The organism is Bacillus sp. 2175 (genome assembly GCF_057812155.1).
In genome coordinates this window covers 2,641,003-2,756,345 of sequence record NZ_CM173819.1, presented here as the reverse complement: position 1 = coordinate 2,756,345, position 115,343 = coordinate 2,641,003, and the positions used below count along the sequence as shown (strand labels likewise).

Sequence of the window (115,343 nt, the reverse complement as noted above, 5' to 3'; positions counted from 1 at the left end):
TGTAAAGTATTCATTTTTATTCCCCTCTATTGTATAAGCTACAGTATTTTTCGGAGCATCAATAAATGATACATGTGTTTTTATTTGCTCTGCAGATGTCATTCGAAAAGCTGAGTACTTTTTGCGTAATTCTATTAAACCCTTCATATAATCTACTTCATTATTAAACGTTGCACGGCGCAGCCAATCCATCTGGTTAATTGAATCTGGAGATTTGTAACTATTATAATCACCGTATTTCGTCCGCATAAACTCTTGCCCTGCATGTAAAAATGGAATCCCTTGTGATGTTAATAAAATTGAAGAAGACAATTTGTGCATTTGTTTTCGCATTTCTTCACTGTCACCTGGATTAGTTAACTCAAGTTTATCCCATAATGTATGATTGTCATGTGCTTCCACATAAGTTAATACCTGTTCAGGATCTTGATAGGTAGACGAATTTGTATCATAGTCAATACCTGCTGTAATGCCTTTTTTAATACGATCTTCCATGTTTTGCTTTCCATTTACAAAACCATTTTCCTTTTCCTCAAATACACTACCTTTCAACCCATCACGTATATTATCGTTAAAATGAGCAATCCCTTTCATTTTCTCTGCATTTTTTTGATTTGCTTTCAACTCAGCTGCAAGAGGTGTATTTAAATCCCATCCTTCTCCGTGTAGTATAATAGAAGGGTCAATTTGATTAACAGCTTTACGTATTTCATTCATCGTTTCATAATCATGAATACCCATTAAATCAAAACGGAATCCATCTAAATTGTATTCTTTTGCCCAATATGTTACGGAATCTATCATAAATTTCCTCATCATTTTTCTTTCTGAAGCAGTATCATTTCCTACTCCAGTTCCATTTGCAAATGTTCCATCTTCATTGTAACGATAATAATAACCTGGAACTAACTTATGAAAATTAGATTCAGCAGCATTATACATATGGTTATATACTACATCCATCACTACTCGAAGATTATTATCATGTAGTGTTTGAACCATTTGCTTTAATTCAGTTATTCGAACAGTTGGCTCATAAGGATTTGTAGAATAGGAGCCTTCTGGAACGTTGAAATTTTTAGGATCATATCCCCAGTTATATTGCGGTTCATTTAAAGTCTCTTCATTTACTGAAGCATAATCAAATATCGGTAAAAACTGAACGTGAGTAACACCAAGGTCCTTTATATGATCAAGTCCTGTTTTTACACCTCCTGGCCCTTTTGTTCCTTTTTCTGTTACACCTAAATACTTCCCTTTCTGTTTAATACCACTTTCAGGTTGAATGGAAAGATCGCGTACATGTAACTCATAAATAATAGCATCTTCCGGATTTTTAAATTTTGGCTTTTTGTTTGCTTTCCATTTTTTCGGATTTGTTTCTTCTAAATTAACGACTGCACCTTTATCGCCATTTACAGAAGCAGCACGCACATATGGATCAACCGCTTCAGCCCACTTATCACCAATTTTGACCTTATACGTATAAAAGAGCCCTTTTTGGTTCCCCTTTAGTTCTGCTGTCCAAGTTCCCTTTTCACCTTGTTGCATGTTTATTTCAGCACCTATTTTATCGTTCCAGTTTTTATATGTAACTAACTTCGCTTCGCTTGCAGTAGGAGCCCATAAACGGAACTTTGTATGTTGCGGAGTATATGTATTTCCTAAATCGTTGCCACCATAATAAAATAAATTATCAAATTCTTCGCTACGAATGACTTTACCAATTTCAGTATTCGTATCAGCTAAGTTTTCAATTTTAACTTTGTATGTTTGTTTTAAATCAATTTTCTGTTCCGTAATTATTTTAACCTGATTAGTAATATCTCCACTGTTTGTATCATAAGGAGTAATATTTTTAATTTTAATGCCTTCAATTTCAATTTTCTTTTCCTTAATATGAAACGGGACATTAGTCGTTACAGTAATTTCATTGAAACTATCAATAGTTGCTTTTTGAATTGAGAGATCCGATGAAGGCTTAGAGTTATATACTTTTTCATCACCCGAAAGAATCCATACTTCAGCACGACCGTCCTTTATATTTTCAATCCAACGATCCCCACCATCTTTTTCCCATTCATTTGTTCGAACTATAAATCCTACACGATTATAGTCACCGTCTATTTTTATCTTAGCGTATTTTCCAAATTCATCTTCACCAGTAAATTCATAAGATGTACCATTTGCATTTTCTCCCCATAACCAAAGATTCCAGTCTTTTGTATTTCCAAGCTTTTCTTTGTAATGAATGATAATTTCAGTTGTTTTCGAATTTGAAACTGCCTTCACACTCTGAAAAGAGAAAACAGATGATAACATAATGATTAAAGTAAGTAATAAAACTGTTTTGTTAATTAATCTTTTTGTAATTTGCACCACATACACCCTTTCTTCAAATATTACTAACGATTTATTATGCTTTCACTGAATAAAACTGCTTAAATTTATCTAGAAATCTCTTTAACTTCACCTCCATATTGGCTATTTTCACGTATGTATTTCAATGACCTTTTAATACGAAAGCGTTTGCATTAACGCTTAAAAAAATAGATTTGTTTATGCCTTCATATATTTGTAAATACTAAAAGATCAGGGAAATCATTTTAAAGCAATCGTTTGTTATCGCTTTCATTTTATAGACTTTCTATCAAGAGGTCAATATATTATTAATTTTCTGTTTTTATACACTTTAAACCTTATTGATTTGTCACTACTTCTTAAAGAGAAAGCGCCTCATTATTGCTTAGTCAGTTTATTTTCAATAATACATTGCTATGAAAAAAACAGCTAATATCCTTAAAATGACATTAGCTGTTTTTCATAATGTATTAATATATGAATGAGAACTATATTTCTAAATTACTTAATTTTTGCTGCATCAAATGCTTTTTGAACTGCTTGAACTTCAGCTGTATTCGCACCATATTTATTAGTTGCCACTCGAATACATGCTGATCTCAATTCTTTGAAATTAGAAGTCATGTTTAACTCATCTGTATTTGCATAATAGAAAATATCAAACATTTTATCTTCACCAATTCCTTTAACAGTTACTCCGTTATGAGTTCCGCCTTTCGCAATGAGATACGCAACTTTATTAATAATACTTGAATTAAAATGAACACCGCCTTGATCCCATCCATTAAAATCGTTAAATTCACTGTAATCATCTGGATAAGGTACTCCAAGTGAAGATGGAACAGAAGCTGGGTTTTCCATATCACGGAAAACAGATCCCGTTTGTTCTCCCATTGTCCAGTTGAATTTTCCATTATTTACGTATTTCTCAATAGATGTTCCCATAATATCAGATAATGCCTCATTAATCGCACCGGATTCTCCGTAATATTCAAGATTAGATTCGCTAGAAGTAACAGCGTGTGTAAATTCATGTCCAGCTACGTCATATGCTTTAACAATAGGATCGCCATATACAAGCATACTTCCATTATTAGCACTTAATGCATTCTGCCAATTTTTCGGATCATTCGTCTCTTCAGAATCCCAAGCGTGTACAACTGAAACTACTTTTTGTCCTTTATTATCAAAGCTATTACGCTTGTATTTATCTTTATAAAAATCAAATACTTTTGTTGCTAAGTAATGAGCACTTACTGCTTTCGGATCGTTAAATGTTGCCGAAGTACTAGTCGCTAATGTACCAGGATAATAGCTTTCTTCTTTAGTAATATCTCTGTAATTCACATCATATGTTTCAATGCCTTGCCCTCTTGTATAATCAGCAAGAGCATATTTGCCATTACTTTGTTTAGAGATACCAAATGAACGAGAAATACCCAAATCATCTTTTCCTGTTCCAGTTAATGATGTAAGACTGCTTTGTTTACTTTTCTTTAAAGCTCCAACTAGTTTGTCACTGGCTTTTAAGTTAGATTCTTGTACCATATTTTTTAACATATCACCATTTTGTGCATTTACTAAATAAGTACCAGAAACATAGTTTGGTGTTGCAGCTTCAAAGGTAACTTGGTATGCATTTTTAGCTTGTCCATTATTTTCATCAACAAAAATAACCTCTTTAACTTCTGGCTCAGAAATAAACTTGAGATCGTTCCCGTACTTCGTATAAATAAATTGTTTTGCTTCATCTTTTGATAGATTAATAGGTTTTTTCAATTCTTCTTGTTTTAAATTTTGTGCGCTATCACCTGAAACACTTTTAATAACACCATTATTATCTACGTGTGCAGTTAATTGATGGCCATATACTTCTTTTCCTTCGTATGTTTGTTGCATACGCACAAGTGTAGTTCCATCATACGAACCACGTTTTTGAAGAACTTTATAATCTACTCCTGCTTCTCCATTGACTTGTTTTTGGGACAGAGCTTGCTCTGTTTTCTCCTTAAGTGCATCCTTTACTACATTTTCTGGTGCCTTTTGTGACGGTTGTGTAAGTTCACCCGAACGGAACGATTCCTCTTGAATTTGGACTTGTAGTTGATCTGTTTCCTCTGCATGACCTACGCCATATGGTGCCACAGCTGTTAAAGCTAATCCTGTTGTTAATGCTACCTTAGTTAATGTCTTTTTGTTTTTCATTATTTCACCTCGTATAATTTTTGAAATAGAAAGCTTGTACAAAGTATACTGTCTATTTTTGTCGGAAAAAAGAGAAAATACGAAATTTATGTAACATTATGCAAAATTACATAAATTGTGGTCAATATTATAAATAATGAACGGAACACATATGTACATTAATTTGAATAAAAGAGAATCCTTATAAACGCTCATCCAATTGGTTAGTTATTAATTATCTATATTCATTCTAATAAAAGTATACTTACATCTAAATAACAACATAAAAACCCACTCTTTACTATTGTAAGAGTGGGTTTAATGCTATTAAAATAACAATTACTATAAGAAACCTTATAATTTATATTTTTTTAGTAATCCTATTAAGTTTTTTATAAAATTCACCTTTTGTCTTTACATGATTAAACTCATTTGGATTAATATTTGCTTTTTGTGAGAGTGCTACAATTTCTTCTTTTGAAATTGAGTCTTTCGTATTTATAGATGCTATATTTGTGTATTTTCCGTCTTCTGTTTTTGGAATTTCTAAAATCCCTTTATTCACGAGATCAACTACAGCCTTATGCTCTGAAGAATGTAAATCTACACCAGTAATTTTCCAATTACGCATAACTTTTGGAGTGTATACACCATTCTTTACCTCTTTTAAATATGTAATAGCAAGGTTACGAATGGTTCCGCCTGTTTCTCCAAATGCATTCTCTTGTTTAGATGACCAAATTTGTTCAAACTTACGCCCCTCTAAAGCTCCCCCTTTTGCCTGAAGAGCCTCCATTCTATATGCATTCATTCCTAGCGTCATAACATCGCTCATTTTGATTGGTTTGTTTGTACGAATAGAGCGTAAATTTGTAATTCTGCTTCCATATGGTTTTGTTAAGTCAATTTCGTATTTTACGCCTCCAAAGAAATCGTTCGTACTGTATTTAGATGCACGGCGGGTTTTATCAAAGCTAACGGTTACATCTCCGGCACGAGATGAGTTAAAATATCCTGCTGCCCATTCCATATAGTCTTTTAAATCTTTTCCAGAAATCTTATATACTGTAATTTCTCCCAAGGCATATTGGTAATTGTACGCAATATCTTTTTTCTTAATAGGACCTGTATCTAAACGGGCATAATCATTATCAATTTGATGGGCTACTACATCTGCTTTACTGTAGTAGAGCATGACTTCATGAAAGAAATCTGATAAAGGTGTTTCTTGAATCTGAACACTTGGAATACCCTTTATTTCATTTTCAGGAACAAGATTTCTACCCTTTAATTGAGCGACTACAACATTTGCATCTCCTCTCGCATATTCGTGAAAAGATGTTAATGTTTCTTCAAGTGTAGGATCAGATAATATCGTTGTTCCATCAGCATTTTTTACAGGTATAGCGGTAGCAGTTTTATTTTTTAAAGTCAACTTCCCATCTTGCTTTGTAAAAGTAAGGTCAATACGTGAAATATGTGTTCCATATTTATCTGGTTCTGTAATAATTACGCCATTTACAACTTCTTTTTTTACAAGTTTATGCATGTGAGCCGCAAAAATAGCGCTTAGTTCCGGACAAGCATTTGCAATATCTTGAACACCAGTACCAGGGATACCATTCTCATTTTCTAATCCCATATGCATAACTCCTACCATTACATCTACTTTACCTTCTAATTCCTTAATTGCCTTTTTCGTCTCTTCTACCGGATTTTTCACCACTAAACCCTCTAAGTGATCTGTCCCTTTTTCAAAATCACTAATCATTGGTGTATTCATACCAATAATCCCAACTTTAATTCCACCTTTTTCTACAATTGTATATGCAGGAAGAAAGCGCTCTCCATTTTCCTTATAAATATTTCCTGCTAACGTTTTTCCCTTATATTGCTCACTAACTTTTTTCAATGTATCTAATCCAAAATTGAATTCATGATTTCCAAATGCCCAGGCGTCATATCCCATTGTATTCATCGCTACCATCATTGGCGATTGTGGTTTATCGTTGAATAATTCTACTGAGTTTCCTTGAATTGTATCCCCAGCATCTACTAATATGGTATTTGGATTTTCTTGACGGACCTTCTTTATAACCGTATAAAGCTGCGTCAAACTTCCACTCATATTTGCTCCATCAAGCGCATAATCCCAAGGCATAAATCTACCATGAATATCTGCAGTACCTAACAATGTGATATTAACTTCAGATTCCTCAGCCTTAGAGATAGATGGTTTGACTATTACTGCTGTTCCAAGCAGTAATAGAATTACAAAGTAACATACATAGTTCTTCCATTTCATTTTTTGCATAATAATAATATTTCTCCCCTTTTTGTACTTTCATAAAGTTGCTTGAACTTTAAAAATGTAACTTATTATTCAGGAAACTTCAACTACAAAAGATAATTTTGAAGGTGGTTCTGTTGCAAAATAAAGAGAATAAATTGCATACATCCCCTAACAGAATTGTATTTTATCGTTTCCTGACAGAATACCCCTTCCTTAAGCGTGTGAAGAGTACTTTCAAAATAAGGACATATCATTCATCATCATAAAATCATTATTTCAATTTACTAAAATTCGCATATAAAATATGTTATGATGATTATTTTTTTGAATTTCATTGTCGAAGTATTTCCTTCTCAATGAAAATACTTCCAAAAAAATAACCCCGCTCTTCATTTAAGACGGGGTTACACTTATACAGAAAATCGGATAGTTTCATATTTTCTTAAGCTTATTGGTTACTTTCAACTAATTTCATTCTATTTTTGTTTTCTTCTGAATCAATATGAATCAACCGTTTTCCCTGTTTATAATACGCATCAATAAATAGGGAATGATTTTTACTTTTCAATTTCACAAAGTAATTTTATCTCTTTTATTTGTGAAATATGACGCTGTTCATGTAAATAAATCAGTTCTATCCACTGATCAAGGGATAATTCTCCAAGAGCTGGATGCATCACTGCTTTTTTCGCTAATATAGACTCATCTTCTATTGTACTCAGGAAACGCATCAATTCTTTTCTTGATTCGTTTAGCGTATTGAGCATTTGCTCCACTTCAAATGGTTCTATACTTGGTTCAATCATTTCTGGAGCTATAAACTTTTTCGTTCTATCTAATAAAATAGTGTGAATTTCTTTACGCTCATTTTGGGTACTATCTAACTTTTTTAATCCTGATGAAATAACTGTTATAACTCTCTCATCTAATAAAACTAAATGATGACAAACTTGTGCAATACTCCATTTATCCTTATCTGGTTTCCTATTAAATTGAGCATCACTCAACAAATTAATTTCCTCAACTAATTGATCTCTCGTTTTATAAAACTTGTCATTTACAAATGTATCCATGTGGATTCTCCTTTCATTGCAACCTACATACTTAAATTCCTACGCTAGAAATATTATCTTCAAAAAAAGTTTTTCTTTCACTACTATTCCAATTTCATTTTAAAGCTACAAATGAAATTATTTGTTTTTTATATCTTTTTAATTGGCACAAATAAATTAACCTTTAACTTTCCGTCTAGATCTTCAGCAACATTATTTAAGCAAAACTCTAAATTATCTCTATCATAATCTGCATCATACTCACTATTTGGTAGCCACTCTGCATACATGTATTGATACGCTTCACTTAATTTATGAGGTTCATCATAGAACTGGTATAGACCATATGTACCTCCATCTAATCTTTTAAATTGCACATCATGATGCTTTTCTTTATCGAAGTTTTCAGGAATCGTAACACATGCATCATGCCGGCACTTATGACTTGCAACAAGTTCAGGATTATCTAATGATATTCCGATAAATGATTGCTCTGGTGGATAAAGTTTATTTTCAATTGACCAATTCAGTAACTTTCCCCAGTGATCTTGTGGTTCAAAGTAGCTACCAGTTCGTCTTATATATGCTACTTCTAATGGTGGAAATTTTTTTATAAAAACTTTCATTTACATCTTCTCCCCTATAAATATGTACACTGTTTATTTAGCTTTCTTTAAATATTTATTCCTTCTTAAATAAAAAGAATCCTCTAATCACATGAATTTTAATTGAAATACAATTGATTACTATTACTACTACTAAAGTAGTATGTACTTTCATACTTTTATTTGATTTTAAATTCTTTTTAAATCGATATATTAATTGTAAGAAAATAAAAAGGTGGAGGATTTTAATTGATTAAAGGAATATACGAAGCGCATTTACCAGTATAATGTCCTATCAATTTATCATTAAATAAATGTAAAAAATAACCCTATTTATTCATTTTTAATGCGTATGTATGTACATTTGTTAATTTATTCGATATATTATGGGTATTGAATGATTACGTGAAGTGTATAGGTCGCTTATATAACACCTTATATTTTTATATCCGTGAAAACTACAAAGTGTATGAAAATCCATTTGTCAAATGAATTTAGTGCGGAAGGAGGTTTGTGGTTACTTCATAGGGTATAATAATCAGTTTTTTACTGATAAAAATATAGGAGGCGACATAATGTTTCGTACGATTTCAAATTTCATGAGAGTAGCTGAGATAAGAAGGAAAATCCTTTTTACACTAGCGATGTTAATCGTTTTTCGAATTGGCACGTTTATTCCAGTTCCTCATACTAACGCAGAGGTATTAAAAGTACAAGATCAAGCTAACGTTCTAGGTATGTTAAACGTATTTGGCGGAGGAGCATTGCAACACTTCTCAATCTTCGCTGTAGGTATTACACCATATATTACAGCTTCCATCATAGTACAGTTACTACAAATGGATGTTATACCTAAATTTTCGGAATGGGCAAAGCAAGGAGAAATGGGCCGTAAGAAATCAGCTCAATTCACTCGATACTTTACAATCATTCTCGCATTCATACAGGCCATCGGAATGTCTTATGGCTTTAATAATATAGCAGGTGGACAATTAATAACAGATCAAAGCTGGACTACATACTTATTTATTGCGACAGTTTTAACTGCAGGTACTGCATTTTTACTTTGGTTAGGCGAACAAATTACCGCTAACGGAGTTGGTAATGGTATTTCGATGATTATCTTCGCAGGTCTCGTTGCCGCCATTCCAAATGTTGCAAATCAAATTTATTTACAACAATTCCAAAATGCTGGCGATCAGCTATTTATGCACATAATAAAAATTGTTTTAATTGGACTCGTAATTTTAGCGATAGTTGTTGGTGTTATTTACATTCAACAAGCTGTACGTAAAATACCGATCCAATATGCAAAAGCTGTTTCAGGAAACAATCAATATCAAGGAGCAAAAAACACTCATTTACCGCTTAAAGTAAATAGTGCTGGTGTTATACCAGTTATCTTTGCTTCTGCATTTTTAATGACGCCGCGTACAATTGCACAGCTCTTCCCTGATTCAAGCGTATCAAAATGGTTAGTTGCAAATCTTGATTTCGCACATCCAATTGGAATGACACTTTATGTCGGTCTTATCGTTGCTTTCACATACTTCTACGCATTTATTCAAGTAAATCCTGAACAAATGGCTGAGAATTTGAAAAAGCAAAATGGATATGTTCCTGGTATTCGTCCTGGTAAAGCAACTGAACAATATGTAACTAAAATTCTATACCGTTTAACATTTATCGGTGCAATTTTCTTAGGTGCTATTTCTATATTACCGCTCGTATTCACGAAAATTGCTACGTTACCACCTTCTGCTCAAATTGGTGGTACAAGCTTACTTATCATTGTCGGTGTAGCACTAGAAACTATGAAGACGTTAGAAAGCCAGCTTGTAAAACGTCATTATAAAGGCTTTATTAAAAAAGTGAATTAATTATTAAAAACACAGTTGGTTATTTTTCCAACTGTGTTTTTGATTTTATCAGTCCTGTAACATACAGGGCTATTGCTTTATTAAATTACATCTCCTTCTCTAATAACCGCCCTTTTTTGAAATAAGTCCGTAGTGTTGAACGATTGGCCAAAAATACACCAATCAATATAAGACAAGCCCCCATTCCCATTGTAGGATTTAAAGGTTCTCCTAAAATGATATATCCCACAATTATTGCAATTAATGGTGATACATATAACCACGTCGATGGAAATACTGGATTTGTTTTTGATAAGAGCCAGTAATATAATCCGTGTCCACCAATCGATCCGATAAATATGAGATATAAAATAGGCCATTGCACACTCCATGAAGTTAATACGGTTACATTTGGTTGTTCTACAATAATAGATGCGATTAGTAGTAAAATCCCTCCATAAAACATTTGAATACCGTTAATAAGAAATGGTGATACATTTGATAAATCTGACAGTATTTCTTTCGAACGAATAGAGCCTATTCCGTAAAATAACTCCCCTATAACTAACACAATACAAGCAATACTCCATATGAAACTTACTTGTTGATGCATTCCTGGTAAAGAAACAAATATAACACCTGCTAGTGCAATAACTAAAGCAACGAGTTGTTCCATTTGTAATTTCTCCCTATCCCTCTTTGCTTGTATTAATAAAATCATCATTGGTCCCGTAGCAGAAAGAACAGCAGCTAATCCCGAAGAAATATATTGTTCTGACCAATATAAACTTGCGAATGTCATAAATGTTAAACAAAATCCAGCATACATAATGCGTTTTGAAAATATATGTGGCATAATTTCTTTTCGCTTTAATTTAAAAATAATCATAAGGATTATGCCCGCTAAAAAGAAGCGAATTCCTGCTGAAAACAACGGTGGCGCCCCTGCTTCAATTCCAATTTTTATCGTTAAAAATGTTGTCCCGAAAATAATACATACTAAAATGTAATTAAAAATGACCATTTTGCTTCCTCCTTTTTACTCTTAGAATGAGTATAGAGGCTATGGTGTATAACAGTGTATCGGTACATATAACAGTTACTTCAAGTTGTAGTTGATTCCCTATATATTTTTCGCTTTAATTAAGTTAAAAAGAAAAATAGGTGAACCTATGAAAATTGTATTGCGTAAAGAAACAAACATACCGTATTACAAGCAAATATATATGCAAATTGTTGACAGAATACAAAGTGGTATGCTTTCACATGGTGAATCTCTTCCTTCTTTACGTTGTATGGCCACAGATTTACAAATCAATGTATTAACAGTTCGTAAAGCGTATAAACAGTTAGAAACGAAAGGGTATATACGCATCGAACAAGGAAAAGGTGCTTACATATATAAACGGGTAAAGAAAGATTTCAAACCAATTCCGTATAAATGGCAACAAATGAAAACGATTAATGTTATGCGTTCTCAATATGCAATGAATAAGCACCGTAAATATTATAATTTTTCACAAGCAATTCTGTATCCTCGTCTGTTACCAAATCCATTTTTGGCAGATGAAATGCATAAATTGCTGGATAAAAATCCGATGTTGTTAGCAACTTATGGGCCAGTTCAAGGCGATTATGAATTGCGAGTTGAAATAGCAAATTACTTAAATGAACACCAGAAATTAGTGACAGACCCATCTCAATTATTAATTACAAGCGGCGCACAACAAGGAATTGATTTAATTGCTCAAACATTATTAAAACCTGGAGATATTGTATTAGTAGAAAGTCCATGTTACAGTGCTGCGCTTGATATTTTCATCAATAAAGGTGTTCAAATCATTCCCGTTTCTCTTGATAATCATGGAGTTCGCTCCGACTTAATTGATGATATTTGTCAAAGTAAAAATCCCGTTTTATTGTATACGAATCCCACCTTCCAGAATCCGACAGGTACAGTAATGAGTAAAGAACGAAGAATGGAACTTATAGAACTATCGGAGCTATATCAATTTTTTATTATTGAAGATGATTCTTTCGGAGAAATATATTTTGAGGATGCTATAGTCCCGCCCCCAATCAAAAGTTTTGATAAAGATGGCCACGTAATATATATAAAAGGATTTAGTAAAACGTTAGCACCAGGACTGCGTATCGCAGCACTTATTGCCGATGGCCCTATTTTTGAATGGCTATATGCAGTAAAAGGTTCGATGGATATCGGTAGTCCTTTATTAACACAGAAGGCACTTCTACCATTTTTACGTGCAGAACGTATGAAAAACCATTTAGAAAAATTACGTACAGCTTTACAAATGAGACGTGATTTAACAATTGATATATTGTCGCCATTAAAAGAACTACACTTTGAAATACCAAATGGAGGTTTTAATTTATGGGTGACACTGCCTGATTCGATAGATCCCTTTACCTTATTACAAAAAGCAAATGAAGTAGATGTCTCTTTTTTACCAGGAACAGCTTGTCTATTAAATTACGAAACAAATGATAACCAATTAAGAATTAGCTATTCAATGTTAAACGAGAAAGATATGGAAATTGGATTAGAAAAATTACACGATACAATACGAAACAGTATTTGTTAGAAGTAATATCACAATAGCTAACAATAGCTAACAATAAATAATACTCGAAAATGAAAATGTATAGTATGGGATATTATTTATTGTTGAGCTTTTTCGTTATTCTGAACAACCGGTTTTAAAACTTGTCTTTCTTTTAATTCTTCAACAATACCATATTGATCAATAACAATTGCTTTCATTTCCTCTCCTCCTTGCTGTTTATTTTAATAACATACAATTATTTCTCAAAATTTTTTGCCTTGAATTAACATATAATTATTTTTGGGGGTAATTATGCAAGAAGCATTATAAAGTGAAACTTTAATCAACCCTCGCCAATCGGGCTTTTTCGGGAAGTTGGTCCCCTCCCAACTTCTTTACTTTCCCTGAATTTTAAGATGGGACTCTTACTGTCCAGCAAATAGCGGGATGAATTCCACCACGAATCTTACACACATCTTAGAATCATCCAAAATTGTTTTATTAATTAAATTCAAAAGAAATGAGGCTAACTATATGAGTGAAAAGATATTTAAAATAAACGGAATTGATATATGTACAGAAAGCTTTGGGAACCCTAAGAACCCTGCTATTTTATTAATTATGGGCGCTACATGTTCCATGGTTTATTGGGATGAAGAGTTTTGTGAGCTGTTGGCTAGTACGGGGAAGTTTGTTATTCGCTTTGATAACCGTGATGTTGGGCGCTCTGTTGCCTATGAACCTAGAACTTCCAATTACACAGTAACAGATATGGCTGAAGATGCAATTGGAGTACTAGATGCTTATCATATTGATAAAGCTCACCTATTTGGCATGTCATTAGGTGGTATGATTGCTCAAATTGCCGCTGTAAAACATCCCGAAAGAATTTTGACGCTAACTTTACTAGCGACTAGTGTAATAGGATCTGATGACAATACTCGCGATTTACCTCCAATGGATGAAAGGATTTTAACACATCATGTAAATGGCACAAGTATAGATTGGGCAAATAAAAATGATGTGGCAGAGTATTTAGTTTCAGGATCTCGTCTATTATGTGGATCAGAACGAATATTTGATGAAAATAGAGTTTATAAACAAGTAAAACAAGAAATAGAACGCGCAAACAATTTATTAAGTATGTTTAATCACGCTTTACTTCAAGGTGATGATGCATATGAAGGTGTACTTCAATCCATACAAGCACCTACATTAGTTATTCACGGAACAGACGATACAGCACTACCATTTGAACATGGCCTCGCACTAATTGATGAAATTCCAAACTCAGTACTATTAACCCTTAAAGGGGCAGGCCATGAAAACCATCCAGATGACTGGGAAAGCATAATTAATGCTGTTTCTAAACATACATCTAAAATTTAGATAAATAACTAATGGAAGGGTCACAAATTGTATTGTGCCCCTTCCATTTACAAACAAAACCCCATCACTGTATTCGTATGTATAGTGATGGGGACTTCTTATATTTTTCTATGTTTAAAAAAATGGACAATCTAATTGATCAACAGATTCCCATAATTTTTTTTTTGCATTTTCAGTGGATGTATTTGTGTCTAGTGTCATGTTTTTAAAAGGGTTTACTTCGACTTTTAATAAGGATGAAGGCTCCACATATAATGAGAAAACATGGCTGCTTGGTAAAGCTTTAGAAACGTCAATATCTCCTACTTGTTTAAATAGTTGCTGTGCAGCAAAGAAGAAGAAATTAGTTGGATTTGATTGTTTATTCAGCCACGCAAGCATTTCAGGTGATACCGATTTATGAATATTGATTTTTACTCGATCACCACGTTTATATCGCCTAGATCGCATACTTCCACCAACTAACTTATCGTTAAGTTTGTAAATCCTAACTCTTTTTGCTTATGCTCTCTATATTTTGGCGAACAAGTATAGACTAATAATCCTCGTGCATTTGTAAATAACGGATTATCTACAAAGATTACATTTTTGAGTCGTCCTTTTTGCTTTAAAATCATTTTTAAACTGTTTTTAATAATTACTGCACCCCCGCCATAAATAAACACGTATGGATCGTCTTTCATATCATCAATTTTATTTATAATATCTGTTGCAACACGCGCTGCTAAACCTAATAGCGCTGGCTGTGATTCCTCAACTAATAATGTATTTCTCGGATGCTTATCATTTAAATAAATTTGATTGAATTCTGTAATGCTATCAATCGTTTTAGTTGGATACTTCCGGTTCCATCTCGTAATGATTTGTAGTAACGTCTCTTTTACACCATAAGATAAACCTTTACTTAGTTGCGGACGGAAATTCACCCCTAATGAAACGACTTCTTCTGTCGTCCCTGCGCCAATATCAAAAGAGAGTAAAGTTTTATCTACAAAATCAATTTCAGAAACTTGATTTTGCTCACATTCTATTTTATGTTTCACAACATTTCCTTCTTCATCGTATACAATGCCCCACGTCCCAGAAGCACCCTCAGGTAGGCATTTACAATACTCAATTGAAACATTAATTGTCACATCGCGTCCGTTCGGATAATGGAAAATAACCTTATGATTTCCCATATAACGTTTTGCATTTTCAGCAGCTATTTCTTGTGTAATAAGCTGCATAGGAAGAGCGACAGATAAATCATAACGAATATTAATATGGCTAGAAGTTGGACTTTGACGCATAGCGCTTACCGCCAAACCTGATAGTATTGTAATAACCATTAACTCATCCGTTGACTTATTTGATTTCTTCTCTACCTCAGTACCTTTTAATTGATCTTGAATGACTTTTTCTCCAACGATGTATCGTACATTATTTAGCATTAACGATGGAGAACTTATAGTCACATCAATGTGGTTTTCTAATTCAGATAATGAAACATCTACCTCATCTAAGAGTCCTGTAGGCTCACCTATATATAAAGAATAAATACTCGGAATAAAAATAGGGTCTTGCCCTTTCACCATTAACTTCAAACCGTTGTTTCCTGCATCTGCACCAGCTTTTAAAAGTATAGACATAACTACCCCCTAAATTAATCTGACATCCCTTCCAAATATATGCGAGCCCATTCTTTTACATTCAAATGTATTGTAATTTTTTATTTATCATAGAACTAAAATATTACATACTTACATATTTCGTGTAAAAAGTATTTGACATGATACTTTTCCAATTTTATACTTATATTTGTAAAGAGTTTTTTACAATCGAGGGGGCAATTATTTATTGAATACTAAAAAAACTATTTTTATAATCATTGTTTTAGCATTAATTGCAATACTAGTACATGGCACATATAAATACATAACTGAAGGTTCTATTTTGGGCGGTACAATTTTTGCTATTTCGTTAATACTTAGTAATTTAATTAATTACATTACTTGGGGAGATCCCCACGGTGTATCAGAAGAAAGTCAAGATGAAATGGGACAACAAATTACATATAAAAGCTTTAAAATTGCATATTTTGTGCTTGTAATTGTAATGTTCCTTATATTAATCTTCTCTGAAGGATTTTCTATGGGGGCTAATTTAGATGGAGTAAAAAACCTCCCTCTGTTCATCGCAATTTGCTCTTCCTTCTTTATTTATCCTATTGTCGAACTCGTAGTTGCAAAACAATATAAATAAAAAGATGAGGTTTTCTACATGTAGAAAACCTCATCTTTTTATATTTACATACCCTCTACAATTGCTTTTAATTTGTTCACAGTCCGCCAATTCCTAACTGTAGCTGGTGTATGTAACTTCTGAAACTGGTTCATTAATTTAGAATTTCGAATGCTATTTTTGAAAAACAAATAAACGACTTTCTCATCTATATAGCAATCTTCAAGTTCACTTTTAAATATAAGCAATTGACTACTCTCTTCTTCAGAAAGTACATTCGCTAAAAAAGCAACATGAACACTTTCTCCTTCTAACAATGAATGAACTTCATACGGACATTGCTTAATAATATTTATAAATTCATCATGTGTTCTTAGCATGACTGGAACATCGAAATCAAATTCATTTTTTATTTCCGTTTGTATTCGGTCTTTTAGAAAGTTTATATCTTCCTCAGATTCGAACACGATATTACCACTTTGTATATACGTTTTCACTTGTTTTAACCCTATTGATTCAAACACTCGTTTTAACTCAGCCATTTTGATTACTTTATGTCCACCGACATTGATTCCTCTTAGTAATGCAATATAAAGTGTCATACTATTCCCCCCACAATAAAATGAACTTATCAATTGAATCGATTTCCCCACTCATATTTCTCGGATATTTGTTTTAATTCTTCTAACATATCATGAATAGATAATACCTCAAATAAAATAATATACTCACTTGAAAAATGGTGATGATAATGATTTGGTTTATAATCTTTTAAATCATTTTTATAACTCCAAGTTGAGATATTAAAAAATTCACAAACTAACACTGTAAGAAAAACTGCAATCCCAGTTTTAATCACTCTTCCCCCAACGATATTCCATTTTCTATCTTGATTTATTTTTTATATCCTTCATTTCTATTTCATTTTATATACATATATTGTATATTATTAAAATAAAAAAACCTACTACATGAATATTCAAGAGTAAGTTTTCTATCTCATTATTTCATTATAGACAAATGCATTATTATTTGTTGGCCTATTGGTCCCATTCTTCTAAAACCTTTATCTTGGAAGCCGACTTTTGCATATAAATTTTGTGCAGGAATATTTCTTTCATTCACAGCAAGTACAACTTCATTTTTTATTGGAAAATAACGTTGTACAAACTCTTCTAATAATAACAATGACTTTTTAGCGAATCCTTTTCTTTGTCTATTGTGATTAATAGAAAATGATGTTAAAAGTAAAGCATCCTCATTATCTGTGAACTCCTTTACTCTATCTCCCGTTTCCAATGCGAAAAGACCCACCGGTACCCCATTGTAATCTAAAATAACAATCACATTTTTTGTACGATCACTTTTTGCTTTCTCCAGTAATGCGCTTGGATCTGATGTAAACTGAACTTGTTCACTTGGTAAAGTAAATGTTTGTATAACTTCTTTATATTTCTCCTTATACGGAACTAATTGAATTTCCCCTGTGTGTATGTTCATGCTAAACTCTCCCATTTTTTAGCTTATTAACTTATACCTTGCTGTGCTTTTGAATGCACTCTTCCATCTAAAAAGGTAATTTCAACAAATGAATTTGGATTGTTTCCTTTCCAAGCAAAAATTTGTTTAATTTGTGTAGAATGTTCTACCCCTTCTTCTATAAGTAAATCTCCTTCAAAACCAATTAAATCTTTCACTTCTGTATAAGTCATCCCTTCATTTATACTCGAAAAATGATTTATATTGATAGACTCTTTCTGTTGCCTTTCCATCACAGTAGAAGAAGTTGCTGTTTGATTTTTCACTTCTTTTCTCTGTTCACACGCTGTCATACTGAAACCTAAGCATAAACCAAACAATATACATGCGCTTTTTTTCATCATAACAGTTGTCCCTCCCATCATAATTAAACCATATTTTTCCTTAAAAATAAACTGAATATTTAATATTATATTTAAAAACCTCGTACAATTAAGTACGAGGCTAATTTCATTTATTCAAATGATTATTTGATTGATCATTCTGTTCTTTTCTTAACTCTTGTTCTTCATCTTTTGGTAATTGTTTATCATTATCCTTAATTGGATTCGTTTCTCTATTTTCTATCATATCATTTGGAACTTGTGGCATTACTCGGCCCACAATAGCGGCTAATTCATCTAGTATACCTTCACCTGTTTTTCCTTTTTTAATTTGCTTTCCAATTTGTTTGAGCCGTTCATACGTATCAACATCTGCTACAACGACTGCATTAGCACCGTCAGGGTCATTTTTTAAACTTTCTGCAACAGAGTATTTAATTGATTCAACTCGAGTTCGATCAAGTTTTGCTTTTACATCAATACCTACAATAGCATATTTTCCAACAACGACCGCGGTTGCATCATTCACACCTGGCACACTTGCCGCTAAAGATGCTAAATGATCTGCTGCTTTTTCATTTGGCTTATTTGATTTATTCGTATAATTAACATTTTTCATTGAAACATTTTTTTGTTCCGGTTTTTCGTTTGGATTGTCTTTTTTTCCAATACTGCATCCAGTTATAACGAAGCAAAGCATCAATATATATATTAGAGTTTTCATTATTTTCACCACTTCACTATTAAGGTTTAATCATAAATTTTTTCAACAGCTTGCATTTTCTTTACCTTTTCCTCGGCCCCGCTATTAGCATTAATGAATATTTGGTACGTATCTTTTCCTAAAGTGCCTACAAATTCATAGCAAAGCACTTCATTATGCAAATCATTGACTACTAAAGCTTTACGTTCTTCCATGACTTTTACATCCGGATTGATTTTCTTTCTTGCTTCTGCTGCAGTTAGCTTTGCCGATGGAACTGTTCGCTTTTGATGTGACGCTAAATATTCTTTTGCGGAGAACCCAACGATAGAACCATCATCTAAAGCAATTTTCATTTGGATTGCTTCTGGATAAATTCGTACTCCATTTTCATTTACTACATACGTAAATACACCAACATTATCATATTGAGAGCTATCATAAAGCTCCATATTATTAAACTTATGGTCCTTTAAAAATTTCAAACCTTTACTACCTGCATCGTTTAAACTAACTTTCTGTTCTTTAATTTCGCGGTTATTCATAACCCAAATTGGATATCCGCCTTTTCCGGTAATATCCATATAGAACTCATTATTCGTTGCTTCATCTTTAATTTTCACACTATAGAAGGATTCTTTCGCACCTTTTCCGCTTTTCTCTACATCTACTTTTTCATTTCCTTTTAAATTCAGAAACGATTTTGCGATTTTCGCCGCTTCATCTTTAGAAATTGCCTTTCCTTCCGCTTCAAATCCGCCTTTTTTATTTTTTTGCGCACTTGTAAAGGTCGGTCCGAAGTTTGTAGAAGAATATGATGTTACGTTTTTCTCTACAGTTTTCAATCCATCAATAATTGTGTTATCTGCTGGATCGCGATTTGATGCAAGTGCCATTTCTACATCCATCCAGCGTAAATTATTTTTCAAAACAAGATGTTGTACTTTTCTTAGTTCATCTTGTATATTTCCTGCATTTGAATATAAAGTTTGTAGCGTTTTATATTCTTGCTCATTTAACGGCTCTTTTTCTAAATCACGAATGGCTGCACGGTAACTGAAATCACCGATATTCGCTAAAAATTCTTCCGTTTTATTAAATGGCATTAATGTTAAAGGAAGTTGCCCTACATCCGAGCGAGCTTCAGATGTTAAACGCCATACATCCGCTAATGCAGGTGATAAAGATGATCGTGAATTCATCGCAAGTGTTGTGCCAATTTTATCGTGTAATAAATCGACTTCGTATGCTAAATCATGGAATGCACGTTGATAGCTATTTTCCGCTCGAATTAAAACTGCATTTTTCTCTTGGTGCTCTTTATAGCCCCAATAGCCTGTTCCTACTACACCGACTGTTAATAATACAATGATAATACCTCGTAACATTGTCCCACCTCCGCTCTATTTACAGAAAATATGTTTACCGATTTTTTTAATTTGTGGACGAGTCCAAATCCATTTACTAGTCGCAGTATCTGGATTGAAATAATATAAAGCATTTCCTGTTGGATCCCATCCGTTAATCGCATCTAAAACTGCTTTTTTTGCTGTTTCATTTGGCGTTAAATATATTTGTCCATCGGCTACCGCTGTAAATGCTCTAGGTTCAAAGATTACACCTGAAACAGTATTTGGGAATGACGCACTTGTAACACGATTCAAAATAACGGCAGCTACTGCAACTTGTCCTAAATACGGTTCACCACGCGATTCTCCGTATACTGCGTTTGCCATAAGCTGAATATCATTTTGAGAATAACCGTTCGGAACATTTGTCCCTTTATTTTGAAGTGGTTTATTCTCTTGTGCAGTGCCACCGCTATTTCCTTTATTCGTTGTCGTCCCTTTATTAGCAGTTGACTTGTCATACTTCGTTGCCTTCACGAGCATTTGCTTCGTTTTAGCTCCAGCTAAACCATCAACGGGTAATCCGAATTTCTCTTGAAAATTCCGAAGTGCCCAATATGTACCCCATCCGAAAACACCATCCACTTTTCCCGTATAAAACCCGTTATATTTCAAACGAGATTGCAGTTCAATGACATCTTCGCCAGATGCTCCTCTTTGAATAACTTGATTAGAAAAAGCCTCTACATTCTTTAATTGTATACTACTGACCATTAAAGACAGTCCTATGAACGCAAGTAAAACTGCTATTTTAAAAATAGCTTTTTGGCGCATAATTTTCCCTCCTTAATTACGGAAATGATTTCTTGGTTATGTTTTGTAAAAGCCTCGCTTTTATGTAAAGAAGACAAAAAAATCCAAACTAATATCGTTGAAAAAATATGTAAACAATATAAAAAAGGATAAAAGGAGTTCATCATGAAAAAATGGTTAAAACGTGTCGCACTTGTCATTCTGTTCCTAACAACATGTTCAAATATATATACAGGCTCATCAATTGTTCATGCGCAGCCGCCGTATGCCAAATGGGGTAAACTTGCCGTAGAAAAGACGAAAGAACAATACCCAAAAGCAGAAATTATTGACTATCTTCATATAGGTAGAAAACCAAAAACAGTTCAAATAACTGTTGAAAAATTTAAATTGTGGTTACGTGAGAACGGAAAAGAATACGGTGTTTTTGTTGATGTAGAATTTGAAACGAAGACGGAGAAATTTATAAAGTTGTCGTTTCAGAAGACGAGTAGATAAAGTGAAACCTTAATCAGCGGGGGTTTTGTTCATCTCCCACTAATCATCAGCCCTCACCAATCGGACTTTTACGGGCAGCCCGACAAATAGCTGGATAAAGTGAAACCCCCACTGTTAAAAACAGACACAGTGGGGTTCTTGCATTTCTAAAATTCTTTTCTAAAGTTTCGATTCCCTAAAAATCTTACCAATATACAAATAGCACCAATTACAACTGCTATCCCTATACTGTATAAAAGTACTTTACCATATCCACCTATTCTCGGATCTAAAAACGGATATGGATACCAATTCACGATTGGACCACGTATTAAGCTATATACAACGTAAAAAAACGGGAATAAAAGCCAACTTGCAGCTTGTTTCCAAGTGATTTTCTTAATAGGTGGATTTAAAATCCAATCTAAAAGCATTATAATCGGCATGATATAATGTAGCACAGTATTTACCCATGGTATTGCCGTTTGAAGTGACTCTTCTAACCCTCTTAGTAACAAAAAATAAACGAGTCCTGTCGTAAGTATATATACCGTCGCCGCACCACGAAGTATACTAAACTGCTCTGAGCGACCAAATGTAGCTGTTCCGATACTACTTAAAAGGAGAATACATGCAACTAAAATGTTACTTTCGATAGTAAAGAAACTAAAAAAGTTAACTGGATTGAACGGTTTCACTTGTGCCCTGATTATGAATTGCGTAATAATGGCGCTACATACTAGAAGACTTAAACAGAATCTAAATAAAGATAAAATTTTTTCATGCTTCATACATTCCCTCCTTTTCTTATATATAATTAGAATTTCCCTGTACATGCTCAATAAATAGTTTTAATGGAACGAGCCCACGTTTTGGCATATGACTACTTATAATAGCTACTACTTCTAACTGAGGAATGATAACGATGTATTGTCCGCCGTATCCCATAGCGAAATATATACAATACGGTATGTGAAATCTTTCGGTATGTAATACCCACCAGTGATATCCATATGCGCCGACATGTTCATATGTTTCAAAATGCGCCCTACTTGACTCTTCTAACCATTTCGCTGATACAATTTCTTTTTCATTCCAATATCCATTTTGCAAACATAATTTTCCTAATTTTAATAAATCGGTAGATTTCATTTTCATACCGAAGCCGCCGACATATATACCCTGCGGATCTTGTTGCCACTCGTATTCGTTAATTTCTAATGGATTAAATAAATATTTCTTTGCAAACCGCTCTGTCGACATTCCAGTAGCTTCTTGAATAATATAGCTCAGTAAATGAGAAGAACCTGAATTATAATTCATTTTTGTAGCAGGTTCTTCAATTATTGGCTTTTCTAATATGTACTGTACCCAGTTCTCTGATTCTACAAAGTCATTTGGGAATACTACTCCATTCCCAAACTCTTTCCAGTCCTCACCAGTAGTCATTGTTAATAAGTGATATAGTGTTAAATTATGTTTTCCCCTAGGTACATTTTCAATCCACTCTGTGATCGGTGTATGTATATCATTTATATAGCCCTTATCAACTGCAATACCAATTAATAAAGATACGATACTTTTTGTAATCGAATTTATTTTATATAAGTTATTTGCACATTCGGGTGTTTTATAATACTCAGTTGTTAATTGTCCTTTTTGATAAACAAGAAATGTATTCACTTTTTTCTTTTCGAATTTATTTTCTAGTTGCTTGAAATCCAAAAACTTTACCTCCATTTAAATAGTTAATCCATTTATTATATCTTGTTCCTTCATTTTAAACATAATTGTGCTCAAATAAAAATAAACCTGTCAGCCATAATGAACTGACAGGTTTATTTTTATAATTTCGTACGAACATTCCAAAGCTCTGGGAAGAATTGTTGATCAAGTACTCGCTTTAAATAAGAAACACCGGAGGATCCACCTGTACCCATTTTATGTCCAATAATTCTTTCTACTGTTTTCATATGACGGAAACGCCATTGTTGTAGCCAGTCTTCAATATCAATCAATTTTTCAGCAAGCTGATATAAATTCCAATATTTTTTCACATCCGCATACACTTCTAACCATGCTGCTTCTACTGTTGCATCTTCTTCATAAGGCTGCGTAATATCACGGTTTAACACATCTTTATGAATAGGGAATCCTTCTTTTACTAATGCTTGAATCGCGACATCATATAGACTTGGTGCATGTAGCGCTTTATGAAGTCGTGCATGTAATTCTGGATCCTTTTCATAAATTTTTAATGCATGTGGCGTTTTATAGCCAAGTGCATACTCAATCATACGATATTGATACGATTGAAAACCTGAAGCTTGACCGAGTGAATCACGAAACTCAATATATTCTGATGGTGTTAATGTCGCAAGAATATCCCAAGATTGAATAATTTGAGACTGAATTTTTGATACACGTGCTAACATTTTAAAAGCTGGTTGTAATTTATCTTGTTTAATAGATTCAATCGCCGCATTTAGCTCATGTAAAATGAGCTTCATCCAAAGCTCACTTGCTTGGTGAATAACGATAAATAACATTTCATCATGATGGTCTGATAATCTTTTTTGAGAAGATAGTAAACTATCTAATTGTAAATATTCCCCATACGTCATATTCTCTTTAAAATCCGTATGAATCCCTTTTTCCATAATTACTTTTTCATTTTCTTTCATATTAGCCAAACGCCCCTTTTATATGATTCTACTTATATTGGTCTAATAACGGCTCGAACCGGACTTCCATCCGCATCAGTTAATGCAAGTGGTAATGCAATCAATTCATAATCACCGTCTGCTACATGATCTAGTACGACATTTTCTAAAATATGAATTCCATGTTTAAATAATTGATGATGCGCTGCTAATTCTTTATCATCTAGCGGATCAACTGATGGTACATCTACTCCGATTAAACGAATACCTTTCTCCGAAAGAAAAGGTGCTATGTCTGCACGTAAATGAGGGATCACATCTGGAAATTCTTCAGCTTTTCCATGTGAAGATGTACGTAATAATAATCGTTCTACACCTTCTAAATGAAAGCTTTCTAATTCCTTTTTCCCGATGCTTTCAAGATTAGAAACGTCAATAATCCGTGCTGGGCCAACATAAACTTGAACATCTAAATCCAATACTTTCTTTCCATCATTATCAAAATGAAATGGTGCATCAATATGAGTGCCTGTATGAATACTCATCGTTAACTTTCCAACATTTACCGAGCCACTTTCTTCTTTTGACCATGAAACTTCATATGAGAACGGTGTGTCTCCTGGCCACGTTGCAATATCATTATTTAGCGGTTGTGAAATATCAATCCACTCTGATGTTTTCATGCTTATGCCACAACCTCTCGCTTATTTTCAAACTGTTTATACTCTTCTTCTTTCATAATTTTCTTTAATATTTGTACAGATTTCCACACTTCTTCATATGTGTTATATAAAGCGACCGGCGCCAGTCTTACTCCATTAGGTGCTCGGAAATCAGGGATAACTCCATTTGCTTTTAGCGCTTTACAAATACGTGCTGCTTCTGCATGTTCTAAATATATGTGCCCGCCACGTTTTTCATCCTCTAATGGATTTCCAATTGTAAATCCGAAATCTTTTAATTCGTGATCAATTAAATTCAGCATATATCTTGTAATATGTAAAGATTTTTCGCGTAAACGTTCAATACCAGCATCTTTAAACATTTCAAGAGAACCAATTAAAGGTGCTGTACTTAATACGTGCGGTGTACCAATTTGATAAGCACCTGCATGATCGGCAGCTGTTAATGTATGCTCCATATCAAACTGTTTATCTTTTCTAGAACTAAACCATCCAGACAATCCTGGCAGTCTATTAAAATGTTTACTATTTACATAAAGGCCTGCAACACTACCCGGTCCTGCATTTAAATATTTATAATTGCACCAAACAGCAAAATCGACATCCCAATCTTTGAAATGATGCGGAATAGATCCTATTGAATGGCATAAATCAAATCCAATGTGAATGCCGCGTTTATGAGCTTCCGTTGTTAAACGTTTCATATCAAGAATTTGACCACTTCTATATAAAACAGAAGGTAATAAAATTAAAGCGATATCATCTTCCAGCGCATGGATAATATCTTCTTCAGAAAGTGTTCTACCATCTCGGCTTTTCACTCTTACTAAATGCTCCTCTGGATCTAATCCTTTTAAACGAATTTGACTTTGAAGTGCATAAATATCTGATGGGAAAGTCAATTCATCCGCAAGTATTTTTGTACGTATTCCTTTCGGCTCATAAAACGTCGCAATAACTTGGTGTATATTCGCAGTTGTGGAACCGGTTACAATAGTTTCTTCCGGTAAAGCTCCAATAAGAGGGGCTGTAAGTTTACCTAATTTCTCTGAAAGGAAAAACCACGGATGCTCACCTTCTGTCCAGCCGTCAATACCATACTCTTTCCACGAATCTAGCAACGTAAGTAATGATTTCTCTGCTCTTTTTGAAAGTAGCCCTAATGAGTTTCCATCTAAATATATAGTACCTTCTTTTTTATAGAATTCAGTTTGAAAATCTTTCAGTTCATCATGTTTATCACATTCAAGCGCATACTCATAAGTTGGTTGAAATGGTTCTTTATACATGGTGTCACCTTCTCTTAATTTTCTTTTTATTCTAACTAATTGAAATATATCACCTTAATTGATACAACGTCAATGATATTATGTCAGTTGACTTTATATATGAACTTCTTTTACAATACAATTATATTTTCAGATATTTCAGTATAAAGAGGTGATTCTTTGAAAAACAGTACCCTTTCATCAAGAAAACACCGCTCCTTAGAAACGAAGAAGAAACTATTACACTCTGGTTACACTATTTTTATACGTAACGGATTTCAAAAAACGACAATTACACAAATTATTAAACATGCAGAAACCGGATATGGTACAGCATATGTATACTTCAAAAACAAAGATGATCTCCTAATTAGTTTAATGGAAGATGTTATGAATCGTTTTTATAATATCGCTGAACGCTCTTTTTCTCCACAAACAAAAGAGGAAGTACGTATAATGATCCAAAATCAAGTTAGAGCATTCCTGCAATTAGCAGATGAAGAACGCGCTATTTTGCGAGTTGTAGAGGAAGCGATAGGATTATCAAGAGAAATACGGCAAAAATGGGATGAGATTCGGGAACGTTTTATAACAAGCATTAAACAGGATATTACTTACTCTCAAGAAAGTGGATTAGCACAACCTAATTTAAATAAAGAGATTGTAGCACGCGGTTGGTTCGCGATGAATGAATCGTTTCTTTGGACTATTATGCAAAATGACAAAAAGATTAACTTAGAGGAAATTGTGTATACGTTAACGGAGATGTATACGACCGGGTTATATAAATAGCACACCTTCAATAAATAAGGTGTGCTATTTTACATCTATAAAAATATATTATCCGGGTATGGTAGTGCTAAAGGAGGCTTTTCAGAAAATGAGAAATATTGTAGTTTTAAAGATTCACCATCTATCGATTTCAGTTTTCCACTAGTAATTTCACACTCAAACACAACAACAATATATTCTACCTTATCGCCATTTGCATATGTATAACGAAACTCTTTCCCTCCAAATACCCCTTTTTGTTTTTTCACTTGTACTTTCAATCCTGTTTCTTCCCATACTTCCCGAATTACTGCTTCTTCTGGAGTTTCCCCAGGTTCAATTGCTCCAGCCGGCAAACTCCAATATTCTCCGCCAGGATATTGAAATAAGAGTTCTCCCTGCTCGTTTTTAATAACTGCAGCTACACTTGGCATGAATATTAGTTCATGTCCTAATTGCTCCCGGATTTTTTTATAATATAGCGACATCGACATATAATTCTCTCCCACTCCATTAATGAATAACTGTATTTTCTGACATATATTCTATAATAATACCAATAACAATTTCTATATAGAAAGGATAAGAAAATGACCCAAGTACAACTAGTAAATAGCTTCCTATCATTTTTAGGAACGACAAAACAGCCTACTAGCTTAAAGTTTTTAAATGAGCTTATTAAAGCTCATCAAGAAAAAGTAAAAGAACCAATACACTTATCAAATATGAAAGAACTTATTTCAAGGTCTAACGATTGGCATACATCTCCTGTATTAAAGAAAATTCAGATTTTCGGTTATATCGATGGTATTCCAACTTCTATTAATGATAATGTTTTAAAACGATATTTCCAAGGTAAGAAAAGAGAACAAATCATTACATCTTCTGAACTTAATTATTGGATAACAGAAAGATTTTGTGTTGATAAAGAAATATATGAAAGAGCTATTGAGATTTTCAATGAAAAATCTTCAAATAGAATATTACAAACAAGTTCTTTAATATCTTTAGGCTGAGGTAAATAGCTAGTTGAAGGAGCAATTTCAAAATTAAAGCTTATATATCCACATCCAGTTAGCCACATATAGTGACATTTCAACTCTTCATCGAACATATATTTCACAATATCTATAAATAATAAATCTCCTGCGTATTGCAACAGAAACTCCATATTCGAGCTACAAGTATAATAATTGTCATCGTCATCAAGATTTTTTATATTATATTCCGCCAAATCCCATAAAAATCTTCTTTTAATATATTTTTAATTTTTCCAACAATGCTTATCCCCCGAATTTTCCCAAGAATAACTCTCTAATCTACTTAAAATAATTTCAGTAAATTCTTCAGCAATGTCCTTAGAAATCTCACCACGATTTCCAATAATATCCCAAGCAATACTAATTGAAGTCCATCTCATCAATGAATTCTTTTCAAATTTTAAAAACTCTATTATTTCCTCCTCTTTCATTTCACTTAGAATTGCTTTTAATTCACTTTCTTCTAATTTACTTCTTTGATTATAATCAGTTTGATTTAGTATTTTTACATATTCCTTACTTTCTTGATAAAAAACAATCTTTACTTGTTCTGGTGATAAATCCGCTAATAGTTTTTCAATTTCTTCAGCGCCTATTTCTTTACCTTTATTTATACATTTGAAATAACATCCCATTTTAACTTTTCATTAATTTCACTCATAAGTTGGGGTATTACTACTTCACCATATTTTTTAAAACATTCATGAGTTCCTTCGTAATTTTAAAATAAAGTTTGATTAAAAATATCGTTTTAACCCGTATTCTATGGTAAATAAAAAGAATCCATTTTGAAAAAGATTGATCAAAATGGATTCTTATCCAGCAGGTTTATGTTTTGGTTTTATAAAAAAGTTTGATCATTTTCTATCAATGAAAACAATTAATTGACTATTTTTATTATGAAGAGGTCGGAGCAGGAAATTCATCAATTTTGATACGAAGTAAACTATAAGGTTTCTGTCGTAAGTCTTTTCCATAATGAAATCTAGGCTGTCGATGTAATTGGTTCACAATGACATACAAATATTGATCCGGACCAATTGAAAAAGTATCCGGCCACAAAATTCTCGGATCATGTGCGATAGCTTCCATTATGCCATTTGGCAATATCTTACGGATACTGTTGTTTTCATAATCTCCAGCATAAACAGCTCCCTTTGCATCGGTGATCATTCCATCAGACGCACCTTTTTCTCCCCAATACTCCACATGATAAGGTAAATTCATGTCCGGTATCGTTCTGTCTCTCAAGGCTTCTGTTGAGATCGAGAACAAATGCCGACTGGTTAGTGGAGCAAAAAATAATATCTTTCCATCGGGAGAAATCGCAAGACTATCAGACGCCAACCTAAATGGAGAAGTTGAACCGTCTTTGTTTCGATTCATTAAAATTTGACCTTCTACTTTCGGTAAAAAATAGGGATCGGGTGAAGTTGAATTTGCTCCATTTAACCGTCTAAACGCGTTTCCATTTGATAAATCTACGACGATAATAGCTCCTGGTCCTCTTGAAGAAGAATCCGTTATATAGGCATAACCTGCTTTTCCAACACGAAAATCAAAACGGACATCATTCAGATAAGTTGTAGGCAGGACAACATCTTCTGTAAAGGTATATACTTTTCTTATTGTATTGGTTTCTAAATCAACAGCGACTAATTTTGCCCCCCCTTTAATAGGTTCAGAAAAATTGGGTGCCGCTGTATCTAATATCCAAAGCGTTCCCCTTCCATCAGCAACTACACTTTGGACACTGATGAAAGTCATTGGGATATTCTCGGGATTAACCAAATTGGTTTGTAAATTAGGATAAGGCTGCAATTTATCCTCAAAAATTTCCGCCACCGTAAATTTAACATCGTCTCCCCATTTCGGAAAGCAAATGAAAATACGACCGGTTTCTGAAACAGTAACACCTGTAGGCATAGCCCCATAAAATGCATAAACTAGTTCTAAATTACCGAAATATTTTTCACTAGGTAACATAGGTTTCATAATATCCTCCTCAAGCATTCAAACGGGATATCTCCTATATATGATTTATATTTTTTCTAGTGCATGTTTCTTAATAAGTTTTTCTATACGAAAAGATGATTGAATTGATTGTTTTCGAAATTTAATAAGTCTGTCAGAAGAAAGGAAACATTTTAATTTAAAGGTCTCCAGATGAAGTAGAATTCAATTAGCAGGTAGCGAAGTTCAACATTCCCGAATCAACGTTAAGCTGGTATAAAAAATGGGGAAATATCCCCCTTTAAATTTGTGAAAAAATGTACTTAAGCTAAACTGCCCGTTAGTTTAAGTGTAGCACTTCACAAACAATCTTTTGAGTATTCTTATTATTCCTGTTTCCTCAACAATCTGGCCCTTTAATTGAACAATACAACTGAAATTTAAGGGGCGAAAGAAAAATCTTATATTAATACAGGGTTTTATCAATCTTTTTTATAAATTATCAAACTTTATTTTAAATCAATACCACACTTTATTCCATGTTCCATGAGTGACTAACGGGTGCTTTGAACAAGAAAATAAAGGTGAGTACATATTATACATGACTAATATGCGCTCACCTTTATTTTTTTAGGATTTTTAGCTTTTAGGTCTTGATAATAATTTTTAGTGGTTTTATTAACAATTTATATTTAGTAAAATTGCTTTTTATGAATTTAATATAAGTCCAAAGAATTTCCTGGTCAATATAATAACGTATATCAGCACACTTTTTCTTTATTCAGTCTACTTACAATTCCAACTATAAATTTATATTCAATCCTCCTCTTCTTAGTTTTTTTAAACCCTTCTTTCGTATCAAAAATAAAACACGTTTTCCGAAACCAAATTCGTACATATAAAGACTCAAAATAAATAGGTTTTATAATTCCTCGTTCCTCAAATTCAGTTCCATCTTTATTTTCAGTTTCTGTTCGAACGAACCACCTATTTCCGAAGCCAATTTCAATATACTTCACATAAGTCCCCCTTTCGGAAATTAATTTCTAACTGTTCTATTATTTCCCCGGTAAGCGCACATTCCGACAGAACATGAGCCCACAAAGAAAAAGTAGATTGCAAAAATCTACTTTATAACTTATATTTTTGCATTCGTTTATAAAATGTACTACGGGGTACATTTAATAGTTTTGCAGCTAACGAAACATTTCCATTTGTCTTTTGTAATGCTTCAATCATGCTATCACGCTGTATTTTTTCGCGAAAATGTAATGTATGTTCTGTTTTATTTTCAACTTGTAACTCAAGTTGTTGTTGATTTCCCCTCATTGTTTGTAACAAAAAATCTACTTGTTTTTCGCATATTTCCCGTCCTTGCGACAAAATGTAAATGCGTTCTAATACATTTACTAGTTCCCGAATATTTCCGGGCCATGTATGTTGTAAAAATTGATTGTATATACTCTTTGGAAATACAACATTCCAATTCTTCCGTTCGCAAAAGTGTTGTATAAAATATGGGATATCCTCTTTTCTTTCTATTAACGATGGAACATATAACGGATAAACGTGCAAACGATAATATAAATCTTGACGGAATTTCCCTTCTTCTACTAACCGTAGTAAATCTTTATGTGTGGCAGTAATAATACGAATATTTACTGGTACCAATTTTGAACTCCCAATTGGAGTTATTGTGCGTTCTTGTAAAACACGCAATAATGCTACTTGCATCTCTGGTGGTACTTCACCAATTTCATCTAAAAATAATGTTCCTCCGTTTGCTTGTTCAAATTTCCCTTTATATCCTTGACGTCGCGCACCTGTAAACGCACCTTCAGCATAACCGAACAATTCACTTTCCATTAATTCTTTAGGCAAAGAACCGCAGTTAACAGCTATAAAGGGCCCGTCTTTTCTTGGACTATTTTCATGAATCGCTCTCGCGACATATTCCTTTCCTACTCCTGTCTCACCACATACATACACACTAGCATCAGTCGGTGAAACAAGCTTAATTTCTTCTAGTGTGTGTTGAAATGCTCTGCTTGTCCCGGTAACTCCTGAAAAAGTAATCCCTTTTATAAATGTGAGAGCAGAATATGTATTCATTTGTTTATTTTCCTTTAAATACATACATTTCCCAATCATTCTTTCATTACTATATACTGGTATCTCTAATTTAGTTTCCAATCCATGGTGCATTAACTCTTCAAGTTTCATTCTTGACCAATTATTTATTCGTTCACGAACGCTCTTACTCGCAGAAACGATAACATCACGATGATTACAAATAACTACTTGTTCATCACTATCAATGACATCTAAAAAACGATGGATTAAGTGTAATTCATTTTGATGAACTCTTATGCTACATTCACGTTCTATCGCATGTGCAATTGAAGTTACCATACCGAGCATATATGGATGCGAAAATTCAATCGGACACGAGAAATCTAGAACACCAATTAATTTCCCATCATCATTATGAATGGGAGCAGCCGCACAACTCCAGCTATGAGATGCCACGGTGTAATGTTCAGTACCACTTATCATAATAGCTTCTTCAATTTCTAGCGCTGTTCCAATTGCATTTGTGCCAACAGCTGATTCCGTCCATTTTACACCTTCAATAAAATTAATATGTTTCGCTCGCTTTAACGTTTGTTTATTTCCACTTAACGATAGAACATAACCATCTGGATCGATTAATAATGCCATCATTTGTAGTTCATCAATGGTTTTTCTCATATTTTGTATTTGAGGTAATGCGATATCAAGGAAAATTTCACTCTTTTTCTTTTGTTCTTGAAAAATGTTAGAAGACAAAATTTTCTGACCTTTATTCATGTGAGGATTAACATTAGCCTGTTTACATCGATGCCACGATTCTGAAATTCTTTGATTTATGCGATTTGAATCAAGAACACCTTCATTAACAAACTTTTTCCATGTATGTAAGTAAAACGGTGAAGCTAACATTGTATCATCTCCCTTTTAATTGTTTTGGAGATTTATAAAACATACTTTTATTATAAAACTGAATAAAAGCGTTTTCAATACAACTAGCAAGACGACACAAATATGTTAATAATTTGAATATCTTAATGCACTTCTTTATTCTTTTTTAGTAGCACTATATTTTGTATAATGGACGCAAAGAAAATACATAACCAAAACCACTTTTGTGGATTACCATTTATAAAGAAAACAATCACGGCTATTGCAAATAAAATAGTGGATGCTAAACTAAAATATAATTTTGTTTTAATTTCTCTTATCCCTCACCCCTCTGCTACTTTACAGTACATACTAACTCTTCATTTTTCATCTCTACTATGTACTCCTGTAAAACATATTCTTTCCCGCCATGGTTTTCATACCATTCATGTATTCCTTTAATATGCCTCTCGTCACTTCTAATTTTCGATTCTATTTCATTATACTGTTCATAACTATCATATTCCCATATGGCAAATACTTCAGACGTACCATTCTTATTATCTTTCATCCAGCGTCCTATTAGCCTAGAACCATGCTTTAATTGATTAGGTAAGTTCGTGTGATTGAAATGATCATTAAATACTTCTATGAATTCATTTTTCACTACATAGTACTTCCTTCTGTAAAACATACTTCTTCACCTCTTTCATGAAAAGTATTAGTAAATCTTCCCATCACTACCGTATTATAATACTTTCCATCCGATAGTCTTTTGTCATTTTTCAAAATGCCTTCTACTTCAAAACCTAATTTTTTATAAAGATGAATAGCTTTCTCGTTTGTCTCTAATACTTGTAAAGATATTTTATTTACTGCATTTTCGTCAGCCCATTTAATAGATTGTTGTAATAGGCTCTTCCCCATTCTATATCCCCAAAACTCTTTTAAAATACAAACGCCAAACTCCACTTTATGAGATAATCTCTTAAAATTTGATCCTTCACATCTTGAAAATCCAACAATTCGATTGTGCACTTCTACAACTAAAAAGAGATTCTTCGTTTCTTCACTATCTGTTTTTATTATTTTTTGAAACCCTAGGTCATCTATAAATCCCTCTCCAGCATCTCTATCCATATTTTCAGTTTCTCCATCAATCTGAACTCTAATTTTCGATAACTGCTCAGCATCTTTTTCAGCTGCAGAACGAATTGTATAAGTTAATCCATTTATATGATACTCTTGCTCTTTTACAATCATGTCAAACTCCTTTCAAATCAATATAATGGCGCTATTACAACTTGTTTACCTTGTTTCTCAAATTCCTGAACAGTTTCTTTACTAGCCTCTTCGTCAGTTATAATAAGGTCAATTTCTTTTAGAGACTCTCCTCTTATAAAACAATCTATTCCAAGTTTATTATGCGGAGCTAAACAAATATTTCTTCTAGCAATTTCACTTACTCTTTTACTAAAATAAGCAACTTCAGGTGTTGTGCAGTACTAATACCTTGTAATGAAATGCCTCCACCTGTAGAGAAATAAAGATCAATAGAAAATCTACTTATCAATTCAGAGGCAAATGTATCAGTAATATTTCCTGAAGGCTTTACTTTTCCACCAATTAAATATGTATCGATGTTCTTATATTCTCTTAGATGACCAGCTATTTCTATAGAATTCGTAATAACCGTAAATGATACTTCCGGTAAATATTTCAGCATCGCATTATGAATGGAAGCCCCGCCAATAAAAATAGAATCATCTTCTTGTATATAAGATGCCGCAACTTTTGCAATTGTGTTCTCATATATTGAGCTATCACTATAACGTTTAGCTGGTTCCGCAGCTAAGTTCCTCACTCGCGTAAGTTCAATTGCACCTCCGTGCGTTCTTTTTAATAAACCATCCTTTTCCATAATAGACAAATCTCTTCTTATAGAATCAATAGACATTTCAAATCTTTCCGCAAGTTCCTTTGCGATTACTCTTCCATCTGTATTAAGTAGTTCTAAGATTCTCTCTCGACGTTCTTCAGTAAACATGTTATCACCACCGTTATTGAAGATTCAGAAACTTAAACTTTATTTTAATTATATGTATGCCTCTTCTGTTTTACAATATTTTCAGTTCTTATTTATTCCGTTTTATACAGTCTTCTCCCGCTTTCTATCCCATTAATTTGCCAACCGAATAAATGTATATCTGTATATTACGCAAAAATACTTTCATTTACCTTCCTGTTGATGTAAAATTATTCCTATGTTTTACTTTTTAATACAGAAAGGGATTACTATGAAATCATTAATCAAAACGACATGTACAGCATTATTATTTACTGGAATATTAACAGGATGTAATAGCAATACTACATCAAAACAAGAAAAGAGCGCTCTCGAAAAGAATGCAATGCACTATGGAGAAATAGTTAAAAACGAATACTATAGAGCGACAGTTGAAAATGCAAAGTTTGAAAAAATAGACAAAGAGCGACGCCTTACTACTCGTGTTATGATTAATAATGTTCGGGACGATGGACAAACTATTGATCTTTCGGAAATAAAATATTTCATACAAGATGAAAAAACTGGTCAGAAATATGAAGGTGAAGCTCATCCGATAGATGACGAGCACTATAAAAATGTTCCACACGAATTCTCTTTAACTACTGACGTTGTGTTTGAACTGAAAACTTCACCAAAAGATTTAAATAATATGTATTTATACATAGATAGCAAAGCAGCGCCGTTAACAGATACATATTGGAAGCTTGATAATTTAGTATCTAAATAGAAAGACCAGTCTTACATGACTGGTCTTTTACATTCATACATTTAACTTTCATTAACACTTATATTCATTTTCTAATAACAACTTGAATAACATCAGCTAAACCAGTGTGCCCTTTCCCTTCAATTCGCTCTTGTTCGCCATTAAAGAAATGAATTACCTTATGTTCTTCACACCAAGTAAGGATATCAATTGGATCATACAGCATATCAACATCTTTTGGTCCACCAGTACTATAGTTTATTTGTTTTTTTGAGTAAACTTCAAACATAATTAAACCACCAGGCTTTATCGTTTGTATCATTTTACCTAATATCATTTTTTTATAATTATCATGAAAATGTCCAAATACCATAATTGCTACATCATATTCATTTTCTGGCAAACTATCAGCTAATAAATCTACTTTTTTTGTATGCACGTTTACGTTATGCTTCTCTGCCAATTTTTTTGTCTTCTCTAATCCATCTTCCGAATAATCAATAGCTGTTACTTCGTTCCCTTGTCTTGCTAGAAATACAGCATTTCTACCTTCTCCCTCCGCAAATGCTATTACTTTATTGTGATTTGCTAAACGAAATGCTTGTTCTTTAATAAATGTATTAGGTTCTTCCCCGTAAAAATATTCATCTGATTTATATCGATCATTCCAAAATTTAGTCATCATCTTCTCTCCTTCTTCATATCATTTTCTAACTACAATTAAAGATATCGAAGAGTCTTTTTATCCTTAATTAATTTAAAAATAAAAGCAGATTAAAAATCCACTTTTATTTTTTTCGCAAGATCTACGATTTTTTGATTTCGTAACTTTTCTTCCATTTTCTCTTCTGCTGCAAGCATTACTTCATTAATTAAACATCCAGGTTTGTCATGTAAACAACATTCAAACAATGATGTTTTACCTTCAATTGCATGTATAATATCTAAAAATGAAATATCTTCCCAATTCTTACTAAGCGAGTAACCGCCCTTTGGACCAGATGATGAATGTATCATCCCTTCCTTCGTCAACTTAGTTAGTATTTTAGACAAGTACGTTGGTGAAACATTTTGCATTTCTGCTAATTGGTGAACACTAACTAACTTATTTGGTGTAGCCTTTGCCAGAAAAAGCATTGTATGAAGAGCATAATTTGTAGCTTTAGAATATTTCATAATACAGCTCCTATTGTAGACTTCATGTATCTACAATAACTTTATTTTTTTATTATGTCAAACGTTTGTAATACTCCATACAACATTATTTCTTCACAAGTAATACATCTGCCGCGAAAATCGTCACTTCTCTAAATGGAGAGTCAAATAAAACACCTAGTTTAAAACCATCTTCAGTAAGAGCTATTTCATGATATAACCACCAAGCATTTTCAAAGTTTTCCGGCATAGAACACTTTGTTACTCCTATAAAGGTTACTTCAAGTAAGTCATTTGATTATTTAAAAGTGGATGAACAAAATGTTAATTCATTTGCAAAATTAAATGATCAGGATAAGAAAAATATCCAAATTACTATGGTATTACCAGAGCAAAATGAAAATAGGGATTGGCTAGCTTACGGTTTTACTAGTCGTGAAACATTAGATGCGTATATTGAAAAGGATAAAAAAGCAATTAAAAATAAAATTAATCCTTTAGGTAGCGGTGCTGGTAGTACTGATTTTTATGAACATAAAGATAAAGGTGGCCAATATATTTACTGGAGCAGCGGATTTAAAAACTTACCATCTAGCTGGAATGACAGAATTTCTTCTGTAAGTACAGCGTCACCTTCTGCAAGTTATTCAACGACACTTTGGGAGCACACTTCAACACAAGGATATGGAAAAGGCGTTTTATTTAAACACGCTGATTGGTACGGTAAAACTGCTAATTTAGCTGCTGATTGGAACGATATTACTTCAGCGATTGAAATTAAATAGTAATAAGACATTTAATTTCTTCTATAAAAATTCAAACCACTATTCTCTCTTTCATTTAGAGAATAGTGGTTTATCATATTTCTATTTAAGCATGTACAGCATGTCCTACTGCTTGCATTAACGCTTCATGAATCGCCTCAGATAAAGTTGGATGTGCTGCAATATAATCTCTCATTATATCAGCGGTAACTTCTGTATGAATCATTACAGTTCCTTGTCCAATCAGTTCAGTGGCATGAGGACCAATAATAGAAATCCCTACAATTTCTTGGTATTTAGGTTCCACAATGACTTTTACTTTACCCATTTGTTCGCCAATAATAAGCGCTTTTCCGTTTGCTGTAAAAGGAAATTCTCCAATTTGTATGTCACCGTACTGCTCTCTTGCATCTTTTTCTGTTAAACCGACACTAGCAATTTCTGGAGCTGTATAAATACAGCGAGGTACAGCATGGTAGTTTACTTTTACATCTTCTCCACTCGCGTGTAATGCTGCTGTCGTTCCTTCATGGAAGGCAACGTGAGCAAGCTGAATTCCACCGATCACATCACCAGCTGCGTAAATATGTGATACGTTCGTTTGCATATGTTCGTTCACAGCAATCCCTTTATTTGAAAACTGAACCCCTGCTTTTTCTAAATCTAATTGTTGTACACGTGGTTTTCGGCCGACAGAAATGAGAACATATTCCGGGTTAGCTTCTTGGATACTACCTTCATATTCAAATGAAGCTTGCTTCTTATAATTATTTAATCCTTTTAAAGCAGCTCCTGTAAATATTTCTACGCCATCACTTTCTAATTTCTCTCTTAAAATATGTGCGATATCTTCATCTTCACCTGGTAATAATTGCGGTGCCATTTCAACAATCGTAACTTTTGTCCCAAGGCGACTATAAATACTTGCAAACTCGCATCCTATTACACCACCGCCAACGATTAACAATGAAGATGGTACACTCTCAAGAGACATCGCATGGCTACTATTTAAAATCCATTTTCCATCAAACGGAGCGAATGGTAATTCTGTAGGTTCGGAACCAGCTGCGATAATAAACCTCTCTCCATCCACTACTTCTTCTTTATTTCCTTGTACAACTCGCACACGATGATCCGTTTCGAATTTCGCTTTTCCTTTTACAACTTTAATTTTATTTTTCTTCATTAAATATTGTATTCCTTGGACGAGTTGCATTACGATTTGTGATTTCCTTGCCTGTATTTGATCCCAATCAATTGATATACTTCCTGTATTAAGCGTAACCCCATAATCATTCGCTTTTCTCACAATGTCATGCACTTCTGCACTTTCTAACAATGATTTCGTCGGCATACACCCAACATTTAAACACGTTCCGCCAAGGTCAGCTTCATCAATAAGAGTGACCTCTTTTCCATTTTGAGCCGCGGTAATTGCCGCTACATATCCAGCTGGTCCGCCTCCAATTACAACTAATTTACTCATTCTCTCACCTTCTCTTTATAAAAGAATTGTTATAGGTTCTTCTAAATAATATTTAATTGTGCGTAAAAATGCAGCTGCTGGTGCACCGTCTAGTACACGATGATCGAATGTTAAACTTAAAGGTAACATACTACCTTTTTTAAATTTTTTCCCTTTATATACAGGAACATGTTCAATTGCGCCAATACCTAAAATACCAGTCTCAGGTGTATTTAATACAGGTGTGAAATATTCAATACCAAAGCTACCTAAATTACTAATTGTAAATGTCGTTCCGTGCATATCATCACTACTTAAGCTACCTGCTCGCGCCTTTTGTGCCATATCCTTAATCTCTTTAGACAACTCTACTAAAGATAAATTATTTGCAAAGCGAATAGCTGGAACGACTAATCCTTTTTCTAATGCGACTGCTATGCCTAAATGCACATGTTCAAATTGATGAATGGCATCATCTATATAAGCGCTGTTCATTTCTTTATGCTCTCTAAGCGCTAATACAACAGCACGAGAAACGAAATCCGTAATGGTTAGTTTGTTTTCGTATCGTTTTTGCACAACTTTCGCTATGTCTTTATGTAATGCAACTAAATCTGTAACATCTACTTTCATCGTTAACGTTAATTGCGCACTATTTTGTAAGCTTGCATGCATACGACTCGCAATTGCTTTTCTCATACCAGTAACAGGAACGACTGTACTTTCTTCTTGTTCAGGTACTTCTGGATTTGCTACTCTTTCTTCTAGCGCCTTTAATACATCTGCCTTTGTAATCCTTCCGCCAGGACCTGTACCAACTAATGCCTTGATATCCAGATTTTCAGACTTTGCAATTTTCTTCGCTACAGGTGAAATTTTAATTCTTTGCTTCGCTACTTCTTTCCCATTTGGTTCTTGATTTTGTACTTCTATATTAGATGTTTTTTCTTCTACCACATGTGTGCTTTCCTGCATTTCTACTTTTTCATTTGGTTTACCGATGTAGCAAATTACAGTACCAGGCGGCACTCCTTCATCTTCACTTACAGCTATATCAAGTACCGTACCATCAGCTGGCGCTTCAATTTCCGTTTCAATTTTTTCTGAATTAATACTAGCAATTAGTTCTCCTTTTGCTACATTATCGCCTGCTTTAATATTCCAGCTCGTAATAATACCTTCTTTCATCGCCATACCTAACTTCGGCATTACAACTTCTACAGCCATGTGTCTCTCTCCCTTCTCATCGTTTTATTACACATGTAATAAAGATTGGTCTCCAATCATTTCTGATACAGTTTCAATTACTTTTTCTGGCGTTGGCAAATACAACTTTTCAAGTGGTGGTGAGAACGGAACAGGTGTATGTGGTGCTGTAATTCGTTTAATAGGTGCATCTAACAAATCAAAACCTTTATCCGCTACAATTGCCGCAATATCTGTTGCGATACTACATCTTGGATTCGCTTCGTCAATAACGATAAGACGATTTGTTTTTTCAACAGATGATAAAATAGTATCTTCATCAAGCGGTGATAAAGATCGTGGATCAATTACTTCTACTTCAAGCCCCTTTTTCGATAATTGCTTTGCAGCTGCAAGTGCTGTATGAACTTGTTTTCCGATTGCGACAATTGTTACATCAGAACCTTCTCGTTTAATATCTGCTTTTCCTAAAGAAATTGTATAATACCCTTCCGGCACTTCACCTTTCATATTGTAAAGTGTTTTATCTTCAAAGAAGATTACCGGGTCGTCATCTTCAATTGCCGCTAATAATAAGCCTTTTGCGTCATATGGAGTAGAAGGAACGACAACTTTTATACCTGGAATGCTCGTAAATAAGGCATACAAACTTTGTGAATGTTGTGCAGCTGCGCTAAAACCTGCACCGTGCATCGTACGTACCGTAACTGGCACTTTCGCTTTACCACCAAACATATAGCGGAATTTTGCACCTTGGTTTAATACTTGATCAAGACAACTACCAATAAAATCATTAAACATTAATTCAGCTATCGGACGTAACCCAGTTGCAGCAGCTGCCATCGCAGCTCCCATATAACCCGCTTCAGAAATTGGTGTATCCAATATACGATTTCGGCCAAACTCTTGTACAAGTCCTTTCGTAACACCAAGAACACCACCCCAAGCTTCATCATCTTGCAGATGATCAACTTGTGCACCGCCTGCAACGTCTTCACCTATTAAAATTACATTTTCATCACGACGCATTGAGATTTTCATCGCTTCATTAATTGCAGTTGACATACTTACTGTTCTAGTCATAATTTTTCACCCTCCTCTTATTTGTAAGAAACGTATACATCTTTTAATAATTCTTCATCGTCTGGGTATGGACTATTTTCACTAAATTCAATGGATCTTTGTACTGCATCATCTACTGCTTTTTCCATATCAACAAGTTCAGATTCCGTTAATAAACCTTCATGAATTAAATGCTTACGGAAATTCACAATCGCATCTTTTTCATTTAAATGTTCTTCTTTTTCTTCTGATGTTTTATATGTTTGCGCTTCACCTTCAAAATGACCGTAATTACGATATGTCATACATTCAATAATTGTTGGACCATCACCATTACGCGCACGTTCCACTGCTTCTGCAGCAGCTTTATATACAGCTAGAAGATCTTTTCCATCTACTTGAACGCCTGGAATATTATAAGCTTTTGCACGATCCGCAATAGAATCACAACTTGAAGCATATTCAAATGTAGTTGCTTCACCGTAACCGTTATTTTCTGCAATAAAAATAACTGGTAACTTCCAAATCGCCGCTAAATTAACCCCTTCATGGAATGTTCCTTCATTATTTGCTCCGTCACCGAAGAAACAAACACTTACATCTTTTGTTCCTTTATATTTAGCTGTCAATGCTGAACCGCAAGCAAGTGGGAAACCCCCGCCTACAATGCCATTAGCACCAAGCATTCCTTTATCTAAATCCGCAATATGCATGGAACCGCCTTTACCTTTACATAATCCTGTCGCTTTCCCGAAAAGTTCAGCCATCATACCATTTAAATCACAACCTTTTGCGATACAATGTCCATGACCTCTATGTGTACTTGTAATACTGTCACTATCCGTTAAGTGGGCACATACACCAACTGCTACCGCTTCTTCACCTGCGTATAAATGAACGAAACCTGGCAAAACGCCTTGCGCGAACAATTCATGTACCTTATCTTCAAACTTACGAATCTCTAACATTTTTTCATACATCCAACGAGCTTGTTCTTTCGTAATTTCATTCCCTTTACTTTCAGTTGTTTTTAACATGTCCAGCCCTCCTATTTTCTTGATCATCTTTTATATTGCAAGTACCGTGCCAAATTCTAATCCTTGATTTAATAAGTTTTCTCTTTTCTTTCATAATAAAAAAGTGGACAAAATGAGACATCTGTCTCGTTTTGTCCACTTTTGTTCACCTAATTTGAGAACTATTATTTTATTCATTATCAAAGCTCCGCTGTAATTTTCGGATGTAAATAATTTGGCCAATATGATATGCATTATGAGTTGTTACATTCGCTAACACTTCCCACCACTTTGCAGAAACAGGAAATCCTACTACATCACTTTCAACCTTTTCTTCATTTATAAGATTTTGCCATTGTAACAGTTTTTCTAGTAGTTTTTCCCGTAATTCATCGAAAGTTTGATTATCTGAAAGCATAAAACTTTTGTTATTATCTCCAATAGCGGGTACTGCATTCACATTTGATTCTTTATACCTAGTTTGCCACGTTGAGTTCCAATACAGTAAATGTTGTACAATTTCAGCTATACTATTACTCTCTTCATTCGGTTTCCAGAAAGCTTCTCTCTCAGATAGATCTTTCACTGCATCTGAAAATGGAATATACCAACTGGGATCGTTTGCATTCGCCAACAATTGATCCGCTAATACATCCTTCACATGGACCATTTTTCTTCCCTCCTGTTAAAAAGATTCATTTCATGACAATACTCACTTCTCTAAATACGCTGAGTTTGTAAGATTTCCTCTTTTTAAGCATAACCCCATACATATGCACATAAAGAAACCGAAAGCACCTAATACATAAGCTAATGCATAACCACTTCTCCCAATAACCCAGCCCGCAATTCCAGGTCCAATCATTTGCCCAACTGCATAGAAAACAGATATAAAACTAATTGCCATTGAGACATATTTCGGAGATACTTGCTTTGAAGCTGCAACTTGAATTAATAATAGTATACCTCCGAGGCTAGAACCCCAAATAATTGCCGACACGATAAAACCAGTTATATTTCCAAATATAATTGGAGCCATATCACCTATAATAGCTAATAAAAGCGCACTACATAAACTCTTCTTTATACCAATTCGATCCGAAATAAATCCCCAGACAGATGCTCCTACGATTGAAAAGATGCCAGCAATTGCATAAACAGTCCCCGAAATTGATGCTGAGATACCACTATCAATCATAAAACTAGTTTGATATAAATTTGGAATTAAATATACAACACCAACAATAAAATACATCCATGCAATGATATATAGTTCTTTCGTTTTCCATAAAAACGATTTATTACTCATTTTTTGCTCATCTTCAGTAACTTCTGGATTTTTCAAAACAACTGAAGCGACAAATACAATGATACATGTAATAACTCCAAACAAAAACCATGCACCACGCCAACTATACTCAGGAAATGTGCGCACTACATAAGGAACAATTATTCCACTAAATAGCATACCTATACCTGCACCGCTTAATAACAGTCCCATTACAGTTCCTCTTTTGTCTGGAAACCACCCTACCGTTATTGACATGAGTGGTGTATATACAAGAGCACTACCAGCTCCAGCACATAGCATACAAAAAGCAACTATCCAAAACGAAGAAACAAACGCTAATCCCATTAAGCTTATAACGACGAACCAACTGCCTATTAATAAAACTGATTTTGCGCCAAAACGGATAGTAAATATTCCAGATGTTCCTACAGTTAATAAATAACCTAAAAAAAGTATGGTTCCTAGCATACCTGATTGAGCCGTAGATAAGTGAAGTCCTTCCTGCATAAATGGCAGTATAATTCCATATGCCATACGGGCGAAACCAGTTGTTGTTATAATAAGAAAGATTCCTATTAATACAAATATCCAAAAATGACTTTCATTCCGCTCTTTCATTTAAATTCCTCCATAAAAAATTATTTCCAATTGGATGTTGATTGTAATTATAATGATTATGACGAAATACAACTACCAAATGGTGGAGGAGTTTACGGTATAACGGATTTTTAATACATACGCAAAATTTCAGAAGGTTTCATTCCATATTTCTTTTTAAATGACTCTGAAAAATGACTAATATTATTGTATCCAACAGCAACTGCCGTTTCGGTCACATTACTAGTTCCCGAACGCAATAAAAGCATTGCTCTTTCCATTCGCTGTTCTCTTAAATATGCAAATGTGGACGTGCCAAATAATTCTTTAAAACCAATTTTTAATTTATAATCATTTAATCCTACTATTTTAGCTAATTCTAATAATGATGGGGGTGACTCCACATGCCCATCAACTTAAGAATTTGCACTACCCCCAAGTGTCAAAAAACGTTATTCTTTCTAAAAAGCTAGCTAGAAAGGATGACATTTTTTATGAATCTTTCAATTCAAGATGAATTACAACTATTTTCTGAAGAGCTGTATCGTCATTTAACCCCTTCTCTTTTGGAAGAACTCGCTAAAGAATTAGGTTTTGTAAAAAGAAAACGAAAGTTTTCAGGAAATGAATTAGCTACCATATGTATCTGGGTCAGTCAACGTACAGCGAGTGATTCTCTCGTTCGACTATGCAGTCAATTACACGCCGCCACAGGCACTCTTATGAGTCCAGAAGGACTCAATAAACGCTTTGATAAAAAAGCGGTTGAATTTTTGAAATATATTTTTTCTGCATTATGGAAAAGTAAACTTTGTAAAACATCAGCCATTTCAAGTGCAGCACTCACGTATTTTCAACGAATCCGTATTTTAGATGCGACGATTTTCCAAGTACCGAAACATTTAGCACATGTATATCCTGGGTCAGGTGGTTGTGCACAAACTGCAGGTATCAAGATTCAATTAGAATATGACTTACACAGCGGACAGTTTTTAAACTTCCAGGTAGGTCCTGGAAAAAATAATGATAAAACATTTGGAACAGATTGCTTAGATACCTTACGGCCGGGTGATCTGTGTATTCGTGATTTAGGATATTTTTCATTGGAAGACTTAGATCAAATGGATCAACGTGGCGTGTGCTATATATCAAGACTTAAGTTAAACCATACCGTCTATACGAAAAATCCATTTCCAGAATACTTTCGAAATGGGACAATCAAAAAACAGTCACAGTATATCCAAGTTGATTTAGAGAACATTATGCACACGTTAAAACCAGGACAAACGTATGAAATAAAAGAGTCGTATATTGGCAAGAATCAAAGATTATTTACAAGAGTAATTATCTACCGATTAACAGAGGAACAAATACTGGAACGTAGAAAAAAACAAAGCTATACCGAAAGTAAAAAGGGGATTACATTTTCAGAAAAGAGTAAACGATTAACGGGTATCAACATATATGTTACGAATACGCCTTGGGAAGTGGTTCCGATGGAACAAATCCATGATTTTTACTCCCTCCGCTGGCAGATCGGCGTGTCCAGATAAGGACACATTATCTAGTTGGTGAAAGTCCAATCGGGAGAATAGACTCCACTCCCGTAGCCTGAGAGGCGCCATGAAGTGAAAGCGACATGGCGAAGCCCTCTGACATCACATGCAAAAGGCATGTGGGCAAATCTCCAGGTTGTAACGTACAGTGAACGTAGATGTAGCCTCGTTACACGCAATTCCGGTGGCTGAGACGGTCGATAACGTGCGAAAGCAACAAGAACTGACCGAAACGAGTCTGGAACGGCAGTTCTCACCGGCGGGGTATCAGCGGCGACATGGAGAGAAAGATAATGTGGAAACTGGAGAAGCCCTCGACACCCGATGAAGAAATCTCATCGAGGAGACCGTCTCTATAACCGCGATCGGGAAGTGAGAACGGTAGGTGTCAGGGTGGCGGAACGGATCGTAGTACCAGAGATCTGCGTGCAGCAAAACACGCGGGGAGGAAAGGATCCGAACCTGTAAACATTTCGTATGACTAAAGGAGGCAAGGGTGCTATGACAAAAACACCCATCACTTTGCAGGAACTAAGGCAACGAATCTATCGAAAGGCGAAGTCTGAACCTACGCACCGGTTTTGGGGGATATTTACCCACATTACCAAAATTACAACCCTTCACGAAGCATATCAACAGGCGAGGAAAAACAATGGTGCCCCAGGCATTGATGGAAAAAGTTTTGCTGATATAGAACTAGAAGGAGTTATCCCATTCTTAACGGGTATTCAAGAAGAATTACAAGCTGGAATATACCAACCACAAGCCAATCGAAAAGTAGAAATCCCAAAGACAAACGGCAAAATGCGAACTCTGCAAATTCCGTGTATACGAGATCGTGTAGTACAAGGAGCGCTAAAACTCATATTAGAAGCAATTTTTGAAGCTGATTTCTGTCCAAACTCGTATGGGTTTCGGCCGAAACGCTCTCCACATCAGGCATTGGCAGAAGTACGACGCAGTATATTGCGCCGTATGACCATAATAATTGATGTTGATTTGTCACGCTACTTTGATACAATCCGACACAACATATTATTGGAGAAAATCGCGAAACGTGTCCAAGACCCACAGGTTATGCATCTTGTAAAACAGGTAATTAAGGCAACAGGAAAGATCGGTGTCCCGCAAGGGGGACCATTTTCTCCACTAGCCGCGAACATTTACCTCAATGAAGTGGATTGGACATTTGATACCATTCGACGTAAAACAGCTGATGGCAATTACGAAGCTGTAAACTATCACCGTTTTGCCGACGATATAGTTATCGCTGTAAGCGGACACTCCAGTAAAAGTGGATGGGCTGAACTGGCATTACGACGACTGTGGGAACAGTTAAAGCCTTTGGGAGTTGAACTGAATCTGGAGAAGACTCAGATGGTCAATGTCCTAAAAGGAGAATCCTTCGGATTTTTAGGATTTGACCTGAGACGAATACCGAACCGAAATAAGAATGGATTCTTCGTTTTCATGATCCCGAAGAAGAAAGCTCGCACGACAGTGAAAGCAAAAATTCGCGAACTCATTCAAAACGCAGGAGCGAAGCCAGCACAAGACTTAATAAAACAAATCAATGCCGTACTGACTGGATGGGTGAACTACTTCCGGGTTGGGAACTCTAGTCAAGCTTTCAGTGAAGTACGTGATTATACGGAGATGAAAATTCGCACACTGTTAACGAGAAGGAAACGACGACGAAAGCGTAGCATCGGATGGCAGAGATGGAGTAACGAATATCTCTATGGTGTACTGGGGCTTTACTGGGACTGGAAAGTCCTTCCCCTGAAAAGTGCAGAGAGTTTCCGATGAAAGTGTCTGCCATTTGATAGGTCTCATAACCCTTTTGATGAAGTTTATGGGGTGAGCTGCTTGAGGGAAAACCTCACGAGCAGTTCTTATGGGGAGAGGCTGGAAACGGATCACAACTGATACCGCGCCAGTCTTTTACCCGACAAATCATATTTAAAACGTGGAAATCTCTATTTCAAATTCATCATTGGCAAACTATCAAACAAGAGCGATTAGAATGCCATGTGTATGGAAAACTCATTGCCATTTTTATATGTTCTTCCACGATGTTTAAGATGCGCCAACTTCTGTTGCAAAAGCACAAAAGAGAACTAAGCGAATATAAAGCAATTGGGATGATTCAAGATCATCTATCCCTGTTATATCAAGCGATACAGAGAAACACCCGTATAATAACAAAGGTTTTAATCCGCCTGTTTACCCTACTAAAGAAAAATGGCCGGAAATCCCATCGATATGAGAAGAAAACTATCTTTGATATTATGGGTGTTGTCTATGAGTATAATGGATTGAGAAAACAAAAGAAAGCTGCATAAGAAAAAAATGAAACCCGTTAGGGTTTATTTCGTATGCTCATTTTTAAGAGGATTATACTGTTTAAAAGTTTGTTCATTTCAATTAATGGAAAACCGTAGAGTTTCTATCCTTAAGTTGATGGGCATGGGGTGACTCCATTCTTTGAAGTAAAATTTCTTCAGCTTGTTTTATTTTATTTAAATCCTTTTTGGATAATTGGCTCCTTTTATTTGCATCACGATCATTCAGTAATACTTTCCCAAAGTATATAGAAAGCAATTCGAGCGCTTTACTTTCTATTTCGAGTTGATTAATACGATCCTTTTGGGGATTCTCTAACATTCTCTTAATAATATTAGATGTTAGGGCATCAATGGGGGTTTGAAACTTTTTAAAAGATTGATTTCCTATTATAGTATGAAAATCATGACTTTTTTCAATAGCACAATTTAGCATGAAATGATTAAACAACTGTACAGGAATTCCAATTGCTAATGAATATAGTGGAGTTTCTTTTTCATATTCAAATAGAACTTCAAAGTCATTCATAAAGTATAAATAGCTATTCCCAGCCATTAATTTATTTGTAGAGTAACCAACTTGTACTTCCCCGGATCCTTGTAAACAAAAATTAAGTTCCACCATTGCTGCATCCGATGCAAATTGAATGCGATGGTTTTTATGGAACTGGTAATTTGATAGCACTATTTCCATTCCAGAAAACGAGCTCCACCTTCGCACTTCACCCATACCTATTGTTTTTGGCACATACATATATCTTTCTTCTACAACTTGTAACCCATGAAAATATTTACTAAAAATATCATGAAAACTGTTAGTCTTCATGAAATCCACACTCCTTTTATATACAAATTACAATCAATTGATAATCATTTTCAATTATAACAAATATCTTTATACAATAAATAGCTTTTACCTTTATATCTCGTTATGATAAAAGAAAAAGAAAGCGAGCCGACAATGAATAAAAAAATTGCAATTATTACTGGGGCTTCAAGTGGATTCGGCCTATTAGCAACGCTTGAACTTGCGAAAAAAGACTATTTAGTCATTGCTACAATGCGAAACCTAGAAAAACAAGGAACCTTACTATCTCAAGTTACTGAACTCAACTTACAGCAAAATATAAAAGTTCAACAATTAGATGTAACAGATCAAAATTCTATACATAACTTTCAATTATATATAAAAGCAATAAACAGAGTAGACCTACTTATTAATAACGCAGGATATGCAAATGGGGGCTTTGTAGAAGAAATTCCAGTAGAGGAATACCGCAAACAATTTGAAACGAACCTATTTGGGGCTATATCAATTACTCAGCTTGTCTTACCGTATATGAGAAAACAAAGAAGTGGAAAAATCATTAATATTAGCAGCATTAGCGGCCAAGTTGGATTCCCTGGTTTATCTCCTTATGTATCTTCAAAATATGCATTAGAAGGCTGGAGTGAATCACTTCGCTTAGAAGTAAAACCTTTCGGAATAGATGTTGCTTTAATTGAACCAGGTTCTTATAACACAAACATATGGGAGGTTGGGAAACAACTCGCTGAAAACCAATCTGATACAACATCTCCTTACAAAGAGTATATGGATAAAATACAAAAACATATTAATAGCGGCAGTGATACATTTGGTAATCCGATAGATGTTGCTAATAAAATTGCAGAAATTGCTGAATCTAAGCGTACAAATTTACGATATCCAATCGGTAAAGGTGTGAAATTTATGATCTTTGCGAAGAAGATTCTTCCTTGGAGATTGTGGGAACACCTTGTTTTGAGAAGCTTTAAGAAAATGTAATAAACTTTTTGAAAACTATTTTGAAAGGGATGCTAATTAAATGTTAGGTTTACCGTATGGGAAAGTGTTTTTAGTGCCGTGGACTGAAGAATGGGAAATTGAGTTTATGAAAGAGAAACAACTCATTGAGGAACAAATTGGCGAACATATTTTAGCAATACACCATATTGGTAGTACTTCTATTCCATATTTAAGTGCAAAGCCAATTATTGATATAGCAATTGAATTAGAAAATTATACGGACGGTATACATTGTATTAAAAAGTTAGAACTACTAAACTATAAATATAGAAAAGAAGTATTACCCGAAAGATACTATTTTAATAAAGGTGAACCAAGAACTCATCAAATTCATATGTATGAACAAGGGAATACATATTTAATAGAACAATTACAATTTCGTGATTACTTAATAGACAATAAAACTGCACGCATGCAGTATGAACAGTTAAAGATTCAACTTTCACAAGCTAATCCTACTGATAAACATAAGTATGCAGAGGATAAAACTAATTTCATTACATCTATATTAACTAAAATAAATGCTTAAATAAACAAGAAACCATTTAGTAGTAAATGGTTTCTTGTTTATTAGTTATTTCATTATTTGTACTATCAAATTTTTATTATACAGCAGGTGGAAAGAAGTAAAATAGTATCGAAGTCATAAAAATAAACGTGAATACCCCAATTACCGAAAATATATATTCTTTCGACTCTCTATCATACTTCCATTCCATCAATGCTCTTAAGATTAACGTCCCACCTAAATAAGTAAAAATGACATAAGCAATATTAATACTTTCAAATTTAAAGATAAACATAAAGCTAGTTATTAAATAAATAAAAAGTAGTCCTATTTCCAATTTTTTATGTAAACTATTTACATGTTTTTTATATCCCCAAAAACCACCCTTGGGCATATTCAATTTTTTTCTTAAAAACTTATCGAGAAAATAGACAGCTATACAAAAAACAATAGTTATAATCCAAAAAGTAGAACCTCCCATTTTCCCCCCTCCTATTATTTCATTTAATTACTTGAAATAAATTGGACTATATTACGGTTATCCCCTTCTAAATAACTTATGATGCCTTCAGGATATGTCGGCTTCTCCTGTAATTCCTCTAGACTTTTCCAAATTAATATAATATCCTCATGCTCTTTATGCCTTATTTCATTTGTAATGATTTTTTCAACAGTCCCCCAATGTATCAATGTACAATGATGACCTTTTTCGTTGTCCCACTCAAAAATGTGTTCATTTACAATTGCTAACTCTTGAACATCAACTTTCAAATCGTATTCTTCTATTAACTCTCGAATTATTGCTTCTTTTGACGTTTCACCAAATTCAATAGAGCCACCTGGAAAACGATAAAATGATTCATTTTCATTGCATTGTACAAGTACTTTAGAATGATCTTCATTTAAAATCATTGCTTCAGCACGTAATTTAGGATTTTTCATTTTGTCTCCCCATTCATTCCACATATGATTAAATCCAATAGGTATAAAAGAAAAAATTAAGAATAATTCCTGTTATTACTAATAGCGGAACCGTTCCTAAAGAAATGACATATTCCCTCGATTCTTTATCAAATTTCCACTCCATAAATGATTGAAAGCAGTATAAAGTTATTAAAAATAAAATGGGTAAATTACTAATATAAACGGGATTTAAAGTAGCACATATCATCGTAAAAATTATATAAGAAATAATAAGAGCCCTAGTGCCCCATTTATGAAAGTTGTTTACATATTTACTATTCCAGTCTGTTTGTTTCGGTATATTTAGTTTTTTCCTCACTACTTTTTCAAAAACAACTAAGGATATAATCCATACTATTAATAAAATTCCTTTAACCCAAAACAGTGATGTTTCCTCCTTTACCTTTTCTCCGGCTGATCACTCGGATACGTAGCATTCCTTTTATTTTCTACGTCCCAACTAATAATTGTCGCACTATCACGTCCCAACTGATGATGCACGTGTTCTAAAACATTGTGAATATTTTCTTTAAGTGTTTTATCATTTCTGTGCATAGCAATATGCAAATTTAAAGGTATTTCATATCGGCGCTCCCCGCATTCTAATACTCCATCTGTCACCATTACAATTCGGTTCTTTCCAGTACGTAATTCACGAATACCTGATGAATAGCAAGGAACAGGTAAATCAAATGTGTTTACATTTCCAATCCATTCGTAAAAATGACGTTGATTTAATGCATATTGTCCTAACTTATGTAACTCTTCATGAAATACATACACTAAACAATCACCGATAGAAAGCCACCATATATAATTTTCTTTCCTTACACATAGTAAGCAAGCTGTTTCACCTTTAATTTTTTTGCACTTTTCCTTAAATGAAGATGACTGAAAAATTGTAAGTATATGATTTTCAACAGACTGAAACACTGTATTAATTGGTTCATTCAAAATTACTTTTATATTTTCATATTCTTTTTCGATTGTATTTACTACTAACTCAACACTTTCCGCACTATTATGTCCATCTAGAATAGCTGCAAATTCCCATTCACCATTTGACCAAACTAATGCACCATCTTCATTCTTTTTCGCTCCAGCACTTATATTCCCACCATATTTACCAAGTACAATATCACCATATTGTTTAACTGAAATTTCTCCTAAACACATTTCTATATTTCCAACCCATGAATATTGTGTATTATTTTTTGTATGCATACTCATTTACCATATACTTTCGTATTCTTTCACATAGTTTTTTTATTTTCTCTTCGTCACCATATGGTGCGCCAGTCCATTTCGCTATCTCGGTTGGTGACCAAAACTCTTTTGGTGTATTCGGATAACGCGGAATAATGTGCATATGCATATGTGGTACACCATTTCCTGAAACAAAAGTGTAAATATGCTCTGCACCTTCGCTTTCTTTTAACGCTTTACTTACTCTACTTGTTATAAGTCCGAACGCTTTCGCTTCTTCATCTGTTAGTTCAGCAAGGCCAGGTACATGTCTTTTTATATCTATCATTACATAACCCAGGTATGTTTCTTCACTATCCCAGTGGACATGTCCAACGTAAACGAGTTCATCTTCGTAAATAGCTCCACCTGGAACTATAATATTTCCTATATGTTTTTTGCAAATGAAACAGTTTTGTTCTATTTGATTGTTTGTTGACATATCCATCACCTTCCTTTTCATATATAATATCACAAAAAAAGGAAAAACAGGTTTAGTATTCCGAATTTTCATTCTTTTGATACAACAATTTTTGAAATGAATTTACATCTCATTATTTCTTCAAAAACGCAATCCCAATTATAATCCCAATCACAATTCCGATTACTAAATTATTTGTAAAGTGCCCTTGAAATACACCAATTACAACTCCTATACCGACACCTATTGCCAAAGCATCATTTCTTTTTTTATTTTTAGCCAAAATTACATCTCCTCCCATCATTTCTCCCTAAATAACATACATTTACTTGAATGTATTAATATAAGGACTATCTCGCTTAAATATTTCCAAAAAATGTACTGTAACTTTACATATAATATTTTCCATTTTCTGTACATACTCCTTTTATATTGGAAAATTTTCAAGTAACTATTAATTATACATAGGCATTTACTATAAGAAAGCTTCGTAATTTATTGAAGGAGGAACGATTCAAATGTATCCTCATTGGAATCCAAATATAAATCAACAGTATGTTTATTCCCCTCATCCCGCAAGGAATACATTGCATCATGATTCACAATATATGATGCAGCGTATTGCAAGTCTTGAAAATCAATTAACTAAATTAATCTCATTAATCGAGGAAAATAATCAATTAATTAAATCAATGGAACAACAAAAAAACCAAGTTTGTGCACCAGCTGGAGGTTCTGTTATCGTTCGTATGTGATCTGGATGCAATAAAAAACACACTTTGTATTATAAAAGTGTGTTTTTTATTCATTATTTTCTTTTCGTATGGAACCCTTGTGTAATTCGATCTAATATAATTGCGATTACTACGATAGCTAATCCAGCTTCAAATCCCATTCCGATATTAACTTGTGTTACAGAGCGATATACATCAACTCCAAGTCCTGGAGCTCCTACAAGTGATGCTGTTACAACCATCGATAACGAAAGCATAATGCTTTGGTTCACACCAGCCATAATCGTTCCGGTTGCAAGTGGTAATTGTACTTTAAATAGTTTTTGTGATGCTGTGGATCCAAATGCATTCGCTGCTTCAATTAAATCTTCTGGAACTTGTCTAATTCCTAAGTCAGTAAAACGAATTGTCGGTGGCATTGCAAAGATTACTGATGCAATAATTCCAGGTACTACACCTACTCCGAAAAATGTAATCGCTGGAATAAGGTATACGAATGCAGGCATTGTTTGCATAAAATCTAATGTTGGTTTTAAAAATTTTGAGAAACGTTCATTTTGAGATGCTAATATACCAATTGGAATTCCGACAATAATTGAAATAATAACAGACGTAAGTACGAGTGCTAATGTTTGCATTGTTTGTGCCCAGTAGTTAATATTCAAAATAAATAATAATCCAATAAGCGTAAAAATGACTAAAGATAATTTCCTCGTTGTGTACCAAATGAGGAAACATAAGATAATAATCATCAATATGGCGGGTATTATTGTTAAAAAATTAGTGAGTAAATCAACAAATCCGCCAATAATATAAGAGAATCCTCGGAATAAGCCTTCAAAGTGCTCATATAAACTTGCAACAAATGAGTCGACCCATTCCCCTAATGGAATCCGCGGTATACTATTCATCGTCTTTCACCTCTTCCTCAATGTTTCCTGCAAGAGCTTGAATGACACTTTCACGTTTAATAATTCCTCTTAGCCTTTTCTTCTCATCGATTACTGGTAACGGATATTTCATCTCTGCCATTTTTGCATATGTCTCTTCCAGTAAAGTATCCAAATACACATGCGGAATATCATTAAGTAATAAATCAGCAATCGGCCACTGTTTTTGTACTGCTTTACTCGCATCATCCGCAGTTAATATACCTAAAAACTCATACTTTTTGTTTACAACATATACAGTTGAAACACCTGCATTCCTCATAATTTGAAGGGCTACACGAGGTCCACGATCAATTAATAAAGTTTCTGGTCGTTTTAAAATAGACTCCGCCGTAATTACTTTTCCTAAATTCACATCCGCAACAAACTTTTCTACAAATTCATTAGCGGGGCTCATCATAATTTCTTCTGGTGTTCCAATTTGGACGATTTCTCCATCTTTCATTAATGCGATACGATCTCCAATTCGAAGCGCTTCATCTAAATCATGCGTAATAAATATAATCGTTTTTTCCATTTTATCTTGTAACTCTAACAATTCATCTTGCATTTCTTTTCGAATAAGTGGATCTAATGCACTGAATGACTCGTCCATTAGTAATACATCTGGATTATTCGTTAGTGCCCTTGCGATTCCAACGCGCTGTTGCATACCACCACTAAGTTGACTTGGGTAATTATCTTTATGATGATCGAGTCCTACTAACTGTAGCGATTCTAACGCTTTTTTCTCTCGCTCTTCAACCGGAACTCCTTGTATTTCTAAACCATATGCAACATTTTGTATAACTGTACGATGCGGAAATAGAGCGAATTTCTGAAATACCATACTCATTTTCGTTCTTCTTACTCTCCGTAACTCTTCTTTTCCCATCGTTGCGATGTCTTCACCATCTATGTATATATGACCTGCAGTTGGTTTAATCAATTGATTTAACATACGAACTAGCGTAGATTTCCCGCTACCAGACAAACCCATAATAACGAAAATCTCTCCAGAGTAAACTTCAAACGTTGCTTTTTTCACCCCAACGTTCATTCCTGTCTCTTTTAAAATTTCCGATTTACTTTTTCCTTCTTTTAATAAGGAAAGGGCCCTTTGCGGATGTTTCCCGAATACTTTTGTTACGTTTTCAACACGCACCTTTGTATTATCCATGTCACTACTCCTTTTCTACCCATCTATTCACATAGTGTTGCGATTTTACAAAGAAATATTACATAAAAATGACATTCATAAGATTTCTTTAAAATTCTCGTTTCCGTTCATAATAAGAATGCTTACTTATACATTTATTTTATAAGGCAAACGTTACTTAGGAGGTTTTCGATGCGAAAGAAAATTTGGTTTATATGCCTTGCATTATTTATTACTATGATTTTCACTTCATGTAATGCAACAAATGCAAATTCGAAAGGAAAAATTAAACTTGGTGTAACAAGTTGGAAAGAAAATATTGCAACCGCAAACATGTGGAAAGTTTTATTAGAAGAAAAAGGCTACAAAGTTGAGCTCATGTATTTAGAAAAAGCCGCAATTTGGACTGGTGTCGCTCGTGGTGATGTTGATGCGAATTTAGAAGTATGGCTACCAGTTACAGATAAACCGCTAAACGATCGTTATAAAGATGATATTGTCTTAAAATCAAAATGGTACGAAGGTACTGGACTAGGTTTAGTCGTCCCTTCTTATATGAAAAACATAAACAGTATCGAAGATTTAAATGCTCATAAAGATGAACTAGAGAATAAAATTGTCGGTATCGAACCCGGTAGTAGTCTTATGAATTTAACGAATAAAGCAATGAAAGAATATGATATAAAACTAAAACTTGTCCAATCCTCTGAAGCTGCGATGATGAGTGAACTAAAGAAAGCATATACGAAAAAGAAACCAATCGCTGTTACGCTTTGGAATCCGCATTGGGGCTTTTCAGAATTTGACTTAAAATATTTAAAAGACCCTAAGAAAGTATATGGTGAAAAAGATGACATTTATTACTCTGTTCGTAAAGGTTTCGAAAAAGACCATCCGGATATCATAAAATACTTTGACAAATGGAAGATGAACGATGAACAGCTTGGTACATTAATGGTCGAGTTAAATAAAACGAAAGATCCCGAAGAAGCGGCGCGAAAATGGATTAAGAAGAATCAAGCGCTAGTTAATGAATGGATAAAAGATTAATAAAAATAGGCTAGAGGGTTAGGATATCCTCTAGCCTGTTTTCAACTTATTTTTTCGTAACAACGTCATCTACAATCCCATATGCCTTCGCTTCTTCTGCAGTCATAAAATAATCTCTTTCTGTATCATGTGCTACTCTTTCAATCGGTTGCCCCGTTTTTTCTGCAATCATTTTATTAATATCATGCTTTAACTTTAATATTCTTTTCGCAGTTATTTCAATTTCTGTTGCTTGCCCTTGTGCACCACCAAGCGGCTGATGAATCATAATTTCACTGTTAGGGAGAGCAAACCGTTTTCCTTTTGCTCCTGATAATAATAACAATGCACCGAATGATGCCGCAAAGCCCATGCATAGCGTTTGCACATCTGGTTTAATTAAATTCATCGTATCTAATATTGCAAAACCTGCTGTCGTTGAACCGCCAGGGCTATTGATGTATAAGAATATATCTTTTTCTGCATCTTCTGCTTCTAAAAATAATAATTGCGCTACGACACTACTCGCTACTTGATCATTAATTTCTGAGCCGATAATAATAATGCGGTCTTTTAATAACCTTGAATATATATCATAGGAACGTTCTCCTAATTTTGTTTGTTCTACTACATATGGAATTGCATTCATTTTAAATCCCTCCAATACTTGTTATGCTGCGTAAAGCATATAACTGTAGGAAGAAGGGTTTTTCACATTAAATAATAAGACTGGCTGTTTAGATGGTAATTTAGTAAAATCTATTGTCGGAAGAAGCTTCGTTAATAATTCTGGTCTTTCCTCACGAATAGATGTTACAACAACTTCAATATCCTCTGTGAATTCGACTATCTCAATCCCTTCTTCACTTACAGTTTTCAGCCTATTTCTACTCCGAAATAAAGAAGCTTTCACTGCACCTTCTGATACAGAACACACTTTAGCAATATCAGCGATACTATATTGAAAAACATCTTTTAATAATAAAATTGCGGATTGCTGTACATTTAATGAAGACAATACTTTCCCTACCATTTCATGCAAATCTGCAATGTTCTCATGTGGTTCTTCAAAAGTGATTTGTCCTCTTATTTTTTCATGAACAGACTTAGACTTCATCTGATCTAACCAACGATTTCTTGCTATTTTATAGACGAGTGTCATACAAATATCTTTATTTCTATATTTTCGAAGCACTTTACACACTGTTTCTTGGGCGAGATCTTCCCCATCCCATTTGTTTTTCGTTAAAAAAGTACAGTATCTTTTTAACTCTCCATATTGTTCAATTAAAAAGTTTATATTTGAATGATTCATATCGATATGATTCTTTAAAACATGAGTTACTTTTGTGCACAAAATAACCACTCCTTTTCAGCGCTTACTTAATAAACGATTCAACATTAAAAAAAGTTACGGGGATATAAAAAAATAATGTTTATGTTCAATAATTCGCGGTCATAAATATGTTATGTACAATTTTACGTGAGGAGGAACAAATTTGCCAAAATTAACAATTGAAGGTGCGGGAACTTTTGATGTGAAAGAAGGAACAAAGTTAGTATTAGCAATTGAAGATAGCGGTGTCAACATTCTTCATCGTTGCGGCGGGAATGCACGTTGTACAACTTGTAGAGTAGAAATACTAGCAGGTGATTTCTGTGAAGCGAGTGCGAATGAGAAACATGCAATGACGGAAAAAGGAATTGAAGATCATTTACGATTATCTTGTCAAATGCGTGTACATAAAGATATAGTCGTTCGTCCGGTACTTACAGTTGAAAATTCAGGTCTTGATGCTGGGCCACGCCCGGCGGAGTAAAGTGATGAATTTAAAACAGCTCGCTGGCGAATATGCTGCTAACTTTGTAAATGATGGCATGAAAATTGGGCTTGGTACAGGTTCTACTGTATATTGGACAATACAAAAATTAGGTGAACGTGTAAAAGAAGGATTATCATTTCAAGCTGTACCAACATCAAAGGAAACTGAAGCATTAGCACAGCAACTAAATATCCCCCTAATTTCGTTAAACGACGTACAAAGCCTTGATCTTACAATTGATGGAGCGGATGAAATTGATTCAAATTTACAACTTATAAAAGGCGGTGGTGGTGCATTACTTCGTGAAAAAATCGTTGCCTCTTCCTCTAAAGAACTAATTATCATTGCTGATGAATCGAAATTTGTAACACATTTAGGTAATTTTCCATTACCTGTTGAAATCATCCCTTTTTCATGGAAACAAACCGAAAATAAAATTCAGTCTTTAGGGTGTCAAACAACGTTACGTTTGAAAAATGATGAAACTTATATAACCGATAACAATAACCTGATTATCGATTGTATATTCCCTAATCATATTTCTAATCCTGCCCATTTACACACCCAATTAAAAATGATTACTGGTGTAGTTGAAACAGGGTTGTTTATAAGTATGACGAGTACAGCAATTATTGGTACTAAAAATGGGATAAAGAAATTGTAATAAAAGCTAACTTTTTAAAGTTGGCTTTTTAGTATGTTCTTCTTCTCTTAATAGTGCTTTATTATGATATACTAGGAAAACGCAAACTGATTACACTAGAAAGGACTGAACATTTTGCAATCCAAACTTATAACAGAACTTGCTGATTTAGAAACTGCCTTTCATATTCGAAAAGAAGTATTTGTAAAAGAACAAGGTGTCCCTCTTGCAGATGAATTCGATACATTCGATGAAATCGGAGAGCAATGTAAACATATTTTAGTTTATTATCATGAACTTCCTGTAGGCACAGGTCGTATACGATTTGTTGATGGTGTCGGAAAATTAGAACGTATTTGTATTTTAAAAGATTATCGTACATACGGATTAGGTAAAGTCATCATTCAAACGTTAGAAGAACTTGCTCGTAACGAACAAGTTACGAAAGTGAAACTACACGGTCAAACACAAGCTGAAGGATTTTATAAAAAATTAGACTATGAAACTTCTTCTGATATATTTATGGAAGATGGCATTCCGCACATACTTATGACGAAAATGTTATCATAATAAAAAGGGTAGTATATGAATCTTATGTATTCATACACTACCCTTTTTTATTAATAGAAAAGTGAATTCTCAAGATTACCTTTTGCATCAAAGCCCATCATCTCTTAGTTCATACCTAAGTAAAGCTTACACTGTTTTCCATAATGATAATGCATATATCCAGTTTGGATCACCATTTCCTTGATAACTCTGGACTGCTTCATATACTTTTCCTTCGTGTAGAACTCTATCTCCCTTTTTATATGCTTTTTTTGCATCCCACGCTTCATATGAAGCGCTTTCGGTTTTTGTAGTAATTGTGAATATATCACTCTGTACGGATTCATTTCCAGCTACATCAACAGCTTTCACTACATATTTATAAGTAGTATTAGCGAGCAGATTTTTATCCAAATAAGAAGTTGTATTGGATGTTGCAATCTTTTTCATTGATCCTTCTGTTTCTCTATAAATATCATAATGGTCTACACCAATATTATCGTCAGATGGACTCCACATTAAATCCACACTTGACGCTGTCGTTCCCATACTATGTAATCCTTTTGGTTGTGTTGGTGCTTCTGTATCAGGAGTCTCAACTGTCGTTTTTACTGTAAGCGCTGTACTTTCTGTCGATACATTGCCAGCTGCGTCAATTGCTTTTACAGTATAAGAGTATTCTGTACTTGGTTGTAACTTCTTATCAATAAAATGAGTCCCTGGTACTGTATCAATCATCTCTCCGTTACGGAAGATTTGATATCCTTTTACCCCTACATTATCCGTAGAAGCGTTCCATGTTAGTTCTACACTATTCGCTGTTACTTTTTGCGTCTGAAGTCCATTTGGAATACTTGGTGCTTCTATGTCTGGTTTCACATCATTAATAAGATTAACATCAATTACATTATAGAATGCATTTGCTGTATCAGCTACATCCCATACTGCTAAAATCACATGATATCCACTACGATCAGTAGGTACATTGATTTTATGAGTTAAATTATTTGAAGCTGCAGAACCATCATGTTGTACAGTTCCAATTGGTTCGAAATCTGCTCTTGTTAGCGCTTTATTTGGATTCCATCCTTTTTTAGTAATATAGTAATGCCACTTACTCGTTAAGTGAGGCGCAGTATACTTCCAAGTAAATGTATTTTCCCCACCAGTGATTGTATTTTTAAACCAACGATTTTCTGTTTGTTGATCTAAAATACCACCAAATTTTCCGCCTGCTGAAGCAATTTGTCCATCTACTGGACCACCTTGTGGGAACCCTTTTGGAGCTTCTAAACTTTGTGGTTCATACATAACACTTCCACAGTTTACATTTAGCGCACCATAAGTTGGACTACATAAAGCGGATCGGCTACCGGGCTTTTCAACAAAACCGTGCGCATAAGCATTTTGAGGAATAAGTGTCGTACTAATAATTCCAGCTGTTAATGCTACAACTCCTAAACTTTTTTTGTTCATTTTCATATTTTGTAGTTGTTTTAAAAATCGATTATTCATGTTCATGTCCCCTTCTTGTTATACTTTGTAGTGGAATGTGGGCTTTGATGTAAAAGAATAACAAGAGACAAACTTGTACCGATGTATGTGTTAATTATGCATACACCGCAGTGAAAATATATTTTTTCCTTGTGAAATATTTCACTTTATGAATATATCATGACATAGAACTCGCCTAAGCATGTGCAGAAGTTGTGCAGAAACAGTGAAATTATTACTAACATATAAAACCACATCCTGAAATCATAAAGTAAAACTTTAATTAGTTGGGGTTTTACGGTCGGTTAATACGGGATAAAATAAAAGTGTGCAGCAGAAATTGTAGACTTAGTTCTCAAAATTCACATTTAGTATTTTCATTTTTTCCATTTAAACAATTCTTCTCTTCTTACAACAGAAAAGTGTCTATATCATTTAATATAGACACTTTTTTCATGTATAACTTTATATTTATTACTGACCTACAAATGTAAAGATTTCATCAACAGCTTCTTTATATCCACCCGATGTTCGGAATGATTCCTTCAAATTCAAAGCAGCCTCTTTATATGAAGGGTTATTTAAAATTAACTCCACACTTTCACGCAATTTCTCCACGGTTAATTCATTCATATGTAATTGAACTCCTGCTCCAAGACTCTCCACTTGCTTTGCAATTGCTGGCTGATCTGCACTTTGCGGTATTACAACGAGCGGAACCCCGTTATATAATCCTTCATGCGTACTGTTCATCCCGCCGTGTGTAATAAATAGTTTCGTATAAGTAAGCAGTTCGGTTTGAGGCACATAGTTTTTCACAATGAAGTTTTTAGGGATTTCGCCTAGATCACTTATTTTTGTTTTATTACCAATAGACATAACAATTGTATGCTCACTATTCTCAAAGGCCTTCATACACAGTTTATAAAAGTCAATCGCTTCATTAAAAACAGTACCTAATGAAATATAAATCGGACTTTTTTCTTCAATTGAAGTAAAATCAACGTCTCTGTTTTTCATTTGTGCAGAGATAGATGGTCCTACAAATTTATATGTTTCATCAAACGTATCACCAAAAGGCTGAAACTCCTTAATTGTATACACAATAGTAAGAGGTGCAGGATTACAGAAAACTTCATACGATGATTTTATTTCAACACCATATTTTTCAGCAATTCCCTTCGTTAAGTTTTGAAAATCATTCTGTATTTTATCATGAATTTCTACTGGGATATTTTTTGACAGATGACCTAACATTTGCTCAAAGGATTTTTCATCCTGCGCAAAAGATGTGCATGAATTTATGGCTGGAAGTTTAAGAATTTGAGCAATTAAATGGCCACAACCAAACATAGAATCATGAATCATGTAATCAAAATGTTCACCTTCAATTTGTTCTAGAACGCTAGATATTACAATATCCGCTGTATGTAGAAGGCCGTTTATTCTTTCCTGTAAATAATTTCTGCCTCCAGATAGAAACGCTTTTATAAATTTTTGATCATCAATCGTTCGTACAGTAGCACCTGTCTTCTCAATCCGATCCCTGAAAGCTTCTATTGAAAAATAAACGACCTCTTCACCACGAGAAATCAATTCTTCTACAACTTGTAAAGTTGGATTTATATGTCCTTCTGATCCAGCGTTAATAAATAAAACACGCGCCATAATAAACACTCCTTACGTTAAATCGTTTCTATGTTGGCAAGAGTACGGATTTTCTCCATACTCTTTTCTTAGTTGTTCGTAGCATGTTCCTACTAAATTGACCTAGCGAGTCTAAAACCGAGATCATCTATATGAAATGTAGGATGGCTTCGACGACGACAAGTAGCGCCGCACCCTCTCGCTGTTTCAGCCCAACTACCACCACGAAAAATGCGATATGATCCGTACACTGTTTCATCATACAAATCATAACACCATTCCCAAACGTTCCCTAGCATATCATAAAGTCCCCATGCATTCGGTTCTTTTTGGCCAACGTCATGAATCTCTCCATTTGAATTTTCATTATACCACGCTATATCATGAAGTTTCCCGTATGTATATCCGGTTGTACTTGCTTTACATGCATATTGCCACTCTGCCTCACATGGTAATCGGTAGCCATTTGAATCTAAATTACATTTCACAATTTGACCACCATCACTAATAGAATAATATTCTTTTAATCCCGCTTTTTTTGAAAGTACATTACAAAACGCAATGGCATCGTTCCATGAAATATTGACAACTGGTTTATGATTTTTATCAAAATTATTTAATGGACTATTTGTAATAGCATCATATAGTTCCATTGTTACAGCATACTTCGCAAGAAGAAATGGTTGAATTTGCACTAGCCATTCTTTTTTTATTCGATCATCTCTTAATACTACCTCTCCAGCTGGAATATTTACCATTAATGAATCGATTGTTTGAATTAAATCATTAGTCATTTTCTATTCCTCCAAACGTTCATTTTATATGAATTTATAGTCATATACTCATTACAAAATACAATTTTCAAAAAGCGTTAAATTTTTCATAATAAAAAACGATTAGTTTAATTAAACTAATCGGTAAGATCCAAAAAGAATTGTTGTGTCACATTGTATTATTATATGTGCTCTAAAAATTTCCGAACCTCATTTGGAGATTTTAAAACAATAACCTTTTTCTCTTCGGACAATTGCTCTAACCCTTTTAAAATTGTAGGTCGTTTAGCATTAGGATATTTCCATATCCATTTAAAAAATTGCAAATCAAATCTTTCTTCACATCCCGCGCCCATATCTGGTCTTGTTTTATTCCGGTATTTTACAATTCTTTTAAACGCACGATAAATACAAATTGTTCTATGAATATCAAGGAAGATAATTGTATCAGCTGCATTCAGTCTGATATCCATCGTCCCGCCATAATTCCCATCAATAATCCACTTCTCATCTTTAATTAAGTTATTTTGAACTGCTATTTGTTCTTCTCTCGGAACACCTTCCCAATTCGGTTTCCAAAATAATGCATCAAGATGATGCACCTTAATATTTAATTTATTTCCTAACTGCCTTGCTAATGTAGATTTTCCTGAACCACCAGAACCAATTAATATTATTTTTTTCATACCTTTACGATACATTCTATAACTTCTTCAATAGCTTCCTTATTAGCAAAAATCCAGAAGAACATTTCTTCATTTAACTTTAATAAATCTGGTAACTGGACAAAATAAGCAATAAAGATAATTTGAATTGAAAGCATAACATACCAAATAGCTTTTAGTTCTTCTTTCGTTAAATCATTTTGTTTATAATAACCTTCAAAGACTTTGCAAACGATATGTAACCATTTCCCTCTTAATCTTTCATTACTAAATAGCTCGCTTAATACACTTGTACAGCAATAACATAGATCGAATATTTTTACATTATTTTCTAAAATCTCAAAATCTATAAACCCTTCCAGTTTATCATCTTTAAAGATTACATTTGATAGATGCATATCACGATGAATAATTTGTCTCGGTAATGAATGGACCGTTTCCTTGAAAGCTGCGTGCATTCGCTCCATCTTTTGAATTACCTCTCGATGAACATACTCATTCTTTTCTAAAATCGGTATAGCCCATTCAAATACCATCTTATATAAATCTCTTTTTATTAACTCATGGTCACTATTCACCGCATGTAATGCTTTGTGCAGATTAGCTATTTCTTCTCCAATTGTACTTGCTAGCCTTTCCAGCTTATTCGTATCTTTTATTTCTAAAACACTTCCGGCAACATACTCATATAAGCAATAATATTTTTCTTTATATAATACATATTGTTCATCATTTTCTGTCTTTACTACTCTCTGTACTTTAATTCCCTTTTCATACAGTTGCTTCAAAACATCGAATTCAACTAGAAGTTGCTTTATCGATCCCGTTCTCTTTAAAATGTACTCTTTATTCTTGCATAAAACCTTCGCTACTTTTGGTTGCATTACAGTAGCTGTGACATGTTCATTTCGAAACCAAAGCTTTGCAATTTCCAGTGCTTGTTCCATTTACAAATACCCCTTTTACAATTCTTATTTCTTCCGAAAAATAACCTCACACAGTATTCCCACTCCAACACCAATTGTATAAGCCACTACATCACTCCACAAAAAACCGTATCCCAACACGAGTCCCCCCAAAGTCGTTGCACGAATGCTATCTATCCATTCCGCATGATACAATTGGCTCGCTTCAATCCCGTAGCAAAACATTAAACTAATAAAAGCCAACTTCTTCGTCTCTGTTTTAGGAAACAAAAATCCAAAGCCAGTGAAAATCATTAATGCCCATAATGCATCACCTAAATAATCATTTAATAGATGTGGTAGTGCAAAAGCAAACTTTCTTGAGCTAAGACCTAAAATAATAACAACTATAGTAAATAGTGCATATACTACTCTATTTCGTTTCATATTCATTTTAAAGTCTCCTAATATGTAATGTAAAACTGTAAATAGCTAGTAAAACAAAGTTATTTTACTAGCTATTTATTGATTGCTTTTATGATAAGAAAATGTGGATTCATATTTAAATAATGATATGATTTTTCGCTTACTTCTTTCATTTTTTCAATTGCCTTCGGTTCCACTATCTCTTCTAATACAAAATAATTTGTAGTTTCATTTAGTATGTCTTGTAATGATCTTCTAAAAAACTTGACTTCAATAGTAATATTCGGTTTAACCCAAGTATCTATTAATAACTGTTTTTCAAAATAATTTTCACATGGAAACTTTGTGAAATCCATAAAAGGATGATGAATAGAATAAATAAGTTCTCCACCTGGCTTCAATACACGACGAAATTCTTGAAATACTTGATTCCAATTTTCTATATAATGAAGAGTTAATGAACTTACAATCACATCATACGTATTATCTTCAAATGGCAATGTTTCTTGCAGATCATGACAAAGGAACGTCGCTTCTTCTCCTATATTTTCTTTTGCTGCTTTTACCATTTCAGGACTTACATCAATTGCTGTAACATTTGCTCCTCTTCCTATGAATTGAGAAGTATACCATCCAGCTGCACATCCAGCATCTAATATCTTTTTTCCTTCTAGTTCCTTTGGAATAAGCTCCATCATCGCCGGTCTTTCATAATAACTGTTATATGGATTTGCGAAATCTAGATTTTCTTTATATGTACTCGCTAATTTATCATACGTATCTTTAATCGAATCTTTCATTACACACACTCCTAATACATATTAACCCATTAACTCCTGCTGCTTTTTCTTTGAAAATGATTGTAGTACTAAATCATACGACCAATCAATCATTTTATTAATTTGCTCCTGCTCTATACCCTTATGAATATAAACGGTATTCCAATGTTTTTTATTCATATGATACCCTGGAATAATTGTTTCTGGATAATCTTCTCTTATTCTTAATGCGACTTCTGGATCACACTTCAATGTAATCGCAGCCTTTTCACCTTCTTCATGATTTACTATCGCAAATATTTTATTATTAAGCCTCATACATGTTGCACTCCAGCCATCTGGAGAATCTTCTGTCGCTTTTCTTTTCGATAAACAGTACGCTCTTGTTGCATTCATTTTAATTGGCACCTCTTATTCTTTCCCTGTTTGATTACGATGCATCACAATTTGCTTCGTTGCTTGAAATTGCTGCTCACCGTAAAACTTTATTAGCTTCTCTCCGCAAAATAGACTAACAATATCAATATGAGATATTTCTCGAAGTAACATTGTAAGCATTTTCTCTCCAATACCTTTATTTCTTACATTCTCATGTACGACAACATCTTCAATGTATGCTCGAAAAACACCATCAGAAACGACTCTAGCAAATCCAACTAATTCATTTTCTTCCCATACTCCAATGGCTATACTATTCTTTAACATTTTTTCAATATCGACTTCTTTTCTTTCTGGCCACCAACCGACAGAATCATAAAGCTTCTTAATTTTTTCTGCACAGATTGGTTGTTCTTGTTGCAATTTATACGTGTACATATGCTTTCTCCCATCAATCAGTATACATAATATTATTATAATCTCTTTTCAAAAAAGTGCTGACTATGACCTTTTGGATGATCTTCAACGATACCATACTCTCGGTAACCGTGCTTTTTATAAAATTCTGGCGCTTGAAAACTAAATGAATCTAGCAATATTAATCTGCACCCTTTTTCCTTCGCAATTTCTTCAATTTTATGTAACAGTTGACTACCATAACCGTCATGACGAACTGATTTATCAACCCATAAAAAGTCGATATGAAGATGATAAAAATACATCGTACCTGTTACACCACCAAATATTTTTCCTTCTTCATTTTTTACTACGAGGCTTACTTTTTCCATCGGCTGTTTTACTTCATCTGTTAAGATGGACATATTATATTGAATGACTTTATTTTTAATGTATTCTCCTTCAATACGTGTACCGTTCTCTATATGTTTCATATACATTGCTTCCTTTCAACTTAGTAAGCTACATTTTATTTTTCCCCTTTAAAATACTAATCAAAACGAATCCACCATATGTAACAAAGCATGAAAAGCCAATTATCCCTGGTACAGAGACATAGCCTACCCTTATGTAATTTATAACTGCAAAACAAGCGATAGACAATAAAATAGATGGCCAAAATATAACAGCTATTTTTCTTCGCTCTCGTTTCGATGTACTTTCTTTCTCTTCAGAAACACGTGTGCCAAAAAGCAATACAATACAAATAAGGATCGCTGCAAAGTAAATTGTATCTAATGACAAATTGTGATCATATAGGGCGATTCCAACTTCAAGAGCAATAATCGTTAAAATTAAAATAATGATTGTTAAAGTCTTTAAGTTTCTTTTCAATCGCTCACTCCTAGCATGCTTTCACTATATTCTTTGTATATGTACTTTAAAACTACTGCAAAAGCTTCATCTACCTCTTTATTTTCACGGCGATTCGGTAAATCTTTTCCCCCAATCACATAAAGAAGTGGAAATTCGTTAAACATTCCTATTATACCAATATTTATTGTAGCTGTGAGTAATCCACCTGTCATATGAGTTATATGATAATATGGAATTTCTTCATACTCTCCTTGCTGTCTTACCATGCCGCTAATAATTGGTTCCCATAATTCTGGTTCTGATTTATAACCTTGAAAGGTTTGTATGAAAAGGGCAAGAACTTCACTTAATTCTCCAACATTTTTCTCATCTCTAGCATTCTCTTGTATATGAATTTTTGAAAAGTACGTTTGTGCGTACATTTTCACAGCATCCCATCCACCACAGTGCATTACAACTGACTGTGCAACGTAACTATCATGACAAGCAATCATTACCTCTACCGCTTGACTAAGTGTTAAAGAAGTTCTTCCTTGTAAATGCGGATATAACTGCGCACTATCTTCATGTGGATTAAATTTAATGTAATGAAGTATATCATTCCAATTATGTTTATTTTCCTTCACCATTTGCGTTACTACAAATCCAATGACTAATTTTGCTGCTGATGCTAACGGAATATTTAATTCACTATTATACGAAGCAACTATACGATTATTTTTTGTAGAATAAATTGCCATTCCCACATAATTAGATTGTACCTCTTTTATTTTATTTATAACAGTTTCCATTTCTATCCCTCTTTTTATATCGTTATATTAACTTCTAATATTTCAACATTGAATGTAAAAAACCTTTTCATTAGCTATTAAAATAAGAAAAAGGTAGCATGAATTTTTTCTTGCTACCGAAAAATATTTATTCTTCTATAGGATTTTCAGGACCGTTAAGTTCCAGCTGATAAAAAGCTAAATCTAGCCATTTATTAAACTTATAACCAGCTTTTTTTATTGTTCCTGCATGAACAAATCCATAGTTTTGATGCAAGGCAATACTTTTCTCATTCTCTGCATCAATTCCAGCAATTAAGGTCATATACTCTCTTTCCTTTGCAATTTTGATTAATTCTTTCATTAATGAAGACCCAATGCCATTTTTTCTATATGCCTTATCTACATACACAGAATGTTCAACTGAATATTTATAAGCAGGCCACGCTCTAAATGGGCCGAATGTCGCAAATCCTACTACTTTATTATCTAATTCATATACGATAATTGGATACTCTTCAGCCTTTTTTTGTTCATACCAATCTATTCTATTTTCAAGGGTTACAGGTTTATACGCATATACAGCTGTTGTATAAAGTATCGCATCGTTATAAATATCTAAAATGTATGCTAAATCTTTTTTCGTTGCTTCCCTTATCATTATTTTCTTCCTTTCATCATGTTCACCTTATTTTACTATCTTTTTAATAGTTTTATTTTATCGAAATTTCCGATTTTTATCTACATACGAATACTAGCTTTTCGGAAACCATCAAATATATTTATTGCAGCAGATAACATGTAGAAGAAAATTCCTCCCCCAATGAGCCACGTTTTAAACTCCTCTGAGGAAATAGTAAATGCATTTGCCAAATACGTAATAAACCCTGCGTTAAATACATGTGGATTTACTACAATTACAATGAATACTATCGTCCCAGCTATTTGAAGAATAGCATTCCCAATCGCCAATCTTTGCGTCCATTGTCCCTGCACTAATTTATAAAGGGATATACATATTTCAAAAACGATCATAATTACAACGATTGGCCAGTACTGCAATAAAACATCTTGATTAAAAGTTGGCGAGACAAACTTCAGTCCATTTGCCGTACCGTTATATACGCCAACAAGATAATTCGCATAAAAGTAAAGTGTAGCCCAAACTGCTGTCCACATTAAACCTCCAAAAACTTCAAACTTCGAGATTGCTTTTTTCTTTGGGATATACGAGATGTTTTTCAAATCATCTGGTGTCCATTTTTTTAAACTTGTCGTCAACGGCTCGATACCTTTGTCTTTATCTGTTCTTTCTAAAATAACAAACACAACTGTCAACCAGAAAAATACATGGAGGCTCACTTCAAAAATTTCCCCAATGCCTTTACCTATCAATTGTAAAATAACATTTAATACCGCTTGATCACCACTATAGCCTATAAAATTTTCTGCAACCATTGATATGAGTGCAATGACAGCTGCGATTGGTATAATCATTTTTAACAACGTTGTATATACATCAAAATAACGTGGTCCAATTAAATGCATCGGTCTATCCAAATAACCATTAGCCAATGAAACCGGACTCCCCAATTTTTCGAGAACGCTCTTTACATCTTTCTCATTATAATCTTCAGGTAACATATCATCTATAGTTGACCTTAGTTCAAGTGTAATATCTTCACGATTTTTTTCAGGTAATCTCTTCGCAACCTCTTGGATATAGAGATCAATTAAATTCATTCTCTTCCTCCTCCTTTAATAAGTTATAAAGTTCTTTCGAATCCTTTATCCATTCTTTTTTCAACTGCAAAAATATTTCTAATCCATAATCACTTAAAACATAATACTTACGAGGTCTACTCTCCGTTTTATCCCAACTACTCGTCACTAATTCCTGCTTTTCTAATCGGCGAAGTAGTGGATATAAAGTACTTTGATCAATTGTAACCCCTGATTGCTCTAATAACTGGACAAGTGAATATCCGTACTGCGGCGTTCTTAATTGACTTAAAACAGCTAACGTTAATGTCCCTCTTCTTAACTCAGTAATTAACGAATTTAATAAATTATCCATTCACTCACCTCATTTCCATTACTATATGTCATACAGTATGTGTTTTATACTATGTATCGTACAGTATTAATGTGACAAAAACTATAATTTTTTACCAAAAAACAGATAATGAACAGCTCAAATTATATGATTTGTGCTTTTTTAGCTAAGTTATATATAACACTCTATAAGGTAACAACCTTAACTACTAATTTTGAAGTTCCAGTAATGCTATATTAAGTTACAAATATCGTATACATATGATGTGAACATAACATCTCACTATAGGAAGCTATAAAAACGGTGAATTACCATGCTTGAATAATTCCCGTTTTCAGCACCTAATCAACGTTATTTCCTTCATAAACTTCATCTTGTTCAAAATCTTTATTTTTGTTTGGTTTATTAGAGAAAAATAAAAAAACAATTAAATTAGGTTAATTGTTTTTCAAATACAAAATCTTTATTTTTTTAAATAACCTATGATATTCGAAAAGACAAATTCTCCAAATGCAAGTGGTATATAAATAAACCATAACTTTAATATTGCCTTTGTTTCTTTGTGATCAGAATCCCCCATTAAAACCAACCCTATCCTTTTTCTTCTAATATTTTCATTTTAATTCCAATAACAAGGAAATTATACCATTTATTAATGTTTTAGTCTATTTTTTCTGAAAATTAAATAAATAAAATTCTTGTATTCCCTCAATATTCAGATAAACATAATAACTTTTTTACGTTTCATCTTCAAAGTCAATAATGACTCCTGTTAGAACCGCTACATTACCAATCGATTGGATCCCGTGACCAATAAAATCCACCTTAAATTCTTCCCACTTTAATTTATGTAATGATATAATAACACTAAATTTTCAACACGTGCTTAATAGATTGGGGACTTATAATGGATAAACCTCTCACTGCATTACAAACTATTATTATACATATGAATACAACTGAGCATTGGCATGATTTTATTTGTTACTGTCAGCATCGCGAAGCGGGACTTCGAAAATTAGCTTTTAAACATTTAGAGACATTTATTACAAATGCAAAGAAATGGGAATCAAAAGATCAAGAAGAGTTTGCCATTTCGCTGTTTACTATTTTAGATGTATTAAACGAAAAAGATGAGGTCTTAACTTTCTCACTAAATAGTTTTCTAATTGACATTCTATATAGATGGACAGAAAACAACCCATTTGATTCAAGACCTTTTAGATGGATAGGAATTTATATGGACTCTAGCAATAAAGAAGACGATTTAGAAAAATCCCTTCGAAAAGCGATTGAATTAGGTGGTGATACCGAACAAGAAGCCATGATATACCTAGTTTCTAATTACATCAATACTTTAGAATTTGGTACACATGAATTCCCTTCAGGTTATTGCGGAGATTTAAGTGAATGTATAGAAAAACTTCCCTATATGCTTCAATTAATTGATAGAATTCAGAATAAGAACATAAAGGAGCAAAACATTGGGCAAATACAAGAACAACTACACCTTATTCTAGATTGGTTAAAACATACACAAATTCCAGTAGATGCCGTTCGTGTACGGGAAAAAGAACAAACTAAGGAATTAGAAAAGGTCATTGTATATTATTTACACAACAGCTCAAGTCGTTAATTCATCGTGTACAGAGATAATAAAGTTGTTTAAAAAACGCCAGTCATGTTATTCAACAATCGGGCTATATAACGGAATAAATCCTTGTAAAAATTAAAAATATTTGAAATAATCGTCATTAAGTTGAAGTAGAGCGATTGCAGAAAAAGGTGATACGACTTTTTCTTACTTAATAATTGCATGATAGTTAAAAAATTCAACTAATTATATTCCGAAAGGGTGTGTGTAGTATCTTATCAACTAATGTTTTTACTTATAAATCTAAGGATGGAAAAACAATAATAATTAGAGAAGCTAAAGAACGGGATGCAGAAAGAATACTAGATTCTGCTTCAAAAGCTTTAATAAACGCTCCATACATGCTAAGTACGGTTGAGGATGTAAAAAAGGTGCGTATCGATGCTATTCAAAAAACGTTAAAAGCTTATCATGAAAATCCAAATTATGTACAGTTTATTGCTGAAGTTGATGGTAAGTTAGTCGGTGCAATAGATTTTAAGAACGGAAACAAAGAAAAAATTAGTCATCAAGGGGCTTTTGCGATGACCATACTACCCGAATATCGAAATTATGGTATTGGAAGAGCTCTTCTAGAAACGTTAATCAATTGGGCTAAAAATAACAGTAAGATTGAAAAAGTTTGTCTTGAGGTAATGGAAGATAATCTAGGTGCAATCCAATTATATAAGAATCTAGGCTTCTTTGAAGAGGGTAGAAAAGCAAAGGGTGTAAAATTGGATGGTAGCTATCAAGATTTAATATTAATGGCTTTATTCGTTTAAAATTGAACATTAATTTCAATATAAAAAGAGGGTCTTCATAGTCATCTCCCTGTTAAGTAGACAGTAATAGAAACCCTCTTTTTATATTTATCTCACATTAGCTTGCAGTAAAACTCCCCACTGATTATAGTTTCACTTTATTTTAATCCTTTAATTAAAGGTGACGCTTCCCCACTATGGAAAATCCATAGGTCATGAAGTGATCTCGTACATCCAACATATAGTAACTTTGCATCATGTTTTGTGTCTTTGTAATGTTCTTCATCCACATCAATTAAAAGCACCGCATCAAATTCTAAACCTTTCGCTAAATAGACAGGTACTACTGATATACCACCTTCATATTTACTTTGGTTTGCTTCAATTACGTTTACCGTTAATCCTGCATTTGTTAATTCCACATATATATCACGGCATTCATCTTCTGTTCTTCCGATTACCGCAATTGTTTTCACATCTGCATTTTGCAAATGTTTTACCGTCTTCACAATTTCAGTAAATTGATTTTCCGCATGAATTACTTTCACATCTTCCCCACTGCGGAAGACTGGTGTTGCGAGTCCTACTGGGATTTCTGCATTTTTAATTATTTCATTTGCAAATTCAATAATTTCTTTTGTAGAACGATAACTTCTTGTCAATTCATAATAACCGGTTTCTTGGAATACTTCCTTAAAAGCATTCCAATCTTCAATTCCTTGGTAATCATAAATCGCTTGCGATAAATCACCTAATATAGTGAAAGAATTACCTAATGTAATTTCTTTTAATACATAAACTTGGAAAGGCGAAAAATCTTGCGCTTCATCAATAACAACGTGATGAAACTTCTGCCCGATTTCAATCCCTGTTATACGATGATGTATGTATATTAAAGCTGGTAAATCTTCTACATACACTTCTTTTTTACGACAACTCTTTTCTGTTTCTTTAACAAGTTCTTCAGGTAATACCTCGAGTATTTCTTTACTTTTTACTATTGAACTATACAGTGAAAGAGCACTCATTTTCGGCCAAAACTTCATATATGCGTTCAGTCTCTTAGTCGCTTCTTTTTTAAGTAATTTTTTCTCGTTTGTTTCCCCGAATTTTTTAAGTTCAATTTCAATCCAGCGCTTCATTCGTCCTACTAATCGTTCTCTTCTTTTCTGTAAAGGATAATGTTTATATTCAACTTGCATCCATTTTTTAATATCTTCTACTGGAATAATCGCTCTATCCCACGCCTCAAAATCTTTTGTCGGAACTAACTCATTTTCAAATTGGATCATTCTCTCTTCAATAAACGTCTTAAATTCCAACGTACCCTTTAATTTACCTAGCATTATCTTCTTTTCATCACGATTAATTGAAAATGCTTCTTTCAATTTTTCTTCTGTCTGCTTTAGTTTCACTGAATCATCTAACGTACGTAATGCCCAATCCAGAAACGTTGTTTGACTAATATTCCCTACACCTAATTCAGGAAGTACACTCGAAATGTAGTCTAAAAACAGACTATTCGGCGCAAATACGATCATTCTTTCTGCTTCTAGTTGTTCACGATATTCATAAATTAAAAAAGCAAGGCGATGTAAAGCAATTGTTGTCTTTCCGCTCCCTGCAACCCCTTGAATAAGTAATGGTAAATTTCTTTCCGCTCGAATAATATCATTTTGTTCCGATTGAATCGTTGAAACAATATCCTTTAGCTTATTATCTTTATTCTCACCTAATCGATATAGAAGAAAATCATCGGCATGCGATACATCTTCATTTCCTTTTACATATGTATCAACAACACGTTCAAGTTCTCTTTTTCGAATGGAAATGTTTCGTTTTAAATACACATCACCTTCTACTAACCCATCTGGTGATTGATAAAATGCTAATTCTTCTCCACCGGTAAATGAATAAAACATACTGGCGACAGGCGCCCGCCAATCAATAATGATTGGCTTCATCGTGTCCATATCCGAAACCCCTACTTTTCCGATATAAATCGGCATAACTTCTTCTTTTCCATCTTCCTGAAAATCTAACCTTCCAAAGTACGGCTCTTGCACACCAATACGTAAGTTTTGTCTATTAGACTCCCTCATACTTTCAAGAATTTGCTCTTTAAAATCTTCTCCATAATAAACCGGGGTTTTTTCAAGCTTATCCAATTGCTCATCCATCGTATGTAAAGTATCCTTCATTTTTTGTAACTCATCTTCAAATATGTTGCTCATTTCGACGATTCCCTCCTGTCCGTTCTAATTTTTCAGTCGAAGTATCATTGTATTAAAAACCCAATCATAAAGTCAATAGTTTCCGTTTAAATTTTCCGAAAAAACTTACTTTTCATCTTTCTAATTTAAAAAGAATATGCAACATCAAAATCACACAAATACACATATAGTATAGTGATGCATACAAAAGATACTACTTTCTATTTGTCTCCTATTTAATTTATCCATTAACAAATATTGTAAAAATTAAAGACTTTAATCAATGGGCGTTTTACTGCCCACAAATAATAGGATAAATAAAAGTAAAGGAGGCTCTTCAAATGAATATTTTGAATCTATCTCAAGATTAAATATGCTTCTATCTGGCTGTATCCTTATGCTTTGTTGGTCAATTATGTATGTTGAAATATATAGACTTACAAAATCAGTCTGGCCATGTGTTATCATGCATGCAATCGAGGATGCTGTTCCTACTGTTTTAGTTACAATAACAGGGATTATTACTCTTACAAACAGTAGTGATTTTTGGTTAAATCCTACTAGCGGGGTCGCTGCTACTGTTTTATTTCTCGGAATTGGAATCGTACTAAGAACTATAAGAATAAAAAGAGAACGACAATTATTCACACAATAAAAAGCAGATAATGAATTCGTCATTATCTGCTTTCCAATTTTTAAAACTACCTTATTATATTTTTTGATACATAAGCCAGTCACCAGAGTCTATCACTTTCTTTAACATCTTTTTATTCTGAGCGATATACACATATGCCTCAATTTCCCTATCAGCAACATATACTGTTTGCGTGATTCGATCATATAAATCAGTCTCCGCATTACCTGTATATTCTTCTAGTTCATCTAACTTACACAATATCTTATCATTTACTACATAAACTTCTCCATACACCTGTTCTTCAATCGAATAAGTCATGGCCGGATATCCTTCATTCGTATCAAATAATTTTCCATATGTCCAAGCTCTGTCTGCGATGCATGTTGCACCTTGCATATAATGAGCATTCGTTTGTCCTCTTCTTAATGTGCCATAAACGAACACATGATACATAAATTCTTATCCCCTTTATATGTCTCTACTTTCTTATTTGTAAATAAGCACGAATCATAAAGTAACTCACTTCATTCGGAAGCTGTTCTTTAATAGATTTCAGCCCACCCTCTGCATTTTGAACGGCAGTTTCAATAAGAGATTCATACTCTGCTGGAACAAAGCTTTGCCAATCTACTTCCATTCCATCCTCATAGCAGCGAATTAAATGGTTTTCAATTGTTTGTCTTGATAAGTTACGTTCTTTTGCAATCTCATTCAAATCAATACCTTGTTTATACATTTCATATGTTTCTAAATGAGAATTTGCGGATGCTTTTCCTGACTTTTTACGCTCTGAAACTACTTCTGTCTTAATCGTTTCAGCATAATTTGGATTTTCCTCAATAAAATGCTGAACTGCTTGTAAGAAGTGCGAGCCATATTTCACAAGTTTGTGTTCTCCGATACCTTTTACCGTCAACAATTCAGAATCATTTTGCGGCATTTTCACACACATATCTTTTAATGTTTGGTCAGAGAAAATAACGAACGGAGGTACACCTTCTCCTTGTGCAATTTCTTTACGTACTTCACGAAGCACTTCAAATAAAGGATGGTCTTGAACAATTTGTCTTGTCTCTACTCGTTCTTTTCGTAAAACATTCTCTTTACCAAGTAATACTTCTTTCCCTTTTTCAGTTACTTTTAACGTCGGATAAGTGCCATGTTCAACTGCAATTAACTCGTCTGAAATTAAAAACTCAATAAACTCACTGACCTCTTTTACACTACGGTTCGATAAAAGCCCATACGTTGGTAAAGTATGAAAATTAAATTCAATAACTTTCTTATTCTTCGACCCAGTTAATACTTGCGCTATCATTTGCTTTCCAAAGCGTTGGTTCGTTCTAATCATGCATGATAAAACCATTTGTGATTCTCTTGTCACATCGATGCTCTCGCGATTGTCTGTACAATTACCACAGCGTCCACAATCTTCTTTCGGTTCTTCTCCAAAGTATTGCAAAATGAATGATTGTAAACATTGTTCTGTATGACAGTAATCGGTCATATTTTGCAATTTTTCAAGTTCATTTGAAAAACGTGATTCTCCAGTTGATTGATCAATTAAAAAACGCTGTACTTGTACATCTTGAGAAGAATATAACAATATACATGTACTATCTAATCCGTCACGACCAGCACGTCCTGCTTCTTGATAGTAACTTTCCATATTTTTTGGAAGCTGATAATGAATTACGTAACGAATATTCGATTTATCAATACCCATCCCGAATGCAGATGTTGCTACCATTACACTTACTTCATCTCGTAAAAAGAGTTCTTGTTGCTCATTTCGATCACTATCACTCATACCAGCATGATATTTTGATACAGAAACACCTGCCTTCATCAAATCTTCATATAACTGATCGACTACTTTTCTAGTAGCTGCATATATAATCCCGGATTCCTTTTGATTTTGACGAATATAATCCGCCAAATATGCATTTCGATCTTGCCCTTTAATGACAGAAAACGATAAGTTCTCACGCTCAAACGTTGTCATAATTGTATTTTCTTGATTAATTTCAAGTGTGTTACAAATATCATCACGTACTTGCGGTGTTGCTGTTGCTGTTAATGCTAATACGAGCGGCTTTTCTGGAAGATAATCTAATATGCGATGTATATGTAAATAACTTGGACGGAAATCATGTCCCCACTGTGAAATACAGTGTGCTTCATCAATCGCAATCATAGGGATTTTCATATCAATAAGTTGATCAACAAACTCCATCGAATCAAGACGCTCAGGCGCCACATAAAGTAACTTGTAATGTCCTTGTTTCGCTAATTGAATTCGCTGATTTGCTTCTGCAATAGATATAGAACTATTAATATATGTAGCTGAAATGCCATTCTGTACCAATGTATCTACTTGATCCTTCATAAGTGATATTAGAGGCGATATAACCAACGTCGTTCCTTCAAATACTAATGCCGGAATTTGATAACAAATCGACTTACCGCCACCCGTTGGCATAATACAAACCGTATCTTTCCCATCTAGTACATTTTTAATTGTTTCATCTTGTCCTCTTCGAAACGAAGAATAACCAAAGTAGGACGCTAAAAGTTCTTGTGCTTTAGTAAACAAAAAAGAGTCACCCGCTTTTCTTTATCTTTCATCTACTTCTATTATATCAATCACTTATGCGACTTGAAAGGGATGATTAGATGCTTATTGTTTTTTCATTATTCTATGTTTCTTCACTTATTTAATATGAATTAGCATCATTATTTTATATGTTTTACAACATTTATAACGTAAATCCAGTACACAAGAAGAAAGAGTTTCAATTTAAATGTTCATTTTATTTCCCTTTCTTGAATACTACTAATCGTATACATATAAATTCAGGAGGTTACTATATGAAACATCGTAATATGAGTTCCATCAAGGCAAAAACGAAAACACAAAAACTCCAATTCTCTAATAATGATGCGTGGAAATATGAATCATACTATAAGTACCAGCCATTATTCTCTTATAAAAAGCTTTTTAATTTTCTTTCTCAACTTTTTAGACGTTAATATATGTGCAAAAAATATATCATTCACAGAATTTTTCTCAATATTAAATGTATAGACTTACTACAATTCAGTTGTTACCATATATAATAATCTGTTGGATAAACCCCTTAAGTTGACCTGCTTATATTAGCAGGTCTTTTTCATGATTACATACTTCTGTGTACCTCGATCTCACTTCCAAGTCTTTTCTCCATTTTATAACCATATTTAGATCCCAACAATTAATGATAATCATAAATTGTTGGGATTTAAATTGTTCACATATAATTATGCAATTCTTCTTTCTCAATACACAAAACACATTTTACTTGTTACTATAAAAGTACTCCAGATGAGTTTTTTGCTCATCGACATTATCTAGTTATTGGGGCCTGCCGCGGGAAGCAGGTCCCTTTGACTGTATGAAGGTCCCAATTTCATTTGGACACATTTACCAGGTTTTTTCAAAAGAATTTTATGATAACATTACGTAGTCGAGTCCGACATCTCGGCAATACCCTTTTGAGGGTCTGCAACTTCCCTTACAGACCCTCTTTTACTTTATATTCAATTTATTCATATATACCACAACACCATTCATTGAATTTCTCCATTTCAAATTCCCTAAAAATAATCTAGGACACGTAACTAAAAATAAATCTTCATCATACTTTGAGTTATACATGTTCAAAGGAGTGTTACTATTTATGTATTCTTATTGGCAATCGTATTACTCCCCCTACCATAACCCTTATGTAAACTATGATTTATCCGTACGGAACTACCGAATTAGTAAAAATGAGAATTTTTTAAAAGGGTATATGCGTTCTTTATGGGAACAACACGTCGCTTGGACGAGATTGGCTATTATAAGTATAGTATTTAATTTACCAGATGTTAATGTTACTGTTGGACGACTTCTACAAAACGCAACACATATGGGACTATCACTTGAACCATTTTACGGTGAGGATGCAGTGAAAAAATATAGTGCATTAATTAAAGATCACTTAGTAATTGCAGCGGATCTTGTTAAAGCCGCAAAAGCTGGTAATCAAAATGCAGCGGCCGCTATAGAGAAAAAATGGTACGCTAATGGTGACGCAATTATTGAATTCCTTAACAGGATCAACCCATATATAGATAAAGAAGAATTTAGAAAAATGTTTTATGAACATTCAGCACTAACGAAAGCAGAAGCACTTGCCTTCCTAAATAAAGATTATGAAGCAGGAGTAAAACTTTACGATAAAATTGAAAAAGAAGCATTAGAAATGGCTGACATGATAACAAACGCAATCGTAAAACAATTCCCGCAAGTATTTCAATAAAGTGAAACTTTAATCAGTGAGGGGGTTGTTCATCCCCCACTGATTATCAGCTCTCACCAATCGGCTTATTTAGTTTTCTCTCCATGATATTTCACCTCTCCTCTTTACATTTAGCTTATATCGATATATTTTATTAATATCCGTTTTTTATAGGAGGAAATAGTTTGATTAACGCGATTGGTCTCGTTTTTATACTTACAAATAAACACGAGAAAAAAAAGAAAGTTTACTTAAATGAAAAATTTGCACTAATAGATATTATTGATTCTAAAGAAGTATTTGATGATGAAGGGAATCCTTTAGTAGAACTAACATGTAAATACAGTATATATTTAGATGAAAAATATTACTGTAAATCTCTCGATGATTATACCGGACAAGTCTTTCCTTTCTTAAGTGCAAAAATAGGAAAAGGTCTTCTAAGAAACTTAAACTACTACTTTTCTTACGTTGATGCCTATGATAAGAAACCACCAGTTAAAGAAATAAGACCACTTATGAAACAAGTAACTAACAGATAGCCAAAAATACCAAAAAAAGAAAGCATCTAACTAATCTGTACCCTTTGTAAAGGACATTTTGAAAAAAGTTAGGCAACATCAAGAAGATGATTTCTGTATCCAACAGGAGTCATCTTTTTTAAATTCCATTGATATCTATAATGATTATAATACGTCATATATTTCTTAATCTCTTGTTTCAATTCATTAAAGGACACGCAAGGTTTTATATGAGCTTCATCTTTCAGATGACCAAAAAATGATTCTTGTGGGGCGTTATCCCAACAGTTTCCTCTTCTTGACATGGATTGTCCTAGGTTTAGCTTTTTAACTAGCTTTTGATAGGTAGGGCTTGTGTAGTGGGATCCTTGATCTGAATGAATATAAGCACCTTCAGTCAATCGAATCCGCGGATTCCTTTTTAGTTTATGGAGAGTTGTCGTTACGAGCTCTAATGTCATCTGTTCTGAAACATGGTAAGCTAAAATTTCATTAGTTGAGCCGTCTAAAATTGTAGATAAATAGGCCCTTTGATTCTTACCGTAAACTAAATAGGTGATATCTGTAAGAAGTGTTTTCCCTGGGGTATTTTGTTTAAATTCCCGATTTAATTGATTCGGTACTATTCGATGTTCTTTTGTAGCTTTAAGCATTCTTTTATAAGGATTCGCTTTGCGAACCGGACAGATAATCTCGTATTTCTTCATAATTCTACGGATACGCTTTAAATTGTAGACAACTTGAAACTGACCCGCCAATGTCATCTTTATCTGACGAGCCCCTTTGTTTCTATTTCTAAATCGAAGTGCTTTTAATATGGTTTCCTTCAAGATTTCATCTCGATCACTCTTTTGTTTCCGTTGTTCTTGAGATGAAACTGAAAAGTAATTATAGTATCCCGAACGGGATACACCAGCTACTTTACACAAATGACTGACCATATTCCTTAAGTTGTATTTCATGATGACAGAACGAATCAAGATGAATTTCTGACTAGGTGGTAGTGTTATTTCCTTCTCATCCTCCCTTCCATAAGTTTGATTTTTTTTAGCAATTCGTTTTCCGCCTTTAGTAAGTTTCGTTCGGCTTCTAAACGGGCATACTTTTCTTCTAACGTAAGCTCTCTCTCAAGAGTTCTTCCAGCGCTTTCGATACGTGTATCCCTTAAACCCAATACACCATTTTTTCTATAAGCAGCACGCCATCTACTTCCCGATGACATAACTCGTTTCATTCCAATCATATCTATATCAAAACCACATTCTTCAAAAATATTTCGAGGTAGCTTTCCTTTTTCATTTTCCTCAATAAAAATATGCTTAAATTCCTCTGTATAAGTGATACCTTTCTGACTTACAGATTTTACGTATAGGTTATTTGATAGAATTTGAATTTCTCTTTCTGTAAATAGTTTTTTTGTCATTTTCAACATTCTCCGATCCCAATTTTCCTTTTATTATACAAGAAATACCCTATAGAATAGACTTTTTTCAAGTGTCTATTCTATAGGGTACATTTTAAACCCTGGATGTTTTCTTTTTTATTAAAAACTCATTAACTTTCATCCTCTTCTAAAAGTATGTATCCAAGCATATTTTAAATTAAAAACATTGGAGGATTAGAGTGAATGAAATACTCAGAAACAATTATAAGCAAACGACTTCGAATACTTAAAATGACGGGTATGTTTTTCATGCTAGTGTTAATAGCATGGATTGGCTATACAAAATTACTTTATGAAAACGGCTTTCTTCAAGAAAAAAAGAATTCAGTAGAAGTAATGAACACTAGCATTACAGGAGAAATAGAGCAGCTTTTTCATATAAACTTGCAAGGTTATCGAAAAACAAGCCTTGATGCTGTTATAGAAGCCAGTAAAACCGATCCAAGTGAACTATCCTTAATTGAACTAGTCAACAAATCCTGCTCGCGAGATTGCATAGGTGAACCAGTTACATATGTAAACTCAAACAATGGATATATCTTTTATAAGGAATCTAATGGAACTAATGTAGCTATAACGGTTAAAAAGAAAGACACATGGGTAATTGTAAAGAAATCTGTTCAAGATGGAATATAATCACCCAAAAAAAGAGTACGCATCTGGTATTATCCCCTATAGGTAGACAGTAAAAAAAGAGTCCATCTGATATGATGGACTCAATACTGTTTTATCTGGAGGGGATTTTTTTATGGCAAGAAAAGGACAATCATTTCAAAAATATACAGAAGAACTAAAGCGAGAAGCAGTTCGTCTTCGATTAGAAGAGAGAAAATCATTGCGAGAAATTCGTGAACAACTCGGTGTGAAGAGCGATGCCCAGATTATTGAGTGGGTAAAACGTGCGCAACAAGGGGAGTCCTTTGATGATCAACGTGGTGTCTGGAATCGAAAGAATTTTAATAGTCTAGAAGAAGAAAATGCTTATTTGAAGGCACAGGTTGAGTATTTAAAAAAGCGCAATCCAAATCTACACGGGAAGGAATGGTCCTAAAGAAAGAACGATTTTCTCTTATCGATTCATTACGCCAAGCCTATCCACTCCGATGGTTGCTTCAAATCGCGGAAGTTTCTAAGGCTGGCTACTATAAATGGCGGAAATATCATAACGTGCAGCGTTTACGTCAGAAAAGGGATATGTGGCATAAAGAACATATTTTATCTATTCATCGTCAGCACCCTTACTATGGGTATAAACGTATGACTCGTGCTTTGGCTCGAGAAGGAATGGTAATGAATCATAAACGTGTTCGTCGTCTTATGAGAGAGCTGGGTATTCAATCTATCATTCGAAAAAAACGTCCGTTTTATGGAAGAAAAACATCTGTGGTATTTAAAAATCATTTGAATCGAGAGTTTCAAGCTGAAAAGCAAAATCAAAAATTCGTAACAGATATTACTTATGTACGAATCGGAGAACAATTTGCCTATTTGTCGGCTGTGTTAGATTTATACAACAATGAAATTGTTGCCTGGAAGCTATCTTCAAGAAATGATTTAGATTTGGTTTTAACTACATTACGTCAATTAGAAGGGAAGTCATTAACTACTAAGCCCCTTTTCCATTCAGATCAAGGGTTTCAATATACATCTAAATCCTACGCAAAACAGTTAGAGAAATTAGGATTTGTCGGTAGTCATTCTAGACGTGGAAACTGTTTTGATAATGCGTGTATCGAATCATTCTTCTCACATTTAAAAACAGAGAAGTTGTATTTAGTGTGCCCAAAAACATATGAAATGGCCTACCGAGCAATTCAAGAATATATTCAATTTTATAATACAGAAAGATTCCAAGAAAAACTTCACGGCCTTTCCCCGATAGAATATCGGGAAAAGGCCGTGGCATAATACTCTTTTTATTTCTGTCTACTTGACAGGGAGATGACCAATCGTACTCTTTTTTATTATTAATACCCTTCCTCTTCATGCCTACAATGGCATTTCGCTTTTGTTTTACAATGACATTTTTCACACTCACACTTCGGTTTCTCTTTGCAACAACACTCGTGAAAATCATTGCGCTTACATCTACATCTCCCAAACATTAAATCATCCCAAAATTTATTACAATCTTGAAAATGTCCACAATGACAAGTATTTCTCATAAATATGCTTCCTCCTTGATAGAATTCATCATATTCTATGTTTGAAAGTATACAAAGGCTTGTTTATTAGTCTATTTTCTCCATATTATAAGTAGAGTTAAAAGATTAAATAAAAATAAAAACCGTCACATGACGGCTCTTATTTTTGCAAACTACTCTTTTGTATAAAAATATTTAATTCCTTTCATATCTAACCAAGCAGTTGCTTTGTCCAGTTCGTTCCCTTGACGATAATCTGTTTCGAAATACACAAGCCCTTGGTTATCTCCACGAGATATTATTTTAGAAGTATATCCAAGCTTATCCATCATTTGAATCATGTCAGAAATTAAATTTACACCAAATTCATAAGTAACTACTTTGCTATATTTATTCACTATAATTCCAACCCCTTCTTGTTTTTTTATCGGCTCAACAATTTGATTTGTAAACCAAGCTAACGGCTTATTTCCAATCAGCTTATTTAAATCACACTTGCCGATACCAGCCACATTTCCTGTCTCTGTGTATTGCCAAATATCACATGGATACGCCGGTTTGTTACCACCATAACGAGGAATCCATACAAAATCACAATTGACATTTTCCATTCCAAATGGAGCATACATATGATGAGCAATATATAAACCGACTTTCTTAGCTCCTAATCTGCGTAATTCATCAATAAAAGCTTGTGCACCCGCTCTCATATCGTTCATTGTTCTTACTTCTACGTCAGCTACCCAAACTGTTGCATTTTTATCACCACGGTTCCAAAAGTCTCTTGCTTCTATCCGTGCATCCTCTACTGAAACGAAACGACAGAACGCATAATTACCAAACGGAATATTCCTTGCTTTCATTGCTTGTACATAATTTTTATATAAAGGATCTACATAGTTTGAACCATCTTGCACACGTGCAATTACGAAATCTAATTGTGGTGCTGCGATATCCCAGTTAATGTCGCCATTCCATTTCGAAATATCTACAATATAACCCATTATTTAACATCTCCTTTTTCATTATTATATTCAAAGCTTGTTTTTTTGTTATTATCAACTAATAAATAGTATGAGAGGTATTATATTATTGGGTAATAATTTAAAATTCGGCTTATGTATTGAGAAAACAAAATATTATTACGGGTTTAATAAGTAAAGATTTACAAAACTCTAAACTATATAAAGTGAAACGATAATTAGTAGGAGGCTACGAGCAGTGTAATTCCCACCTAATTTCTTAGCTTCATCCGAATTTTGAGGTGAGAATTTTACTTCCCGCAAATAGCTTGATAAATAAAACCACCTTTCTGACAGGTGGTTTTGTGTACTAATTTACATATAAATTGTCCATATTTTTATAGTTACTTAATATACTTGTTAACTAAAAATAAGACAATTTTTAGTTTTTAATCAAACCAATTTTCGTTTTATCTCACGTACTCATAGTACCATTTACGTGCATCTAACCAAGCTGTAAATTTATCGATATTCCCGGACGGATAGCCATTCGTTATAGCATAACCAATGCCATCTTTTTGAACGACAATTTGTCCATCAATACCCGCATCAACCATAGCTTGAGCCAAATCTTGTAAATTACTAAATGCTACACCACCAGTTTTTACTTTGAGCAAATTCGCTGCACCTCCTCCAGTTTGTCCTGTAAGAGCAAATACAATAGAATTAGCGATTTTATCAACATTCCATTTTGCCATGTCGGATTCATTATCAATAAACCCTAATTCAATAAGAATAGCCGGTGCCTTCGTTCCATTTAATACTGCTAAATCTGTACGTTGTTTCGCACCTCGATCACGCCATCCAATATCTTTTGCTAGTTGAGCTGAGATTTTAGCCGCCAAATCTTTCTGATCATAATATAAAACCTCAACACCCTGTCCATTTCCATCACTTGCATTAAGATGAAAAGAAATAACTAAATCCACAGCATGGGAATTGCTATTCCGAATGATATTATTTAAATTTTGTGATTGAGTTGCCCCTACCTCGTCCGTATCGTCATAAACCGTGTGTCCTAGGGCTCTTAACTTAGCCGCCACGGCATCTTTAACTTGCCTATCTAGAACGTGTTCTTTCCGATTCCCGAAATTAGCACCTTGAACAATACTATTGTGTCCTCCGTGCAAACTATATCTAGCCATTATTCATCAACATCTCCTTTCTTAATATCTTATTCAAAACTTGTCTTATTGCTATTCCCACTTACAATCTTAACTGTGCCCATACGTCCTATATTTTCTAAAAGTTATGCAATTTGTTTTCGATATAAAAAAGCTATCGCTTCATAAATCGAATGATTTATTCTCTAAATTACTTTTACATGAATGACGACACGAACAAAAAAGCATCACCCTTTCGGCGATGCCTAAAAACTCTATTTTACTTTTCAGCTCCCTAAATAAATAGAGTTTAAAATCACTGAAACTACACCTATATTTCCTCCCCTTCCTTCACAGCTTCTTTCAACCTCTGCAACATATACCCAATTCCTTTACACCCCTCTAGCGGATATGTAATCATTTCTTCTGGATATAACTTTGTCACTACTTTTTTATGCTTCTTCCCTGCTAGTAAGACGATTTCGTCAAACTGTAGTAAACTTTTATCTACCATCTGTTTTTGTAATTGCTCTATACTTATTACCTCATCGCTTTTTGAATCAAATGCAAGATCATAGTTTTCTAATACAATATCACTTGGTCTTAAAAATCCATGTTTCGCTGATAATATAACCCAGTTTTCGAAAAACATAGTTGCGTACGCCTGACATGCTTTTCCGAACGGACTAATATATACATCTTTTGCTTCCATCGGTCCGTAGTCTGAATGTTTATCCCAAATTTTCTTTTTTCCGCATGGAATTATACATAGCCTTTTCATATATATTTCTACTCCCTTTACTTTGGTAAATAAAATTCGTTATTTTGTACATTTTTTTCTCGAGATACTATATAATAATTCTGAAAGTTAAAATTACACATTTTACCATATGCGTACTATAGATTACTCTCATTGCAAATATTATAATACCATAAAAAATTTTTCATTTTTTCTTCAAAATAATGAAACTAAATTATAATGCAAGTATGTATTAATAAAACAATAAAGGAGGTTCATAAAAATGAAAAATATTATTCCTGCACTATTAGTCTATTTTATCGTTTGCGTTATTTCCGTTATCATCCCAGCATCTGAAGGCTATAATTATGTCGGCTGGAAGTTATTTGTTGGGCAAGTGTATGCGATACCTATTTTCTTCATTACTACGATAATCACATTTTATATAAACAAGAAAAAATCTTACGAATAAACGATTATAAGGATAGCTAACGCTATCCTTATTTTAATTCGTTAATCAAAACTTTATATCCTTTCTTCTAAAAAGTTAAACGCAACATCTGTATTTCAGCGTTTAAACGCAGTTCCTCCGAAATCCAGCTCTCTAATTTTGAAACAGATGCAATATTTTTTCAAAAAGCCCCTGTAATTTACTTTTCAATACTTCCATATCATTAAGCATACACAATGCGACTGTTTAAAAGTTAAAAATTTCTGCTTATTATAAATAAAAAAGGACAAATAGCCAATCTGACTACTTGTCCTTACTGTTCATCTGTACGCAATACGATTAAGCTTGGAATGCTTCTGTTAATACTGGTACGATTTGTTTTTTACGAGATACAACACCTTTTAAAGTAGCTGTATTGTTTTCTAGTGATACGTTGTATGCTTTCTCAACAACGTTTGCTGCTTTACCGATCGCAAGACCGACAGAATCGTTAGTTAAGATATCAGTTACAACGAATAAGAATAGGTCTAAACCTTTTTCTTCTACTACTGCAGAAATTACTTTTTCAAGTTCCGCTTGGTGTACAAGAACGTCGTTTGTATCAACAGCGTTTACTTGTGCGATTTCAACTTTCGCATTACCCATTTGGAATTCTTTAGCATCAAGAGAGATTAATTGCTCCATTGTTTTTCCGCTTAAGTCAGCACCAGCTTTTAACATTTCTAAGCCGTAGTTATCTGCATCTACACCAGCGATTTCCGCTAATTCACGAGCAGCTGCTACATCTTGTTCTGTGCAAGTTGGAGATTTGAATAGTAAAGAATCTGAAATGATTGCAGATAACATTAAACCTGCAACTTCTTTACGAATTGTTACGCCATTTTCTTTGTACATTTTGTTTAAGATTGTAGCTGTACAGCCAACTGGCTCACAACGATAGTATATAGGATCGCTTGTTTCAAAGTTAGCAATACGGTGATGGTCAATAACTTCTAACACACGAACTGATTCGATATCGTTAGCACTTTGTTGACGCTCGTTATGGTCAACTAAAATAACGTTGTCCACTTCGCTTGCTACTGTCTCAACAAAACGCGGTCCTTCTACTTTAAAATAGTCTAACGCAAATTGAGTTTCACCGCTGATTTCGCCTAAACGTACAGGCTCAGCATTCATTCCTAATTCTTTTTTCAATTCTGCATAAGCAATTGCAGAACAAATTGCATCTGTATCTGGGTTTTTATGCCCGAAAACTAGTACTTTTTCCATGTTTTCCACCTCTTCATGAAAAGGATATCTTAAAGAAGCAAATATGACAATATTTAAAGCATATTTTTTTATAAATAATTGCACTTTCTTCTATATTTTTCATCATTTTCATAAAAAAAATCATCTAAAATGAATTAGATGATCGAAATGTATGTTTCAATTAAAATAGTGTAGGAGCTTGCACTACATTGTTAAAAGCAAAATTTGAGGATAAGCCATTATTCAAAAGGTTTACATCTATAACTTGATAAAACGCATTTCCAGTGTCTGCAATTTCCCAAACAGCTAAAATAAGATGGTATCCACTACGGTCAGTTGGTACATTTGCTTCGTGCGTTACTGTTGTCCCTGGTCTAGCTCCCCCGTCATTTTTTACATAGAATGGCACTAAATCTAAATCTGATCGCGTCAAAGGTTTATTTGGATTCCAACCTTTTTTCGTAATATAATATTTCCACTCTTTCGTACTATGAGGAGCCGTTAGTTTCCACTTGAATGTATTCGTCCCGCCATTTAACGTAACTTTCTTCCACCTATCTACAGTTTGAACATCTAAAGCGGGAAAATGACCAGCCCCTGCAATTTGTCCATCAGAAGGTCCTAGTTGTGGAAATCCACCTATCCCTTCTACACTTTGTGGTTCATATTGAATTGGTCCACAATTTACATTTACACCTTGCTTACATAAATAAGATCGGCTCGCTGGTGATTCTACATATCCATGAGCTGAAGCCTTTTCTGAAAACCCAAATGTTAATAATCCCGTAAGTAATACGCCACCACTTAAAATAACTTTCTTCATCTTTTGTAAACTATTCTTTTTCATTCTTTCATCCCCTTCCCATAATAAAGCGAAAATAACTATAGTCGGCTAGTCATCTTCTCTACATTTATTATAAGACGAGAATCATTACTAAAAGAACCCTCTAAAAACTTTCTCAAATTCATTTAGTGCGTTAATTAGATTATAATTAACTATTTTAACACCGCCAGAAAAATATAGACGGTGTTAAAAATAGTCGTTTATTATTCACTTACTAATAATTAAGCACTCTCCCCGTTTGATTATAACTTAAATGTTTTTATAATAAAGAACCGTAGCATCTAACTTTCCATTCGAAGAAATTGCATACCCTGGTATTGTTCCAACTTCTTGGTAGTCTAGTGATTTGTACAATTTATTGGAAGGATCTCCTTCTCTAGTATCTAATACTAAAAGAGACCTGTTTTCTTGCTTTGCTCGTTCCTCTGCTTTTTGCATAAGCGATCGTCCAATACCGTTTCGTCTAAAGTTTGGATGAGTCATTAATTTGCAAATCTCAGCTCTATGAATTCCGTTAGGCTTAGTAACTAATTGTAATTGAATACTCCCTGCTACTTCGTTGTTTATTTTAGCCACATACAATATCACTTCTGGCGCTAATACTGTTTGCCAATACTTTGTTGCATCTTTTTGTTCCAGTGGAGGCAAAAAACCAATTGATGCCCCATCATTTACAACCATTTTCAAAAGTTTCGAAAGTTCTTCTATATCATTTTCTAGTTTCTTAATTTCTTCAATTACTAAATTTCGCATTACTTTTCCCCCTTTTGTTTCATTGTAACAATTTTTAAAGAAGGAATAATGAAATAATAAGAGGAATTTATAGTTAAGATATGATTTTTTGTGAAAGGATAACGATATGAAATATATATTAGATAGAATGTACGCAAAAGAATTACTCGAATGGGCATATGAACAAAACCCGGGCCCTTGGTTTGAACATTCACTACATGTTGCTCATGCAACTGAAAACATAATTATAGAACTTATAAAAAAAGGGTACAAGCTAGATGCTGACATAGCATATAACGCTGCCCTTTTGCATGATATCGGAAGATACAAAGGTTTTACCAAATCGGTCATTCATTCCTATGATGGTTATATGTATATGAATGATTTAGGGTATACAGGAAACGCTGTTATTTGTGTGACACACTCATTCCCATGCAAAAATGAACATATAGATATCGCAGCAGAATGGAGTCTCGTTCCTGACCATATGAGAAGCCGATTAGTTGAAATATTAAATGAACATTGTAACTACGACTTATACAATAAAGTAATTACTCTTTGTGACGCTCTTGCTGATGCGGATGGCTTTACTACGCTGGAAAGAAGATTAATTTCTGTTGGTTTGCGTCATGGTACAACATCTCATACATCTTTACATTGGAAAGGGTTTTATGCGATTAAGAAAGAATTAGAAGCTTTAATCGGTAAGAGTATATACACAGTTCTTCCTGATGTAGAAAAATCTATTTATGAAGATATAGAATATTAAAGTGAATACAAATTGAAAACGATAAAATTTGTATGTATGTTTCTAAAAGACTCTTTCAAAAGTGGAGGGATTTCTTATTAGTAAAATAGGATTTGACTTGATAAACCTTGAGAGGAATTTTGATTTTGGCTATGAAGATATAAAAGAGATTTCTATGAGATGTAAATTTTCTAACTGTTCACATACAAATGAACCAAACTGCGCGGTTAAAAGAGCTATATCTGACGGTGCTCTTTCTGAAGAAGTAGTTAACAGTTACTATAGAGATTTTAATGAGGCACATTATGTTTCTAAACAGAAAAACAAAACAAAAGCTATTGATTATATGAAACAATTGAAGCTTTTTACAAAACCTTAAAACTAAATAAATAGTTTTTATTTCTCATTCCTACTAAATTTAAAATTCTCCATTATTGTATAACCATAAATTGAACCCATCCTAGATAATTTTTATACTTAAATTTAATTTCACATAAAAAACGTTTTAAACATAAAGTTTAAAACGTTTTTTTATTCAATGCTTTTGATTTTTCAATTCTGTTAAACACTCTTGCACTAAAGTTACCGCTTGACTCATCGCAGCTCCGCCAGCAAATGCTGCTGAAACACCACATGCTTCCAGAATCTCTTTATCCGAACATCCTTGATCAAGACAACCTTTTGTATGATAAATTGTACAATACTCATCTTGCGTTGCTAAACTAATTCCTAATGCAATAAGTTGTTTTTCTCTTTTTGTTAAAGAACCCTCTTGAAAACAAGCTTGCGTGAACGCATTATATGTCTCAGCGATTTCAGGAATTTGATTTGTAAAACTACCTATACCTTCTTTATAATGATGTAGAATATCATTTATCGAACTATGTTGCTCATGTTCCATCTTATTCCCTCCAGTCATATTATCCATACTTATTGTAGTATGTGATGAAATGGAGGCAATATACCTTCTTTTAAATTAAGAATTTTCAATTAATTTGAGTTATAATTTTAAATTATCATCGACAATAACTTTTTCTCTAGAACTTTTTCTTTCAACCTCTTTACTTCTTTCTTCCCAAAATGTTAATCCTTCAATCCCCACATTTTTAGGATTAAATACTGGATCTTTCCCTTCTTTTTTCTGCGTTTCATAATCTTTTAACACTTTTAATGCGGTTTTACTTAAAAGTAAGATTGCGATTAAGTTTAACCATGCCATACTACCGATTCCTAAATCTCCAAGATTCCATAAAAGCGACGCTGATTCAACGCTACCGATGTAAACCATAATTAAAAATCCAAATTTCAAAACTGGTTTTAACCAGCCATACTTCAGTTGACGATCTAAATAAGTAAGTGTCGTTTCAGCGATATAGTAATAAGCGAGTAACGTTGTAAATGCAAAAAAGAAAATCGCAATTGAAATAAATATTGGACCAAACCCTGTTATCACAGTTTCAACTGCTTGTTGTGTATAAATTGGACCAGCTTCCACATTTCCTATGTTTTGTACAATGGCGGTTTTCCCTTCAGGTATAACATTATACATACCTGTTATTAAAATCATAAGAGCTGTCGCTGTACATACGACAATTGTATCGATATATATGGAAAACGCTTGAACTAATCCTTGTTTTGCGGGATGCGATACTTCAGCAGCTGCCGAACTATACGTCGCTTCTCCGACACCAGCAACGTTTGAAAATACAGCGCGTTTTACGCCCCATGCAATAGCTGCACCAACAATTCCACCAAACATTTCATTTACACCAAATGCGCTAGAGAAAATTAAAGCAAACATACTTGGAATCTCCGTTACATTCGCAATTAATATGATACATGTAACAATTACATAACCAATTGCCATAAATGGAACAAGCATTTGAGAAACGCCAGCAATTCTCTTTACACCACCAAAAATAATTGCTGCTAGTAACACGACTAAAAATATACCAGTTATATATTTGCTAATACCATTAGAGTTTTCAAATCCAACTGCGATACTACTAGATTGAATACCTGGTAATAACACGCCATATGAAAGTGTTACAACTACTGCTACAATGACTGCAAACCATTTCATTTTCAAACCTTTCTCAATGAAATATGGAGTACCGCCGCGATATTCATTCCCTACTTTACTTTTGTATACTTGAGATAATGTTGATTCTACAAACGCGCTCGCTGCCCCTAACAAAGCCATTACCCACATCCAAAATACAGCTCCAGGACCGCCGAAAGCAATTGCTGTCGCTACCCCTGCAATATTACCAATTCCAACTCTTCCTGATAAGGCTAAACAAAATGCCTGAAAAGATGATATTCCCGTCTCTGAACTCTTTCCTTCAAATAATAGTTTAATCATCTCTTTAAAATAACGGATTTGCAAAAAGCGTGTTGCAATCGTGAAATATACGCCTGCCCCTAATGCAAAAACAACTAAACCGATACTCCACACTTGCCCTACTAACCATTCTACTAAATTCTCCATCCAAATCCCCCTTATCATTCTTTGGAAAAGCAATTTTGTATATAAAAAAAACGGACAACTATTATCAAACTTTCTAGTTGTCCGCATCTTTCATTATTTCATCCCTCAATTTTTATCAGTAAAACGCCCTATTACTTTATATTTACCCAAACACTTTTCACTTCTGTATAATTATCAAGCGCATATGAACCTAATTCGCGGCCAATACCAGATTGTTTATATCCACCAAATGGTGTAGCTGCATTTTCTAAGTTATAATCATTAATCCACACTGTTCCTGCTTTTAATTTATTTGCTACTTGATGACCCGTTTTGATATTTTGCGTCCATACACCCGCAGCAAGGCCATAGGATGAGTTGTTCGCTCGTTCAATTACTTCTTCTGTCGAATCAAATGGAAGTACGACAACAACTGGTCCAAATATTTCTTCCTTAACGATTGTCATATCGTCTGTAACATCTGTGAATATAGTTGGCTTAACGAAATAACCTTTTTCAAGCGCACGTTCGCCACCAGCCGCAACTGTAGCACCTTCTTTCTTCCCTTGCTCAATGTAATTTAACACACGCTCTTGTTGTTTCTTAGATACGAGTGGACCCATTTCCGTTCCTTTCTCCATACCTGCTCCAAGTTTTACGTTGTTCGCCATTTTCACAAGTGCATCTACTACAGTTTCATAATGTTTACGATGAACAAATACACGTGATCCTGCGCTACAATTTTGACCGTGATTATACATAATACCTTGGAATGCACCATTTATCGCTTCTTCCAAGTCCGCATCTTCTAAAATGATATTTGGTGATTTTCCGCCAAGCTCTAACGTTACATGCTTAATCATTTCTGCAGATTGACGCATAATATACTTTCCTGTAACAGTAGATCCTGTAAAAGCAACTTTATCAATGTCATGATGATTTACAATTGCAGCCCCTGCTTCAGGACCAAAGCCTGATACAAAGTTTACAACGCCGTTTGGAAATCCAGCCTCTTTAAAGAGTTTCGCTGTATATAGTAAAGATAAAGGCGTTTGCTCTGCTGGCTTTAATACAATCGTACAACCTGTCGCCAGTGCAGCTCCCATTTTCCAAGAAGACATAACAAGCGGAAAATTCCACGGAATAATTTGTCCTACAACACCAACAGGTTCATGTCTCGTATAATTCAAGTAATCTTTTGAAATCGGGATTGTTTGCCCAATAATTTTTGTAGCCCATCCTGCGTAATAACGATAATTTTCTACAGTCGCTGAAATATCATCATCAAGTGCTACTTGATATGGCTTTCCATTATCTAAAGCTTCTAGTTGCGCTAATTCTTCTCTATGTTCTTCAATTAAATCTGCTAATTTATAAATAAGATGCGCTCTTTCAGCAGTAGCCATTTCTGCCCACGGGCCAGATTCAAATGCAGATCTTGCCGCTTTTACTGCAGCATCAATATCCTCTTCTTGCGCTTCACATACGACTGCTAGAACCTCTTCTGTTGCTGGATTGTACGTTTCAAACGTCTTTCCGCCAATAGCAGAAACAAATTCGCCATTAATAAACATTTTAATTTCTTCATTTAAAAACGCTTCCACTTTTGGTTTCAGCTCAATATTTGTCTTTAACATTATGTTCTCCTCCTTATTTAAACAGCTGCATGAGCTGCAATATTTGATAAAATCGTTTGAAGCTTTTGATCTTCTTCTACAGTTAACCCTAGTCTTGGATAGCGAGAAGGTCCTCCCGCTTGCCCATGTAATTCCATAGAACGTTTAACGATTTGAACATATTTCCCTGATCCTTCAAGAAACTCACAAAGTGGTAAAATAGCATCGTTTATTTCCCACGCCTTTTCTAATTCACCATTTTGAAAATGCTCATACATTTTTGTAACGAGACCGGGAACGATATTTCCTGCTACTGAAACCCATCCCGAGGCACCAACTAAATATGATTCCATAACTAAATCTTCAGAACCACAGAAGACTTGGAAAGCCCCTTCACTTTGTCTTACTAAATCTCTCGCTTTTCGAATATCTCCGCTAGATTCTTTAATATGTGTAACATTTTCACACTCTTTTCCAATACGGAGCATTAGCTCTGTACTCATATCAACACCAGAAGTAAATGGATTATTGTATAACATAATTGGTATATTTACAGAGTTTGAGATTTCTTTAAAATGAAAATAAATCTCCTCTTCCTTCGGTTTACAATAGTAAGAGTTTATAATTAATGCACAATCCGCTCCGTGCGCTTCTGCATGTTTCGTATATTCAATTGTTTCTTTCGTCGTCTCTGCTGCAGTTCCAACAATAACTGGAATACGGCCATCAATTTCTTTCAACACGGTTGCTACCATTTTAAATCGTTCTTCTTTTGATAAACTTACAAATTCTCCTGTACTTCCATTAATGATGATACCTGCAACGTTTTGTTCGATAAAGTAATTTACATTTTGCTTTACCCCATCCCAATTAATTTCCTGAAATTCATCCATCGGTGTTATTAATACTGGAAATGCCCCTTTAATTTTTTGCATATTTATCTCTCCTTATCACATTTTATTTTAATAAGAAACCTGCCGGAAACGGATCCGTAGGGTCTAATAGAAACGTCTGCATCCCTGTAATAAACCCTCTACTTTCAAAACGGAAAATGTATCCTAGTTCCTCCTTCTTCACTTTCTCCACAGTTATAAAACTATTAAATATACTTTCATTTTTAAAAGGTTTATCCGCCATATAATCATTTTTAAATAACGCATGAACATAGGAAACAATAGTAGAAACAAAACCTGGCGAATGTACGATAAAGTTATCTTCATGAAATGTAATCGATTTTATATGGTTCTTTTCTTTTTGCGAAGGATCTACTAAAATAAGCCTTTTTATTAGCGACTGTTTTTGTATAGTCTGTAGTGTAGCTTCTCCCCATCTTTTCAATTCAGAAATGTTTTCCATGCGAATTTCTGGCGAATACGCACCTTTCTCTACAACTGCATATACTTTATCTGCTTGTATGAGAGAATAACTTACATTACCAACCTGTAAATTTCCCTCAATCATATAGCATAGTTTGCTTTCAAACGAAACCGATATAACTTCATCATTCTCTACATACGCATGAACTAAAAATATTCCAGATAACGTTTCAATTTTGTATTGATTGGACTCTCTCTTTTTTAAATACCCACTTTCGAGTAACATCGTTATTACTGCAACAATGCCTCCATAATGAAGCGGAACCGAACCTTCATGATTAAAAAATAATACAGCTGCATCCACTTCGTTATAGATAGATGGAACGACAATACACCCATTCAAACCGATAAAACCACGTGGTTCATTTAATAAAAGCTTCATCTCTTCTGCTAATTCACCTGAAAATTGTTCATTTAATTGCTCCAAACTGTAGTAGTATTTGCATGGTACGTCTTTCATTACACGAAATGCCTCGCCATTTACATGTACGTCTACTGCTGTATACATTTTTTGAATGTTCATTTTATATCCTCCGTTTCATGTTCCATCGGCGGAATTAGCAAAAATCCTTCTTTAAGTGGATCCATTTCATTGTAAAAAAATCTATGCATACCCATAAGCCAAGCTGATCCCGTAATTTTCGTTATGACAGCTTCAATATTTTCAACATGTGTCGTATTCATGACATATCCTTTAAATAAAGAACCAACGATACTCTCATGAATGAACTCTTCACCAATTTCGATTTCTTTCTGAGCGTATAATACAGCTAGCTTCGCAGATGTTCCTGTACCGCATGGAGATCGATCTATTCCGCCTGGTGGTACAACAACTGTATTTTTCACATGCGCACATTCATGAGTAGGATCTGTATAAAATTCAACATGTGTTAATCCTCTTATAAACGAATACTCTGGATGAGTGATTTCAAACTTCTCATTAATTGTGTTTCTTATATGAATCGCCTTATCGATGATTGTAGATGCATTTTCTGGTACTAATTCTAGATCTACTGATTTCGCATCAATAATGGCATAAAAATTCCCTCCATACGCAATATCAGCCTCTATAGTCCCAATGTCTTTCACTTGTACAGTAATATTTTTCAATAAAAAAGCTGGTATGTTACAGAAAGATACTTCTTTTGCTTTTCCATCTTGAACAGCAATATCTACTTCAACTAAGCCAGCCGGTGTATCTAGTTTTAAAGAAGTAATCGGTTCAACTACCGGAATTAAACCTGATTCAACTAACGCTGTACATACACCGATTGTATCGTGACCACACATCGGTAAATATCCACCTGTCTCTATGTATATAACACCTATATCAGCCTCAGGATGACATGGGTCTGTTAATAATGCTCCTGACATTACATCATGACCACGCGGTTCATTCATTAACAATTTTCGAATCCAATCATACTCCTTTTTCATATGTAACATCTTCTCTGCCATCGTCTCTCCAATCAACTTTGGAAGTCCACTAATTAATGTCCTCGTTGGATTCCCACCTGTGTGTGTATCAATCGTCGTAAAGACTCTTTGTGACCTCATCCGTTTAACACCCTTTCTGTAAAACGACTCAAACGAAGTGGTTCAATAGGAATAATTGTCTCTTTTTCATTTAATAACTCTTCAATTACTTTTCCAGTAACTGCTGCAAGACTAATCCCATCACCTTCATGTCCAGCGGCAATGAAATAATTCGGAATATGTTCCACTCGTGAAATAATCGGTAAATGATCTTCTGTCCACGGACGTAAACCAGCGTAAGAACGAATTACCATCATATCTGCCATTTTCGGATAAAAGCGAATTGCTCTATTTGCGATACATTTAATGACTTCATTATTTATCCTCGTATGAAATCCTACAAATTCACGACTACTACCAATTAAGAAATTTTGACTTTCAGTAGGCTCAAATACGAGCGCAACCCCGTATTTTTCAGTTAAAGCATCCACTTTTCGTTTTCCGCCAAATTTAGAAATTAAATAACCGAATTCCATTACTTTACGGCATCCTACGTGTTGTTGCCTTGAAGCTACAATAATATGCCCTTTTCTCGGTTCAATTGGTATATTTATATTTAACATCTGACCAATCTTAGGAGCCCACACACCGGCTGCATTTACAACTTGTTTTGCTGTAAAAGTTCCATTCGTAGTTTCTACAACAAATGAACCATCCGTCTCTATTTCCATACTCTTTACTTCCGTCTGCTTAAAAGCTTTTGCGCCAAACTTTTGTGCCTCTGACAGAAGCGAGAAAGCAAGGAGATATGGATTCACAGTTGAATCCGTCGCACATTCTAAACCGCCTAATAAATCATCAGCAAAAAAAGGCGACTCTTCCCTTATATCTTGCCTATCAAGCATTCGAAACGGTAATCCAGCTTCTTGTTGCCGATTTACCCATTGCTGCGCAGCTTCCATCTCTTCGTCTGACTCACATACGAGAATACTTCCTGGTGCCCTATATTCAAATGAATGCTCTAATTCTTCACTTAAATCAGTTACTAATTTTTGACTTACTAAAGACATTTGACTATCAAATCCCGGGTCTTTATCAATGGCCAAAATATTCCCATCACACCGTGAAGACGTCCCGCTGACAAATTCCCCTTTTTCAATGATTGTTACGTCTCTTCCGTATTTTGAAGTGTAATAAGCGATAGAACACCCTATTATTCCACCACCTATAATTAAAACGTCGCAGTGCCTCACAATATACTCCTCCTTTCCTAGCCCTCTCACTTTCTTTTTATGCAATTGACGTGCCAATTCTGTACATATACAATTTTTATAAAAAATATTTTTATTTGTAAAAATATTTTAAATTCATAGTAAATAGGTGTATTATTTTTTTATCACTGTCAAAATTTTTATACATAACAGGAGGACATTATGGAATTCTCATTTCCGACTATACAAGAATTTTTGGAAAGCGTTTTAATCAATCATACATGTAGCCTTGATCGCATTAAGAAAATAAACGAAAGGTTTTATTACCTCCCTTCTACTACAGAAGAATATAATTGCGCAATTATTTATGTAGATGACTCATTCACTGCATTAATTGACGCTTTTTCTTATGAATTAGCTGTTATCATCCTTAACGAAAACGATGAGCCGATATGCTGTATAACTTCTCAGCAAATGATTCCATTTCTTTATAAGTCCTACAATGAACTACAGTCATTTTATGACACTGTAATACAAACAACTGACTCTTCTGTTACAGTAATTGATAGTAAAGAATGCGTTCGAACTTGGACAGATGGTGCTGAAAAAATATTTTCAGTCAACCATAATGAGATTATTGGGCAACCGATTACTCGTTTTTTTGATTATAAAGACTTGGAAATTTTACAATCTTTACATGATGGAAAAAGCATAGTCGCTCAGTTCCATCAGCCTCGCCCCGATTTATTCGTATTAATTAATTCAAATCCAGTTTATTGTAATGATGAAATTATAGGAGCAGTCGTTTCAGAAACAGATGTTACAAATCAAGTCGCTTTAAATGAAAAACTATTTAATATGTCACATGAAATGCACCGTTTAGAACAAGAAGTGGCAAAGTATAAAGATGAATCCGATCCATTCCTTGCGATGAATGGAAAAAGTCCTGTTATACAAAGAACGATACAATTAGCTAGAAAAGTTTGTTCGGTGAAATCAACTGTTTTAATACTTGGGGAAAGCGGAGTTGGAAAAGAAGTATTTGCGAAAGCAATTCATGAAGCAAGTGAAGCAGCGAAGGCGCCTTTCATTTCGATTAACTGCGGGGCAATTCCAGAAGCATTATTTGAAAGTGAATTATTCGGTTACGAGCGTGGGGCGTTTTCTGGAGCAAATAGTAAAGGAAAAAAAGGTAAAATTGAACTCGCGCAAGGCGGTACTTTATTTCTTGATGAAATAGGTGAAATGCCACTTGATATGCAAGTAAAACTGTTACGTGTACTGCAAGAGCGAAAGTATTACCGAGTTGGTGGTGAAAAAGAAATTAATATTGATTTCCGTATTATCGCTGCTACAAATCGTGATTTACAAGAAGAAATGAGAAAAGGAACTTTCCGAGAAGATTTATATTACCGCTTAAATGTAGTTAGCTTGCAGATTCCACCGCTGCGCGAAAGACGCGAGGATATTATTGAATTAACCTATTCTTTCTTAAACGATTTTTCAATCAACTATAACAGACCAATTCGTGACTTACCTTCAAGCATTATGCATGAACTGCTTCATTACAATTGGCCAGGTAATATTCGCGAACTTCGAAACGTTGTTGAACGGCTTGTGGTATTCGCAACAGACGGAATTATAAAACAAGAATATTTACCATTTCATACGACTGAAACTTTAGACAACCATACAGCCCATTCCCTATTACTCAGCAACAATAATACAATCCTTTCTTTACAAGAAGAGATGGATGAGCATGAGAAAAAAGTTATTGAAAGGGCTTTACGAATTTTAAATGGGAATAAATTAGAATGCGCAAAACAACTTGGTGTAACAAGGGCTACTTTATATAACCGTTTAAAGAAACTTGGACTTCAATAAAGAATCAGTATGCACCGATCAGGCGTTTACAGGTAGCCCTCTCTCCCTCCTCTATATTGGCATGATTTTTGCATATATAATTTGTGAAAACCGAACTAGAGGAGGAATACACATGACAAATAAAAACAACTTAATCGTTTGTCGTTGTGAAGAGGTTACATATGGGCAACTTCAATCGACAATTGCTGAATATAACTGCTCGGCAAGAGAATTAAAACTAAGAACACGTGCTGGCATGGGATTTTGCGGTGGTCGCACATGCAGAATAATGATAGATCGAATGATTGAAAATGCGAATCCTGACGTAACTCTTAATGAACTACCGTTAAAATATCAACCACCAATACGTGCAGTTACTTTTGGATCGGTAGGTGAAAGTAAATGAGTAGAATTACACATCACCCTATTTTAGGTACTTTACAAAGTAGTGAGCGTATTACCTTTCAATTTAACGGTCATCAATACGGAGCATATGAACATGAAACGATAGCTGCTGCCCTGTTAGCAAATGGAATTAGGACAGTAAGAGTTCATGAAGATAGCGGAACACCGCGAGGTATTTATTGTAATATCGGACACTGTTCCGAATGCCGCATGACAGTAAATAATCAAACAAATGTACGCGCATGCTTAACTGTTGTAGAAGAAAACATGGTTGTTGAAAGCGGGAAACAGCATCCGAATATCGTGAGAGAGATGGTGAAAAAACGATGAGTGATGTAATTATTATTGGTGCAGGGCCAGCGGGATTATCTGCTTCTATTTCTTGTGCTCGTTTCGGACTAAAAGTGCTCGTTATTGATGAATTTATGAAGCCGGGCGGGAGATTGTTAGGACAGTTGCATCAAGAGCCTACTGGAGAATGGTGGAACGGAATAAAAGAATCGAAGCGACTTCATGAAGAAGCAGAATCACTTTCAGTACATATCAGGTGCGGTGTTTCGGTCTATAATTTAGATAGAGATGAAAACAATTGGTTTGTACATACTAATATCGGTACGTTAGAAGCGCCTTTCGTACTACTTGCTACTGGAGCTGCGGAATATTCTATTCCCCTTCCTGGCTGGACACTTCCAGGAGTGATGTCAATTGGAGCAGCTCAAGTTATGACAAATGTTCATCGCGTGCAAGTTGGAAAAAAAGGAATTATTATTGGTGCTAACATTTTGTCTTTCGCCATTTTAAGTGAATTGCAATTAGCGGGAATTACAGTGGATCATATTGTACTCCCTGAGAAAAGCGAGTTAAGTCAAAAAGCTGGTGAACCTGAAGAAGTTTTAAACTCTCTTTTAAATGCAGCACATCTCGCTCCTTCTGCTATTTTGCGAATAGGTAGCCACTTTATGAAATATGATTGGGTTCGAAAAGCTGGATTAACATTCTATCCAAACAGCGGAATGAAAATAAACGGAACGCCACTTCACCTTCGGAAAGCAGCTCTTGAAATTATCGGAACAGATCAAGTTGAAGGTGTACGTGTTGCTAATATTGACTCTAAAGGAAATGTTATTAATGGATCAGAGAAAATATATGAAGCAGATTTTGTTTGTATTGCCGGGGGATTATACCCACTTGCCGAACTTGCAGCTGTAGCTGGTTGTCCCTTCCATTACATTTCAGAATTAGGTGGACACGTTCCTCTCCATTCCGAAACAATGGAAACTCCTCTTCCTGGTTTATTTGTAGCTGGCAATATTACAGGCATTGAAAGCGGAAAAATTGCGATGGCGCAAGGAACAGTTGCAGGTCTATCTATTGCTAAATATGCAAGCAAAAAACGTGATATAGTCGACCAACAATTATCTCACGCCATTCAAAACGTTCACTTTGTTCGTCAGAAATCTGCAATTCAGTTTAATCCGATGGTAGATATCGGTAGACGAAAGATGAATGAAATTTGGCGTGATTACTCATCTACATATGCACATACTAAAAAGAGCTGCTGAGATTATTCTCAACAGCTCTCTTCTCTACTCATCTGAGTTATTAAATTTCGCTAATGCGTAAATGCCTTCTTCATCATCTAATTCAAGTTGTAATCTCGCTGCGAATGGATTGACATTATATTCTCTGTCAAGCAATAAGCGTAAAGCTTCGATTAAGTTTGCTTGAATTAAAATTTGCTGGCGACCATTTACCTCTACTTCCGCAGAGAAACCGTAGTCGTCATCATACATGAGTTCAACTAATACTTCTTCTGGACCCACTTGTCTTTTTTCAGCGATATATATACAAAGCGCATTTATAAGCTCTTGTTCAGAAATTTTTATTGTTTCCATGCTACTTCATCTGCCTTCTTCTTACGTTGGTCTTTGAAGTATTTAAATGCACGAACTGCTAACATTACGATACCAGCCATTACTAACATATTTACCATAAATGCTAATACAGAACCAAGAGCTCCCATATTTGCAAATAAGCTACCCATTAGTAAACCACCAAGACCACCTAGTAATAAACCTTTCATAAAGCTTCCTTTATTACTTTTTGGTGCCGTGTTTGTTGCTTTCGTTTTTGAATCTGGAGTCGTTTTTTGAGAATTTACATTTGAGTCTTTTTTGTTTAAATCAACTTTTGACTTTTGACCTGAACTTGGTGTAAATGATTTTTTACCAGATTTGTAACTTTTCGCTGCTGCATGATCTACGAACATAAAGCTGCTAGCCCCAAAGATAACCATGAATGCTGTCATTACTGCTACAAGTTTTTTCAACATATTATATCCATTCTCCTTTTATATAGATATATGTGAAATCTATCTTTCTAGTAAATTCAGAATGATAGATTTGTTTTTAAGAACATTTTAAAAGTTCTTATGAACTTATTATATGAACTTTTGTCGAAATATGCAAGTATTATTTACTTTCAACAGTTTGGTCACAAAGGAAAAATTAAGCAAAACAGAATTGACTTTAAATGAAACAAAACATATTATAAGTTCATAAGAACTTTTTATTATTTTGGAGGTGAAAAGATGGAAACATTTCATCTCACACGAAACGAAATGGCTACCCTTCTTCTATCACTAAGAGGATGGAATACGAAAAAGCCTCTCGGTATTTTACAAGAAGCTTGGGCAAAGTCACATAAAAAAGATATTGAAAGCGGACAAAGCGTTACAGCTTTTATTACTACCGCACTTTCACCTATTTTTGAAAAGCTGATTAAAATTGACGATACTGATGTCGGTTTTTCTTTAAATGAAATAGTTGCGCTTGGCAATCAGATTGAAAACACAAGTTTCTCTGTAACTGCTATGCAAAACTGGGTGAAACGAGATATAAAAGAAATGATTGGCTCTCCTCAAAAAGGAAAAAAATATTCAATTGAACAAGCAGCCTTACTATTTATTGTCGAAGATTTAAAAACAGCACTTGATTTTGAATCCATTCGTAAGCTATTACGCCTTATTGTAAATGACCCAGCTGATCGAAGTGATGATTTAATCAATCCTGTTCATTTATATGTAGCATACTCTTCTCTATTTGAAGAACTCAATCAAGGGAATTGCTTACAATTAAATGCAACAGATACCGTTCATACAATTGAAAACATCGTAAAAGAAAAAGCTGATAAAATCGCAAGTAAGTTCGATCAAATTAATAACGAACAACGCGAAGCAATTCGTAACGCTATTATTATTGCGACCCTTTCTGTACATACCGCTTATGTACAAATGTTAGCAAAGCGTTACGTAACAGCAACTTTATTTTTACAGAACTTAGATGTCAAGCCTTAAAAAATAGGAGCAGAAATGCTTCTATTTTTTATGAGAAATTTTTAATAATCTTTTCATTAACCCTTCATGAAAACGTGGCTTATATACTTTACTATAATACTTATGAGAGACATAAAAGAATTGAAATAGCAATCCCCTATGCAAATAAGGTATAATCTACATATGGTGAACCTTTTATGCGATTAAATAAAAGGTTCTTATAATCAAAAATTCATAAACTAGAAGGTGCAACAATGTTAAGTAGTTTTATTCATTCAGTATTAACGTTTTTTGAAGGATTAGGTTATTGGGGCATTATGCTTGGACTTATGATTGAGATTATCCCAAGTGAAATTGTCCTTGCTTATGCAGGATACTTAGTATTCAATGGAAGTATCTCATTTATAGGCGCAGTTGTATTCGGTACAATTGGCGGTGTTATTGCCCAAATCTTTATTTATTGGCTTGGACGATATGGTGGACGCCCTATATTAGAACGTTATGGAAAATATATTTTCATACATAAAAAGCAAATAGACGCTGCAGAAGATTGGTTTAATCGTTACGGAACTGGTGTCATTTTTACAGCACGCTTCATTCCAGTAGTGCGTCATGCGATTTCAATTCCTGCTGGTATTACAAAAATGCCTTTACTACGTTTCACTACACTAACAGCACTTGCGATTATCCCTTGGTCTATTATTTTCATTTATTTAGGTGAAAAACTAGGTGAAAATTGGGAAAATATTAACGATATTGCTGGTCCGTATGTGAAATCATTCGCAATTGGTGGCGTCGTACTTATACTTTTATACTTCGTTATAAAAAAATGGACAAAAAAGCGTAAAAATCTTGCTTAAGAATATAAAAAAGCCGCTATAAATTCAGAATTATAGCGGTTTTTTATTTATATTAATCTTCAGGAATTATATAACACCTTTCCATCTACATTTATATGGATAAGCAACCATTCAATCATTTCTTTCGTATATTATCTCAAAAAGGAGTGATTCCCCTATGCATTGGCAGCAAAAAATACAATACTTAATCGGACGTCCTATCGGCATTTCTTTCATGAACGGGCAAGGAACTTCTGGTGTATTATGTTCAGCGCATGATGATCAATTATATGTGTATGAATACCTTATCAAGCCCAGTTCGCAATGAAACATTATGATTATAGACAGATTCAAGATATACATGCATTCCCAAATTGTCCTCACCAAAATCCTCTATACTAAAAAAATCGGAACGGCTCATAGCCATTCCGATTTCTATACTTTATTTCTCAGAATTAAATTTTTGCACTGCTTCATCAAAATAAATCCAACCTTTCCAGCCTAAATGAATCGTATCTTTTAAGAAATACTTATCATATTCATGACCAGAGAAATCAACTACTGGATATCCTGCTTTCTCAACCTGCTCTCGAACTTTTTTATAATACACTTCACGGCGTTCTTTCGGGAAGCCAGTATAATCATACCAAGGCCCATTTACAGGTACAGAAATAAAGAGTGGTTTGACATTTTTCTCTTTAAATAAATCTAAAATAATTTGTAAATCATCGTATTCTGGTGATTCATCATATGTTTCATTTGCTCTAAAGTTTTTTAAACCTTTTAGTTTTTTCTTCAGATTATTTTTATGATAATACGGATTTTCAATTCCGAATGTATTTGTAGTAGACTCTGCTTTCCCTTCTTGTTCTGCGTGTTTACGTGCGTCTTCCCAAGAAATTGAACGAAGTCCGATATTTGTTTTCTCTTTCATCGGTTCGATTTTAAATAAAGAGTTAAATAAATCTCTATGATCTAAAATATTTCGATGCATATAAGCAAGTGGTTTAACTAAACCTGCTTTTATGTTATGTTTCGTATCATTATATACAATACCTTCTAATGAATTTTTTAATATATCATCTTCTTGAACAACTTTATAATCTAATAGCCGTTTCGCGATTTGCTTCTTCATTCCTGGATTTATCTCATCATTAAAAATAAAATGATATGCTTGTTGTTTGGAGAAATTATTAGTGAAATCCCCTTGTGATACACCAGTCTTTGTAAACCATTGTGGTGAAAGAACAAACACTACTTTTTTACCTTCTAATTCATCCATAGTAGATGTCATATTTAAAATATGAGCTAAACTTTGTGTACCACCAGTTCCAATTAAAAACGGTGTAAAACCAGCTGGATTTACTTTGAAATAATTAGACGGATGATATGCATCCATTCGTAAAAATTCTGATGAACCGTACATCGGTAAATACTGTGAATTCTCTAACATTTTTTGCTGTAAGAAAACACTTTGTAATTTCTCTTTTTGTAAAGAAGTTGCCGCATCTTCTACCTTCTTATCACTAATAAGCGATACTAAACTTTTCGATGGGATTAGAATGATAATGAAAAAAAGCACACACGCTAAAATTATAGGACCAAAAGCATGCTTCATTTTCATCTTCTGTCCCTCTTTCTATCGTTATTAAATTGTAACCCTTGTTTTTGACACGTCATCTTTTCTCTCCTTTGTCTCTATACATGTTCCATTCTATTTATCTATTATATACATGTATGTATTTCCTTCCTTGTTCTATTAAGCCCTATATAAATAGCGCAAGAAAATGTTTCCATAGAAACATGTTAATTATACAAGATTCTACATAAATTTCACACTGGAATTTTAGTAATAATTTTATTTTTTAACAATGAAAAAATATATGAAATGTCTAGAATTCTTTGGATGATGTATGGAGTTCAAAATATGATAATAAGCGCCCGCTATGATCAACTTCATGAGTATATATAAACCCGAGCTTTCGTAAAAGTTTTTTCGAGCTCTCATTTGCTACTTTAACTCTAGCAATTATTCTTGTTACATTCAAAGTCTCTATTGCATATTTAATGGAAGCCTCTGCTGCTTCTAATGCATACCCATTCCTCCAATGTTCTGGGTCAAGAAGATACATAATTTCTATTTCACCTGTTTCATCTACCTTTCTTAAACCACAATGTCCTAAAAGCTTTCCTGTTTCACTATTAAATAACAACCATACCCCGAAGTCATACTGTTCCCAATGTAAGATAAGTTGCCCAATATAATCATTTGTTTCTTCCTTCGACATTCCTCTTGATTTAGCCAGCCATTTGCCAACAGTATCTTTTTTTAATATGTTATAAAACTGATCAATATCTTCTACAATTGGTTTCCTCATAAATAATCTTTTTGTATAAATTACTTTCTCTTCTTCAAACATAGACATCATTTTCCCTTCAAATACTGTTTACAGACTAATAAATTATACCATGAACTATTTTTCTAACTTTAAATAAGAAAAAACAGACTATCACATACGTGAAGTCTGTTTCCCCATTCTTTTATTTTTGTAAATCTGCCCATTTTAAACTTGTAGCTGGACCAAATTGATGTACATATAAATCTTTCACATATGGTTTTTGTAAGTAAGATAATCCACGCTGGAATACCGGTGCAATTACTGCATCATCAAGTAGCATTTTTTCAGCATCTTGCATTGCTTTCCAGCGAGCCTTTTCATCATTACCTAATTCTGTTTTAATCTTCTTAATTAATGCATCATATTCTGGATTTGCATATTCTGTATTATTAACACTGCTTCCAGAAAGGAATACTTCTAAGTAAGTCATTGGATCTGGATAATCTGGTAACCAGCGTGATAACGACATTTCATATTCTTTCTTCTTCTCAAGTGCTAATTTTTGCGTATGCGGCTGTAATTTCACATTCACTTTTAATCCTGGTAAGTTTTTCTCAAGCTGCTCTTTAATGTACTCTCCAACTTTTTTAAAGTTTTCTAAGTCATAATTTAATAATTCTAAAGTCACTTCATTTGTACCTGTCTCTTGTTTTGCTTTCTCCCAATATTCCTTCGCCTGTTTTACATTTGTCTTATTAAACTCACCAGACGTACTTCTAAAATCTTTCTTATCTGGGCCCTTTAAAAATCCTTTTGGTACGTAATAGTTCGCTGCAACCGATCCATCATTTAAAAATGAATCTGCGAGTCCCTTCTTATCAAAAACTGTACTTAGCGCAAGACGTGCATTTTTATTTTTAAGAATCGGTACATTTTCATTAAATCGGAAGAAGTACATAACTGGATCTGTATATTGTTTTAGCTCTTTATTATTTTTATATTTATCTACGAATTCTGTAGAAATAACAGCTCTATCAACTTTATCTGTTTCATATAAATTTACCGCAGTTGAAATTTCTTTTACAATTTGATAGTTTACTTCATCTAACTTCACTTCTTTTTTATCCCAATACTTATCGTTTTTCTTCATTGTAAAGCTAGCTTCATGCTTCCACTCTGATAATGTAAACGGTCCATTATATACCGCTTTATTTGCTTCTAATCCATATTTATCACCTTGCTCTTTCGCATATTTTTCGTTAATTGGATAGAAGGATGGTAAAATTAATAATTTCGTAAAATACGGTACAGGATGTTCTAGCTCTACGACGAATGTTTTATCATCCTTCGCTTTTACTCCTAATTCATCTAGACCTAGTTGTTTTTTATTTATCTTCTCAGCATTTTTTACATCGTACGCAATGTATGCATATTGAGAAGCTGTATCTGGATTAATCAATTGCTTCCAAGCGTATACGTAATCATGGGCGGTTACTGGATCTCCGTTAGACCATTTCGCATCATGCAATTGGAATGTATATGTCTTTCCATCTTTACTCACTTCATATTTTTGTGCGCCGGCTTCAATTACTTCATCATTTTTCGATAGACGAAATAGTCCTTCCATTACGTTATTCAAAACGTTAAACGAGACTGCATCTGTTACTTTCCCTGAATTTAACGACGGAATTTCACCCGTTTCTAGTAACTGTAATACTTTCTTCTCATCTTTGGGCTTTGTTGCAGTTTTTTCTTTTGCGCAGCCAACTAAAAATGAAGAAACTAATAGAGTACTAACTAATGAGTAACGAACAACTTTTTTCATTTAAAAACCCCCTCTATTTTTAAGGTAAGTAACGACGAGCACCAGCGTATTCTTCTATATATCCTGGTGTATTTAGCGGTATAATCTCTACCGATCTTTCAGCTCTTGGTGAGTGAATCATATTGCCATCACCAATATACATTGCGACGTGATGGACACTACCTTTCCCTTGATCATGTGCAAAGAAAATTAAATCTCCTTTTTGTAGATTTTCTTTATCAACTGCAACTCCTGCTCTTGATTGCGGTCCAGAATCTCGGGGAATTGTAATGCCGTGCGATTTATAGATCGTATGCGTGAAGCCAGAGCAATCAAATCCAAAACCACTTGTACCAGCCCATATATACGGTAATCCTAAAAACATTTTCCCTGTGTTAATTAAATCATCGGCCGCCGGAGTTGGAATATCAGTTTGAGATTGGTAAACTGTTCCATCATTTTTACGTATCCATGCTTTTTGCCCATTTGGCAACAATACACGGTATGAAATTGTGTCTTCACTTAATAGCGGCAGTCTTGTATTATAACTGACTTCAAGTGATTTATGTTTTTCAGAAGGGTTTATATATAAAATCGCTGTTGGTTTGGTTATTAAGACAAAAGGTTCATTTGTTTTATCTGCAAATTCTTGATTATATGTTAATTGTTTTTCAGGCATCCAGCCCGGATAACCTTCTTCATTTCGGGGTGTTGGCTGTCCATGCACTAATACCTTCACCCATTCGCCTTTCTTATCAATAACAGTTACTTCTTGACCGAGTAACGCTTGTGTTTCTAATTTATTTGCATTTGTTAACCATAGTTTCTCGTCAAGTGTCATTGATTTCGTCCATTTCCATAGATCCACTGGATTTGTTGTACTCGGTGTATCGATTGGCCTTAATGAATCAGGTACTGTCCATAACGTTGCAGCAGATACATCTATAAATGCTTTATTATCCTTCTTTTCTTCAGCATTTGCCGATGTAAACGATGAAAATATAAATAAAGTTGTTAAAAATGCAGTTCCTACTTTTTTCATATTTATCCCCCTTAAAAGATAGTTTACTAGTCTCTTCTCCTAAGACTTACTATTCACTGTCGATTGAAGGTTTACCTTTGATCCAGAATAAGTCATTCCTTCTGGCTCTTCCATTAACCAAAGCGGTGCATCAAGATCAAAATAATGAATATTAGGATGCGCTGCCGCTAAATGCGCAACAGCACTAACGGAAAGTGAAGATTCCATCATGCTGCCCACCATACACTTCACACCAGCTGTTTCTGCGATATCTGCAATACGCCATGCTTCACGTATACCACCACATTTCATTAATTTAATATTAATGAAGTCTGCATATCTTCCTTGAACGAGCTTTAATGCGTCACTTGCTGAAAATATACTTTCATCGGCCATAATTGGCGTTTGCACACGATCTTTGACATACTTTAACCCATCCCAATCTTTCGCGTGTACTGGTTGTTCAATAAATTCTATATTTAAATTACGATTTTCCATCTCTTGAATAATAGAGACCGCTTCTTTTGGACTCCAACCTTGATTCGCATCTAAACGTAATATCGTATTTCTTGGTACCACATTTCGAATTGCCTCAATACGTTCCAAATCTAAATGCGCCTCTTTACCCACTTTAATCTTTAATGTTTGAAATCCTTTTTCTATATGTTTCTTCGCTTCTTTTGCCATTAATACAGGCTCATCCACACTCACTGTAATATCGGTATGAATTTCTTTCTTCCCGCCTAACAATGCATATAACGGCACATTTTGATATTCGCAATATACATCATATAAAGCGATATCTACCGCTGCTTTGGCACTTGAATTTCCAATACAACTCATTTGAATGCCCTGTAGTAACTGCTGAAACTGAATGATATTTTGACCAATTAAACATGAACGCATCGGTCCTAAAATCGCTTCTTCCATTCCGCTGGTGAAATCCCCCGTAATAACTGGCGTTGCGGCTGCAGCCCCCTTACCAATCACTCCTTCGTCTGTATGAATATAAACATCTATACTTTCAATTTCTGTTACAGTACGAAGCGCGGTTTTAAACGGTGTATGCAGTTTTACACGTCTACGATTTACTTTTACATCTGTAATTTTCATTTTGTTCATCCTTTCATTCTCCAATGAAGTGAAATTTTAATCCACCGGAGATTTATACCCACGGATTATTAGGTAAACCTATTGGGCATTTACTCTTCTATCTCTCTACTTTGTTTTCGTTCACTTTTGATGTAGGACGATAATGTGAAATAAAAAAATCCAGCCATAAGAATGATTCTTACGGCTGGATTTTGTCTATGATTGAGTAGACAAAGCAGCAATCTGATTATATTTTTTCTGTGCATCTTTTAGCGCTACAAGTAACGCTTTTTGAGAAGAACCGAAATATCGGTTCTTTACTTCCATTACTAACGCCGGGTCATTTATATTTTTATGTAGAAATAAATATTTAACAAATTGAGATGTTAATGCAATTGTCGCTGAGCAGTCTGCATCTACAATTTCCCCTGTATCCTTAACAAGTATAAATGCTACGAAATAGCTTTTAAACTTTTCAGTAATGGGATTATTTTGAGGTGCTTTCGCATCCCCTACGATATAAATTGTATTTGAGGCGTACACAGCTATCTTCCTTTCTTATACGAGGATAACGGGTTTCTTAATAGTCGTATGAGCGAGGAACTCAACGTTGATTAAAAAATGTATCCGCTTACCTTGTATTATAATATAATTGACAGAATTTTAACAACATTTATTTTAGTGCATATTCCATATTTATGAAAATAGCTTAAACTCTTCATTTCTACAATATGTGATTGTTCCTTGTACCATGACATTCATACATAAAAAACTGCACCCCCAATTGTTAGACGGTGTCTAACAATTGGGGGTGCAGTTCAATGGCTAACTGTTTTTATTACTTTGGCATCACAAATATAGTTTCATTTGACTTAGAAAATTGATACTCTTTTCTCGCTAACTTCAAAATTTCTTCCTCATCGTCTGTTAAATTTTCTATGTTAGTCTTTAAAGAATCTTTATCTTTCTTTAAAGATACTAATTGCTTCTTTTGATCCGTAATCGTATCTTTCTTTTTATCAATTACTTCTTGTTGTTTCGTTAAAATATATTGAACATATAGAGTAGTTGCCGCAATAAAAAGGACCATTAAAATAAGTCGCCTTAACTTCTTTTTATTTATCCTACGCTTGTCACTAGGTTGTGATAATTGCTCTGGTATATTAGGAACATTTACTCGCTCGAGTTTCCTCATTCAAATCCCCCTAACCCATATTTTTCACTACCATCGGCACGTTTTCTTACTAAACTAAATTCTATTCTTATAAAATAAACTCCTTCACAAAAATATCCCATAAATTAACCAATTAAAGATAGCATTCGACGACATTTCCATATTTACACCGATTTTTTTTATACATGCTGCTATAAAATAGTAGTTTCTGTAATTCTTTTTCTACTATTGTAGAAGAGTTTTTTCACACACAAAATTCCTTCCCCACATATCCATGTTATAACATGCTTACAAGGAGGGGGAATATGCATTACCGCACATTAGGTAAAACTGGAATAACTGTTTCTGAAATAGGTTTTGGCGCATGGGCAATCGGTGGTGATGAATGGGGACCTGTTAACGATAAACAATCTATAACCGCTATAAAAAAAGCAATTGAGTGTGGTGTGAATTTTATTGATACTGCGGATGTGTATGGTTTAGGACATAGTGAAAAGTTGGTAGCTACCGCGATTAAAGGACATCGTAATGATATTATCCTATCAACGAAAGGTGGTTTAATCGGACATCACTACGACCCTAATGGAGTTCCTGTATATGATACTCCCGAAAAAATCATCGCCGTATTCGAAACAAGTTTACAACGTCTTCAAACAGATTATATTGATCTTTATTTTTGTCATATTTGGTGGCATAATCGTAGAGAAACAGAAGCATTTCTACGTGCATTTGACATATTAAAACGTGATGGCAAAGTAAGAGCAGTCGGTGTTTCGACTCATGATTTACAATACATTCATCATTTCAATAACAACAACGAAATTGATATCGTACAACTTGATTACAATATATTAAATCGAAAACCAGAAAAAGATATATTACCATTCTTACAAGAGAAAAATCTAGGAGCTGTTATTCGTGGTCCATTAAAAATGGGCATTTTAACTGGAAAATTCACAAATAAAACAATTTTTCCAGATGGAGATTTACGCAAAGATTGGCCAAATGAAATTTGGTTTCAAGAAGACTTACAAACCGTAGAGAAACTTCGGCTGCTCTCAAATAAAAATCAGATCCTAGGGCAACTTGCACTTCGCTATGTACTCTCTCATCCGGCAGTAAGTGTTGTAATTCCTGGTGCAAAAACAGGAACACAAGCACAAGAAAATGCAAATGCATCTGTTCGCCCTATTTTGAGTGATGAAGAGCTTAACTATATTCATTCAATATAAAAAGCCCAATCCGGGCTTTTTAATTTGGCAAACTAATATCATACTCCATTCGCTTCGCTGTGTCCTCCGCAACATGCACACCTAACAAGTTTTTCACAATATGAAATGCCATATTAATTCCAGCTGAAATTCCGGCAGATGTTATAATATGTCCTTCATCTACAAACTTTACATTTTCTATAACTTCAACATTTTGAAACTCATTTTTAAACTTTTCAATACTAGCCCAATGTGTTGTTGCTTT

Annotated in this window: 120 protein-coding genes and 8 pseudogenes (2 of these 128 only partly in view); 38 read left to right on the top strand and 90 right to left on the bottom strand. The window is 34.1% G+C overall.

The window, feature by feature from the left end; translation table 11 throughout:
• The 5 genes from pulA to ACXKY9_RS14405 all read right to left on the bottom strand — a co-directional run.
• A protein-coding gene (gene pulA, locus ACXKY9_RS14425) for a type I pullulanase (RefSeq protein ID WP_001167499.1) crosses the window boundary here: on the bottom strand, positions 1-2,379 show its 5' portion. Its footprint begins 180 nt before the window's first position; the window shows 2,379 of its 2,559 coding nt (coding positions 1-2,379); its start codon is at positions 2,377-2,379; the stop codon falls past the left edge of the window.
• A gap of 483 nt (positions 2,380-2,862) precedes the next feature.
• Entirely contained in the window at positions 2,863-4,566 is a 1,704-nt protein-coding gene (locus tag ACXKY9_RS14420; protein WP_000791453.1) for a M4 family metallopeptidase, read from the bottom strand.
• A 340-nt stretch (positions 4,567-4,906) separates the two neighbouring features.
• Positions 4,907-6,859, bottom strand: coding sequence for a bifunctional metallophosphatase/5'-nucleotidase (locus tag ACXKY9_RS14415; RefSeq protein ID WP_001171087.1), 1,953 nt, complete (start codon positions 6,857-6,859; stop codon positions 4,907-4,909).
• Between the two features lie 536 nt (positions 6,860-7,395).
• On the bottom strand, positions 7,396-7,911 hold the full coding sequence (locus tag ACXKY9_RS14410; RefSeq protein ID WP_000379376.1) for a DinB family protein: 516 nt from the start codon (positions 7,909-7,911) through the stop codon (positions 7,396-7,398).
• 128 nt (positions 7,912-8,039) lie between these two features.
• Positions 8,040-8,516 carry an AraC family transcriptional regulator gene (locus tag ACXKY9_RS14405; RefSeq protein WP_000862353.1) on the bottom strand — a complete coding sequence of 159 codons (477 nt, stop codon included), beginning with the start codon at positions 8,514-8,516 and terminating at the stop codon, positions 8,040-8,042.
• Between the two features lie 554 nt (positions 8,517-9,070).
• Between ACXKY9_RS14405 and secY the strand changes: the two genes are divergently transcribed.
• A complete protein-coding gene (secY, locus tag ACXKY9_RS14400) occupies positions 9,071-10,375 on the top strand; it encodes a preprotein translocase subunit SecY (protein WP_000490135.1) in 1,305 nt (434 codons plus the stop codon).
• Positions 10,376-10,460: 85 nt separating this feature from the next.
• Here the strand turns inward: secY and ACXKY9_RS14395 are convergent, their stop codons facing one another.
• Positions 10,461-11,378, bottom strand: coding sequence for a DMT family transporter (locus tag ACXKY9_RS14395; protein WP_000234328.1), 918 nt, complete (start codon positions 11,376-11,378; stop codon positions 10,461-10,463).
• A 148-nt stretch (positions 11,379-11,526) separates the two neighbouring features.
• Between ACXKY9_RS14395 and pdxR the strand changes: the two genes are divergently transcribed.
• Both pdxR and mleBCA read left to right on the top strand, forming a co-directional pair.
• Complete coding sequence (pdxR, locus tag ACXKY9_RS14390) at positions 11,527-12,960, top strand: MocR-like pyridoxine biosynthesis transcription factor PdxR (RefSeq protein ID WP_000706793.1); 1,434 nt, start codon at positions 11,527-11,529, stop codon at positions 12,958-12,960.
• Between the two features lie 495 nt (positions 12,961-13,455).
• Complete coding sequence (gene mleBCA / locus ACXKY9_RS14385; RefSeq protein ID WP_001290770.1) at positions 13,456-14,310, top strand: BCA family alpha/beta fold macrolide esterase; 855 nt, start codon at positions 13,456-13,458, stop codon at positions 14,308-14,310.
• Positions 14,311-14,424: 114 nt separating this feature from the next.
• On the opposite strand, the gene ACXKY9_RS14380 is transcribed toward mleBCA, so the two are convergent.
• Entirely contained in the window at positions 14,425-14,760 is a 336-nt protein-coding gene (locus tag ACXKY9_RS14380; protein ID WP_001257760.1) for a hypothetical protein, read from the bottom strand.
• Positions 14,761-14,771: 11 nt separating this feature from the next.
• Complete coding sequence (locus ACXKY9_RS14375; protein WP_000025622.1) at positions 14,772-15,941, bottom strand: ParM/StbA family protein; 1,170 nt, start codon at positions 15,939-15,941, stop codon at positions 14,772-14,774.
• A 208-nt stretch (positions 15,942-16,149) separates the two neighbouring features.
• On the opposite strand from ACXKY9_RS14375, the gene ACXKY9_RS14370 reads away from it, so the two are divergent.
• Positions 16,150-16,554, top strand: coding sequence for a hypothetical protein (locus ACXKY9_RS14370; RefSeq protein ID WP_001093143.1), 405 nt, complete (start codon positions 16,150-16,152; stop codon positions 16,552-16,554).
• 44 nt (positions 16,555-16,598) lie between these two features.
• Here ACXKY9_RS14370 and ACXKY9_RS14365 read toward each other — a convergent pair whose 3' ends face one another.
• From ACXKY9_RS14365 to sleB, 6 genes are all read right to left on the bottom strand, one after another.
• The gene (locus ACXKY9_RS14365; RefSeq protein WP_000177395.1) at positions 16,599-17,135 is read right to left on the bottom strand and encodes a DUF1697 domain-containing protein; all 537 of its coding nucleotides are present in this window, start codon (positions 17,133-17,135) and stop codon (positions 16,599-16,601) included.
• A gap of 400 nt (positions 17,136-17,535) precedes the next feature.
• On the bottom strand, positions 17,536-18,048 hold the full coding sequence (locus ACXKY9_RS14360; protein ID WP_003284448.1) for a GNAT family N-acetyltransferase: 513 nt from the start codon (positions 18,046-18,048) through the stop codon (positions 17,536-17,538).
• Between the two features lie 11 nt (positions 18,049-18,059).
• Positions 18,060-18,416 carry a hypothetical protein gene (locus tag ACXKY9_RS14355; protein WP_000976435.1) on the bottom strand — a complete coding sequence of 119 codons (357 nt, stop codon included), beginning with the start codon at positions 18,414-18,416 and terminating at the stop codon, positions 18,060-18,062.
• Between the two features lie 106 nt (positions 18,417-18,522).
• Positions 18,523-19,119 (bottom strand): YhcN/YlaJ family sporulation lipoprotein, encoded by a 597-nt coding sequence (locus tag ACXKY9_RS14350; protein ID WP_000854054.1) that lies wholly within the window; start codon positions 19,117-19,119, stop codon positions 18,523-18,525.
• Positions 19,120-19,145: 26 nt separating this feature from the next.
• Positions 19,146-20,486 carry a germination protein YpeB gene (gene ypeB, locus ACXKY9_RS14345; RefSeq protein ID WP_000943727.1) on the bottom strand — a complete coding sequence of 447 codons (1,341 nt, stop codon included), beginning with the start codon at positions 20,484-20,486 and terminating at the stop codon, positions 19,146-19,148.
• A 15-nt stretch (positions 20,487-20,501) separates the two neighbouring features.
• Positions 20,502-21,281 (bottom strand): spore cortex-lytic enzyme, encoded by a 780-nt coding sequence (gene sleB / locus ACXKY9_RS14340; protein ID WP_001249052.1) that lies wholly within the window; start codon positions 21,279-21,281, stop codon positions 20,502-20,504.
• Between the two features lie 144 nt (positions 21,282-21,425).
• On the opposite strand from sleB, the gene ACXKY9_RS14335 reads away from it, so the two are divergent.
• On the top strand, positions 21,426-21,758 hold the full coding sequence (locus ACXKY9_RS14335; protein WP_000758951.1) for a DUF3889 domain-containing protein: 333 nt from the start codon (positions 21,426-21,428) through the stop codon (positions 21,756-21,758).
• Between the two features lie 146 nt (positions 21,759-21,904).
• Here ACXKY9_RS14335 and ACXKY9_RS14330 read toward each other — a convergent pair whose 3' ends face one another.
• From ACXKY9_RS14330 to kynU, 5 genes are all read right to left on the bottom strand, one after another.
• The gene (locus ACXKY9_RS14330) at positions 21,905-22,528 is read right to left on the bottom strand and encodes a Pr6Pr family membrane protein (RefSeq protein WP_000679907.1); all 624 of its coding nucleotides are present in this window, start codon (positions 22,526-22,528) and stop codon (positions 21,905-21,907) included.
• A 16-nt stretch (positions 22,529-22,544) separates the two neighbouring features.
• Positions 22,545-23,462, bottom strand: a complete 918-nt coding sequence (locus ACXKY9_RS14325; RefSeq protein ID WP_000346265.1) for a serine hydrolase domain-containing protein — start codon at positions 23,460-23,462, stop codon at positions 22,545-22,547.
• A gap of 119 nt (positions 23,463-23,581) precedes the next feature.
• Positions 23,582-24,421 (bottom strand): tryptophan 2,3-dioxygenase, encoded by an 840-nt coding sequence (kynA, locus tag ACXKY9_RS14320; RefSeq protein ID WP_000661957.1) that lies wholly within the window; start codon positions 24,419-24,421, stop codon positions 23,582-23,584.
• Positions 24,422-24,453: 32 nt separating this feature from the next.
• The gene (gene kynB / locus ACXKY9_RS14315) at positions 24,454-25,083 is read right to left on the bottom strand and encodes an arylformamidase (RefSeq protein WP_000858061.1); all 630 of its coding nucleotides are present in this window, start codon (positions 25,081-25,083) and stop codon (positions 24,454-24,456) included.
• Positions 25,084-25,085: 2 nt separating this feature from the next.
• Positions 25,086-26,372: a kynureninase gene (kynU, locus tag ACXKY9_RS14310; RefSeq protein ID WP_000276291.1), complete on the bottom strand. Its 1,287-nt coding sequence runs from the start codon at positions 26,370-26,372 to the stop codon at positions 25,086-25,088.
• 159 nt (positions 26,373-26,531) lie between these two features.
• On the opposite strand from kynU, the gene ACXKY9_RS14305 reads away from it, so the two are divergent.
• Entirely contained in the window at positions 26,532-27,143 is a 612-nt protein-coding gene (locus ACXKY9_RS14305) for a TetR/AcrR family transcriptional regulator (protein ID WP_000798554.1), read from the top strand.
• A gap of 35 nt (positions 27,144-27,178) precedes the next feature.
• Here the strand turns inward: ACXKY9_RS14305 and ACXKY9_RS14300 are convergent, their stop codons facing one another.
• A complete protein-coding gene (locus tag ACXKY9_RS14300; RefSeq protein ID WP_000062928.1) occupies positions 27,179-27,616 on the bottom strand; it encodes an NUDIX hydrolase in 438 nt (145 codons plus the stop codon).
• Positions 27,617-27,712: 96 nt separating this feature from the next.
• Between ACXKY9_RS14300 and ACXKY9_RS14295 the strand changes: the two genes are divergently transcribed.
• Positions 27,713-28,138, top strand: coding sequence for a hypothetical protein (locus ACXKY9_RS14295; protein ID WP_000195532.1), 426 nt, complete (start codon positions 27,713-27,715; stop codon positions 28,136-28,138).
• 248 nt (positions 28,139-28,386) lie between these two features.
• Here ACXKY9_RS14295 and ACXKY9_RS14290 read toward each other — a convergent pair whose 3' ends face one another.
• The 7 genes and pseudogenes from ACXKY9_RS14290 to ACXKY9_RS14260 form a co-directional block, all read right to left on the bottom strand.
• Positions 28,387-28,797, bottom strand: a complete 411-nt coding sequence (locus ACXKY9_RS14290) for a hypothetical protein (RefSeq protein ID WP_000501981.1) — start codon at positions 28,795-28,797, stop codon at positions 28,387-28,389.
• Between the two features lie 262 nt (positions 28,798-29,059).
• Complete coding sequence (locus ACXKY9_RS14285; protein WP_015382380.1) at positions 29,060-30,157, bottom strand: L-dopachrome tautomerase-related protein; 1,098 nt, start codon at positions 30,155-30,157, stop codon at positions 29,060-29,062.
• Positions 30,158-30,876: 719 nt separating this feature from the next.
• Positions 30,877-31,134, bottom strand: a complete 258-nt coding sequence (locus tag ACXKY9_RS14280; RefSeq protein WP_000873827.1) for a DUF3977 family protein — start codon at positions 31,132-31,134, stop codon at positions 30,877-30,879.
• Positions 31,135-31,246: 112 nt separating this feature from the next.
• Entirely contained in the window at positions 31,247-33,097 is a 1,851-nt protein-coding gene (locus ACXKY9_RS14275) for a sigma-54-dependent Fis family transcriptional regulator (protein WP_000881432.1), read from the bottom strand.
• A 313-nt stretch (positions 33,098-33,410) separates the two neighbouring features.
• The gene (locus ACXKY9_RS14270; RefSeq protein ID WP_000499983.1) at positions 33,411-33,749 is read right to left on the bottom strand and encodes an NIPSNAP family protein; all 339 of its coding nucleotides are present in this window, start codon (positions 33,747-33,749) and stop codon (positions 33,411-33,413) included.
• Entirely contained in the window at positions 33,722-34,318 is a 597-nt protein-coding gene (locus ACXKY9_RS14265; RefSeq protein ID WP_000635686.1) for a GNAT family N-acetyltransferase, read from the bottom strand. Before ACXKY9_RS14265 ends, ACXKY9_RS14270 begins: the two co-directional genes overlap by 28 nt.
• A gap of 17 nt (positions 34,319-34,335) precedes the next feature.
• Positions 34,336-35,102: pseudogene (locus ACXKY9_RS14260) on the bottom strand (DeoR/GlpR family DNA-binding transcription regulator).
• A 250-nt stretch (positions 35,103-35,352) separates the two neighbouring features.
• On the opposite strand from ACXKY9_RS14260, the gene ACXKY9_RS14255 reads away from it, so the two are divergent.
• A complete protein-coding gene (locus ACXKY9_RS14255; RefSeq protein WP_000838469.1) occupies positions 35,353-35,850 on the top strand; it encodes a hypothetical protein in 498 nt (165 codons plus the stop codon).
• A gap of 64 nt (positions 35,851-35,914) precedes the next feature.
• Here the strand turns inward: ACXKY9_RS14255 and ACXKY9_RS14250 are convergent, their stop codons facing one another.
• The 3 genes and pseudogenes from ACXKY9_RS14250 to ACXKY9_RS14240 all read right to left on the bottom strand — a co-directional run.
• Positions 35,915-36,514 carry a class I SAM-dependent methyltransferase gene (locus ACXKY9_RS14250; RefSeq protein ID WP_002101046.1) on the bottom strand — a complete coding sequence of 200 codons (600 nt, stop codon included), beginning with the start codon at positions 36,512-36,514 and terminating at the stop codon, positions 35,915-35,917.
• Between the two features lie 89 nt (positions 36,515-36,603).
• A complete protein-coding gene (locus ACXKY9_RS14245; protein ID WP_000877651.1) occupies positions 36,604-37,005 on the bottom strand; it encodes an Rrf2 family transcriptional regulator in 402 nt (133 codons plus the stop codon).
• 85 nt (positions 37,006-37,090) lie between these two features.
• Positions 37,091-37,276, bottom strand: a pseudogene (locus tag ACXKY9_RS14240) (DUF4085 family protein); the annotation flags it as partial.
• Here ACXKY9_RS14240 and ACXKY9_RS14235 point away from each other — a divergent pair.
• Positions 37,233-37,769, top strand: coding sequence for a hypothetical protein (locus ACXKY9_RS14235; RefSeq protein ID WP_044129551.1), 537 nt, complete (start codon positions 37,233-37,235; stop codon positions 37,767-37,769). The pseudogene ACXKY9_RS14240 and the gene ACXKY9_RS14235 overlap by 44 nt on opposite strands.
• Positions 37,770-37,854: 85 nt before the next feature.
• On the opposite strand, the gene lpdA is transcribed toward ACXKY9_RS14235, so the two are convergent.
• The 7 genes and pseudogenes from lpdA to ACXKY9_RS14200 all read right to left on the bottom strand — a co-directional run.
• Positions 37,855-39,234 carry a dihydrolipoyl dehydrogenase gene (gene lpdA / locus ACXKY9_RS14230; RefSeq protein ID WP_000041212.1) on the bottom strand — a complete coding sequence of 460 codons (1,380 nt, stop codon included), beginning with the start codon at positions 39,232-39,234 and terminating at the stop codon, positions 37,855-37,857.
• Positions 39,235-39,249: 15 nt separating this feature from the next.
• Complete coding sequence (locus tag ACXKY9_RS14225; RefSeq protein ID WP_000257770.1) at positions 39,250-40,440, bottom strand: dihydrolipoamide acetyltransferase family protein; 1,191 nt, start codon at positions 40,438-40,440, stop codon at positions 39,250-39,252.
• A 27-nt stretch (positions 40,441-40,467) separates the two neighbouring features.
• A complete protein-coding gene (gene acoB, locus ACXKY9_RS14220) occupies positions 40,468-41,502 on the bottom strand; it encodes an acetoin:2,6-dichlorophenolindophenol oxidoreductase subunit beta (protein WP_000198907.1) in 1,035 nt (344 codons plus the stop codon).
• Positions 41,503-41,519: 17 nt separating this feature from the next.
• Positions 41,520-42,518, bottom strand: coding sequence for an acetoin:2,6-dichlorophenolindophenol oxidoreductase subunit alpha (acoA, locus tag ACXKY9_RS14215; RefSeq protein ID WP_000921275.1), 999 nt, complete (start codon positions 42,516-42,518; stop codon positions 41,520-41,522).
• A gap of 169 nt (positions 42,519-42,687) precedes the next feature.
• Positions 42,688-43,167 carry a DinB family protein gene (locus ACXKY9_RS14210; protein ID WP_000233782.1) on the bottom strand — a complete coding sequence of 160 codons (480 nt, stop codon included), beginning with the start codon at positions 43,165-43,167 and terminating at the stop codon, positions 42,688-42,690.
• A gap of 42 nt (positions 43,168-43,209) precedes the next feature.
• Complete coding sequence (locus ACXKY9_RS14205; protein ID WP_000664568.1) at positions 43,210-44,406, bottom strand: MFS transporter; 1,197 nt, start codon at positions 44,404-44,406, stop codon at positions 43,210-43,212.
• Positions 44,407-44,516: 110 nt separating this feature from the next.
• A pseudogene (locus ACXKY9_RS14200) lies at positions 44,517-44,789 on the bottom strand (helix-turn-helix domain-containing protein); the annotation flags it as partial.
• Positions 44,790-44,879: 90 nt separating this feature from the next.
• Between ACXKY9_RS14200 and ACXKY9_RS14195 the strand changes: the two are divergent.
• The 3 genes and pseudogenes from ACXKY9_RS14195 to ACXKY9_RS14185 form a co-directional block, all read left to right on the top strand.
• Positions 44,880-45,929: pseudogene (locus tag ACXKY9_RS14195) on the top strand (IS4-like element IS231C family transposase); the annotation flags it as partial.
• Positions 45,930-46,442: 513 nt separating this feature from the next.
• Positions 46,443-47,750: a group II intron reverse transcriptase/maturase gene (ltrA, locus tag ACXKY9_RS14190; RefSeq protein WP_000169371.1), complete on the top strand. Its 1,308-nt coding sequence runs from the start codon at positions 46,443-46,445 to the stop codon at positions 47,748-47,750.
• Between the two features lie 143 nt (positions 47,751-47,893).
• A pseudogene (locus tag ACXKY9_RS14185) lies at positions 47,894-48,286 on the top strand (IS4 family transposase); the annotation flags it as partial.
• A 127-nt stretch (positions 48,287-48,413) separates the two neighbouring features.
• Here the strand turns inward: ACXKY9_RS14185 and ACXKY9_RS14180 are convergent.
• A pseudogene (locus ACXKY9_RS14180) lies at positions 48,414-49,112 on the bottom strand (AraC family transcriptional regulator); the annotation flags it as partial.
• A 135-nt stretch (positions 49,113-49,247) separates the two neighbouring features.
• Here ACXKY9_RS14180 and ACXKY9_RS14175 point away from each other — a divergent pair.
• Together ACXKY9_RS14175 and ACXKY9_RS14170 are read left to right on the top strand one after the other, a co-directional pair.
• Positions 49,248-50,093, top strand: a complete 846-nt coding sequence (locus tag ACXKY9_RS14175; protein ID WP_001034785.1) for an oxidoreductase — start codon at positions 49,248-49,250, stop codon at positions 50,091-50,093.
• Positions 50,094-50,133: 40 nt separating this feature from the next.
• Positions 50,134-50,643, top strand: a complete 510-nt coding sequence (locus tag ACXKY9_RS14170) for a GrpB family protein (protein WP_000901213.1) — start codon at positions 50,134-50,136, stop codon at positions 50,641-50,643.
• A 76-nt stretch (positions 50,644-50,719) separates the two neighbouring features.
• Here ACXKY9_RS14170 and ACXKY9_RS14165 read toward each other — a convergent pair whose 3' ends face one another.
• The 6 genes from ACXKY9_RS14165 to ACXKY9_RS14140 form a co-directional block, all read right to left on the bottom strand.
• The gene (locus tag ACXKY9_RS14165) at positions 50,720-51,103 is read right to left on the bottom strand and encodes a DUF4181 domain-containing protein (RefSeq protein WP_000509504.1); all 384 of its coding nucleotides are present in this window, start codon (positions 51,101-51,103) and stop codon (positions 50,720-50,722) included.
• 23 nt (positions 51,104-51,126) lie between these two features.
• Positions 51,127-51,564, bottom strand: coding sequence for an NUDIX domain-containing protein (locus ACXKY9_RS14160; protein WP_000795353.1), 438 nt, complete (start codon positions 51,562-51,564; stop codon positions 51,127-51,129).
• A gap of 28 nt (positions 51,565-51,592) precedes the next feature.
• Complete coding sequence (locus ACXKY9_RS14155) at positions 51,593-51,931, bottom strand: DUF4181 domain-containing protein (RefSeq protein WP_074628857.1); 339 nt, start codon at positions 51,929-51,931, stop codon at positions 51,593-51,595.
• 53 nt (positions 51,932-51,984) lie between these two features.
• Positions 51,985-52,809: a PP2C family serine/threonine-protein phosphatase gene (locus tag ACXKY9_RS14150; RefSeq protein WP_000556972.1), complete on the bottom strand. Its 825-nt coding sequence runs from the start codon at positions 52,807-52,809 to the stop codon at positions 51,985-51,987.
• A complete protein-coding gene (locus ACXKY9_RS14145; RefSeq protein ID WP_003284488.1) occupies positions 52,793-53,293 on the bottom strand; it encodes an HIT family protein in 501 nt (166 codons plus the stop codon). The genes ACXKY9_RS14150 and ACXKY9_RS14145 overlap by 17 nt, the downstream gene beginning before the upstream one ends.
• A 91-nt stretch (positions 53,294-53,384) precedes the next feature.
• Entirely contained in the window at positions 53,385-53,552 is a 168-nt protein-coding gene (locus tag ACXKY9_RS14140) for a glycine zipper domain-containing protein (RefSeq protein WP_000508470.1), read from the bottom strand.
• A 217-nt stretch (positions 53,553-53,769) separates the two neighbouring features.
• Between ACXKY9_RS14140 and ACXKY9_RS14135 the strand changes: the two genes are divergently transcribed.
• A complete protein-coding gene (locus tag ACXKY9_RS14135) occupies positions 53,770-54,006 on the top strand; it encodes a hypothetical protein (RefSeq protein WP_000283222.1) in 237 nt (78 codons plus the stop codon).
• A gap of 53 nt (positions 54,007-54,059) precedes the next feature.
• Here the strand turns inward: ACXKY9_RS14135 and ACXKY9_RS14130 are convergent, their stop codons facing one another.
• Together ACXKY9_RS14130 and ACXKY9_RS14125 are read right to left on the bottom strand one after the other, a co-directional pair.
• Positions 54,060-54,896 (bottom strand): ABC transporter permease, encoded by an 837-nt coding sequence (locus ACXKY9_RS14130; protein ID WP_001084760.1) that lies wholly within the window; start codon positions 54,894-54,896, stop codon positions 54,060-54,062.
• The gene (locus tag ACXKY9_RS14125) at positions 54,889-56,094 is read right to left on the bottom strand and encodes a quaternary amine ABC transporter ATP-binding protein (RefSeq protein WP_000370606.1); all 1,206 of its coding nucleotides are present in this window, start codon (positions 56,092-56,094) and stop codon (positions 54,889-54,891) included. The genes ACXKY9_RS14130 and ACXKY9_RS14125 overlap by 8 nt, the downstream gene beginning before the upstream one ends.
• A 171-nt stretch (positions 56,095-56,265) precedes the next feature.
• On the opposite strand from ACXKY9_RS14125, the gene ACXKY9_RS14120 reads away from it, so the two are divergent.
• Positions 56,266-57,123 carry a glycine betaine ABC transporter substrate-binding protein gene (locus ACXKY9_RS14120; RefSeq protein WP_001227621.1) on the top strand — a complete coding sequence of 286 codons (858 nt, stop codon included), beginning with the start codon at positions 56,266-56,268 and terminating at the stop codon, positions 57,121-57,123.
• 46 nt (positions 57,124-57,169) lie between these two features.
• Here the strand turns inward: ACXKY9_RS14120 and clpP are convergent, their stop codons facing one another.
• Both clpP and ACXKY9_RS14110 read right to left on the bottom strand, forming a co-directional pair.
• Complete coding sequence (gene clpP, locus ACXKY9_RS14115) at positions 57,170-57,751, bottom strand: ATP-dependent Clp endopeptidase proteolytic subunit ClpP (RefSeq protein ID WP_000991610.1); 582 nt, start codon at positions 57,749-57,751, stop codon at positions 57,170-57,172.
• Between the two features lie 21 nt (positions 57,752-57,772).
• Positions 57,773-58,459, bottom strand: a complete 687-nt coding sequence (locus tag ACXKY9_RS14110; RefSeq protein WP_000337520.1) for an RNA polymerase subunit sigma-70 — start codon at positions 58,457-58,459, stop codon at positions 57,773-57,775.
• A gap of 142 nt (positions 58,460-58,601) precedes the next feature.
• Here ACXKY9_RS14110 and ACXKY9_RS14105 point away from each other — a divergent pair, with 142 nt between their 5' ends.
• The 3 genes from ACXKY9_RS14105 (at position 58,602) to ACXKY9_RS14095 (ending at position 60,138) form a co-directional block, all read left to right on the top strand.
• Complete coding sequence (locus ACXKY9_RS14105; protein ID WP_001125388.1) at positions 58,602-58,922, top strand: 2Fe-2S iron-sulfur cluster-binding protein; 321 nt, start codon at positions 58,602-58,604, stop codon at positions 58,920-58,922.
• Between the two features lie 4 nt (positions 58,923-58,926).
• Positions 58,927-59,589 (top strand): ribose 5-phosphate isomerase A, encoded by a 663-nt coding sequence (gene rpiA, locus ACXKY9_RS14100; protein WP_001049986.1) that lies wholly within the window; start codon positions 58,927-58,929, stop codon positions 59,587-59,589.
• A 114-nt stretch (positions 59,590-59,703) separates the two neighbouring features.
• Complete coding sequence (locus tag ACXKY9_RS14095; RefSeq protein ID WP_001190864.1) at positions 59,704-60,138, top strand: GNAT family N-acetyltransferase; 435 nt, start codon at positions 59,704-59,706, stop codon at positions 60,136-60,138.
• A 126-nt stretch (positions 60,139-60,264) separates the two neighbouring features.
• On the opposite strand, the gene ACXKY9_RS14090 is transcribed toward ACXKY9_RS14095, so the two are convergent.
• From ACXKY9_RS14090 to ACXKY9_RS14020, 15 genes are all read right to left on the bottom strand, one after another.
• The gene (locus ACXKY9_RS14090) at positions 60,265-61,632 is read right to left on the bottom strand and encodes a lytic polysaccharide monooxygenase (RefSeq protein WP_001065165.1); all 1,368 of its coding nucleotides are present in this window, start codon (positions 61,630-61,632) and stop codon (positions 60,265-60,267) included.
• 453 nt (positions 61,633-62,085) lie between these two features.
• On the bottom strand, positions 62,086-63,279 hold the full coding sequence (locus tag ACXKY9_RS14085) for a macrolide family glycosyltransferase (protein ID WP_000124885.1): 1,194 nt from the start codon (positions 63,277-63,279) through the stop codon (positions 62,086-62,088).
• Positions 63,280-63,371: 92 nt separating this feature from the next.
• Positions 63,372-64,052, bottom strand: a complete 681-nt coding sequence (locus tag ACXKY9_RS14080) for a formylglycine-generating enzyme family protein (protein WP_000180359.1) — start codon at positions 64,050-64,052, stop codon at positions 63,372-63,374.
• 161 nt (positions 64,053-64,213) lie between these two features.
• On the bottom strand, positions 64,214-64,717 hold the full coding sequence (locus ACXKY9_RS14075; RefSeq protein ID WP_000720552.1) for a DNA topology modulation protein: 504 nt from the start codon (positions 64,715-64,717) through the stop codon (positions 64,214-64,216).
• The gene (locus tag ACXKY9_RS14070; RefSeq protein WP_000434097.1) at positions 64,714-65,643 is read right to left on the bottom strand and encodes a phosphotransferase enzyme family protein; all 930 of its coding nucleotides are present in this window, start codon (positions 65,641-65,643) and stop codon (positions 64,714-64,716) included. Before ACXKY9_RS14070 ends, ACXKY9_RS14075 begins: the two co-directional genes overlap by 4 nt.
• Positions 65,644-65,667: 24 nt before the next feature.
• Entirely contained in the window at positions 65,668-66,054 is a 387-nt protein-coding gene (locus tag ACXKY9_RS14065; protein ID WP_001056436.1) for a ribosomal maturation YjgA family protein, read from the bottom strand.
• 65 nt (positions 66,055-66,119) lie between these two features.
• Positions 66,120-66,827, bottom strand: a complete 708-nt coding sequence (locus tag ACXKY9_RS14060; protein ID WP_000655256.1) for a class I SAM-dependent methyltransferase — start codon at positions 66,825-66,827, stop codon at positions 66,120-66,122.
• A gap of 21 nt (positions 66,828-66,848) precedes the next feature.
• Complete coding sequence (locus ACXKY9_RS14055) at positions 66,849-67,202, bottom strand: MmcQ/YjbR family DNA-binding protein (protein ID WP_000994623.1); 354 nt, start codon at positions 67,200-67,202, stop codon at positions 66,849-66,851.
• A gap of 15 nt (positions 67,203-67,217) precedes the next feature.
• Complete coding sequence (locus tag ACXKY9_RS14050; RefSeq protein ID WP_000288971.1) at positions 67,218-67,622, bottom strand: GNAT family N-acetyltransferase; 405 nt, start codon at positions 67,620-67,622, stop codon at positions 67,218-67,220.
• Positions 67,623-67,657: 35 nt separating this feature from the next.
• Complete coding sequence (locus ACXKY9_RS14045; protein ID WP_000680418.1) at positions 67,658-68,074, bottom strand: GNAT family N-acetyltransferase; 417 nt, start codon at positions 68,072-68,074, stop codon at positions 67,658-67,660.
• Between the two features lie 28 nt (positions 68,075-68,102).
• Positions 68,103-68,474 (bottom strand): hypothetical protein, encoded by a 372-nt coding sequence (locus ACXKY9_RS14040; RefSeq protein WP_000827980.1) that lies wholly within the window; start codon positions 68,472-68,474, stop codon positions 68,103-68,105.
• Positions 68,471-69,247: a serine hydrolase gene (locus ACXKY9_RS14035; protein WP_000450752.1), complete on the bottom strand. Its 777-nt coding sequence runs from the start codon at positions 69,245-69,247 to the stop codon at positions 68,471-68,473. The genes ACXKY9_RS14040 and ACXKY9_RS14035 overlap by 4 nt, the downstream gene beginning before the upstream one ends.
• A gap of 127 nt (positions 69,248-69,374) precedes the next feature.
• On the bottom strand, positions 69,375-69,887 hold the full coding sequence (locus ACXKY9_RS14030) for a GNAT family N-acetyltransferase (protein WP_000617511.1): 513 nt from the start codon (positions 69,885-69,887) through the stop codon (positions 69,375-69,377).
• Positions 69,888-69,967: 80 nt separating this feature from the next.
• Positions 69,968-70,969: an HAAS signaling domain-containing protein gene (locus ACXKY9_RS14025; protein ID WP_001048878.1), complete on the bottom strand. Its 1,002-nt coding sequence runs from the start codon at positions 70,967-70,969 to the stop codon at positions 69,968-69,970.
• A complete protein-coding gene (locus tag ACXKY9_RS14020) occupies positions 70,956-71,303 on the bottom strand; it encodes a PadR family transcriptional regulator (RefSeq protein ID WP_000369372.1) in 348 nt (115 codons plus the stop codon). Before ACXKY9_RS14020 ends, ACXKY9_RS14025 begins: the two co-directional genes overlap by 14 nt.
• An 886-nt stretch (positions 71,304-72,189) precedes the next feature.
• On the opposite strand from ACXKY9_RS14020, the gene ACXKY9_RS14015 reads away from it, so the two are divergent.
• A complete protein-coding gene (locus ACXKY9_RS14015; protein WP_000360495.1) occupies positions 72,190-72,918 on the top strand; it encodes a hypothetical protein in 729 nt (242 codons plus the stop codon).
• A gap of 221 nt (positions 72,919-73,139) precedes the next feature.
• On the top strand, positions 73,140-73,700 hold the full coding sequence (locus ACXKY9_RS14010) for a GNAT family N-acetyltransferase (protein WP_000337114.1): 561 nt from the start codon (positions 73,140-73,142) through the stop codon (positions 73,698-73,700).
• Positions 73,701-73,837: 137 nt separating this feature from the next.
• On the opposite strand, the gene ACXKY9_RS14005 is transcribed toward ACXKY9_RS14010, so the two are convergent.
• Complete coding sequence (locus ACXKY9_RS14005; protein ID WP_000065177.1) at positions 73,838-75,913, bottom strand: HelD family protein; 2,076 nt, start codon at positions 75,911-75,913, stop codon at positions 73,838-73,840.
• Between the two features lie 319 nt (positions 75,914-76,232).
• Here ACXKY9_RS14005 and ACXKY9_RS14000 point away from each other — a divergent pair.
• Positions 76,233-76,547 (top strand): annotated as a pseudogene (locus ACXKY9_RS14000) (CPBP family intramembrane glutamate endopeptidase); the annotation flags it as partial.
• A 54-nt stretch (positions 76,548-76,601) separates the two neighbouring features.
• On the opposite strand, the gene ACXKY9_RS13995 reads toward ACXKY9_RS14000, so the two are convergent.
• Positions 76,602-76,982 (bottom strand): gamma-glutamylcyclotransferase family protein, encoded by a 381-nt coding sequence (locus ACXKY9_RS13995; protein ID WP_000274916.1) that lies wholly within the window; start codon positions 76,980-76,982, stop codon positions 76,602-76,604.
• A 25-nt stretch (positions 76,983-77,007) separates the two neighbouring features.
• Positions 77,008-79,125: a DNA helicase RecQ gene (gene recQ, locus ACXKY9_RS13990; RefSeq protein ID WP_000494270.1), complete on the bottom strand. Its 2,118-nt coding sequence runs from the start codon at positions 79,123-79,125 to the stop codon at positions 77,008-77,010.
• 275 nt (positions 79,126-79,400) lie between these two features.
• Here recQ and ACXKY9_RS13985 point away from each other — a divergent pair, with 275 nt between their 5' ends.
• From ACXKY9_RS13985 to ACXKY9_RS13975, 3 genes are all read left to right on the top strand, one after another.
• Positions 79,401-79,562, top strand: a complete 162-nt coding sequence (locus tag ACXKY9_RS13985; RefSeq protein WP_000682739.1) for a hypothetical protein — start codon at positions 79,401-79,403, stop codon at positions 79,560-79,562.
• 686 nt (positions 79,563-80,248) lie between these two features.
• Positions 80,249-80,872 (top strand): hypothetical protein, encoded by a 624-nt coding sequence (locus tag ACXKY9_RS13980; protein WP_000287726.1) that lies wholly within the window; start codon positions 80,249-80,251, stop codon positions 80,870-80,872.
• A gap of 164 nt (positions 80,873-81,036) precedes the next feature.
• Positions 81,037-81,393, top strand: coding sequence for a hypothetical protein (locus tag ACXKY9_RS13975; protein WP_000606231.1), 357 nt, complete (start codon positions 81,037-81,039; stop codon positions 81,391-81,393).
• Between the two features lie 68 nt (positions 81,394-81,461).
• On the opposite strand, the gene ACXKY9_RS13970 is transcribed toward ACXKY9_RS13975, so the two are convergent.
• Positions 81,462-82,804, bottom strand: a protein-coding gene (locus tag ACXKY9_RS13970; protein ID WP_087970913.1) for an IS3 family transposase whose coding sequence is annotated in 2 segments (ribosomal slippage) — positions 81,462-82,423 and positions 82,423-82,804 — 1,344 coding nt in all. Because the reading frame shifts where the segments join, the coding sequence is not laid out codon by codon here.
• Positions 82,805-82,999: 195 nt separating this feature from the next.
• On the opposite strand from ACXKY9_RS13970, the gene ACXKY9_RS13965 reads away from it, so the two are divergent.
• Both ACXKY9_RS13965 and ACXKY9_RS13960 read left to right on the top strand, forming a co-directional pair.
• On the top strand, positions 83,000-83,452 hold the full coding sequence (locus ACXKY9_RS13965) for a hypothetical protein (RefSeq protein WP_000877572.1): 453 nt from the start codon (positions 83,000-83,002) through the stop codon (positions 83,450-83,452).
• Between the two features lie 112 nt (positions 83,453-83,564).
• Positions 83,565-84,724 (top strand): IS3-like element ISBth8 family transposase gene (locus tag ACXKY9_RS13960; RefSeq protein ID WP_087874946.1). Its coding sequence is split into 2 segments (ribosomal slippage): positions 83,565-83,823 and positions 83,823-84,724, totalling 1,161 coding nucleotides; the frame shifts between segments, so codons are not numbered across the junction.
• A gap of 409 nt (positions 84,725-85,133) precedes the next feature.
• On the opposite strand, the gene ACXKY9_RS13955 is transcribed toward ACXKY9_RS13960, so the two are convergent.
• The 3 genes from ACXKY9_RS13955 to ACXKY9_RS13945 form a co-directional block, all read right to left on the bottom strand.
• Entirely contained in the window at positions 85,134-85,964 is an 831-nt protein-coding gene (locus tag ACXKY9_RS13955) for a GH25 family lysozyme (protein ID WP_000540614.1), read from the bottom strand.
• 428 nt (positions 85,965-86,392) lie between these two features.
• Positions 86,393-87,127: an N-acetylmuramoyl-L-alanine amidase gene (locus ACXKY9_RS13950; RefSeq protein WP_000135280.1), complete on the bottom strand. Its 735-nt coding sequence runs from the start codon at positions 87,125-87,127 to the stop codon at positions 86,393-86,395.
• 289 nt (positions 87,128-87,416) lie between these two features.
• Positions 87,417-87,866, bottom strand: coding sequence for a DUF6884 domain-containing protein (locus tag ACXKY9_RS13945; protein WP_000824872.1), 450 nt, complete (start codon positions 87,864-87,866; stop codon positions 87,417-87,419).
• A 241-nt stretch (positions 87,867-88,107) separates the two neighbouring features.
• On the opposite strand from ACXKY9_RS13945, the gene ACXKY9_RS13940 reads away from it, so the two are divergent.
• Positions 88,108-88,296, top strand: a complete 189-nt coding sequence (locus tag ACXKY9_RS13940; RefSeq protein WP_000789486.1) for a DUF4017 family protein — start codon at positions 88,108-88,110, stop codon at positions 88,294-88,296.
• Positions 88,297-88,614: 318 nt separating this feature from the next.
• On the opposite strand, the gene ppaC is transcribed toward ACXKY9_RS13940, so the two are convergent.
• The 3 genes from ppaC to ACXKY9_RS13925 form a co-directional block, all read right to left on the bottom strand.
• Positions 88,615-89,544, bottom strand: coding sequence for a manganese-dependent inorganic pyrophosphatase (gene ppaC / locus ACXKY9_RS13935; RefSeq protein WP_000416865.1), 930 nt, complete (start codon positions 89,542-89,544; stop codon positions 88,615-88,617).
• Between the two features lie 160 nt (positions 89,545-89,704).
• Positions 89,705-90,370 (bottom strand): lytic polysaccharide monooxygenase, encoded by a 666-nt coding sequence (locus ACXKY9_RS13930; RefSeq protein ID WP_000742279.1) that lies wholly within the window; start codon positions 90,368-90,370, stop codon positions 89,705-89,707.
• Between the two features lie 246 nt (positions 90,371-90,616).
• On the bottom strand, positions 90,617-91,120 hold the full coding sequence (locus ACXKY9_RS13925) for a GNAT family N-acetyltransferase (RefSeq protein WP_001245251.1): 504 nt from the start codon (positions 91,118-91,120) through the stop codon (positions 90,617-90,619).
• 106 nt (positions 91,121-91,226) lie between these two features.
• Between ACXKY9_RS13925 and ACXKY9_RS13920 the strand changes: the two genes are divergently transcribed.
• Together ACXKY9_RS13920 and ACXKY9_RS13915 are read left to right on the top strand one after the other, a co-directional pair.
• The gene (locus tag ACXKY9_RS13920; protein ID WP_000874102.1) at positions 91,227-91,868 is read left to right on the top strand and encodes an HD domain-containing protein; all 642 of its coding nucleotides are present in this window, start codon (positions 91,227-91,229) and stop codon (positions 91,866-91,868) included.
• A gap of 61 nt (positions 91,869-91,929) precedes the next feature.
• Entirely contained in the window at positions 91,930-92,226 is a 297-nt protein-coding gene (locus tag ACXKY9_RS13915) for a P-loop NTPase family protein (RefSeq protein ID WP_000398282.1), read from the top strand.
• Positions 92,227-92,382: 156 nt separating this feature from the next.
• On the opposite strand, the gene ACXKY9_RS13910 is transcribed toward ACXKY9_RS13915, so the two are convergent.
• The 7 genes from ACXKY9_RS13910 to ACXKY9_RS13880 all read right to left on the bottom strand — a co-directional run bounded on the left by ACXKY9_RS13910 (position 92,383) and on the right by ACXKY9_RS13880 (position 100,038).
• Entirely contained in the window at positions 92,383-92,775 is a 393-nt protein-coding gene (locus ACXKY9_RS13910) for a carboxymuconolactone decarboxylase family protein (protein ID WP_002005224.1), read from the bottom strand.
• Positions 92,776-92,847: 72 nt separating this feature from the next.
• Positions 92,848-94,338, bottom strand: a complete 1,491-nt coding sequence (locus tag ACXKY9_RS13905) for an alanine/glycine:cation symporter family protein (protein WP_000429523.1) — start codon at positions 94,336-94,338, stop codon at positions 92,848-92,850.
• Positions 94,339-94,469: 131 nt separating this feature from the next.
• Positions 94,470-95,954 carry an aldehyde dehydrogenase family protein gene (locus ACXKY9_RS13900; RefSeq protein ID WP_000920982.1) on the bottom strand — a complete coding sequence of 495 codons (1,485 nt, stop codon included), beginning with the start codon at positions 95,952-95,954 and terminating at the stop codon, positions 94,470-94,472.
• 17 nt (positions 95,955-95,971) lie between these two features.
• Positions 95,972-96,868: a 4-hydroxy-tetrahydrodipicolinate synthase gene (gene dapA, locus ACXKY9_RS13895; protein ID WP_001169459.1), complete on the bottom strand. Its 897-nt coding sequence runs from the start codon at positions 96,866-96,868 to the stop codon at positions 95,972-95,974.
• Positions 96,869-96,890: 22 nt separating this feature from the next.
• A complete protein-coding gene (locus tag ACXKY9_RS13890; protein ID WP_001025572.1) occupies positions 96,891-97,832 on the bottom strand; it encodes a proline racemase family protein in 942 nt (313 codons plus the stop codon).
• Positions 97,829-98,866 (bottom strand): proline racemase family protein, encoded by a 1,038-nt coding sequence (locus ACXKY9_RS13885; RefSeq protein ID WP_001257540.1) that lies wholly within the window; start codon positions 98,864-98,866, stop codon positions 97,829-97,831. The genes ACXKY9_RS13890 and ACXKY9_RS13885 overlap by 4 nt, the downstream gene beginning before the upstream one ends.
• Complete coding sequence (locus tag ACXKY9_RS13880) at positions 98,863-100,038, bottom strand: NAD(P)/FAD-dependent oxidoreductase (RefSeq protein WP_001215267.1); 1,176 nt, start codon at positions 100,036-100,038, stop codon at positions 98,863-98,865. Before ACXKY9_RS13880 ends, ACXKY9_RS13885 begins: the two co-directional genes overlap by 4 nt.
• A gap of 180 nt (positions 100,039-100,218) precedes the next feature.
• Here ACXKY9_RS13880 and ACXKY9_RS13875 point away from each other — a divergent pair, with 180 nt between their 5' ends.
• The 4 genes from ACXKY9_RS13875 to ACXKY9_RS13860 all read left to right on the top strand — a co-directional run bounded on the left by ACXKY9_RS13875 (position 100,219) and on the right by ACXKY9_RS13860 (position 103,826).
• The gene (locus ACXKY9_RS13875; RefSeq protein ID WP_000395824.1) at positions 100,219-101,880 is read left to right on the top strand and encodes a sigma-54 interaction domain-containing protein; all 1,662 of its coding nucleotides are present in this window, start codon (positions 100,219-100,221) and stop codon (positions 101,878-101,880) included.
• A 112-nt stretch (positions 101,881-101,992) separates the two neighbouring features.
• A complete protein-coding gene (locus ACXKY9_RS13870) occupies positions 101,993-102,265 on the top strand; it encodes a (2Fe-2S)-binding protein (protein WP_000182619.1) in 273 nt (90 codons plus the stop codon).
• Positions 102,262-102,594: a (2Fe-2S)-binding protein gene (locus ACXKY9_RS13865; RefSeq protein ID WP_000087070.1), complete on the top strand. Its 333-nt coding sequence runs from the start codon at positions 102,262-102,264 to the stop codon at positions 102,592-102,594. Before ACXKY9_RS13870 ends, ACXKY9_RS13865 begins: the two co-directional genes overlap by 4 nt.
• Positions 102,591-103,826, top strand: coding sequence for an NAD(P)/FAD-dependent oxidoreductase (locus tag ACXKY9_RS13860; protein ID WP_001286106.1), 1,236 nt, complete (start codon positions 102,591-102,593; stop codon positions 103,824-103,826). Before ACXKY9_RS13865 ends, ACXKY9_RS13860 begins: the two co-directional genes overlap by 4 nt.
• Positions 103,827-103,850: 24 nt before the next feature.
• Here ACXKY9_RS13860 and ACXKY9_RS13855 read toward each other — a convergent pair whose 3' ends face one another.
• Together ACXKY9_RS13855 and ACXKY9_RS13850 are read right to left on the bottom strand one after the other, a co-directional pair.
• Complete coding sequence (locus ACXKY9_RS13855) at positions 103,851-104,159, bottom strand: YxcD family protein (protein ID WP_000447747.1); 309 nt, start codon at positions 104,157-104,159, stop codon at positions 103,851-103,853.
• The gene (locus ACXKY9_RS13850) at positions 104,147-104,596 is read right to left on the bottom strand and encodes a hypothetical protein (RefSeq protein ID WP_000914478.1); all 450 of its coding nucleotides are present in this window, start codon (positions 104,594-104,596) and stop codon (positions 104,147-104,149) included. Before ACXKY9_RS13850 ends, ACXKY9_RS13855 begins: the two co-directional genes overlap by 13 nt.
• A gap of 258 nt (positions 104,597-104,854) precedes the next feature.
• Here ACXKY9_RS13850 and ACXKY9_RS13845 point away from each other — a divergent pair, with 258 nt between their 5' ends.
• The 3 genes and pseudogenes from ACXKY9_RS13845 to ACXKY9_RS13835 all read left to right on the top strand — a co-directional run bounded on the left by ACXKY9_RS13845 (position 104,855) and on the right by ACXKY9_RS13835 (position 106,839).
• Complete coding sequence (locus ACXKY9_RS13845) at positions 104,855-105,619, top strand: DUF1836 domain-containing protein (RefSeq protein WP_000447231.1); 765 nt, start codon at positions 104,855-104,857, stop codon at positions 105,617-105,619.
• A gap of 233 nt (positions 105,620-105,852) precedes the next feature.
• Positions 105,853-106,458 carry an undecaprenyl phosphate transporter UptA gene (gene uptA / locus ACXKY9_RS13840; RefSeq protein WP_000952913.1) on the top strand — a complete coding sequence of 202 codons (606 nt, stop codon included), beginning with the start codon at positions 105,853-105,855 and terminating at the stop codon, positions 106,456-106,458.
• Between the two features lie 157 nt (positions 106,459-106,615).
• Positions 106,616-106,839, top strand: a pseudogene (locus ACXKY9_RS13835) (hypothetical protein).
• 40 nt (positions 106,840-106,879) lie between these two features.
• Here ACXKY9_RS13835 and dltD read toward each other — a convergent pair.
• From dltD to ACXKY9_RS13800, 7 genes are all read right to left on the bottom strand, one after another.
• A complete protein-coding gene (dltD, locus tag ACXKY9_RS13830) occupies positions 106,880-108,061 on the bottom strand; it encodes a D-alanyl-lipoteichoic acid biosynthesis protein DltD (protein WP_000782305.1) in 1,182 nt (393 codons plus the stop codon).
• A 268-nt stretch (positions 108,062-108,329) separates the two neighbouring features.
• Positions 108,330-108,863 (bottom strand): GNAT family N-acetyltransferase, encoded by a 534-nt coding sequence (locus tag ACXKY9_RS13825; protein WP_000061613.1) that lies wholly within the window; start codon positions 108,861-108,863, stop codon positions 108,330-108,332.
• A gap of 115 nt (positions 108,864-108,978) precedes the next feature.
• Complete coding sequence (locus tag ACXKY9_RS13820; protein WP_000758258.1) at positions 108,979-110,601, bottom strand: peptide ABC transporter substrate-binding protein; 1,623 nt, start codon at positions 110,599-110,601, stop codon at positions 108,979-108,981.
• A gap of 19 nt (positions 110,602-110,620) precedes the next feature.
• Entirely contained in the window at positions 110,621-111,622 is a 1,002-nt protein-coding gene (locus tag ACXKY9_RS13815) for a C40 family peptidase (RefSeq protein WP_000755430.1), read from the bottom strand.
• Between the two features lie 39 nt (positions 111,623-111,661).
• Positions 111,662-112,723, bottom strand: coding sequence for a dipeptide epimerase (locus ACXKY9_RS13810; protein WP_001038457.1), 1,062 nt, complete (start codon positions 112,721-112,723; stop codon positions 111,662-111,664).
• Between the two features lie 186 nt (positions 112,724-112,909).
• Positions 112,910-113,236 carry a DUF3870 domain-containing protein gene (locus tag ACXKY9_RS13805; RefSeq protein WP_000271312.1) on the bottom strand — a complete coding sequence of 109 codons (327 nt, stop codon included), beginning with the start codon at positions 113,234-113,236 and terminating at the stop codon, positions 112,910-112,912.
• A 295-nt stretch (positions 113,237-113,531) separates the two neighbouring features.
• Positions 113,532-113,888 (bottom strand): FtsB family cell division protein, encoded by a 357-nt coding sequence (locus ACXKY9_RS13800; protein ID WP_001228371.1) that lies wholly within the window; start codon positions 113,886-113,888, stop codon positions 113,532-113,534.
• Between the two features lie 284 nt (positions 113,889-114,172).
• On the opposite strand from ACXKY9_RS13800, the gene ACXKY9_RS13795 reads away from it, so the two are divergent.
• Entirely contained in the window at positions 114,173-115,099 is a 927-nt protein-coding gene (locus tag ACXKY9_RS13795) for an aldo/keto reductase (protein WP_000559356.1), read from the top strand.
• A gap of 19 nt (positions 115,100-115,118) precedes the next feature.
• Here the strand turns inward: ACXKY9_RS13795 and ACXKY9_RS13790 are convergent, their stop codons facing one another.
• Positions 115,119-115,343, bottom strand: partial view of a DJ-1/PfpI family protein gene (locus tag ACXKY9_RS13790; protein ID WP_000981432.1) — the end only. The gene runs 372 nt beyond the window's last position; only the last 225 of its 597 coding nucleotides appear in the window; its start codon lies off the right edge, out of view — the gene reads right to left on this strand; it ends in the stop codon at positions 115,119-115,121.

What these genes read in the sequence shown, in the direction of transcription:
- ACXKY9_RS13810 (WP_001038457.1), bottom strand. Translation starts at nt 112,723, where the DNA reads ATGAACAAAATGAAAATTACAGATGTAAAAGTAAATCGTAGACGTGTA.
- ACXKY9_RS14075 (WP_000720552.1), bottom strand. Translation starts at nt 64,717, where the DNA reads ATGAAAAAAATAATATTAATTGGTTCTGGTGGTTCAGGAAAATCTACA.
- ACXKY9_RS14130 (WP_001084760.1), bottom strand. Translation starts at nt 54,896, where the DNA reads ATGAATAGTATACCGCGGATTCCATTAGGGGAATGGGTCGACTCATTT.
- ppaC (WP_000416865.1), bottom strand. Translation starts at nt 89,544, where the DNA reads ATGGAAAAAGTACTAGTTTTCGGGCATAAAAACCCAGATACAGATGCA.
- ACXKY9_RS14395 (WP_000234328.1), bottom strand. Translation starts at nt 11,378, where the DNA reads ATGGTCATTTTTAATTACATTTTAGTATGTATTATTTTCGGGACAACA.
- ACXKY9_RS13995 (WP_000274916.1), bottom strand. Translation starts at nt 76,982, where the DNA reads ATGTATCATGTGTTCGTTTATGGCACATTAAGAAGAGGACAAACGAAT.
- ACXKY9_RS14270 (WP_000499983.1), bottom strand. Translation starts at nt 33,749, where the DNA reads ATGTTTTACAGAAGGAAGTACTATGTAGTGAAAAATGAATTCATAGAA.
- ACXKY9_RS14330 (WP_000679907.1), bottom strand. Translation starts at nt 22,528, where the DNA reads ATGAAGCATGAAAAAATTTTATCTTTATTTAGATTCTGTTTAAGTCTT.
- ACXKY9_RS14245 (WP_000877651.1), bottom strand. Translation starts at nt 37,005, where the DNA reads ATGAAATATTCTAAAGCTACAAATTATGCTCTTCATACAATGCTTTTT.
- ACXKY9_RS14050 (WP_000288971.1), bottom strand. Translation starts at nt 67,622, where the DNA reads ATGTACACGTATAAATTGCAACAAGAACAACCAATCTGTGCAGAAAAA.
- ACXKY9_RS14150 (WP_000556972.1), bottom strand. Translation starts at nt 52,809, where the DNA reads ATGCATACAAAAAATAATACACAATATTCATGGGTTGGAAATATAGAA.
- ACXKY9_RS13815 (WP_000755430.1), bottom strand. Translation starts at nt 111,622, where the DNA reads ATGAAAAAAGTAGGAACTGCATTTTTAACAACTTTATTTATATTTTCA.
- ACXKY9_RS14210 (WP_000233782.1), bottom strand. Translation starts at nt 43,167, where the DNA reads ATGGTCCATGTGAAGGATGTATTAGCGGATCAATTGTTGGCGAATGCA.
- ACXKY9_RS14165 (WP_000509504.1), bottom strand. Translation starts at nt 51,103, where the DNA reads ATGGGAGGTTCTACTTTTTGGATTATAACTATTGTTTTTTGTATAGCT.
- ACXKY9_RS13870 (WP_000182619.1), top strand. Translation starts at nt 101,993, where the DNA reads ATGACAAATAAAAACAACTTAATCGTTTGTCGTTGTGAAGAGGTTACA.
- ACXKY9_RS14060 (WP_000655256.1), bottom strand. Translation starts at nt 66,827, where the DNA reads ATGAAAGATTCGATTAAAGATACGTATGATAAATTAGCGAGTACATAT.
- kynA (WP_000661957.1), bottom strand. Translation starts at nt 24,421, where the DNA reads ATGAAAGAAAATGAAAAAGTAATTATGGAAAAAGGGATTCATACGGAT.
- ACXKY9_RS14140 (WP_000508470.1), bottom strand. Translation starts at nt 53,552, where the DNA reads ATGGGAGGAGATGTAATTTTGGCTAAAAATAAAAAAAGAAATGATGCT.
- ACXKY9_RS14020 (WP_000369372.1), bottom strand. Translation starts at nt 71,303, where the DNA reads ATGGATAATTTATTAAATTCGTTAATTACTGAGTTAAGAAGAGGGACA.
- ACXKY9_RS14335 (WP_000758951.1), top strand. Translation starts at nt 21,426, where the DNA reads ATGAAAAAATGGTTAAAACGTGTCGCACTTGTCATTCTGTTCCTAACA.
- ACXKY9_RS14080 (WP_000180359.1), bottom strand. Translation starts at nt 64,052, where the DNA reads ATGACTAATGATTTAATTCAAACAATCGATTCATTAATGGTAAATATT.
- ACXKY9_RS13940 (WP_000789486.1), top strand. Translation starts at nt 88,108, where the DNA reads ATGAAAAATATTATTCCTGCACTATTAGTCTATTTTATCGTTTGCGTT.
- ACXKY9_RS13865 (WP_000087070.1), top strand. Translation starts at nt 102,262, where the DNA reads ATGAGTAGAATTACACATCACCCTATTTTAGGTACTTTACAAAGTAGT.
- ACXKY9_RS13875 (WP_000395824.1), top strand. Translation starts at nt 100,219, where the DNA reads ATGGAATTCTCATTTCCGACTATACAAGAATTTTTGGAAAGCGTTTTA.
- acoB (WP_000198907.1), bottom strand. Translation starts at nt 41,502, where the DNA reads ATGACTAGAACAGTAAGTATGTCAACTGCAATTAATGAAGCGATGAAA.
- ACXKY9_RS14170 (WP_000901213.1), top strand. Translation starts at nt 50,134, where the DNA reads ATGTTAGGTTTACCGTATGGGAAAGTGTTTTTAGTGCCGTGGACTGAA.
- ACXKY9_RS14160 (WP_000795353.1), bottom strand. Translation starts at nt 51,564, where the DNA reads ATGAAAAATCCTAAATTACGTGCTGAAGCAATGATTTTAAATGAAGAT.
- ACXKY9_RS13900 (WP_000920982.1), bottom strand. Translation starts at nt 95,954, where the DNA reads ATGTTAAAGACAAATATTGAGCTGAAACCAAAAGTGGAAGCGTTTTTA.
- ACXKY9_RS13825 (WP_000061613.1), bottom strand. Translation starts at nt 108,863, where the DNA reads ATGTCTATGTTTGAAGAAGAGAAAGTAATTTATACAAAAAGATTATTT.
- pdxR (WP_000706793.1), top strand. Translation starts at nt 11,527, where the DNA reads ATGAAAATTGTATTGCGTAAAGAAACAAACATACCGTATTACAAGCAA.
- ACXKY9_RS13850 (WP_000914478.1), bottom strand. Translation starts at nt 104,596, where the DNA reads ATGTTGAAAAAACTTGTAGCAGTAATGACAGCATTCATGGTTATCTTT.
- ACXKY9_RS14035 (WP_000450752.1), bottom strand. Translation starts at nt 69,247, where the DNA reads ATGGAAACTGTTATAAATAAAATAAAAGAGGTACAATCTAATTATGTG.
- ACXKY9_RS14295 (WP_000195532.1), top strand. Translation starts at nt 27,713, where the DNA reads ATGACCCAAGTACAACTAGTAAATAGCTTCCTATCATTTTTAGGAACG.
- ACXKY9_RS14300 (WP_000062928.1), bottom strand. Translation starts at nt 27,616, where the DNA reads ATGTCGATGTCGCTATATTATAAAAAAATCCGGGAGCAATTAGGACAT.
- ACXKY9_RS14205 (WP_000664568.1), bottom strand. Translation starts at nt 44,406, where the DNA reads ATGAAAGAGCGGAATGAAAGTCATTTTTGGATATTTGTATTAATAGGA.
- ACXKY9_RS14365 (WP_000177395.1), bottom strand. Translation starts at nt 17,135, where the DNA reads ATGACACTTTATATTGCATTACTAAGAGGAATCAATGTCGGTGGACAT.
- ACXKY9_RS13930 (WP_000742279.1), bottom strand. Translation starts at nt 90,370, where the DNA reads ATGAAAAAGAATAGTTTACAAAAGATGAAGAAAGTTATTTTAAGTGGT.
- ACXKY9_RS14065 (WP_001056436.1), bottom strand. Translation starts at nt 66,054, where the DNA reads ATGAATATGAAACGAAATAGAGTAGTATATGCACTATTTACTATAGTT.
- ACXKY9_RS13925 (WP_001245251.1), bottom strand. Translation starts at nt 91,120, where the DNA reads ATGCGAAATTTAGTAATTGAAGAAATTAAGAAACTAGAAAATGATATA.
- acoA (WP_000921275.1), bottom strand. Translation starts at nt 42,518, where the DNA reads ATGTTAAAAACAACTGAAAGTAAAGGGAATGAAATTACGAAAGAACAA.
- kynB (WP_000858061.1), bottom strand. Translation starts at nt 25,083, where the DNA reads ATGAAAACATCAGAGTGGATTGATATTTCACAACCGCTAAATAATGAT.
- dapA (WP_001169459.1), bottom strand. Translation starts at nt 96,868, where the DNA reads ATGCAAAAAATTAAAGGGGCATTTCCAGTATTAATAACACCGATGGAT.
- rpiA (WP_001049986.1), top strand. Translation starts at nt 58,927, where the DNA reads ATGAATTTAAAACAGCTCGCTGGCGAATATGCTGCTAACTTTGTAAAT.
- ACXKY9_RS14255 (WP_000838469.1), top strand. Translation starts at nt 35,353, where the DNA reads ATGAAATCATTAATCAAAACGACATGTACAGCATTATTATTTACTGGA.
- uptA (WP_000952913.1), top strand. Translation starts at nt 105,853, where the DNA reads ATGTTAAGTAGTTTTATTCATTCAGTATTAACGTTTTTTGAAGGATTA.
- ypeB (WP_000943727.1), bottom strand. Translation starts at nt 20,486, where the DNA reads ATGTTACGAGGTATTATCATTGTATTATTAACAGTCGGTGTAGTAGGA.
- ACXKY9_RS14250 (WP_002101046.1), bottom strand. Translation starts at nt 36,514, where the DNA reads ATGATGACTAAATTTTGGAATGATCGATATAAATCAGATGAATATTTT.
- ACXKY9_RS14045 (WP_000680418.1), bottom strand. Translation starts at nt 68,074, where the DNA reads ATGAAACATATAGAGAACGGTACACGTATTGAAGGAGAATACATTAAA.
- ACXKY9_RS13980 (WP_000287726.1), top strand. Translation starts at nt 80,249, where the DNA reads ATGTATTCTTATTGGCAATCGTATTACTCCCCCTACCATAACCCTTAT.
- kynU (WP_000276291.1), bottom strand. Translation starts at nt 26,372, where the DNA reads ATGTATAAAGAACCATTTCAACCAACTTATGAGTATGCGCTTGAATGT.
- ACXKY9_RS14125 (WP_000370606.1), bottom strand. Translation starts at nt 56,094, where the DNA reads ATGGATAATACAAAGGTGCGTGTTGAAAACGTAACAAAAGTATTCGGG.
- ltrA (WP_000169371.1), top strand. Translation starts at nt 46,443, where the DNA reads ATGACAAAAACACCCATCACTTTGCAGGAACTAAGGCAACGAATCTAT.
- secY (WP_000490135.1), top strand. Translation starts at nt 9,071, where the DNA reads ATGTTTCGTACGATTTCAAATTTCATGAGAGTAGCTGAGATAAGAAGG.
- ACXKY9_RS13945 (WP_000824872.1), bottom strand. Translation starts at nt 87,866, where the DNA reads ATGAAAAGGCTATGTATAATTCCATGCGGAAAAAAGAAAATTTGGGAT.
- ACXKY9_RS13860 (WP_001286106.1), top strand. Translation starts at nt 102,591, where the DNA reads ATGAGTGATGTAATTATTATTGGTGCAGGGCCAGCGGGATTATCTGCT.
- ACXKY9_RS14420 (WP_000791453.1), bottom strand. Translation starts at nt 4,566, where the DNA reads ATGAAAAACAAAAAGACATTAACTAAGGTAGCATTAACAACAGGATTA.
- ACXKY9_RS14355 (WP_000976435.1), bottom strand. Translation starts at nt 18,416, where the DNA reads ATGATGAAAAAAAGCGCATGTATATTGTTTGGTTTATGCTTAGGTTTC.
- ACXKY9_RS14375 (WP_000025622.1), bottom strand. Translation starts at nt 15,941, where the DNA reads ATGTCTATACTTTTAAAAGCTGGTGCAGATGCAGGAAACAACGGTTTG.
- ACXKY9_RS14405 (WP_000862353.1), bottom strand. Translation starts at nt 8,516, where the DNA reads ATGAAAGTTTTTATAAAAAAATTTCCACCATTAGAAGTAGCATATATA.
- ACXKY9_RS14085 (WP_000124885.1), bottom strand. Translation starts at nt 63,279, where the DNA reads ATGGCGCGTGTTTTATTTATTAACGCTGGATCAGAAGGACATATAAAT.
- ACXKY9_RS13965 (WP_000877572.1), top strand. Translation starts at nt 83,000, where the DNA reads ATGAAATACTCAGAAACAATTATAAGCAAACGACTTCGAATACTTAAA.
- ACXKY9_RS14055 (WP_000994623.1), bottom strand. Translation starts at nt 67,202, where the DNA reads ATGAATGCAACAAGAGCGTACTGTTTATCGAAAAGAAAAGCGACAGAA.
- ACXKY9_RS14070 (WP_000434097.1), bottom strand. Translation starts at nt 65,643, where the DNA reads ATGGAACAAGCACTGGAAATTGCAAAGCTTTGGTTTCGAAATGAACAT.
- dltD (WP_000782305.1), bottom strand. Translation starts at nt 108,061, where the DNA reads ATGAAAATGAAGCATGCTTTTGGTCCTATAATTTTAGCGTGTGTGCTT.
- ACXKY9_RS13920 (WP_000874102.1), top strand. Translation starts at nt 91,227, where the DNA reads ATGAAATATATATTAGATAGAATGTACGCAAAAGAATTACTCGAATGG.
- ACXKY9_RS14415 (WP_001171087.1), bottom strand. Translation starts at nt 6,859, where the DNA reads ATGCAAAAAATGAAATGGAAGAACTATGTATGTTACTTTGTAATTCTA.
- ACXKY9_RS14005 (WP_000065177.1), bottom strand. Translation starts at nt 75,913, where the DNA reads ATGAGCAACATATTTGAAGATGAGTTACAAAAAATGAAGGATACTTTA.
- ACXKY9_RS14030 (WP_000617511.1), bottom strand. Translation starts at nt 69,887, where the DNA reads ATGATAAGGGAAGCAACGAAAAAAGATTTAGCATACATTTTAGATATT.
- clpP (WP_000991610.1), bottom strand. Translation starts at nt 57,751, where the DNA reads ATGAATGCAATTCCATATGTAGTAGAACAAACAAAATTAGGAGAACGT.
- ACXKY9_RS14090 (WP_001065165.1), bottom strand. Translation starts at nt 61,632, where the DNA reads ATGAATAATCGATTTTTAAAACAACTACAAAATATGAAAATGAACAAA.
- ACXKY9_RS13985 (WP_000682739.1), top strand. Translation starts at nt 79,401, where the DNA reads ATGAAACATCGTAATATGAGTTCCATCAAGGCAAAAACGAAAACACAA.
- ACXKY9_RS14225 (WP_000257770.1), bottom strand. Translation starts at nt 40,440, where the DNA reads ATGGCTGTAGAAGTTGTAATGCCGAAGTTAGGTATGGCGATGAAAGAA.
- ACXKY9_RS13820 (WP_000758258.1), bottom strand. Translation starts at nt 110,601, where the DNA reads ATGAAAAAAGTTGTTCGTTACTCATTAGTTAGTACTCTATTAGTTTCT.
- mleBCA (WP_001290770.1), top strand. Translation starts at nt 13,456, where the DNA reads ATGAGTGAAAAGATATTTAAAATAAACGGAATTGATATATGTACAGAA.
- ACXKY9_RS13955 (WP_000540614.1), bottom strand. Translation starts at nt 85,964, where the DNA reads ATGGGTTATATTGTAGATATTTCGAAATGGAATGGCGACATTAACTGG.
- ACXKY9_RS13905 (WP_000429523.1), bottom strand. Translation starts at nt 94,338, where the DNA reads ATGGAGAATTTAGTAGAATGGTTAGTAGGGCAAGTGTGGAGTATCGGT.
- ACXKY9_RS13890 (WP_001025572.1), bottom strand. Translation starts at nt 97,832, where the DNA reads ATGAACATTCAAAAAATGTATACAGCAGTAGACGTACATGTAAATGGC.
- ACXKY9_RS14275 (WP_000881432.1), bottom strand. Translation starts at nt 33,097, where the DNA reads ATGTTAGCTTCACCGTTTTACTTACATACATGGAAAAAGTTTGTTAAT.
- ACXKY9_RS14175 (WP_001034785.1), top strand. Translation starts at nt 49,248, where the DNA reads ATGAATAAAAAAATTGCAATTATTACTGGGGCTTCAAGTGGATTCGGC.
- ACXKY9_RS14015 (WP_000360495.1), top strand. Translation starts at nt 72,190, where the DNA reads ATGGATAAACCTCTCACTGCATTACAAACTATTATTATACATATGAAT.
- ACXKY9_RS13800 (WP_001228371.1), bottom strand. Translation starts at nt 113,888, where the DNA reads ATGAGGAAACTCGAGCGAGTAAATGTTCCTAATATACCAGAGCAATTA.
- ACXKY9_RS13885 (WP_001257540.1), bottom strand. Translation starts at nt 98,866, where the DNA reads ATGAGGTCACAAAGAGTCTTTACGACGATTGATACACACACAGGTGGG.
- ACXKY9_RS14410 (WP_000379376.1), bottom strand. Translation starts at nt 7,911, where the DNA reads ATGGATACATTTGTAAATGACAAGTTTTATAAAACGAGAGATCAATTA.
- ACXKY9_RS14120 (WP_001227621.1), top strand. Translation starts at nt 56,266, where the DNA reads ATGCGAAAGAAAATTTGGTTTATATGCCTTGCATTATTTATTACTATG.
- ACXKY9_RS14290 (WP_000501981.1), bottom strand. Translation starts at nt 28,797, where the DNA reads ATGGGATGTTATTTCAAATGTATAAATAAAGGTAAAGAAATAGGCGCT.
- ACXKY9_RS13910 (WP_002005224.1), bottom strand. Translation starts at nt 92,775, where the DNA reads ATGGATAATATGACTGGAGGGAATAAGATGGAACATGAGCAACATAGT.
- ACXKY9_RS14135 (WP_000283222.1), top strand. Translation starts at nt 53,770, where the DNA reads ATGTATCCTCATTGGAATCCAAATATAAATCAACAGTATGTTTATTCC.
- ACXKY9_RS13795 (WP_000559356.1), top strand. Translation starts at nt 114,173, where the DNA reads ATGCATTACCGCACATTAGGTAAAACTGGAATAACTGTTTCTGAAATA.
- ACXKY9_RS13845 (WP_000447231.1), top strand. Translation starts at nt 104,855, where the DNA reads ATGGAAACATTTCATCTCACACGAAACGAAATGGCTACCCTTCTTCTA.
- ACXKY9_RS13950 (WP_000135280.1), bottom strand. Translation starts at nt 87,127, where the DNA reads ATGGCTAGATATAGTTTGCACGGAGGACACAATAGTATTGTTCAAGGT.
- ACXKY9_RS14145 (WP_003284488.1), bottom strand. Translation starts at nt 53,293, where the DNA reads ATGAAAAGGAAGGTGATGGATATGTCAACAAACAATCAAATAGAACAA.
- ACXKY9_RS14360 (WP_003284448.1), bottom strand. Translation starts at nt 18,048, where the DNA reads ATGGGAGAGTTTAGCATGAACATACACACAGGGGAAATTCAATTAGTT.
- ACXKY9_RS14265 (WP_000635686.1), bottom strand. Translation starts at nt 34,318, where the DNA reads ATGATTGTAAAAGAGCAAGAGTATCATATAAATGGATTAACTTATACA.
- ACXKY9_RS14380 (WP_001257760.1), bottom strand. Translation starts at nt 14,760, where the DNA reads ATGCGATCTAGGCGATATAAACGTGGTGATCGAGTAAAAATCAATATT.
- ACXKY9_RS14285 (WP_015382380.1), bottom strand. Translation starts at nt 30,157, where the DNA reads ATGAAACCTATGTTACCTAGTGAAAAATATTTCGGTAATTTAGAACTA.
- ACXKY9_RS14350 (WP_000854054.1), bottom strand. Translation starts at nt 19,119, where the DNA reads ATGAAAACTCTAATATATATATTGATGCTTTGCTTCGTTATAACTGGA.
- ACXKY9_RS14025 (WP_001048878.1), bottom strand. Translation starts at nt 70,969, where the DNA reads ATGAATTTAATTGATCTCTATATCCAAGAGGTTGCGAAGAGATTACCT.
- ACXKY9_RS13855 (WP_000447747.1), bottom strand. Translation starts at nt 104,159, where the DNA reads ATGGAAACAATAAAAATTTCTGAACAAGAGCTTATAAATGCGCTTTGT.
- lpdA (WP_000041212.1), bottom strand. Translation starts at nt 39,234, where the DNA reads ATGAGTAAATTAGTTGTAATTGGAGGCGGACCAGCTGGATATGTAGCG.
- sleB (WP_001249052.1), bottom strand. Translation starts at nt 21,281, where the DNA reads ATGCGCCAAAAAGCTATTTTTAAAATAGCAGTTTTACTTGCGTTCATA.